General features: G+C 72.4%; 81 protein-coding genes, 7 pseudogenes and 2 CRISPR repeat arrays (2 of these 90 only partly in view). Of the genes and pseudogenes, 47 read left to right on the top strand and 41 right to left on the bottom strand.

Annotated elements, in window-relative coordinates; translation table 11 throughout:
• From ACGF0D_RS01235 to ACGF0D_RS01135, 21 genes are all read right to left on the bottom strand, one after another.
• Positions 1 to 2,085: the 5' portion of a hypothetical protein gene (locus ACGF0D_RS01235; protein WP_392913503.1), read on the bottom strand. The gene continues 147 nt to the left of window position 1, outside the view; only the first 2,085 of its 2,232 coding nucleotides appear in the window; it begins with the start codon at positions 2,083 to 2,085; its stop codon lies beyond the left edge, outside the window.
• Entirely contained in the window at positions 2,082 to 5,846 is a 3,765-nt protein-coding gene (locus tag ACGF0D_RS01230) for a putative baseplate assembly protein (protein WP_392913501.1), read from the bottom strand. The genes ACGF0D_RS01235 and ACGF0D_RS01230 overlap by 4 nt, the downstream gene beginning before the upstream one ends.
• Positions 5,843 to 9,112 carry a putative baseplate assembly protein gene (locus ACGF0D_RS01225; protein ID WP_392913499.1) on the bottom strand — a complete coding sequence of 1,090 codons (3,270 nt, stop codon included), beginning with the start codon at positions 9,110 to 9,112 and terminating at the stop codon, positions 5,843 to 5,845. The genes ACGF0D_RS01230 and ACGF0D_RS01225 overlap by 4 nt, the downstream gene beginning before the upstream one ends.
• A complete protein-coding gene (locus tag ACGF0D_RS01220) occupies positions 9,109 to 9,573 on the bottom strand; it encodes a GPW/gp25 family protein (RefSeq protein WP_392913497.1) in 465 nt (154 codons plus the stop codon). The genes ACGF0D_RS01225 and ACGF0D_RS01220 overlap by 4 nt, the downstream gene beginning before the upstream one ends.
• Positions 9,570 to 9,902, bottom strand: coding sequence for a hypothetical protein (locus ACGF0D_RS01215; protein ID WP_392870837.1), 333 nt, complete (start codon positions 9,900 to 9,902; stop codon positions 9,570 to 9,572). Before ACGF0D_RS01215 ends, ACGF0D_RS01220 begins: the two co-directional genes overlap by 4 nt.
• Before the next feature lie 14 nt (positions 9,903 to 9,916).
• Positions 9,917 to 10,426, bottom strand: a complete 510-nt coding sequence (locus tag ACGF0D_RS01210; protein ID WP_392870840.1) for a phage baseplate assembly protein V — start codon at positions 10,424 to 10,426, stop codon at positions 9,917 to 9,919.
• A gap of 64 nt (positions 10,427 to 10,490) precedes the next feature.
• The gene (locus tag ACGF0D_RS01205) at positions 10,491 to 11,585 is read right to left on the bottom strand and encodes a hypothetical protein (RefSeq protein ID WP_392913517.1); all 1,095 of its coding nucleotides are present in this window, start codon (positions 11,583 to 11,585) and stop codon (positions 10,491 to 10,493) included.
• 55 nt (positions 11,586 to 11,640) lie between these two features.
• Positions 11,641 to 11,994: a hypothetical protein gene (locus ACGF0D_RS01200; RefSeq protein ID WP_392870843.1), complete on the bottom strand. Its 354-nt coding sequence runs from the start codon at positions 11,992 to 11,994 to the stop codon at positions 11,641 to 11,643.
• Positions 11,991 to 12,638: a hypothetical protein gene (locus ACGF0D_RS01195; RefSeq protein WP_392870846.1), complete on the bottom strand. Its 648-nt coding sequence runs from the start codon at positions 12,636 to 12,638 to the stop codon at positions 11,991 to 11,993. Before ACGF0D_RS01195 ends, ACGF0D_RS01200 begins: the two co-directional genes overlap by 4 nt.
• Positions 12,638 to 13,195, bottom strand: coding sequence for a HEAT repeat domain-containing protein (locus ACGF0D_RS01190; RefSeq protein ID WP_392913494.1), 558 nt, complete (start codon positions 13,193 to 13,195; stop codon positions 12,638 to 12,640). The genes ACGF0D_RS01195 and ACGF0D_RS01190 overlap by 1 nt, the downstream gene beginning before the upstream one ends.
• A 77-nt stretch (positions 13,196 to 13,272) precedes the next feature.
• Positions 13,273 to 19,584, bottom strand: coding sequence for a DUF4157 domain-containing protein (locus ACGF0D_RS01185; RefSeq protein WP_392913492.1), 6,312 nt, complete (start codon positions 19,582 to 19,584; stop codon positions 13,273 to 13,275).
• On the bottom strand, positions 19,581 to 20,009 hold the full coding sequence (locus tag ACGF0D_RS01180) for a hypothetical protein (RefSeq protein ID WP_392913490.1): 429 nt from the start codon (positions 20,007 to 20,009) through the stop codon (positions 19,581 to 19,583). The genes ACGF0D_RS01185 and ACGF0D_RS01180 overlap by 4 nt, the downstream gene beginning before the upstream one ends.
• Entirely contained in the window at positions 20,000 to 22,030 is a 2,031-nt protein-coding gene (locus ACGF0D_RS01175; protein ID WP_392913488.1) for an ATP-binding protein, read from the bottom strand. The genes ACGF0D_RS01180 and ACGF0D_RS01175 overlap by 10 nt, the downstream gene beginning before the upstream one ends.
• Positions 22,031 to 22,049: 19 nt before the next feature.
• Complete coding sequence (locus tag ACGF0D_RS01170; protein ID WP_392913486.1) at positions 22,050 to 23,318, bottom strand: DUF4255 domain-containing protein; 1,269 nt, start codon at positions 23,316 to 23,318, stop codon at positions 22,050 to 22,052.
• A 34-nt stretch (positions 23,319 to 23,352) separates the two neighbouring features.
• On the bottom strand, positions 23,353 to 24,096 hold the full coding sequence (locus ACGF0D_RS01165) for a hypothetical protein (protein ID WP_392913484.1): 744 nt from the start codon (positions 24,094 to 24,096) through the stop codon (positions 23,353 to 23,355).
• Positions 24,089 to 24,931: a hypothetical protein gene (locus ACGF0D_RS01160; RefSeq protein ID WP_392913482.1), complete on the bottom strand. Its 843-nt coding sequence runs from the start codon at positions 24,929 to 24,931 to the stop codon at positions 24,089 to 24,091. The genes ACGF0D_RS01165 and ACGF0D_RS01160 overlap by 8 nt, the downstream gene beginning before the upstream one ends.
• A 10-nt stretch (positions 24,932 to 24,941) precedes the next feature.
• Complete coding sequence (locus ACGF0D_RS01155; RefSeq protein ID WP_392870870.1) at positions 24,942 to 25,466, bottom strand: phage tail protein; 525 nt, start codon at positions 25,464 to 25,466, stop codon at positions 24,942 to 24,944.
• A 7-nt stretch (positions 25,467 to 25,473) separates the two neighbouring features.
• Positions 25,474 to 27,321, bottom strand: coding sequence for a phage tail sheath family protein (locus tag ACGF0D_RS01150; RefSeq protein WP_392913480.1), 1,848 nt, complete (start codon positions 27,319 to 27,321; stop codon positions 25,474 to 25,476).
• Positions 27,322 to 27,548: 227 nt separating this feature from the next.
• Positions 27,549 to 28,013 carry a hypothetical protein gene (locus ACGF0D_RS01145; protein ID WP_392913478.1) on the bottom strand — a complete coding sequence of 155 codons (465 nt, stop codon included), beginning with the start codon at positions 28,011 to 28,013 and terminating at the stop codon, positions 27,549 to 27,551.
• Between the two features lie 19 nt (positions 28,014 to 28,032).
• Positions 28,033 to 29,766: a peptidoglycan-binding protein gene (locus ACGF0D_RS01140; protein ID WP_392913476.1), complete on the bottom strand. Its 1,734-nt coding sequence runs from the start codon at positions 29,764 to 29,766 to the stop codon at positions 28,033 to 28,035.
• 634 nt (positions 29,767 to 30,400) lie between these two features.
• Positions 30,401 to 31,675, bottom strand: a complete 1,275-nt coding sequence (locus tag ACGF0D_RS01135; protein WP_392870882.1) for a helix-turn-helix domain-containing protein — start codon at positions 31,673 to 31,675, stop codon at positions 30,401 to 30,403.
• A gap of 203 nt (positions 31,676 to 31,878) precedes the next feature.
• Here ACGF0D_RS01135 and ACGF0D_RS01130 point away from each other — a divergent pair, with 203 nt between their 5' ends.
• The 9 genes from ACGF0D_RS01130 to cas2e all read left to right on the top strand — a co-directional run bounded on the left by ACGF0D_RS01130 (position 31,879) and on the right by cas2e (position 43,442).
• A complete protein-coding gene (locus tag ACGF0D_RS01130) occupies positions 31,879 to 32,067 on the top strand; it encodes a hypothetical protein (RefSeq protein WP_392870885.1) in 189 nt (62 codons plus the stop codon).
• A 303-nt stretch (positions 32,068 to 32,370) separates the two neighbouring features.
• Positions 32,371 to 33,674: a CRISPR direct-repeat array (repeat unit 28 nt; unit sequence GAGCAACCCCCGCGAGCGCGGGGCCGAC).
• Between the two features lie 172 nt (positions 33,675 to 33,846).
• The gene (gene cas3, locus ACGF0D_RS01125; protein WP_392913474.1) at positions 33,847 to 36,744 is read left to right on the top strand and encodes a CRISPR-associated helicase Cas3'; all 2,898 of its coding nucleotides are present in this window, start codon (positions 33,847 to 33,849) and stop codon (positions 36,742 to 36,744) included.
• Between the two features lie 243 nt (positions 36,745 to 36,987).
• Complete coding sequence (gene casA / locus ACGF0D_RS01120; protein ID WP_392913472.1) at positions 36,988 to 38,703, top strand: type I-E CRISPR-associated protein Cse1/CasA; 1,716 nt, start codon at positions 36,988 to 36,990, stop codon at positions 38,701 to 38,703.
• Positions 38,693 to 39,298 carry a type I-E CRISPR-associated protein Cse2/CasB gene (casB, locus tag ACGF0D_RS01115; protein WP_392913470.1) on the top strand — a complete coding sequence of 202 codons (606 nt, stop codon included), beginning with the start codon at positions 38,693 to 38,695 and terminating at the stop codon, positions 39,296 to 39,298. The genes casA and casB overlap by 11 nt, the downstream gene beginning before the upstream one ends.
• A 71-nt stretch (positions 39,299 to 39,369) precedes the next feature.
• On the top strand, positions 39,370 to 40,509 hold the full coding sequence (gene cas7e / locus ACGF0D_RS01110) for a type I-E CRISPR-associated protein Cas7/Cse4/CasC (RefSeq protein WP_392913468.1): 1,140 nt from the start codon (positions 39,370 to 39,372) through the stop codon (positions 40,507 to 40,509).
• On the top strand, positions 40,509 to 41,363 hold the full coding sequence (cas5e, locus tag ACGF0D_RS01105) for a type I-E CRISPR-associated protein Cas5/CasD (protein WP_392913466.1): 855 nt from the start codon (positions 40,509 to 40,511) through the stop codon (positions 41,361 to 41,363). Before cas7e ends, cas5e begins: the two co-directional genes overlap by 1 nt.
• Positions 41,364 to 41,367: 4 nt before the next feature.
• Entirely contained in the window at positions 41,368 to 42,141 is a 774-nt protein-coding gene (cas6e, locus tag ACGF0D_RS01100; RefSeq protein WP_392913464.1) for a type I-E CRISPR-associated protein Cas6/Cse3/CasE, read from the top strand.
• A gap of 3 nt (positions 42,142 to 42,144) precedes the next feature.
• Entirely contained in the window at positions 42,145 to 43,167 is a 1,023-nt protein-coding gene (cas1e, locus tag ACGF0D_RS01095; RefSeq protein WP_392913462.1) for a type I-E CRISPR-associated endonuclease Cas1e, read from the top strand.
• Entirely contained in the window at positions 43,164 to 43,442 is a 279-nt protein-coding gene (cas2e, locus tag ACGF0D_RS01090) for a type I-E CRISPR-associated endoribonuclease Cas2e (RefSeq protein ID WP_392913460.1), read from the top strand. The genes cas1e and cas2e overlap by 4 nt, the downstream gene beginning before the upstream one ends.
• A 38-nt stretch (positions 43,443 to 43,480) precedes the next feature.
• A CRISPR array of direct repeats spans positions 43,481 to 44,973; the repeat unit is 28 nt; unit sequence GAGCAATCCCCGCGAGCGCGGGGCCGAC.
• 171 nt (positions 44,974 to 45,144) lie between these two features.
• Here cas2e and ACGF0D_RS01085 read toward each other — a convergent pair.
• Positions 45,145 to 45,798 carry a TetR/AcrR family transcriptional regulator gene (locus ACGF0D_RS01085; protein ID WP_392913459.1) on the bottom strand — a complete coding sequence of 218 codons (654 nt, stop codon included), beginning with the start codon at positions 45,796 to 45,798 and terminating at the stop codon, positions 45,145 to 45,147.
• 129 nt (positions 45,799 to 45,927) lie between these two features.
• Here ACGF0D_RS01085 and ACGF0D_RS01080 point away from each other — a divergent pair, with 129 nt between their 5' ends.
• A complete protein-coding gene (locus ACGF0D_RS01080; protein WP_392913457.1) occupies positions 45,928 to 46,890 on the top strand; it encodes an alpha/beta hydrolase in 963 nt (320 codons plus the stop codon).
• Between the two features lie 189 nt (positions 46,891 to 47,079).
• On the opposite strand, the gene ACGF0D_RS01075 is transcribed toward ACGF0D_RS01080, so the two are convergent.
• Complete coding sequence (locus ACGF0D_RS01075) at positions 47,080 to 47,226, bottom strand: hypothetical protein (protein ID WP_392913455.1); 147 nt, start codon at positions 47,224 to 47,226, stop codon at positions 47,080 to 47,082.
• Positions 47,227 to 47,433: 207 nt separating this feature from the next.
• Here ACGF0D_RS01075 and ACGF0D_RS01070 point away from each other — a divergent pair, with 207 nt between their 5' ends.
• The 4 genes and pseudogenes from ACGF0D_RS01070 to ACGF0D_RS01055 all read left to right on the top strand — a co-directional run bounded on the left by ACGF0D_RS01070 (position 47,434) and on the right by ACGF0D_RS01055 (position 54,449).
• Positions 47,434 to 48,642, top strand: a complete 1,209-nt coding sequence (locus tag ACGF0D_RS01070; protein WP_392913453.1) for a PP2C family protein-serine/threonine phosphatase — start codon at positions 47,434 to 47,436, stop codon at positions 48,640 to 48,642.
• Positions 48,643 to 48,714: 72 nt separating this feature from the next.
• Positions 48,715 to 48,807, top strand: a pseudogene (locus ACGF0D_RS01065) (two-component system response regulator); the annotation flags it as partial.
• A gap of 145 nt (positions 48,808 to 48,952) precedes the next feature.
• Positions 48,953 to 51,742: a SpoIIE family protein phosphatase gene (locus tag ACGF0D_RS01060; protein ID WP_392913451.1), complete on the top strand. Its 2,790-nt coding sequence runs from the start codon at positions 48,953 to 48,955 to the stop codon at positions 51,740 to 51,742.
• 304 nt (positions 51,743 to 52,046) lie between these two features.
• Positions 52,047 to 54,449 (top strand): sodium-translocating pyrophosphatase, encoded by a 2,403-nt coding sequence (locus tag ACGF0D_RS01055; RefSeq protein ID WP_392913449.1) that lies wholly within the window; start codon positions 52,047 to 52,049, stop codon positions 54,447 to 54,449.
• Between the two features lie 90 nt (positions 54,450 to 54,539).
• Here ACGF0D_RS01055 and ACGF0D_RS01050 read toward each other — a convergent pair whose 3' ends face one another.
• The 3 genes from ACGF0D_RS01050 to ACGF0D_RS01040 are packed head-to-tail and all read right to left on the bottom strand — an operon-like array spanning position 54,540 to position 59,044.
• Positions 54,540 to 57,041 (bottom strand): beta-glucosidase, encoded by a 2,502-nt coding sequence (locus tag ACGF0D_RS01050; protein WP_392913447.1) that lies wholly within the window; start codon positions 57,039 to 57,041, stop codon positions 54,540 to 54,542.
• 3 nt (positions 57,042 to 57,044) lie between these two features.
• Positions 57,045 to 57,752 (bottom strand): alpha/beta fold hydrolase, encoded by a 708-nt coding sequence (locus tag ACGF0D_RS01045; RefSeq protein WP_392913445.1) that lies wholly within the window; start codon positions 57,750 to 57,752, stop codon positions 57,045 to 57,047.
• A gap of 38 nt (positions 57,753 to 57,790) precedes the next feature.
• Positions 57,791 to 59,044, bottom strand: coding sequence for an MFS transporter (locus ACGF0D_RS01040; RefSeq protein ID WP_392913443.1), 1,254 nt, complete (start codon positions 59,042 to 59,044; stop codon positions 57,791 to 57,793).
• Positions 59,045 to 59,199: 155 nt separating this feature from the next.
• On the opposite strand from ACGF0D_RS01040, the gene ACGF0D_RS01035 reads away from it, so the two are divergent.
• Positions 59,200 to 60,240 (top strand): LacI family DNA-binding transcriptional regulator, encoded by a 1,041-nt coding sequence (locus ACGF0D_RS01035; RefSeq protein WP_392913440.1) that lies wholly within the window; start codon positions 59,200 to 59,202, stop codon positions 60,238 to 60,240.
• Positions 60,241 to 60,602: 362 nt separating this feature from the next.
• Here ACGF0D_RS01035 and ACGF0D_RS01030 read toward each other — a convergent pair whose 3' ends face one another.
• Positions 60,603 to 62,906, bottom strand: a complete 2,304-nt coding sequence (locus ACGF0D_RS01030) for a hypothetical protein (protein WP_392913438.1) — start codon at positions 62,904 to 62,906, stop codon at positions 60,603 to 60,605.
• 705 nt (positions 62,907 to 63,611) lie between these two features.
• Here ACGF0D_RS01030 and ACGF0D_RS01025 point away from each other — a divergent pair.
• Positions 63,612 to 63,821: pseudogene (locus tag ACGF0D_RS01025) on the top strand (IS5/IS1182 family transposase); the annotation flags it as partial.
• A 124-nt stretch (positions 63,822 to 63,945) separates the two neighbouring features.
• Here the strand turns inward: ACGF0D_RS01025 and ACGF0D_RS01020 are convergent.
• On the bottom strand, positions 63,946 to 65,862 hold the full coding sequence (locus ACGF0D_RS01020) for an RICIN domain-containing protein (RefSeq protein ID WP_392913436.1): 1,917 nt from the start codon (positions 65,860 to 65,862) through the stop codon (positions 63,946 to 63,948).
• 343 nt (positions 65,863 to 66,205) lie between these two features.
• On the opposite strand from ACGF0D_RS01020, the gene ACGF0D_RS01015 reads away from it, so the two are divergent.
• The 4 genes and pseudogenes from ACGF0D_RS01015 to ACGF0D_RS01000 form a co-directional block, all read left to right on the top strand.
• Positions 66,206 to 66,880: a YcaO-like family protein gene (locus tag ACGF0D_RS01015; protein WP_392913434.1), complete on the top strand. Its 675-nt coding sequence runs from the start codon at positions 66,206 to 66,208 to the stop codon at positions 66,878 to 66,880.
• A 412-nt stretch (positions 66,881 to 67,292) separates the two neighbouring features.
• Complete coding sequence (locus ACGF0D_RS01010; RefSeq protein WP_392870960.1) at positions 67,293 to 67,550, top strand: hypothetical protein; 258 nt, start codon at positions 67,293 to 67,295, stop codon at positions 67,548 to 67,550.
• A gap of 115 nt (positions 67,551 to 67,665) precedes the next feature.
• A pseudogene (locus ACGF0D_RS01005) lies at positions 67,666 to 67,809 on the top strand (hypothetical protein); the annotation flags it as partial.
• 160 nt (positions 67,810 to 67,969) lie between these two features.
• Positions 67,970 to 68,041: pseudogene (locus ACGF0D_RS01000) on the top strand (helix-turn-helix domain-containing protein); the annotation flags it as partial.
• 19 nt (positions 68,042 to 68,060) lie between these two features.
• Here the strand turns inward: ACGF0D_RS01000 and ACGF0D_RS00995 are convergent.
• Complete coding sequence (locus tag ACGF0D_RS00995) at positions 68,061 to 70,148, bottom strand: FG-GAP-like repeat-containing protein (protein ID WP_392913431.1); 2,088 nt, start codon at positions 70,146 to 70,148, stop codon at positions 68,061 to 68,063.
• Positions 70,149 to 70,583: 435 nt separating this feature from the next.
• Between ACGF0D_RS00995 and ACGF0D_RS00990 the strand changes: the two genes are divergently transcribed.
• The 3 genes from ACGF0D_RS00990 (at position 70,584) to ACGF0D_RS00980 (ending at position 74,499) form a co-directional block, all read left to right on the top strand.
• On the top strand, positions 70,584 to 72,521 hold the full coding sequence (locus ACGF0D_RS00990) for a PIG-L family deacetylase (RefSeq protein ID WP_392913429.1): 1,938 nt from the start codon (positions 70,584 to 70,586) through the stop codon (positions 72,519 to 72,521).
• Positions 72,522 to 72,751: 230 nt separating this feature from the next.
• A complete protein-coding gene (locus ACGF0D_RS00985; RefSeq protein ID WP_392870971.1) occupies positions 72,752 to 73,801 on the top strand; it encodes a LacI family DNA-binding transcriptional regulator in 1,050 nt (349 codons plus the stop codon).
• A gap of 83 nt (positions 73,802 to 73,884) precedes the next feature.
• Positions 73,885 to 74,499, top strand: coding sequence for a helix-turn-helix domain-containing protein (locus ACGF0D_RS00980; protein WP_392913426.1), 615 nt, complete (start codon positions 73,885 to 73,887; stop codon positions 74,497 to 74,499).
• A 413-nt stretch (positions 74,500 to 74,912) separates the two neighbouring features.
• On the opposite strand, the gene ACGF0D_RS00975 is transcribed toward ACGF0D_RS00980, so the two are convergent.
• The 3 genes from ACGF0D_RS00975 to ACGF0D_RS00965 are packed head-to-tail and all read right to left on the bottom strand — an operon-like array spanning position 74,913 to position 79,440.
• On the bottom strand, positions 74,913 to 75,881 hold the full coding sequence (locus tag ACGF0D_RS00975) for an antibiotic biosynthesis monooxygenase (protein ID WP_392913424.1): 969 nt from the start codon (positions 75,879 to 75,881) through the stop codon (positions 74,913 to 74,915).
• Complete coding sequence (locus ACGF0D_RS00970) at positions 75,878 to 78,616, bottom strand: molybdopterin-dependent oxidoreductase (protein ID WP_392913423.1); 2,739 nt, start codon at positions 78,614 to 78,616, stop codon at positions 75,878 to 75,880. The genes ACGF0D_RS00975 and ACGF0D_RS00970 overlap by 4 nt, the downstream gene beginning before the upstream one ends.
• Complete coding sequence (locus tag ACGF0D_RS00965; RefSeq protein ID WP_392913422.1) at positions 78,613 to 79,440, bottom strand: FAD binding domain-containing protein; 828 nt, start codon at positions 79,438 to 79,440, stop codon at positions 78,613 to 78,615. Before ACGF0D_RS00965 ends, ACGF0D_RS00970 begins: the two co-directional genes overlap by 4 nt.
• 409 nt (positions 79,441 to 79,849) lie before the next feature.
• Between ACGF0D_RS00965 and ACGF0D_RS00960 the strand changes: the two genes are divergently transcribed.
• The gene (locus ACGF0D_RS00960) at positions 79,850 to 80,371 is read left to right on the top strand and encodes a nucleoside-triphosphatase (protein ID WP_392913420.1); all 522 of its coding nucleotides are present in this window, start codon (positions 79,850 to 79,852) and stop codon (positions 80,369 to 80,371) included.
• Positions 80,372 to 80,672: 301 nt separating this feature from the next.
• On the opposite strand, the gene ACGF0D_RS00955 is transcribed toward ACGF0D_RS00960, so the two are convergent.
• A complete protein-coding gene (locus ACGF0D_RS00955; RefSeq protein ID WP_392913418.1) occupies positions 80,673 to 83,306 on the bottom strand; it encodes a SpoIIE family protein phosphatase in 2,634 nt (877 codons plus the stop codon).
• Positions 83,307 to 83,668: 362 nt separating this feature from the next.
• Between ACGF0D_RS00955 and ACGF0D_RS00950 the strand changes: the two genes are divergently transcribed.
• Positions 83,669 to 84,097, top strand: a complete 429-nt coding sequence (locus ACGF0D_RS00950; RefSeq protein ID WP_392913416.1) for a DUF6210 family protein — start codon at positions 83,669 to 83,671, stop codon at positions 84,095 to 84,097.
• 27 nt (positions 84,098 to 84,124) lie between these two features.
• On the opposite strand, the pseudogene ACGF0D_RS00945 reads toward ACGF0D_RS00950, so the two are convergent.
• From ACGF0D_RS00945 to ACGF0D_RS00930, 4 genes and pseudogenes are all read right to left on the bottom strand, one after another.
• Positions 84,125 to 84,767, bottom strand: a pseudogene (locus ACGF0D_RS00945) (IS5 family transposase); the annotation flags it as partial.
• A gap of 450 nt (positions 84,768 to 85,217) precedes the next feature.
• Positions 85,218 to 86,975, bottom strand: a complete 1,758-nt coding sequence (locus tag ACGF0D_RS00940; RefSeq protein WP_392913414.1) for an ABC transporter ATP-binding protein — start codon at positions 86,973 to 86,975, stop codon at positions 85,218 to 85,220.
• Positions 86,972 to 88,708 carry an ABC transporter transmembrane domain-containing protein gene (locus tag ACGF0D_RS00935; RefSeq protein WP_392913412.1) on the bottom strand — a complete coding sequence of 579 codons (1,737 nt, stop codon included), beginning with the start codon at positions 88,706 to 88,708 and terminating at the stop codon, positions 86,972 to 86,974. The genes ACGF0D_RS00940 and ACGF0D_RS00935 overlap by 4 nt, the downstream gene beginning before the upstream one ends.
• A gap of 73 nt (positions 88,709 to 88,781) precedes the next feature.
• Positions 88,782 to 89,060, bottom strand: a complete 279-nt coding sequence (locus ACGF0D_RS00930; RefSeq protein ID WP_392913410.1) for a hypothetical protein — start codon at positions 89,058 to 89,060, stop codon at positions 88,782 to 88,784.
• A gap of 463 nt (positions 89,061 to 89,523) precedes the next feature.
• On the opposite strand from ACGF0D_RS00930, the gene ACGF0D_RS00925 reads away from it, so the two are divergent.
• Positions 89,524 to 91,461 (top strand): BTAD domain-containing putative transcriptional regulator, encoded by a 1,938-nt coding sequence (locus tag ACGF0D_RS00925; protein ID WP_392913407.1) that lies wholly within the window; start codon positions 89,524 to 89,526, stop codon positions 91,459 to 91,461.
• On the opposite strand, the gene ACGF0D_RS00920 is transcribed toward ACGF0D_RS00925, so the two are convergent.
• A complete protein-coding gene (locus ACGF0D_RS00920; protein WP_392913405.1) occupies positions 91,448 to 91,804 on the bottom strand; it encodes a nuclear transport factor 2 family protein in 357 nt (118 codons plus the stop codon). The genes ACGF0D_RS00925 and ACGF0D_RS00920 overlap by 14 nt on opposite strands.
• Before the next feature lie 499 nt (positions 91,805 to 92,303).
• Here ACGF0D_RS00920 and ACGF0D_RS00915 point away from each other — a divergent pair, with 499 nt between their 5' ends.
• From ACGF0D_RS00915 to ACGF0D_RS00835, 17 genes are all read left to right on the top strand, one after another.
• Positions 92,304 to 92,705 (top strand): YybH family protein, encoded by a 402-nt coding sequence (locus ACGF0D_RS00915; RefSeq protein WP_392913403.1) that lies wholly within the window; start codon positions 92,304 to 92,306, stop codon positions 92,703 to 92,705.
• A 112-nt stretch (positions 92,706 to 92,817) separates the two neighbouring features.
• Positions 92,818 to 92,943 (top strand): hypothetical protein, encoded by a 126-nt coding sequence (locus ACGF0D_RS00910; RefSeq protein WP_392913401.1) that lies wholly within the window; start codon positions 92,818 to 92,820, stop codon positions 92,941 to 92,943.
• A 97-nt stretch (positions 92,944 to 93,040) separates the two neighbouring features.
• Positions 93,041 to 94,372, top strand: a complete 1,332-nt coding sequence (locus ACGF0D_RS00905) for a cytochrome P450 (protein ID WP_392913399.1) — start codon at positions 93,041 to 93,043, stop codon at positions 94,370 to 94,372.
• A gap of 269 nt (positions 94,373 to 94,641) precedes the next feature.
• The gene (locus ACGF0D_RS00900; RefSeq protein WP_392913396.1) at positions 94,642 to 95,238 is read left to right on the top strand and encodes a YybH family protein; all 597 of its coding nucleotides are present in this window, start codon (positions 94,642 to 94,644) and stop codon (positions 95,236 to 95,238) included.
• A gap of 251 nt (positions 95,239 to 95,489) precedes the next feature.
• Complete coding sequence (locus ACGF0D_RS00895) at positions 95,490 to 96,116, top strand: isochorismatase family protein (RefSeq protein ID WP_392913394.1); 627 nt, start codon at positions 95,490 to 95,492, stop codon at positions 96,114 to 96,116.
• Positions 96,113 to 98,017 (top strand): chorismate-binding protein, encoded by a 1,905-nt coding sequence (locus tag ACGF0D_RS00890; RefSeq protein WP_392913392.1) that lies wholly within the window; start codon positions 96,113 to 96,115, stop codon positions 98,015 to 98,017. Before ACGF0D_RS00895 ends, ACGF0D_RS00890 begins: the two co-directional genes overlap by 4 nt.
• Complete coding sequence (locus tag ACGF0D_RS00885) at positions 98,014 to 98,361, top strand: hypothetical protein (protein WP_392871032.1); 348 nt, start codon at positions 98,014 to 98,016, stop codon at positions 98,359 to 98,361. Before ACGF0D_RS00890 ends, ACGF0D_RS00885 begins: the two co-directional genes overlap by 4 nt.
• Entirely contained in the window at positions 98,358 to 98,975 is a 618-nt protein-coding gene (phzG, locus tag ACGF0D_RS00880; RefSeq protein ID WP_392913390.1) for a phenazine biosynthesis FMN-dependent oxidase PhzG, read from the top strand. Before ACGF0D_RS00885 ends, phzG begins: the two co-directional genes overlap by 4 nt.
• 30 nt (positions 98,976 to 99,005) lie before the next feature.
• The gene (gene asnB, locus ACGF0D_RS00875) at positions 99,006 to 100,838 is read left to right on the top strand and encodes an asparagine synthase (glutamine-hydrolyzing) (protein WP_392913388.1); all 1,833 of its coding nucleotides are present in this window, start codon (positions 99,006 to 99,008) and stop codon (positions 100,836 to 100,838) included.
• A gap of 91 nt (positions 100,839 to 100,929) precedes the next feature.
• Positions 100,930 to 101,301 carry a RidA family protein gene (locus tag ACGF0D_RS00870; RefSeq protein WP_392913386.1) on the top strand — a complete coding sequence of 124 codons (372 nt, stop codon included), beginning with the start codon at positions 100,930 to 100,932 and terminating at the stop codon, positions 101,299 to 101,301.
• 120 nt (positions 101,302 to 101,421) lie between these two features.
• Positions 101,422 to 101,913 (top strand): PhzA/PhzB family protein, encoded by a 492-nt coding sequence (locus ACGF0D_RS00865; protein WP_392913384.1) that lies wholly within the window; start codon positions 101,422 to 101,424, stop codon positions 101,911 to 101,913.
• 36 nt (positions 101,914 to 101,949) lie between these two features.
• Positions 101,950 to 102,360 (top strand): VOC family protein, encoded by a 411-nt coding sequence (locus tag ACGF0D_RS00860; protein ID WP_392913382.1) that lies wholly within the window; start codon positions 101,950 to 101,952, stop codon positions 102,358 to 102,360.
• Between the two features lie 134 nt (positions 102,361 to 102,494).
• Complete coding sequence (locus tag ACGF0D_RS00855) at positions 102,495 to 103,514, top strand: methyltransferase (protein ID WP_392913380.1); 1,020 nt, start codon at positions 102,495 to 102,497, stop codon at positions 103,512 to 103,514.
• Positions 103,515 to 103,564: 50 nt separating this feature from the next.
• Positions 103,565 to 104,050, top strand: a complete 486-nt coding sequence (locus ACGF0D_RS00850) for a DUF488 family protein (protein WP_392913378.1) — start codon at positions 103,565 to 103,567, stop codon at positions 104,048 to 104,050.
• Positions 104,038 to 105,723, top strand: coding sequence for an asparaginase domain-containing protein (locus ACGF0D_RS00845; RefSeq protein ID WP_392913376.1), 1,686 nt, complete (start codon positions 104,038 to 104,040; stop codon positions 105,721 to 105,723). Before ACGF0D_RS00850 ends, ACGF0D_RS00845 begins: the two co-directional genes overlap by 13 nt.
• Positions 105,724 to 105,780: 57 nt before the next feature.
• Complete coding sequence (locus tag ACGF0D_RS00840; RefSeq protein WP_392913374.1) at positions 105,781 to 106,632, top strand: PhzF family phenazine biosynthesis protein; 852 nt, start codon at positions 105,781 to 105,783, stop codon at positions 106,630 to 106,632.
• A 26-nt stretch (positions 106,633 to 106,658) separates the two neighbouring features.
• On the top strand, positions 106,659 to 108,008 hold the full coding sequence (locus ACGF0D_RS00835; protein WP_392913372.1) for a replication-associated recombination protein A: 1,350 nt from the start codon (positions 106,659 to 106,661) through the stop codon (positions 108,006 to 108,008).
• Positions 108,009 to 108,605: 597 nt separating this feature from the next.
• Here ACGF0D_RS00835 and ACGF0D_RS00830 read toward each other — a convergent pair.
• Positions 108,606 to 108,746, bottom strand: a pseudogene (locus tag ACGF0D_RS00830) (exodeoxyribonuclease III); the annotation flags it as partial.
• An 89-nt stretch (positions 108,747 to 108,835) separates the two neighbouring features.
• Here ACGF0D_RS00830 and ACGF0D_RS00825 point away from each other — a divergent pair.
• The 3 genes from ACGF0D_RS00825 (at position 108,836) to ACGF0D_RS00815 (ending at position 112,800) form a co-directional block, all read left to right on the top strand.
• On the top strand, positions 108,836 to 110,419 hold the full coding sequence (locus ACGF0D_RS00825) for a recombinase family protein (protein WP_392913370.1): 1,584 nt from the start codon (positions 108,836 to 108,838) through the stop codon (positions 110,417 to 110,419).
• On the top strand, positions 110,355 to 110,858 hold the full coding sequence (locus ACGF0D_RS00820) for a hypothetical protein (RefSeq protein WP_392913369.1): 504 nt from the start codon (positions 110,355 to 110,357) through the stop codon (positions 110,856 to 110,858). Before ACGF0D_RS00825 ends, ACGF0D_RS00820 begins: the two co-directional genes overlap by 65 nt.
• Before the next feature lie 637 nt (positions 110,859 to 111,495).
• Complete coding sequence (locus ACGF0D_RS00815) at positions 111,496 to 112,800, top strand: hypothetical protein (RefSeq protein WP_392913367.1); 1,305 nt, start codon at positions 111,496 to 111,498, stop codon at positions 112,798 to 112,800.
• A gap of 274 nt (positions 112,801 to 113,074) precedes the next feature.
• Here the strand turns inward: ACGF0D_RS00815 and ACGF0D_RS00810 are convergent.
• A pseudogene (locus tag ACGF0D_RS00810) lies at positions 113,075 to 113,218 on the bottom strand (exodeoxyribonuclease III); the annotation flags it as partial.
• A gap of 89 nt (positions 113,219 to 113,307) precedes the next feature.
• Here ACGF0D_RS00810 and ACGF0D_RS00805 point away from each other — a divergent pair.
• Positions 113,308 to 114,873: a recombinase family protein gene (locus ACGF0D_RS00805; protein WP_392913365.1), complete on the top strand. Its 1,566-nt coding sequence runs from the start codon at positions 113,308 to 113,310 to the stop codon at positions 114,871 to 114,873.
• A 345-nt stretch (positions 114,874 to 115,218) separates the two neighbouring features.
• Here ACGF0D_RS00805 and ACGF0D_RS00800 read toward each other — a convergent pair whose 3' ends face one another.
• Positions 115,219 to 115,343: the 3' end of a serine hydrolase domain-containing protein gene (locus ACGF0D_RS00800; protein ID WP_392913363.1), read on the bottom strand. It continues 1,063 nt past the right edge of the window; the window shows 125 of its 1,188 coding nt (coding positions 1,064-1,188); the start codon falls outside the window, past its right edge — the gene reads right to left on this strand; its stop codon occupies positions 115,219 to 115,221.

The raw sequence follows: 115,343 nt of genomic DNA, 5'->3' as shown, positions 1-115,343 counted from the left end.
CGCGCACCCGGCGGCAAGCCGGCCGTAGTCGGGTGTGCCGTAGCGGAGGCTGGTGAACAGCGGGCGGACCCGCTGGGCCTCCACGTCGCGCAGCCGGGCGGCCTGTGCCGGGTGCAGTTCGCCGCGCTCGACCAGCCCGGTCACCGCCGAGCGCACCAGGTCGGGCTGGCACTCGTACCGGCGCGGGGTGCGCGAGCCCGGGGGGACGTAGCAGAACCGCAGGCAGCCGAGCGAGCGGCGGGCCACCCGCAGCGGCCCGGTGAACACGCAGTCCTCGGCGAGCGGCACCGCGTGGGTGTGCACCTCGCCGACCACCGTGGAGCGGTGGGCGTGCAGCAGCGCGTGGGCGTGCTCGCAGTCGGGCCCGGAGAGCGCCGGCCGCCGGTGCCCGGTGGCGTCCAGGATGCTGTCGCTGAGGTGGATCTCCAGCGGGTCGTCGTCCACCTCGTCGCCGACGACCTGGATCGAGCCCAGGATGCTGCGCTCGATCCGCACGCAGGCCGTGGTGTGGTCCAGCACGAGGCTGGGCTCCTGCGGCGAGTGCGGTTCGCAGTGCGGCTCCAGCGACCAGCCCGGCACCAGGGTGCAGTGCCGCAGGGTGACGGAGGCGAGCGGCCCGGTGACGTTGACCCCGCGGCCGGTGACCAGCAGGCCGTCCAGGACCAGCCGCCCGCCCGGGCTGACGCCCCGGACGTTGAGCGCGTCCGGCCGGTTGCTGTACCAGTCGAGCAGCCGGATCACCGGCCGGGCGCCCTCGGCGGCGCGCAGTTCCAGGCGGTCGTCGGTCTCCAGGTCGAAGTCCAGCTGCTCCTGGTAGGCGCCGCTGTGGGTGATCTCGATGACGGCGGCGCCGCCCGCGTTGCCGTCCTGCTGGTCGGTGCGCCACTGCTGGTAGGCGTCGTTGATCCGCTCGTACGGCCCGCCGGGGCCGACCCGGTAGACCGTCCGTCCCGGGGTCTGCGGGCGGTCGCGCGGGTACTCCCCGCCGCCGGTGTCGTCGCCGAACGCGTAGTGGTAGTCGACCCAGACGCCGCGGCGCGGGGCGGTGCGGGCGCCGAAGGCGATCCGGCCGAGCACCGGGTCGACGGCGACCTGGCCGCGCTTGGGCCGGTACGCCCAGTCGGTCAGGTCGGCCACCGTGATCTCGGCGGGCGGGACCGGCTCCTGGGCGCCGTCGCGCCGGATGGCGAAGCTCTTGCCGGGCCCGTAGTAGTCGGCCAGGCGCTCGGCCAGCTGCCGGCGCCGGATCGGTGCCGGCACGTTGTCGAGCGCCGCGAGGTGGGTGGCCGACGGTTCCGGCTCGGGCCGGGTGACCAGCGGGGCGTCGTTCCCGAGGACCGAGAACGTGAAGAGGTTCCTGGCCCGGTCGATGCAGTAGGCCGGCGCCCGGGTGACCGGGTACGGCTTCAGCCGCCACACGTACAGGGCGACACCGGCCGGCGTGCGACCGCCCTGGCGGCGGGCGGAGGCGGCGCGGCGGACGTCGGCGGTGTGCGCCTGCCCGTCGAAGGGCCCGTCGAGCAGGTCCAGCTCGGCGCCGCGCCGCACGTCGACCAGTCGGCCCCGGCCCAGCCGCTGACGGTCGGCCGGCCCCTCGTCCGGGCGCAGCAGCCGCACCGGCTGGGTTTCGCCGAGCAGCCGGGAGAGTTCCACGGCCCGGGCCGGCCAGTCGGCGACCGAGGCGGACAGCTCCTCCAGCAGGGCCAGGGTGCCCTTGCGCCGGCGGTAGGCGACGGTGTTCGCGACGTCGCGCCGCGGCGCCAGCCGGGCGGCGAGCCGGTCGCGGGCCGCCGCCCGCTCGGGGGAGGCGCCGCCGTGCAGCCCGGTGGCGAGCACCTCCTCGTAGCCGGGCAGGATCCGGTAGCCGACCAGGTCGCCGAGGTAGGCGACGGCCCAGTCGGCGGCGGTCTCCACGAACCAGTCCCGGTAGCCCTGTTCGATGCCGCCGCGGACGACGTCGACCTGCTCGGCGATGACGGCCAGCAGGGCGCGCAGCGGCTCTCCCGCGTCGGCGTCCCGCATCCGGTGCCACTGCGGCAGCAGCTCCAGCAGTGCGTCCGGGTCCCGCCCGCTCGGGTCGGTCATGAGCGGACCTCCTTGAGGATCAACGTGTCGGGCAGATTCGGCGACAGCATGGCGAGTTGGGCCGGGCGGATGCCGCGGAACACCGTCAGCACCCGGCCGGGCGGCAGCGGGCGGGTGTCGGTGACGTCCGGGTTGAGGCGCAGCAGCTCCGCGACGGGGATGCCGCCCCGGGCGGCGATGTCGGTGAGGGACTCCCCGGCGGGGTCCTTCACCCGGTAGCGCTGCTCCTCGAAGCGGGCGAGCCGGGCCGGGACGGTCGGCTGCGGTTGGGCGAGCAGGTCGGACAACCGCTCCAGGCCCTCGGGGGTGAGGCTGCCGGGCACGCCCGTGAAGACGTCGACGTCGACGCGGTCGACGCCGGGGACGGCCTGGGCGACGGCGAGGACCTCGGACTGGTGGGCGCTCTGGCCGAGTTGGCGTCCGGCGTAGCCGAGGCGGTCGAGCAGGGCGCGGCGCAGTGCCGGTTCGACGAGGTCCCAGGAGTGGTCCGGGTCGACCTTCACGCTCAGGGCGACGACCAGCAGGACGAGTTCGCGCAGCGCGACCTCGACCGGCAGCCTCGGGTCGCCGTAGGCGGTGAGCGAGGAGTGCAGGGTGCGGATCAGGTCGGAGTCGGCGGTGAGCGGGATGTCGTCCACCCCGGCCACCGTGACGTGGACGAGTTCCCGCCGGCCGTCCGAGAGCCGGGTGGCGCCGGCCCGCCCGATGCCGGCCCGGGAGCGGGTGAAGTCCTCGTAGTCGGTCACCGAGACCAGCCGGTCCAGGGCGGTGACGGCGAGCGGGATGTTGCGCCGGGCGAGGCCGGGGCCGTCCGGGCCGGCGCCGCCGGTGGCGGGCAGCGGGTTGACGACGGCGGAGACGCCGAGCGGGCGGGTGGTGAGCTGGGTGATCCGGCCGGCGCCGACGTTGCCCGACTCGCCGATGCCGATCCGGTAGCGGGCGCGGACGTTCTCCCGGCCGGTGGGCAGGCGTGAACCGTGCACGCCGTCGCCGAAGGTGACGGTGGTGCGGCCGTCGCTCGCGGTCGCGGTGACGTAGACCCGTTCGTCCGGGCCGCGTCCGGCGAGGCTGTCGACCTCGTGCCAGCGCACCCCGTCGACCCGGACCTCCAGGGTGTTCTGCGCGCCCCTGGGGGTGTCGGCGGCCAGCCAGGTGAGCGGCGACTGCCAGAGGGCGAAGCGCTGGCAGGGGACGCCGGCGTCGCCGCTGCCGATGGCCTCGTCGCGGGTGGCGCCCTGGGTGGCGCGCACCACGTTGCCGAGGACCTGGACGGTGTCGCGCCGGTAGCGGTAGGCGAGGCGGGCGCTGAGCGTGATCGTGGTGCGGACGGTGTCCCCGGGCAGCCGCGGGTCGACGCCCTGCTCGACGCCGGCGATCATGGCCAGTTCGGTGCCCCGGACGCCGGTGGTGTTCGGGATGTCGGTCCGCTCGCCGCCGACCGCGATCCACCGGCCCGGGGTCAACCCGTCGTAGAGCCGGTCGAGTTCGATCCGGTCGCCGTGGACCTCCTCGGTGACGGGCTCGTCGGCGAGCCGCAGCGACTCGCCGCGGGCGTAGACGGTGGCGTCCCTGATGTCCGAGAGCTGGGTGTCCTTGTCGTCCAACCAGGGCTGTTGCAGGGAGAGTTCGGTCACCTTGCCGGTGATGCCGAAGTCGGCGCGGGAGATCACCCGCACGTCGGTCACCCGGGTGATGACCTCGGCGAGGTCGCGGCTGCCCGGGATGCCGCCGTCGAGGCCCTTGCGCGGGCGCTGGACGACCACCCAACTGCCGGGCGCGATCTGGTCGTACACGGCGTCGAGGGTGAGGACCGTGCCGGAGACCGGCTGCAGCTTGGTGGTGAACACGACCTCGACCGCGGGCGTCGACTGGTCGGTGCCGGGGTAGCGGTGCACCCGGACGTTCAGCTCGCCGGACTCGCCGGTCTTCTCCTGGCCCGGGTCGAGCCGGTAGTCGAGCGCGGCGCCGGGACCGCCGTCGACCGTCACGTGGACGCGGCCGTCGTCCTGCGGGCGGGAGACGAAGACCGTGCGTTCGGGCAGCTTCGCCAGGAACCGGGCGCTGACCCCGGGCTCCGCGTCCGGAGCGGGCACGGCGGCGCGCAGGTGCGGTGGCGGAGGCGGCGGTTCGGTGGTGACCACCTGGACCTGTCCGGGGCCGAACGGGAAGGTGTGGTCCCAGGGCAGCGAGATGCCGCTGTGCACCAGGCTGCCGGCCTCGACGTACGTGAAGTCGGCGGTCTTCGGGACGGTGCCGGTGGTGTCGAAGGTGACCCGGACGCCGATCAGCGTGCTGCCGGCGAGCGGCCAGTCCACGTAGCGGTCGATCCGGCCGTCGTCGCCGTAGACGGGCTTGAGCGGCGCGGTGGCGCCGAACGGGGTGGCGACCACCCGCATCGCCTGGATCTCGTGCACGGCGAGCGGCGCCGTCAGGTCGACCTGCCGCCAGGCGGGGTAGAGGCCGTCGCGCAGCCGGGGGTCGAGCGCGGACAGCAGTTGGGCGCCGAGGTCCGATCCCGGCGCGAAGAGGCGCTGGGGGTCGCGGGCGAGGTCCCGGGCGCTGAGCGGGGGCCTGGTGGGGGCGGTGCGCAGCGCCGCCAGCAGCGAGCCGAGTCCGCGGACGGCCGGGTCGGCGGCTCCGGGGCCGCCCTGGCCGGGTGCGGGCCGCTCGGGGGCCTGCGGCGGCTCCAGCTGGTGGGCGCGGTCCCGAAGGTTGGTCAGTTCGTCGCCGAGACGCCTGAACCAGTCGGCCACCGGCTGCTGGGACCGGGCCAGTTCGGCCGCCTCGGCCGCCCGGGCGGTCACCGGGACGAGCCGGTCGGCGAAGTCCGCCGGGGTGCTCAGCGGACCGGACGGCAGGTCGAGGTCGGCGCGCAGCGGGGCCAGCACCTGCTCGTCGAAGTCCCGGATGATCCGGCTGCGCCCGGGCCGGGGGTTGGGGGCGTTCTCGGAGACGGTGATCCAGTCCGCCAGTTCGGCGCGCAGGTCCTTGAGGGTGCGCAGGTCCCGGGGCAGGCCGATCACCGTGACGTCGTTCTCGCGGTCGATCCGCACCTCGGGCACCAGCCGCAGCACCCGGTGGACCGGGTCGGCGGCCCGGTCGGCGCTGAAGACGAACAGCAGCCGGTCGCCGGGCCTGATGTTGTTGGCGGTGCCGGCGGCGAACAGCTCGGCGCGCCCGCCGGGGTTCAGCTGGCCGGGCGTCAGCTGGTACGGGCGGCGGCGCAGCACGGCCAGTTCGTTCCAGGCGGAGCGGGCGGGGAGGTCCTCGGCGGTCTCGAAGGACTGCGGGTCCTCGCCGGGGCCGGGGACGCTCTGGCTGCGGGCGCCTCGCGGCACGACCACGGTCGGGTCCTCGGCGGCCCGCGGGTCGTGGTCGAGCGTGTAGGCGAGGTAGGTGTCGGGGGCCACCCCGGGCCGGGGCCGGTGGCCGACCAGCCGGCCGAGCAGGGTGAGCGAGTCCTCCTCGGTGGCGGTGCGCAGGTAGCCCTCGTTGGCGATCCGCTCCGAGTAGAAGGTGAGCACGTCGGCGAGCACGGCCCAGGAGTCCAGCAGGGCGATCGCAGGGTCGTCCGGGGTGCGGACGGTCAGGTCGCGCAGCGCCGGGTAGGCGGGGCCGGACAGCCGCGCGAGCAGGCTGTCGAGGAACTCCCCGTAGCGGCCGACGCGGTAGCCGACGGCGTCCAGCCCGGGCGGGTTGAACAGCGGGGCCGGGGTCGCGGTGGCGGTGCCCGAGCAGCCGCAGGTGCACTGGCCGGTCATCGGCCACCTCCGATCACGATCGAGAGCCGGCCGTTCTCCGGCCGGTCGGGGTCGTTGTCGCAAGCGGCGACCTCCAGCGCGCCGAGCCGCAGCAGCCCGTCCGCCAGCTCGCCGTCGTCCCGTCCGAACTGCCGCCGCAACTTGGTGACTTGGGCACTGACCACGCCCGGTACGGCGGCGGCCGCGGCCACCAGCCGGGAGACCCGCACCGGGTCGCCGAAGCCCAGCGCGTCCGGGTGGAAGAAGCCGACGCGGCCGTCCGGCAGGGCGCGGCTGCCCAGCACCCGGCGCAACTCGGCCAGGACGTGGCCGCGTTGGTGGCCGGCGGCGGCGCAGATCCGCAGTTCGAGGTCGAGCGGCACCAGCACGGCCGGGCGGACGACCAGGTCGTGGCCGATCCGCCGGTACGCCTCCAGGCCGTCCCCGACCGCCTCCAGCAGGGCGGGGTCGGCCGTGGCCTGCCCGTACGGCTCCACGGCGACGTGGACCTCCTGGACGCTGCCGGTCCAGCGCAGTTCGGCGGCGGCCCGCCGGACGCCCGGCAGGGCGGCGGCCAGCTCCGCGTAGTCGGCGGCCGTGACGGCGCGCAGCCGGGTGCGGCTCAGTGCGAGCGGGGCCGACTGCCGTACCTGGTCGAGCGGTTCGGGCTCGACACCGCCGGTCGCGGGCAGCGGGTTGCGGACCCGCAGCACCGCGTCCCGCGGCCGGGTGGCGGGGCCGCGCCCCGTGGGGCAGGGCGGCTCGTCCTGGCAGACCACCAGGCGGTTGATGGCCTCCGCGCCCACGTTCCCGGCCGTGCCGTTGCCGATCCGGTACGCGACCCGCAGCAGCGCGCCGGGCGCGGGCGGCAGGCCGTGGCGGCCGTCGCCGAAGCGCAGCGCGAGACGGCCGTCGTCCTCGGACTCGCCCACGAAGTGCCGCTCCCGCGGGCCGTCGGCGAGCAGGTCCCGGCGGGGCGTCCACTCCTGGCCGTCGACGGCGGCCCGGACGGCGGGCAGCGCGGCGCGCGGGTCCTGGACGGCGATGCCGCTCGCCGGGCCGGCGAGCGCGGGGGAGTCGGCGGCGAGCCCGGAGGCGTACCGGGCGCCCCAGCTCTGGGCGACCTCCCAGACGCCGGAGCGCCGCAGCACCCCGCCGGCGCGGGCGCGCGCGGTGAGCACCTCCAGGCGGCGCAGCTTGGCGGCGAGCAGCCGGCCGCGGCGGGCCAGCAGCTCGCGCAGCCCGGCGGCGGGCCGGTCGGCGAGGCGCAGCGCGTGCACCACCTGGGCGCCGAACAGCACGGTCAGCTCGGCGAGTTCGGCGCGGGAGAGGTCGTGGCCGCGGCTCGCCCGGTGCCACAGCTCCTCCAGCCGCTGCCGGACCAGTTCGGGGATGCCGGCGAGCAGGGTGGCCTGCCGGGCGCAGACGTGCGCCTGGTCCGGGTAGGCGGCCGCCTGGGTGACCGGGGCGTGGCGCAGCAGCGGGCGGAAGGGCTGCGGCAGGACGGGGTAGCGGGTCTGGTCGAGCAGCGTCTCCAGCGCCGCCGCCTGGGCGTCGGCGGTAGGCGGCTCGACCTCCGCCCCCTGGCCGTCCTCGCCCTCCGCGCCGGCGCCCGGCGCCAGCTGGATGCTTAGCCCGGCCCGCCGTACCGCCGGCTCGCCGAGCAGCGCGTACAGCTCGCGGACCTGCTCCGGGCCGAGCTGGCGGCCGGCCCGGGTCTGGTCGAGCAGCCCGTGGACGGCCTCCGCCGCGGGGCTGCCCTCGGTGCGGTCCGCACAGCCGCAGCCGCAGCCGTCCGGTTCGCAGGGCGCGACCCGGACCGGCTCCGGCGGCACCGTGAAGGTCTCCGGGGCGCCGCCGCAGAACGTGAGGGAGCGGCCGTGGTCGACCAGGGCGACGTTGCCGCGGGCGACGCTCACGTCGGCGATCGGGCCGCAGTCGCTCCCGCCGTGGGTGGACAGGCAGACCGGGAAGGAGAGCGCGTCCTCCGGCGCCCAGGTGACCTCGACGACGGGCTGCTCGTACAGCTCGTCGACCAGGTGGGTGACGGAGGTGAGGCGGACGGCCTGGCGGTGCGCGGGGTCGGCGTCGGCGGCGGCGCCGGTGCGCGGGCCGAGCACCTCCTCGACGACCAGCAGGTCGCCGGGGCGCAGCGCCAGGTGCCGGGTGCGGTGCCGCGAGCGGCCGGCCTCGGGGTGGTCGGCTTCGTGCCGGTCGTCGTGCCAGTCGTCGCGCAGGGTGGCGGAGGTCGCGCCCGCGGGCAGGACGCAGTCCTGGTCGCCCCAGGTCCAGAACCGGATGGTGTTGTGCGCGGGGTGCAGCACCAGGTCCGCCCCGCCGAGCGGTTCGAACACCTCGACGGCGGCGGTCCGGGCGAGCGCGTCCAGCTCCTCGTCCGGGATCACCGTGGACGGCTGCGGGCGTTCCTGCGGGCCGAGCCGGCTGACGTCGACGGCGGCGAAGCGGAAGGTGCCCCGCGGCAGGGTGAGTCGGCGGTCCGTCTCCAGCGCGACGAACGCCCGGGCGTTGCAGCCGTCGTGCACGGCGTAGTCGATCAGCCGGACGTGCCGGCGCACCGACACCCGGCGGCGGGCGGTGTCGAGGTAGGCCTCGGTGGCCACCGCGTCCTGCTGGTAGGAGAGTTGGTCGGCGGTGTAGGCGAGCAGCTCGACCAGCGTGACGCCGAGGTCGGGCAGGTGCCGCTCGGTCCAGCCGGGGGTGGTGAGGCTCATCCGGTCCAGCACGAGCCGCCGCATGCTCTCGTAGTCGCGGGCGGTGTAGTCGATGACCGGGGCCGGCCGCAGGGAGGGCGGGCAGCTCTCCTCGGTGCGGCAGTCGTAGGGCGAGGGGCAGTCGGCGCCGAAGGAGAAGTCGGTGCTCGCGTACCTCGGGTCGAAGCCCGGGTACGGGCGGGTGCCCGGGCGGCCGTAGGCGTCCGCCTCGACCACGGTCAGCCGGTAGCGGGAGGTGTCGCCGGCCCGGTCGAGGGTGACGAGCATCCGGTCGTCCAGCTCCGGGTCGTCCGCGCGCTCGATGTCGACCGCGAGGGCGCGCAGGCCGGTGATCCGCCGGCCGCCGTCGACGCGGATGTTCTCCGGGCCGAGCTCGTCCGGCGCCCGGCCGAGGAAGGTCACGCTCAGGGTGCGCCCGTCGTCGTCCGGCTCGGCGCCGTCCAGGCCCAGCAGCCGGGCCGCGCGCACGTCGGCGCGACGCAGTTCGGTCCCGCACCGGACCGCGGGCTGCCCGGTCGTCTCGGATCGGCCGGTCACTTCGGATTGGCCGGTCATGCCGCCACCCCGCCCTCGAACACGTCCTGCCGCTGCGAACCGGTCAGGCGCACGACGTACGCCAGCTCGACCCGCACCACGTTGTCCTCGCTCTCCACGTCGAGCGAGACGACCTCGATCACGTCGCCGAGCCACCGCTGCAGCGCCGCCTGGACGGACATCTGCAGGGTGGCCGCCAGCTCCGGGCTGTTTGGCGCGAAGACCAGGTCGAGCAGCCCGCAGCCGAAGTCGGGGTGCATGACCCGCTCGCCGGGGCTGGTGAACAGCAACTGCTCGATCAGGTCCCGCACGTGGTCGTCGTACCCGGCCTCGGCGGTGCGCCCGCGGCTGTCGATCCGGAACGGGAACGCGAGGTCCGTCCGGGCGGGGCCGGGCGACGGACTCGCCGGCTCGACGGCGTGGCCCGCGTTCCCGGTGTTCCCGTCGTACCCGGAGTGCGTGGCGTGCTGTGTGGTGCTCATACCCCCTCCGCCCGCTGTTGGACGACGGTCACGATCGGCGGCCCCTGCGGGACCTGCTCGGCGCTCTGGCACAGCCCGACGGCGGACCGCGGCAGCGCGGGGGAGCCGTTCACCCGGATCCGGGCGGACGGCACCACCCAGTGGATCGTGACGCAGGGCTGCGGTTTGCCGGCCACGGTGAACGGACAGCCGGTCACGGTGTACGGGTCGGCCGTACTGGTGACGGCCTGGCCGGCGACCAGCACCCGGGCCTGGGCGGGCCGGGCCGTCGCCTGGGCGCCGTGCGGGCAGGTCACCGTCGCATTGACGTGCAGCAGATTTCCGGGCACGAGTCTCTCCCCCGTCAGGTCACGCTCAGGGCGTCCTGGTTGATGGAAACGGTGGCGCCGACGAGCGAGATCGAGGCGCCCTGGCCGTTGCTGATCTGGATGCCCGAGTCGTTGATCACGATCGAGGCCCCGCTCGGCGTGCGAAGGGTGATCCCCGTGGTCGGATCGTCGGACAGGATGATCACCCGCCGCCCCGAGGTCTCCAGCACCGCGTTCGGCGCTCCCGGCGGGCCCGTCCTCGCCTCCACCGGGACCTCCGAGGCGGAGCCGTACCAGCAGCCCGTCCAGATCGGGTAGCTCTGGTCGCCCTGCTCGAACTCCAGCCACACGCCCGCCCCGACCGGCGGAACGGCGTAGTGCCCCATGCCCGGGCCGGCCACCGGGAAGCACGGCATCGCCCAGGTCGACACGGCGTCGCCCAGCACGTCGGGCACCTGCGCCTGGATGCGGCCGATCCCGAGCGGGTCGACGTTGTTCACCACCGTTCCCCGGAACTTGCCGAGGTAGCGGGTCGGTTCGGCCATGCTGGCAACTCCTGGCAGTCGATCGGGACGGCTGTGGGACGGCTGCGGGGTGGCTAGGGGACGGCTACGGGACGACGGTCGGCTGGAGGGCGATCAGGCCCTCGCGGGCCAGCGTGAAGTTCTGGGTGTACGAGCCGCGTTTGAGGTTGTGGGTGACGCTCTTGACGAAGTACAGGCCGTCATAGGTGAGCCCGGCGCCGCGCACTCCGACCAGCTCGCGCGGCCGCAGGACGTGGCCGTACCGCACGACGTCGAGCTGGCCGGAGCCCGAGACGGCGTCCGCCGACTGCATCGCCTGGGCGATGGTCTCGGCGACGGCCTGGGAGGTGTCCTTCTTGGCGGTGTCGGCGATGACCTTCTTCTTCAGCGCCGGCGCGGGCCTGAGCGCGAGCGGCGGGCGCAGGATGCTGACCTCCGGCACCGGCAGGATCGCGGAGACCTTGGTCGCGGGCAGCTGGATGCGGGCCTCCGGCTCCTCGCGGGCGGTCCCGTCGAGGGTGAAGGTGAGCTGGTCGACGTTGGACAGCCCGTCCATGTTCACGTTCAGCGCGTGCTGCGGGACGCCGAGCCGGTTCTCCGGCCCCCAGTAGGCGCGGCTCGTCCCGGGGACCGGGCCGGGGTCGAGGTAGAACACGTAGCCGTTGGCCTTCGCCAGCTCGTTGACGTACCCGAGGTCGGTGCCCTTCTGGAAGTCGATCCGCCGGGTGGGCATCGGCGTCTGCGGCACCAGCTCCGGGATGACCAGCGGCACGATCCCGTACTGCCCGTACTTTCCGATGATCGCGGCGACCCGGGCCGCCGGGGACATCGCCGGGAAGGGCACGCCGGCCTGCTCCTCCAGGTCCATCAGCACCGTCAGGTCCTCGCCGGTGACGGTGAGCGTGGACTGGCCGGGCTGGTTGCTGATGCCGACCTCCTGACGGATGATCACACCGTCCATCAGCACGCTCGGGGTGCCCGAGACGACCACCATCAGCACCACCCTGATCTTCGGATCGAAGAAGCCGCCCGGCAGCAGCGCGGTGTTGATCAGCCCCCGCTTCGACAGGTCGAAGGCCAGCTGGAACCCGCTGCGCTGCCCGGACGCCACCGTGACCTGCGCCGACAGCAGGGCGTCGGTCACCGGCTGCGGCACCGGCACCGGGATCTGCGGGCCCATCAGCAGGGTGAGGTGGATCGACCCGACCGACCCGCCCCCCGTGACGGCCGAGGCCTCAGACACTCCCCACCCCCGGCACCCCGCCCGGCAGCGCCACGGTGATCCGCCGGCCCGGCGTCGCGGTCAACTCCCGTGGATCGAGCACCGGGTTGGCGTCGGCGATCCGCCACCACTGGTCGGCGCTGCCGAGGTAGCGGTACGCGAGCAGATCGGGGCGGTCGCCCGCACCGACGACGTGCTCGGCGAGCGGGGTCAGGCCGTCCGGGCTCGGCAGCAACCGCCGCCTCAGGTACGGCACCTGCCGCCCGTCCGGCTCCGTGTACAACGCGACCGGGACGTCGTGGTACCGGCTGGTCGGCGGGTACGGCGAGGGCGCGGGCAGCGCGTTCAACGGCTGGTCGACGGTCACCGCAGCCCCCCACCCAGGCCGAGCGCGCTCAGCCGCCCGTCGGCCGCGGTGCCCACCAGCCGCTCCTTCTGCACCAGGTGCGCCAGGTAGAGCTCGGCCCCGCGGTGCCCGGCCGGCAGGTCGTTGACGGTCAGGACGCGCAGGCCGATGGCGACGGTGGCCCTGATCGGGTTCAGATCGATGTCGAACGCCTCCTCGGTGATGGTGAGTTCGGTCAACCGCACGGGCAGGATCCGCTTGCCGCCCCAGGTGAACAGCGTGAGCGGCGCCTCGACCGGCGTGATCTCCAGCGTCCCCACCGCCGCCAGCGCCTGGTTCGCCCGCAACTGCGAACTGGCCGGCTGCGCCAGCAACTCCAGCGCGGCCAACTGCGGATGGATGCCGTTCGGCGCCGGCACCTCCAACTGGTCCGTCGCGTCCAGCTCCGCGGTGAACTTCCACGTCTCCACCGCCGGCCCCTTCAACCGCAACGCCTCCGTCCGGTCCCCACTCCCGTCCGCCCCCGCCACCTGCGGAGCCAACGACCGCTCCAGACTGTCCGGATTGAACTGCAGCACGACCACCCGCTGCGGCGTCCCCCGCAACGCGTCGACGATGACCAGCCCGGCCCTGATCGGCCTGGGGGCGTCCGCGTACCCGGTCATCAGGAGCCGTCCTCCGGTCGGGCCGGCCCCTCCAGCAGCCGAAGGGCGATCCCCGCCTCGCGGACGACTTCGGGGTCCGCGTCGTGGGCGACCACGTCCGCCAGCGGCTCGCGGTACTCGGGCCACTCGGAGTACACCATGGCCTGAACCGCGGCCCGACGGACCCTGGGGTCCTTGTGCCGGACCGCCTCCAGAACGCGCATGACCACGGAGTCCACCGCCCGCTTCGGGGATCCGGCGCCCAGCAGCAACACGGACCTCGCCTGCTCGACCGGGTAGACGCACACGTCGAATTCGGTCTCCAGGCCGTCGACGCTCCAGAAGTCCAGCGCGGCCTCCAGCCGCGCCGACGCCTCCTGGACCCGCGCACCGTCGTCACCGGCGACGACCATGTACCGCGCGTCGACGAACTCGTCCGCGACGTAGTGGGCCGACAGGCCGCCGGGCAGTGACCACTTCGCCTCGTAGTGGGCCTGGGTCTCCGGATCCCGGGCGATGTCCCCCTCATAGGTCCATCCATCGGCCTCGGCGAAGGCCCGGATCTCGGCGTTGTCCACGGAATCGTGAAGAATCAAGCGACGACCCGTGTGACGTCCGGTGGTCATCCACCCTCCAATTCGGTGCGTTCCAGGCCTCAGAGGCCGTAGATCTCGTAGATGTGAGCCCGGATGTGCGCGAACAGTCTCTCCTTGCCCTCGCTGCCCGCGAAGTCCAGCTCGAGCGTCGAGGCCCAGGCCTTGAGGAACGCCACCTCGCGTTCGGCCATGGCGTTGGCCTTGCGCGTGGTCCTCACTTCTCCTGTCCGGGCGGCCTCCCCCCAGGCGTGTTGGACGTAGGCCTGTTTCCATGACTCCATCTCGGCGCGTGCCTTCGCCCGGTCCTCCTCGGACGCGTTCTTGTTGTTCATCACGGTCCGAACCTCCTTGCGCCTCTTGGCCGGTATCCCCTGGCTCGTGAGGTAGCGGGCCTGGCTGACGCCCGTCAGCTGCTGCAGCTCGGCCGGGCCCAACCCCTCCTGCGCGGCGAGCGCCTGCATGCGTCGGGCGAGCACGTCCGGATCGCTGGTCGAGGATTTCAACTCCTTGAACTTGAGGGCGAGATTGAGCTGGCGGGCCTCACTCTGCGCCCCCTTCGGTGCCAGCGGCAGTTTGTTGACGGCTTGGTCCAGGTCGGTCATTCCGGCGGCGCGTCGCTTCTTGTCGAACTTGCTGGAATCCTCCGTGGCGACCTTGTAGGCCATCGCCCGGTAGACCACGTCGCTGGGCGACCGGTTGTGCTCCACGGCACCGAGGGTGTGGAGGAACGTCCGCCTGCCGTCCGGGATGGCGTCCGCGCCCTCCGGTGCGGGGCCCCCGCCCAGATCGGCGAGCATCGTACGGGCGATCTTCTCCTGTTCCGGCCTCGGCATGCCGTTGAACATGCTCGGATAGTCGTGCGGGAGCCGTTCGGCGGCGCTTCCGTGCGGCGAAACCACCTGGTTGCGTGGACTGTTGAACCCCTGTTTGAGCCCCACGGTCGCGCCGTTCGGGCCCTCGACCGTCTGGTAGCTCCCGTCCGGGAAGGCCAGCTTGCGGAACTTGTTCGCCATGGACACGGAATCGATCCTGTCACCGGCGGATATCCGCCTGTCCTGCTGGTCGTACCCGATGCCCTCCGTGTTCTCCAGGTGTCGCGACGAGCCCCGGACCTCGTCCGCCACCGTGCGGATGAATTCCAGGAGTTCGGTGCGGTCGAGCTCCACCCCCGCGACCGCGACCTTCTCCGGGTTCAGCAGTGCGCGGATGACGAACTGCGGGAGTCCGCTCAGCTCCAGCCCGGTCAGCCGGTACCAGGCACGCAGCGCCCGCAGTACCGCGCCCAGGGCCTGCCTCCGGATCCCCTTGCCGAGGAGCCGCGTCAGACGCGGCTGCAGGCGGGCCACGATCAGGTCCAGCCGCTGCTGCTTCGCCTGGGGCGAGTTCTCGTGGGCGCGGCGCTCGGCGCGCTGTTGCCGGCGCTTCTGCTGCCAGGCGCGGAGGCGGTCGCGCTGCCTGCGGTAGGCGTCGCGGATCCTGTGGGCGCCGTTGGTGAGGGCGCGGCCGAGCTTGCTGTGGAGGAGCTTGCGGCCGAGGGTGCGGGCGGCGGTGCGGACGCGGTTGAGGGCGGCCTTGACGGTCTGGCGGGAGGCGTTGAGGGCGCGGCCGACGGGGGAGGTGGGGCGGCGGCGGGGGGTGGGCTTCGGGCGGGTGACTTCGCGGCGGGGGCGTCCGGGGGTGGGTGCCGGGCGCTTCGCGTGTTCGACGGTGTGCCGGGCGGGCCCGGTGCGGGCGGGGCGAGTGGGACGGGAGGGGCGCCGGCGGAGCGTCTGGGTGGCCCGGCGCAGGCTCGCCCGGGCCTTGTCGACGGCCCGGCCGGCCGCCTTGCGCGCGCCCCGGCCGGCCCTGGCGAGGCCCTTCAGGATCCGCTGGGCGATCCCCTTGAGCTTGGTGCCGACGGCCTTCCCGGCTCCCTTGAGCTTGCTGAGCAGGAAGTTGGAGATGAAGTCGAGCAGTGCGACCACGCCCGCCGCGACCGCGTCGGCGAACAGGCAGGCGGCCGATCCGGACTTGACGGCCTTGAGGAAGGCGACGAACTTCCCGATCGCGGCGACGATCTTGCTGATGGTGTTCCACGCCGCGACCAGGCCCTGGATGATGGCCATGATCGCACCGGCCGCCGGCACGATCATCGACACCAGCTTCTCGACGACGATCGAGACGATCATTCCGGGCAGCGCCGCCACGATCGCCTGCCACGCCATCCGTCCGATCTGGGCCATCGAGATGCAGCCCTTGACCAGGACGTTGACGATGGTGGAGGTCAGGCCGACGACCGACTCCACCTTGTCGTTGAACCACTGCTTCACCGCGCTCTTGATCGCGCCCCACAGGTAGTGCTGGATGCCGTCGATCGCCGCGGTGCCGAGCTTCTTCAGCCACCCGCCCGGGTCGGGGGCGATGTCGCCGATCAGGGCCGCGAACTCGCCGAAGACCGCGATCGCCTTCTGTACGAAGTCGATGGCGTCCATCACCGCCTTGCGGACGGCCTCGATGGCGGCCTTCAGCCCCGCCTCCAGCGCGTCCAGCAGCGCGTTCAGCCCGGCCGCCAGCGCGTCGAGTAGCTTGTTGACGGCGCTCTTCAGCTTGTCGGCCCACTCGTTGACCTTGGCGACGGCCTTGTCGCGCCACTCCTCGATCTTCCTGCGGAACTTGTCCCGCAGTTCGGGGAAGGCCGCCAGCAGCACGTCGCAGATCTTGATCAGTGCGTCCGCGAGCTTGTCGATCAGGTCGACGGCGAACTTCCGCGCCTGGTCGATCGCCCAGTTCGCGAACGTCCGGAAGCCGTCGATGATGTCGTTGATCAGACCGCGGAAGTAGTCGAAGACCTTGGTGACCGCCTCGACCAGCGCGTCGAAGGCCGCCTTGACCTTGGACTTGACCCAGCCCCACCAGCCCTCGGACTCCTCCTTCTTGCGGTCCTTCTCCTTCTGCGCCTTCTCCTCGGCCTCCTTCCGCTTGTCCTGGATCTTCTGGTTGTCCTGCTGCTGACGGTCCTGGACGTCCTTGTCGGCCTCGGTCCGCTTCCCGTCGATCTGCCCGGTCTTGTCCTTGTGCTCGGCGTCGGCGTCCTGGTCCGCGCCGGAGACCTTCTGGTCCTGCTCGGTGCGCCACTGCTCGCGTTCGGCCCTGACCTTCTCCGCGGCGTCGCCCCGCTCGCCGGCCTGGGCCTGGGCGTCGTCGGCCACCGCCTGGTCGATCTCGGCCTGGTTCTGCCGACGCGCGTCGGCCTCGCCCTGCTTCTGCTTGGCCTGTTCGGAGCCCAGCCGGCCCTGGCCCTCACCGACGGCGGCCTGGATCTGCGGCCCGCGCTCCTGCTGGGTGACGATGCCGATGCCCGGTTTGGTGTCGGCCGCTCGTCCGGCGCCGCCGCCCCCGCGCTTGCGGCCGCCGCCCGGTACGGAGGCGGTGAGGGTCTCCTTCGGCACGTCCGGGTAGATCCGGTCCTCGCCCATCGGCTTGGCGGCGTCGTCCCGGCCGACGCCGAGGATCCTGGCGGAGCTGTCCTTGAGCTTCGCCGCCTGGCGGTCGGTGCGCGCCGGGTCGCTCTCGCCGGTCAGTTCGACCCGGGGGGCCGGGCCGACGGTGGTGTTCAGCGCGGGGTCGGTCGAGGGCACCCCGTCGACGGCCCCCTGGATCTGCTGCACCTCCTGCGCCGAGACCTGGCCGCTCGCGTCGTCGGCGACGTGGGGATCGGCGACCCGGTCGGCGGGGTTGCCGCCCTCGACCTTCTTCTGCTCGGCCTGCTGCTGCCCGCCGTCCGCGCCCTCCGGACCGACCCGCTCCAGCCGCTCCGTCACCGCCTCGGCCGGCGGCGCGGCCTCGGGCGGGCCGGACTGGGTCTGCGGGGCCCCGGACGGGCGCTGGACGGCGGGCGGGGCCGCCTGCAACCGGGCGTGCTGCTCGCCGACCGTACGGTCCACCGAACCGTCCACGCCGTCCAGCGTGGCGGCCATCTGATCGGGCGGCAGGCTCGCGGCGGTGGCGAGTGCGCCCTGGGGGTCCTGGCCGGAGACGTCGGGCGGGGCCGGTTTCTCCTGCTGCTCGGCGGGGGCTCCGGCCGCGCCCCCGGCCCCGGCCGCGCAGCCACCTCCGGCGCCACCGGCGGCACCGTCCGGCTCCGCCTCGGTGGTGGGCTGCTGGGGGCCCGCGCAGGAGCCGCCGCCGGACTCCAGGGAGGCGTCCGGGGCGGGCTGGGCGGTGAGTCCGCCCGGTGCGTCGGACTGCTCGGCCGCCGGACCGGCGGCGGTGTCGGACGGCGCGGAGGTGTCGGTCGGTACGGCGGTGGACGGCGCGGTGTCGGGCTCGGCCCCGGGCGCGCTCTCCGGGCCGTCGGCGCCGATTGATCCTGCTCCGGTGGGGGCGGCGGTGCGCTCCCGGGCGCTGGGCGTCTCGGGCTCCCGCGCCTCGGCGGCGGGCTCTTCCGGCTGCCGCTCCTGCGGCTCGTGCTGCGGCTCCGGATCCGGCTGCGGCTCCGGGGCCGCAGCCGGATCCGGAGCGGCAGCCTGGCCCTGGGCCGGATCGGGGCCCACCTCCTGCTCGACCGGCTGTTCCGGCTGGAGGTCACGGCTGCCGCGGTCCTCGGCCTCCGTAGCCGTCCCTGCCGTCCCGGCCGTCCCGGTCTCCGCGGCGGGGGCAGGCTCGGGTGAGGCCGCCGGCTCCTCGTCGCTCTCCGGCCGGCTCGCCCTCTCCTCCTGGACCGCCTCGGCCCTGGTCGCGGGCGGCTCGGGGAACGCCGGCGCCTCGGCGTTCGCGGCGGGCGCGCCGTCCGCCGACTGCGGGATCCGGTCGACGGTCGGGACGGCGGACACGTCGAGGTCCGACGTGGGCAGGAAGTCGGAGGGCCCCAGCTCCGGCTCGGCGGCGGCCGACTGCGGCGGCTGCTCCCGGTCCGCGCCGGGGGTGTCGTGGACCTCGGCCTCCGCGTCGGGCTCCATGCCCAACGGCCGTTCCTCGTCCCGGGTTTCGCCCTGCGCTTGGTCGTCCTTGAGCAGTCCGTGCCGGGCGAGCGGGCTGTCCGGGGCCTGCGTGATCGCGTCCAGGCGCTCGGGTTTGACGGGCGCGGGCTGCGGCGGCGGGACGGCGGCCGGCTCCTTCGGGGTCGTACCGGCCGAGGGCTGGGCGGCGGCGTCCGGCTGCCCGGCTTCGGGCGCCCCGGTCACGGGGGCGGCCGCCGCCTGGTCCGCCTCCTCCTCAGCGGTGGCGGGTGCCTCCGATGCCGCCCCGGGGGCCGCTGCGGACGCCTCCGGGGCGGCATCGGGCTGCCCCGTCGGTGGTGCACTCTGTGGCGTGCTCTGCGGTGAACTCTGCGGCGCCTGCCCGTCCTTGCCGTCCGCGGGCGGTGCTTGCTGCTCCTCCTGCTGCTTCGGGCCCTGCTCGGCGTCCGCTTCGCCGTCCTTGTTGTCCTGGTCCTTGCCGTCCTGGCCCTTGGGGTGCTTGCGCCGTCCCTTCGGGCCGTCCGGCCGGTCCGCGTCCTGGCCCGGCTGCCGGTCCTGCGCCTGCCCCGACTGGTCGGCCTGCTCCTCACTGGCCCGCTCCCCGTCGCCGGTCCGCTCGTCGCCGGTCCGCTCGGCGGCCCCGGTGACCGGCTCGGGCGTCTGGGCGCCGTCGATGTCGGCCGGGCGGTGCTCGGCGGCCTCGACCAGCTCCAGCACCCGGGTGTAGTCCGAGGAGGGCATCCGGTCCGCCAGGCGTGCGAGCACGGATTCCTGCAACTCGGGTGCGAAGCGCGCGAGTTGCAGGCGTACTCGGCCGGAGGAGTCGGTCGGGTCGCCGCGCAGCGAGCGCAGGATGCCGGCCGCCAGCCGCTCGACCAGGGTGGCCGGGTCGAGCCGCTCGGTGCGGAACCGGTCGGCGTCGACGGTCGCGTAGCGGAGCCAGCCCGGTGTGGCACCCGGCGTCGCCGCCGTCGGCCGGTCGGCGCGCGCGCCGTGCTCCGCCTCCCGTTCGATCGCGTCCAGCGGCAGGCTGACCGCGCCCAGGTCACGGCCGGCCCGCAGCGCGCCGAGCGGGTTCGGGGCCTGGACGGTGTGCAGCAGCTCGTGGGTGAGCAGCCGTCGGCCGTCCTCGGCGGCCGGCCGGTACTTGCCCTCGCCGAAGAAGAGGTCCGGGCCGACGGCGACGGCGTCCGCGCCGATCAGCTCGGTCAGCGCGGCGGAGTCCCGGTCGGTGTGCACCCGGACCCGGCTGAGGTCGTGTCCGAGCCGCGTCTCCAGCTCCCGGCGCACGCCCGGGTCGAGCGGCTGGCCGGCGCCGGAGACGATCTCCTTCGGCTCGGGCGTACGGGCCTTCGGCGTCCGTGCCCTGCGCCGGGCCGCGCCCTGCTTGGCGTCCGGCGCGGAGTCCTTCGCGGTGGCGGTGGGTCGCGTCATGTCCGCCCCCGTCCCGGCGGCCGGGCACCGCCGGATCGCCCTGACAGTCCGGATTGCCCTGACAGTCCGGACAGCCCGGACAGCCCGCTGTGCACGGCGCGGGCGAGGGCCTCGCCGAGCCGCTGCGGTGAGGCGCCGGCCGGCAGCGGCGGCAGCCCGGAGAGCACGTCCAGCGTGCGGTCGCCGCCGACCGCGAGCGGCACACCGCGCGCCTCGACCAGGCGGGTCAGTTCGCTCCGGAACGCCGCCGCCAGTCGGTCGTGGTCGATCCGCGTGAAGCCGTCGAGGACCAGCTCGCCGATCTCGACCTCGATCCGCCCGACGCCCCCGCGCTCGGCCCGCCCGACGCCCCCGCGCTCGGCCCGCCCGGCGCTGTCGCGCCCGGTGCCGTGCCGCCCCGTCTCCGCCCCCTCGGTCAGATCCATCCGCCGACCTCCGAGGGCGTCAGCGAGCGCTCCAGCTTCAGGTACTCGGTGCGCGCGGCGGCCAGCAGGTGCCGCATCTGCATCGGGCAGCCCTCGTCGGCGGCCTGGAAGGCGGCGGACAGCGCGATGTTGCGGATGGAGCCGCCGGCCACCGTGAGCTGGGCGAGCCGCTGCGGATCGATGCCCTCGCTGGGGGTCTGCTTGGGGATGACCCGCCGCCAGATCTCGGCGCGCTCCGGCACCCCGGGGAACGGGAAGTCGACCACGAACCTGATCCGCCGCATGAACGCCGGGTCCAGCGCCTTCTTCATGTTGGTGGTGAGCACGGCCAGGCCCCGGTAGGCCTCCATCCTCATCAGCAGGTAGCTGACCTCGAGGTTGGCGTAGCGGTCGTGGCTGTCCTTGATCTCGCTGCGCTTGCCGAACAGCGCGTCGGCCTCGTCGAACAGCAGCAGCGCGCCGCCGCGTTCGGCCGCGTCGAAGACCCGCCGGAGGTTCTTCTCGGTCTCGCCGATGTACTTGCTGACGACCTGGGAGAGGTCGATGACGAACAGGTCCACGCCGAGCTGCCCGGCGACGACCTCGGCCGCCAGCGTCTTCCCGGTGCCCGACCCGCCGGCGAACAGCGCGGTGACGCCGAGGCCCCGGCGCAGCACGGACTCGAATCCCCACTCCTGGTAGACCGTGCCGCGGCGGCGGACGTGGGCGACGATCTCGCGCAGCGTCGCGCGCTGGCGCTCCTCCAGCACCAGGTCCTCCCAGTCGGCGCGCGGCTCGACCCGCCGGCCCAGCTCGTCCAGGGACATCCGGGCCTCCACCAGTCCGGCCTGCCACGCTAGTGGGCTGACGTCCCGGCCGTCCTCGGCCGCCCGCCGGGCCGTCGCCGCGGCCGAACGGATCACATGGCCGGGCAGGGAGAACTGTGCGGCCAGCGCCCGGAGTTCGCCCTCCGTGACGCCCGGTGCACCGTCCAGCGCCGCGCCCCAGATCGCCAGCTGCTCCTCGGGGCCGAGCGGGGGCACCGTCAGCCGGGCGCGGTCCGACACCCCCGCCGGCGGTGGCTCGTCGCCGGACACCACCAGCGGCACCCCCAGGCTCGCCAGGAAGGCCTCCGTACCGTTCGGGGCCGGCCGGCGCTCCCCGCCCGGCTCCCCGCCCTCGACCAGCAGCGCGGCCGGGATCAGGATCGCCTCCCGCTGCCACAGCCGGGCGAGTTGCTCGCGCTCGGCGGGCTCGGTGGGCAGGTCCTCGCGGTGCGCGGCGTAGAGGCCGAGCCCGGCGCGGTGGGCCGCCGCCGCCGCGATCTCCCAGCGGGTACGGCGGTCGGCGCCGGTCAGTTCGGTGTGCGGCGGGCCGGACAGCCCGGCCGCGGTCCACCCGTGTGCCAGCTCGGCCGCGCACCGCTCGTGCGGGTCGGGCAGTTCGCCGGGCGGCCCGACCCGGGTGAGCAAACCGTGCAGCCGCACGTCGAGGTACGGCACGCCGACCAGGAAGTGCAGCACCCGCTCGTCGATCCGCAGCCGGGAGGCGGTGAGCGCCGTCTCGTCGTCCAGTTCGACCAGCCGGAAGCGGCGCAGCGGGGCCACCGGGGTGAGCGCGCTCCAGTGCGGCTGGTCCAGGGCGGCGAGGGCGAGCGAGAAGGTCGGGTACGCGCGCCCCGGGTCGCCGCCCGCCGCGGCGCAGCGGGCGGCGGCGGTGGGGTCGATCACGGGTGCGGCGGCCAGCACGAGGACGTCGCGCTCGAACGGGGTGAGCCCGAAGGAGGCGCTGAGCGCGTCCAGGGCGGTGGCGGTCGGTCGGCGCCCACCCCGGCGGCCGGCAGCGGTGGACGGCGTGGGTTTGTCGGCTGCCGCGGGCTCGCCGGACGGCGCGGGCCCGGATCCGCCGGACGGCGCCCGGTCGGTGCGGCCCGCCGCGTGCGCGTCGAGCCGTTCGAGGACGGCGGCGACCGCGGCCGACAGCGACCGCAGGTGCGCATCGTCCGCCGGGCCGTCGCGGCCCTGCCTCCGGCGCGTGCTCATCTCTCCCCCCGTCCTGCGGTCAGTGCGTCAGGTCCACGACGGGCCCGGCGAAGGACCCGTCGCCGGACACCGTCAACTCGCTCGGCACGCCGTCCACTTGGACCCGGGCCAGGTACGTCGTCGGGCGCACGCCGACGACCGGCACCCGGACCGTGAACGGGTCGGTGCGCGGCTGCGGCGGCGCGGGCGCGCGGAACTGGTGGCTGGCCCCCGGCCGTCCGGCGGGCGGGTGCAACTCGTCCAGCAGCAGCAGGACCTGCTGGTCGTCCCGGAGCGGCAGGTCCAGTCGGACGTCCAGCCGGGCCGACACCCCGGCCGGTCCGTCCGTGCGGGCCGCGGTGCCGATCGGCGCGATGATCCGCGGCTGCCGGGCGAAGGTCTGCGCGTTGGACTCCACGGCGAGGTGGTCGGCGGCGGGCCGGCCGTCCAGCGCCAGTCCGTGCAGCACCTGCACCTGGTACACCCCGGGCGGCAGGTCCTCCGGTACGGAGACGACCAGCCGGTCGTCCCGGACACCGCCGGGGCCGACCGTCACCCGCCGCTCGCCGATCCTGGCCACGACCAGGTCCGCGCGCAGGCCGGAGCCCTCCACCACCAGCTCCCGGTCCTTGGTCACCGGCCCGTCCTCGGGGGCGCCCGCGGACCCGGCCGGCCGGGAGAGCACCCGCTCGACGACCGGACCGCGGGACGGCACGGCCCGTACCGTACGGCGCAGCACCGGCTTGCCGGCCACCGGGTCGGTCCTGCCCTCCACGAGGACGGCGGTGGCCTGGTAGACCACGGACAGCGCGTACGGCGTCTGGAGCAGGGTGCTCCACAGCTTGGACAGCTCCTCGAGGTCCATCGTGGTGGGGGTGAAGCGCACACGCTGCGGCGAGGCGGCCAGGTCCGCCCCGACCAGGTACGGCTGGGCGGCCGCCTCGTCGATCAACTGCCGTGACAGCACCGGCTGTTCGGTCAGCGCCCGGACCACACAGCCGAGCAGTCGCTGCCCGACCAGCTGGGTCTCCTCGCCGTAGCAGCTGATCAGGTAGTGCAGGTCGAGGGCGGCGGTCGGGCGGGCGAGCACGGTGCCGTCCGTCGCGCGGGTGGGCGCGTCGCGGTTGCGCAGCGCGGCGTTGGGCGTGACCTGGTACAGGAAGACGGTGATGGTCGGGTCGGCGGGCGGCTCGGTGAGCGGCCTGCGGGCGCCGACCTCGACCGCGAAGGGGATGTCGGGCGAGAGCGCGCGGGTGATGAGCAGCCGCAGCGCCTCGCTCACGGTCGCGATCGCGAGGTGGTTGCTCATGGGGTCCGCTCCCTCGACGCGCCCACCCGCCCGGTCATGACGGCTCCCGGTTGAGGTACCTGTCCAGGTCGAGGGCCGGTGCCGGGCGGGCCGCCGCCGGCCTGCGCGGCCCGACCGGGGTGCGCTCGGCGGCCCTGACCTCGACCCGCCCGATCTGGACCCGCACCACCCGCTCGACGGGTCGCTGCCGCCCGCGGTCCCCGCTCCCGGGCGCGTGGCCCAGGGTGGCCGCCAGGGCGGCCCGCCGTCCGGACGCCGGTGCGACGGCGGGCCGCACCGGTACGGGCGGTGCCCCGGCAGCCCGGGGGATGTCCGTCCGGGACGGTGCGGTGCCGGGCGTTGCGGTGCCGGCCGGCGGGGCCGCCGGGCGGGCGGCCCCCGCCCGCACCACCGGCTCGACGGTCGGCGCGGCGACAGGGGCGATCGACGGCGCGACCAGCAGCGGCGTGCGCGGCAGCGGAAGGACGGGGGTGGCCGCCGGCCGGCCGTCGTGGGCCGCCGTCCGGGGCGCTCCCTCGGCCGGGCCCGGACGTGATGCCGCCGTCGGCCAGGGGAGTGGTGCGGCAGCCGGCCGCACGTCCGGCCGGCCCGGTGCGGCCGACTCCCCGTCGACGTCCGGCCGGACCGGACCGAGACCGTCGATCCGTTCGAACGGCCCCGGCAGGCGCGGCCGCACGCGCACCACGGCCTCGGACCCGGCGTCGGACCCGGAACCGGCCCGGTCCCGGCCCCGGCCCCGGGCGCCCTTCGCGACCAGGCGGTCGAAGTGGTCAGGCATCTGCACACAGCTCCAGGTAGTAGCGGCGCCGCAGCGGACTGAGCGCCAGGATCTCCGCCTCGCCCCAGCCGTAGGCGGTGGCCAGGAGATGGACGTCGAGCAGGGTCGCCCGGGCCCAGTCGTCCAGCTCCTCCCAGAGGTAGGAGGCGATGTCCAGCTCGGCGAGGGCCTGCCGGCCGCACTCGGGGCAGCTGAGGTTCAGCCGGACGTCCGCGCACGGGTCGGCCGCGGCGGCCGCCTCGGCCATCCGCCGCTGGACCGGTTCGGGGAGTTGCCGGGCGGCCACCGGCTCCCCGCCGTGCTCGGCGGTCAGCACGCACCGCTCCAGCAGGACGGCCCTGCCCCGGCCCGCGGGGGCCTGTTCGGCGGCTGCCACGTCACCGGGGGTGGGCAGCCGGAAACCGACCCGCCAGCCGTCCAGTTCCACCCACAGCGGCCCGGCTTGGCTCGACTCCGCAGCACCGCCCGACTTCCCGACACCCGCCGACTTCCCGGCGTCGCCCAACTCCCCGACACCGCCCGACTCTCCGGGGTCGCCCAACTCCCGGACACTGCCCGACAACGCCGAACCGACCAACTGCCGGGCGTCGAAGGCGAACTCCATCTCCTCCGCACAACCCGGGCAGCCGGCCCGCACGTTCAGCTGCTCGCCGAACAACTCCACGCGCAGGCCGAACAGTTCGGTGTCCCGCTCGCCGAGCGGTACGGCCAGCAGCTCCGCCGTCCCCGCCCCGGGGCGGGCGACGGTGTGCAGCAGCAGGGCCCGCCCGCTGCGGCCCGCCGCCAGCCCGGCCTCCCAGGTGGCCAACAGGGCTGCCTGCCCGGCGAGTTCCATCGGTCCCCGCTCAGGCCGGCTGCTGGAACGACGGCTCTTCCGGTTCGGGCGTCTCGTCGTCCCGCTCCCAGCCCTCCACCTCCAGTTTGAGGCTCTGGATCGCCACCGCGTTGGCGTTGGCGTCCAGTTCGCCGAGCACCTGGTACTCGCTCGGCCAGGCGCGGTACAGCTTGTGGGCGACCGCCACCTGGCCGGCCTCGTTGAGCACCTGGATCACCAGATCCTTGCGGAAGTCCCGGAGCGAGACCTCCGCCCCGCGGCCCGCGCCGACCATCCAGACCTTGTTGGCCCAGCGGTCGAACTCCGGGTCGTGGGTGACGCCGCGCTCCAGGGTGACCGCCTCGAAGTCGGTGCGGCCCGGCGACTTCCGCGGCGCGCTCGGATCGCCCCCGCTGCGGTGCTTCACCACCTCGGTGGTGCGCTTGAGCGGGCTGACCTTGCTGACCCCGGCGACGACCCGGCCGTCCCAGACCACCAGGAACTTGAAGTTCTTGTAGGGGTCGAACCGGTGCGGATTGACGGTGAACTCGACCATGGAGATCCTAAACCTCGAACTGTCCGGCGAGCTGCTCGATCTTGACGATCACGAATTCCGCCGGCTTGAGGGGCGCGAATCCGACCACGACGTTCACCACACCGCGATTGATGTCGTCCTGCGTGGTGGTGTCCCTGTCGCACTTCACGAAGTAGGCCGAGCGCGCGGACGTGCCCTGGAACGCGCCCTGCTGGAACAGCGAGTGCAGGAACGCGCCCACGTTCAGCCGGATCTGCGCCCACAGCCGCTCGTCGTTGGGCTCGAACACGACCCACTTGGTGCCGCGGTAGAGGCTCTCCTCCAGCATCAGCGCGAGTCGTCGCACCGGGACGTACTTCCACTGCGAGCCGAGCACGTCGGCGCCGGCCATCGTCCGGGCGCCCCACACCACCGGGCCCACCACCGGGAACGTCCGCAGGCAGTTCACCGCGAGCGGGTTCAGCAGGCCGTTCTCCCGGTCCGTCAGCGGGACGGTCAGCGCGCGCACCCCGGGCAGGCCGGCCTCGGTGCCCGCCGGCGCCTTCCACACGCCCCGCTGGCCGTCGGTGCGCGCCATCACACCGGCGATGGTGCCCGACGGCGGGAAGCTGCGCAGCCGGCCGGTGAGCGGGTCGACCAGCTCCAGGTGCGGGAAGTACAGCGCCGCGTGGTCGCTGCGCACCGAGTCGAAGGCGGCCAGGCCCGTCCGGGCGGCGTCCAGCGTCGTCCACGCCTGCGGCGAGTCGACGATCAGGAACATCCGCTTCTCCGCGCAGAGTGCCTGGGCGGCCGAGACGACCGTGACGGCGTCGTCGACGTTGGTGTAGCCGGCCAGTTCCGGCAGCACCAGCAGGTTGACGTCCTGCACGTCGCGCAGGGCCTGGATGCCGGTCTTGGCCGCCTCGCTGCCGATCAGGTCGGTCAGGCCGGGGGCGCCGCCGTCCTGGCCGCCGGCGAGGGCGAGGACCGGCGGGCTGACCGAGCCCTCCAAGCCGAGGTTGTTGGCGGCCTCGCCGAGGAAGCGGACCACGTCGGCCGGGTCGGTGGAGCCGGCGACGACCTGGAGCTGCCGGCCGAACACGGTCACCCGGGTGCCCGCGAAGACCCGGCTGCCCGGGGCGTCGGGCAGCGCGCGCAGCTTGCGCTCCAGCAGCAGGGCGAGTTCGGGGACGGTGGTCGGCGCGGCGCCGTCCACGGCCGGGTCGTGGATCCGGACCGTCCGGGACACGTCGCCGATCTTGACCTGGATCTCGTGGGTGAGGTCCGGCAGGGTGGCCGCGAACGGCTTGGAGACGGTGCCCACCGGGTCCGGCCGGCTTGCCGCCAGGACCTTCACCCGGACGACCGTCGAACCGTCGTTCACCACCGTCTCGGCGAACCGGGGGCTGGTGTCCCGGACCGACAGGTCGGTGAAGGACTCCCGGACGGCGCCCGAGGTGTCGAAGACCTGGAGGTTGAAGGTCTCGGCCGGGGTCGGCGTCCGGTAGTCCACGGCGACCCGCAGCGCCGCCCCCCAGAGCCCCGGCTCGACGGCCGTGACCTCCAGGGCGGGGGTGGCGGTGGAGGTCTGGGTCGACTGGAGCGTGACGCCCGCGGCGGCGCCGGTACCGGCCGCCGCGACCCGGACCACGACGCCGATCGAGCCCCCGTTGAGGAAGAACTGCTGGACGGCGTAGCTGACCGGGCTCTGGCTCGCGAGCCCGCCGAAGCGGCGCTCGAAGTCCGCGAAACTGGTGACGGTGACGGGCTGGTCGAGCGGGCCGCGCCGGGTCGCCCCGACGAAGGCGGTCACCGAGGTGCTCACCGCGGTGATGGTACGGACGCCGCTGGGAAGCTCTTCGATGTAGACGCCCGGGTAGGTCGGTGTCGTCGGCAAATTCCCCCTCCGTTCACTTCGTGCATCAAGGGACCCGGGAAATTGGTTCGAACCGGATTACGGGCACGCCGCGCGGTCCCGATGCATTGGTGGCAGGCTCAGTCTCATATTCGGGTGACTGGACGTCAAGACCCGAACGGGAAAGGCAAATTGTATTACTGCACTAATTGGGCAGGGGGCGCGCAATTGGCGACTCCGCGCCCCCTGTCGGTGCCCGGTGCGGCCGGTCAGCCGCCTTCGGGGAGGTTCCGGTAGTCGGGTCTGGCCGCCGGGGGATCCGTCGGCGCGGGTGTCGGCGCGGGCGTGGGCTCGGGCACGACCGGCGGAGTGTCCGCCGCCGGCGCGGTTGTCGGCGCGGGAGCCGGCTCGGGGGCCGGCTTGGGAGCCGATTCGGGTTCCGGCTTGGGGGCCGCCCCTGGGCCCGATCCGGGGGCCGACTTGGGGGTCGCCCCCGGGTCCGTCGTCTGGTAGGACGGCGGCCGCGCGGCCCCCAGGAACCAGCCCCAGGACGCGCCGAACCGGTGTTCCAGGAACCTGAACGCCGCGTAGTAGGCCGTGCCGAAGCCGGTGACCAGGGCGGAGGTGGCGGAGGCGTTGTCCAGGTGGATGCCGAGCCGCGCGGCCTGCACCACGAGGAAGGCGACGACGTAGGGCACGCACGTGCGCCACAGGGACAGGGCGAGTTGGTACATCGGTCCTCCTCGACCGACGTCAGTCGGCGACCGTGAAGCCGTGCGCCTGGCCGAGCCGGGTCAGCGAGTTGATGCCGGGGATGCCGTCCGCCTGCTGCCCGCTGTACCCGTACCGGCGCTGGAGGGCGGAGTAGGCGTCGATGGTCCTGGTGCCGAACGAGCCGTCGGCCCACTGCCGGTCGAGCAGCCCCTCGGCGACGAGGGCTTGCTCCACCGTGTACACGTCGTCCGCGTGGGTGGTGGCGCCCTGGGGCGCGTCCGGGTCCTGGCGGGCCGCCGCGACCACGTTCGACTTCGACACCTGGGCCAGCGGGACCGCTCCGCCGAGCAGCCGGCGCAGCGAGGCCTCGCCGGGCACGCCGTCCGCGTCCCCGCCGGAGTAGCCCAGACTGCGCTGGTAGTCGGCGTAGTTGAGGGTGTCGGCGTCGGTCCAGTCCGGGCCGGGGCCCTGGCTGTAGTGCGAGCCGAAGCCCGCCGCCGACAGCGACTCGCCGACGAGGGTGACCTGCGGACCGTGCGCGCCGTAGCCGTACGCCAGCCCGCCGACGTTCTTCTGGTACCGGGCCGGGGTCGGGTCCGGCTGCGGCGCCGGCCGCTGGGGCGCGGTGACCACCGTCCCGGACGGGCGCGGCGCACCCGACGTCACCCAGGCGTACAGGGCCGGACCGGGGCAGTCGGTCGAGTAGCCGTCCTGGTGCCCCTTGATCTCCGGACCGGCCGGGCCCTGCCGCTGGCAGTACTCGATGGCGTCCCGCAGCCCGTTGAGCTGCTCCGGGGTCGGCTCGGTCGATCCCGAGGAGCCGACCAGTCCGCACACCGCGTAGTGCGCCTCGTTGAGCGGGACGTCCCCGTTGGCGCTGTTGCGCCGGTTCAGGCCCCGGCCCTCGAACACGACGCCGTGCTCGCAGACCACGAAGCTGTAGCCGATGTCCGACCAGCCGTCGTCGTCCATGTGCGATGCCTGGAGGCGCCGTACGTAGGCCGGGCAGGAGTCGTGGGCGGCGAAGGTGTACGCCGTGCCCAGGTAGTGCACCTTCACCCCGGCGCGCGGACCGGCGTACGGGATCGAACCGTTGGGCTCGCGCCAGGCCCGCGCGCCCCACTGGTCGCGGCTCACCAGCTGCAGCCCCGGCCAGTCGGGCTGCTGCGGCACAGGGTCCGGCGCCGGCGTCGGCGGCTCGGGCGCCGGGGCCTGACCGGCCCCGGCCCACGCCTTCAGCTCGTCCAGCGAACCGTTGAACACGTTGGTGTCGAGCGGGTCGTCGGTGTACTGGTGGAAGCGCCAGGACGCCTGGATGCGCGGCGAACCCGAGGACACGTAGTCCGCGATCCACAGGAAGTCGCCCGCGTTGTCGTCCGTCCGGAACCAGTAGTCCCGATTGGTGTAGAGCCCGACCAGGTGGTCCGGGTAGCGCTGCTTGACCGCCGCCAACCACTGGTTCTTCGCCGCCGTCGCGTCCCCGTCACCGACCGACTGCCCGTACGGCTCGAAGTCCAACACCAGCAACTCACCCGCGGGGATCCACCCCACCACCCGGCAGAAGTGCTCCACCTCACCGTCGACCGGGTTCTCCACGTGCAGGAAGTGGTAGTGCCCGACCACCAGCCCCCGCCCCCGCGCGTCCGCGACCTTGGAGGCGTACCCCGACTGCTCGGTGTGCCCGCCCTCGGTGGCCTTGATGAAGACGAACTCCGCATCCCCCGGAATACCCGACTGGAAGTCGGAGACGTCATAACCCTTCGCGTATGCCATCAGGAAGCTCCCCCTTCGCGCCGATGGCAGCCACGGCCGGATCGGCCCCGTACTGGGGCACACGACACCGGCCAGAGCGTCATGTCCACTCCACAGTACAACCGAAGAAAGGTCAACTCTCCTGTTTTCCAAGGATCTTGAATTTCACGACAATCCCCTCACGCGGCCCGCACCCGGACCGTGCCACTGGCAATTCCACCGACGAGTGAGGGAACGGTGATGGTTCGTCACAGGATTGCCATCCGAATCCGCCGGAATGGCCTCAACCGGATGCGAGCTGCTTCCCATTCCGCCGCCCGCGCGCCCCCTCGAAGCGCCGGGGCCCCGCCGCCCAGCCCCCGGAGGCCGCACCGCCCGTCCCGGCACGCTCCTGCAGCACCGGCGGCCGCGGCCTCCCCGCCGGGAGCGCCTCCGCCAGCCGACGTCCGACGCCAAGCCAGTCGCCCGACACCGCTGCGCTGCAGGCGCACCGCACGTTGCGCAACCCCCGCGAGCGCGGGGCCGATACCACCGGCAAGAACGTGATCCCGCGGACCCTGGAGCAACCCCCGCGAGCGCGGGGCCGATACCACCGGCAAGAACGTGATCCCGCGGACCCTGGAGCAACCCCCGCGAGCGCGGGGCCAATGCGTCCCTACAACACGCCCGTGCGCGCGGCGAGTTCGCGCACGCCAGCGACTGCCACCGGCGCATACAGCAGGTCCGCCGTCAGCGCCCGTAGGGCGGGGCGGCGTGCCTCCTCCGGCGCCATCTGCTCCGTGAACTGCAGGGCCGCGAACGTCCTGCGGTGGTCGCCGAGGTGATGCCACATGCGTGCGCAGTCGGTGCCGTACCGGGCGCGGCGCTCCGCGGTCGGCAGCTGCCCCGGGGCGATCCGTGCCGCGTAAGGGACTCCCTCGTCCGGGGTGCCCAGCGCGGTGTGCACGCCGATCCAGTACAGGTCGGCCTGCGCGCTGGTGGCGTCAACCGTGAACAACTGCTGGGCCCTCTGCCGCTGCTCGGCCAGGCGTCCGACCGCCTCCTCGGCACCCCCCATCAGATCGAGGGCGTCCGCGCGGCGGTGTGCGCACGCAGCCGTGTACGCGGCCGTCATCAACAAGGTTGCTGCCACCGCCCGGGAGTTGCCGTCCGTGCCCTGGTCGAGCGATCCGGCGGTGCGACGCAGGAGGTCCACCGCGGCGGCCGGGCGGCCGGCGCGTCGCATCGTGATCGCCAGCACCCGAGCCGCCTCGCCTTGGACCGCCGGGGCGCCACTGGCATGGGCCGCGGCCAGGGCTCGATCGGCCGCCGGCCACGCCACGTCGGAGTGGCTCTTCAACGCAAGCTCCGTTGCCAGCACCCAGGCGCGGGCCATGCACGCGTGCGCCTGCTCCCGGGCTCGGCCGGACAGAGTGTTCCGAGTCGCCTCGCCTGTACCCAGCAGGCCAGGGAGGGCGGCACCGAGATCCTCGTAGCGGGCCGCCGTGAACTGCGCGCGGGCTGAGGTCAGTGCCCGGCCGAGCTGCTGCAGCGACACGGGTGCCGACTCCGTCGGCTCGTACAGCGCCCCGACGATCCGGGTCGACGCGTCCGGTCGGGACGCTCTTGCCGCCGATGACGGGAGCATCGACGTACCGGCCGCCGCCATGCCGGCCACGAGCAGCTGCCTGCGGAGCATGGCGTCCTCCTGATCCGAAGTCACATCCCGCGCCAGAGTAGCCGGTCGGCCCTGGTCGATGTCGTCAAGCTGGAGCCCCAGCACCCGGATGATCACGGCGAGCGGCTGGTCTGCCGGCCGTAGCAGGCCCGCCTCCAGTCGGCTGATCGCGGACGCCGAGTACCCACAGGCTCGCCCCAGCTCGGCCTGCGTCATCCGCTGTGCACACCGGGCGGCCCTGATAGCCGTCCCGAGCCGACGCTGACGTGACACGGCGCCCCCTCCGACTGCACGGGGCCGTCACCGTATCGACAGGACCGGCACCGCGGGCAGGGCGTGCACGGGGTGTGCGGGGCACGCACACGGCGTGCGGCAGCCCCTCCAGGCCTCCTGGCCACAGGCCGGGACGGGGTTCCCTGGTGAGTGCCCCGGCCGGGCGCATCCCCATCTCACCCCTCAACAGAGGAGAGAGCGTCATGAGTGCAGCCCTGCTCGACCGCGCCGAGGCCCCGAACCTGACCCACGGCGACCCGCAGCCCGGTACCGTGCTGGACAGCGACCGGATCGCGGCCGCCATGGCGTGCCCGGTCTGCGGGTCGGGAGCCACCTACCAGACCATGGACGGCAGGTGGGGCTGCACCCAGTGCGGCTCGACCTGGGCCTGAGCAAGCAAGGAGGGCCGACGGCATGCCACTCTGCGCCGAGTGCCGCACAGGAGAGGCGGCCATCGAGGACCGGGACGTGAATCCTCCGCGACCGTGGTGCCTGGAGTGTGCCGTCGCCCTGGTTGCCGCAGGTGATCCGGTGCTCAACTACCGGACTCTGACCGGTAAGGCAGCCGACTACGCACGCGCCCTCGGGACCCGCAGCACTGCGGTAATGCCGTTCGGGTAGCCGCTGCGAACGCACGAAGACGCCCCCGCCCTCCCGGAGGAGAGCGGGGGCGTGGTGGGTTCAGGGATGGAGTGGAGCAATCCCCGCGAGCACGGGGCCGACAGCGCCCGAATCACGGGGGGTGATGCGGGAGCAACCCCCGCGAGCGCGGGGCCGACTGACCACCACCGCGCTGAGGGTGACCGGCGCCGGAGCAACCCCCGCGAGCGCGGGGCCGACGGTGCGCCGTCCGGGCGCTTCTACGACGGCCGGGAGCAACCCCCGCGAGCGCGGGGCCGACTCGACGCCGGTGCCGACCGAGCCCTCGGTGGCGGAGCAACCCGCGCGAGCGCGGGGCCGACGGTGTACCAGCGGCGCTGGAGGTCGAGCAGGTCGAGCAACCCCCGCGAGCGCGGGGCCGACAGTCCGGAGCGGGCCCGCCGTAAGGCGGCTGCAGAGCAACCCCCGCGAGCGCGGGGCCGACCCGGTGGCGGGGCCGACGAGTGCCAGGTAGGCGGAGCAACCCCCGCGAGCGCGGGGCCGACATGGTGAGCCAAGTGCGATATGTGCACGCGTGCGAGCAACCCCCGCGAGCGCGGGGCCGACCCGTTGCAGCAGCCCGACGGGCAGCGCTGACCGGAGCAACCCCCGCGAGCGCGGGGCCGACTGCTCGAAGGGCACCCGCAGGTGCTGGCCCGAGGAGCAACCCCCGCGAGCGCGGGGCCGACCCAGCGGTGCCGGCACATGGAAGGCCATGTGCCGAGCAACCCCCGCGAGCGCGGGGCCGACAGGGTGGGCGCCCTTCGCACTGCTAGCTCGGGGGAGCAACCCCCGCGAGCGCGGGGCCGACGAGACCCTGACCAACTCGCCGGGCGGCCCCGGGGAGCAACCCCCGCGAGCGCGGGGCCGACTGGCACTCGTCCATGACGACAAGTACCAACGGGGAGCAACCCCCGCGAGCGCGGGGCCGACCTCCCAGTCAGAGGCGCGGTGCAAACTCCGGTAGAGCAACCCCCGCGAGCGCGGGGCCGACCTGCAGGCCGTCAAGCAGGTCGCGGATGCCCTGGAGCAACCCCCGCGAGCGCGGGGCCGACGGATGGTCATCCGACTAATCCCTGTGGGGATGGGAGCAACCCCCGCGAGCGCGGGGCCGACGCCCAGCACTACGCCGAGAATCCACCGGCCTGGGAGCAACCCCCGCGAGCGCGGGGCCGACCGCGTCGATCAGCGGCACGGCATCCGACCGCTTGAGCAACCCCCGCGAGCGCGGGGCCGACCAAGGAGTTCCTGGGCTGCTGGTGATCAAAAAAGAGCAACCCCCGCGAGCGCGGGGCCGACTTCCTTGCGTCGGCGGTCGTCGGCTTCGCGCTGGAGCAACCCCCGCGAGCGCGGGGCCGACACTTCCTGACCTGCAGCGATTCTCCTCAGATGGCGCCGATTGATTCAGTTCGATTCGGTAGGCGGTCCATAGCAGATCTCCTGAATTATCGTCACATCTTCTTGCAGCCAAGCCAATTGTCAGTACCTCCCCCTAGGCTCCCGAAGCGTACTCGCACATGGAGGTTGGGACGATGACCGATGACCGCTGGCAGGGGTACCCGCCCGAGGTCAGGGGCTGGCTGGGCGTGTTGTGGGGGAAGTCGGCCGGGCGGGCCGGAGGGTCTGCCAACCTCCTGCTGTCGCACATGCTGGACACCGCGGCGGTGGCGGAGGTTGTCTGGGACCGCTACCTGCCGCCCGTGACAAAGCAGCGTCTGGACGCCGTCGCGGGCGGCCGGGAGAAGGGCCGGCGCCTTTTCTCCTGGCTGTGCGGGATCCACGACTACGGCAAGGCCGTCCCCGCCTTCCAACACATGGACTCCGACTTGGCGGACGCCGTTCGTGGATCCGGCCTGTCCTGGAACAAGTTCGCGGTGAAATCCGAGCGCTGGCGGCACGACAAGGCTGGCGGCCGCCTCCTGCGCGCGGCGCTTGCCAAGGCAGGGTGGGCGGAGGAGCAGGTCGACTGGGTCTGGCCGTTGGTCGCCGGCCACCACGGACGCTTCCCCACGCTCGGCCAGCTGCCTCCGAAGAAGGAGGACGTTCAGGGCAAGGGCCCGTCCTGGAAGTTGGCGCAGTCGGCGCTGGTTGAGGTGTTCTCCCGTGAGCTGGGCTTCGCGGGTGAGTCGCCGCTGGCCGCCGTCGAACCCGCCCGGGTGCCGGGCCGTGCGATGCAGCTCCAACTGTCCGGGTACGTGGTGATGGCGGACTGGATCGCCAGCGACGAGCGGCACTTCGCCGGGGTAACGGACCTCGCGAAGGTGACGATCGCCCAGGCGCGTCAGCGGGCCGCTGCGGCATGGTCGAGCCTCGGCTTGCGCGGCGGGTGGGGGGCGCTGCCGATTCCGGGCCCGGAGGCGTTCCGGGACCGCTTCGGTCACGGGACCCGCCCGTCGCAGGATCTGGTGCTGGATGTCGTGCGTCGGATGGGTGGGCCGGGGCTGGTGATCGTCGAGGCGCCGATGGGGGAGGGGAAGACGAAGGCCGCGCTGGCGGCGGCGGAGCTGTTGGCCGCCCGGTACGGCCTGGACGGGGTGTATCTGGGTATGCCGACCCAGGCGACCTCGGATCCGATGTTCACTCAGGTCCGGTCCTGGCTGCGCAACGTCGAGGAGGGGCTGGAGGACCAGGTCGCGCTGCTGCACGGCAAGCGGATGTTCAACAAGGAGTGGCGAGGCCTGCTGGAAGACGCGGGGGAGGGGAGCCAGGACGCCGACGCCCGCTACTCGACGGTGGACGAGTACGGCGTGCAGTCCGATTACTGCGACGGCTGCGAGGGCGGCGAGCGCAGGGCGCCTGCCGAGTGGTTCCTCGGCCGTCGGCGTGGCCTGTTGAGCCCGTTCGCGGTCGGCACGATCGATCAGCTCCTGTTTGCCGCGACGCGGACGAAGCATGTGATGCTGCGGATGGCCGGCCTGGTGGGCAAGGTCGTGGTCCTCGACGAGGTCCACGCGGCCGACGTCTACATGTCGCAGTTCCTGTTGGAGGGCCTGTGGTGGCTCGGGCAGGCCGGGGTGCCGGTGGTGTTGCTGTCGGCGACCCTGCCGCCCGAGCAACGGCGCCTGCTGGTTGCCGCCTACCTGGCCGGAACGCAGTCGGCGGAGGCCGCAGCGGCGCTGGAGGTTCCCGAGCCGCAGGGGTATCCGAGCGTGACGGCGGCCTGGCAGGGCCACGACGGGAAGCCGGAGATTCTGGTCGAGAGCACGGAATCCTGGCGTGACAACCTGCGGGTGCGGGTCGAGGTCCTCGATGAGCCGCCGACGCGGGCCGACTCCCGGACCGATTCCCACGCCGCAGAGAACGACGCGGGGCCGGCGGACACCGCCGTGGTCGACTACCTGAGGGAGCGGCTGGTCGACGGCGGATGCGTCCTGGTCATCCGCAACACGGTGGACCGCGCCCAATCCACCTTCGACGCCCTCCGTAAGGAGTTCGGCGCCGACGTCCGGCTCCTGCACGGACGCCTGCACACGGGCCATCGGGCCGACCGCACGCAGGAGGTGCTGAACCTCCTCGCCCCGCTGGCCGAGGGTGTCGAGCGTCCCAGCAGGCTGATCGTCGTGGCCACCCAGCTCGCGGAGCAGTCGTTCGACGTCGACGCCGATCTGCTGATCACCGACCTCGCCCCGATGGACCTCCTCCTCCAGCGCATCGGCCGCCTCCACCGCCACGACGGGGTGAAGCGTCCCGTCCTGCTGGAGCAGCCCACGGTCGTCGTCACCGGCATCAGCCTCGACAGCGACGGAGGCGCGCCGCACATGCTGCGCGCCTCCGAGGGGATCTACGGCCGTTACCTCCTGCTGCGCACTGCTGCTGAGGTGGAGCGGGTGACGGCCGGTGGGGGCACCTGGAGTATTCCCGGCCAGGTGCCGGACCTGGTCGCCCGGGTTTACGGGACGGACCCGGTCGTCCCGGAGGCGTGGGGTGAGGCCGAGACGCAGGCCCGGCGGGAGTGGGAGGAGCGGCAGGCCGAGCGTCGCGCGAAGGCTGCCGAGTACGTGCTGACCCGCGCCGGGGAGCACGGGTCTCCGACCCTGGCCGGCCTGCACTACGGTGGCCACGGCACCGTGGCCGAGGGGCAGTTCGAGGCGCTCGTCCGTGACGGGGACCGCAGTGTGGAGGTGGTCCTGGTGCGCGGCACCGAGGACGGCTTCCGGGCGGTGACGGGTCGCAGGCTCGGCCCGAACGGCGAGGTTGCGGCGGAGGTGGTGGACGACGTGCTCTGCGGCACGGTGCGCCTGCCCGCCAAGCTGACCGAGGCTGCCGAGCAGGCACTCGGTCCGCTGCCGGGCTGGAGGGACCATCCGTGGCTTCGCTACAGCCTCGCCCTCAAGCTCGACGAGCAGGGCGAGGCGTCGCTCGGAGACTTCCGGCTGCGCTACGACGAGGCGCTCGGACTCGTGGTGAGCGGCGGTCGCCCGTACCGGTAGAGCGCGTGGGCGGAACGGACACGATGCCGTCCCGCCCACGCGCACCCCTTGTCCCCGCGAACGCGGGGCCGACGTGCTCTCGGCCGGGAGCCGGAAACACGGCCAGGGGCCACCCCCGCGCAACGCCAACCCGCGGGGCCGAGGGGTCGAGGGGCAATCTAGGCATTCGCCCCACAACGGACCATCAGAGGTGCCACGCTTAGCCAACAGCGAGCTAAACATGGCCAGTTGGGAGAACAGCGCGTGCCTGGGTACAACCTTGTCGAGGAACCGTGGCTGACGGCGCGGCCCGTCGCCGGCGGGCCTCCCGTGGAGCTGGGGATCGCCGAGGCCCTGGCCCGGGCCCATGAGCTGGAGGGCCTTGTCGTCGAGTTCTCCACCCAGCTGCCGGCCGTCCTGCGCCAGGTCCTGCTGCCCGTCGTCGCCCACGCCACCGGCGCGCCCCAGACCCTCCGGGAGAAGGGCGACCGGCTCGCCCAGAAGGACGGGTTCACGCAGGACGAGCTGAACAGCCTCCGAACCTACCTCGAAGAGCACCGCGCGAAGTTCGACCTCTTCGACCCGGCCGCCCCGTTCGCGCAGGTCGCCGGGCTGCGGACGGCCAAGGACGAGACGAAGGGCTCCGCCGCTCTGGTCGCGACCGCCGCGAGCGGCAACAACGTCCCGCTGTTCGCCAGCCGTACGGACGCGGACCCGCTCGAGCTGACACCCGCCCAGGCCGCGCACTGGCTGGTGCACACCCACTGCTGGGACACCGCGGCGATCAAGACCGGTGTCGTCGGCGACCTCGAGGTCAAGGCGGGCAAGACGACGGGGAACCCGACCGGCCCGCTCGGCCAGCTCGGCGTCATCATCCCCACCGGGCGCACCCTGTACGAGACCCTCCTGCTGAACGTCCCGGTCACCCCGCCCGGCGCCCTCGGCGTCCCGCAATGGTTGCGGGCCCCCCACGGCCCGGCCTGGAAGCCGCGCTCCGCCGACGGCCTGCTCGACCTGTGGACCTGGCAGGCCCGGCGGGTCCGGCTCGTCCCGCACCAGGACGACGACGGCCGACTGAAGATCGCCCGGGTGGTCATCAGCGCCGGTGACCGGCTCACGGTCCTGCCCGTGCAGGAGCCGCACACCGCCTGGACGTTCACCGCTCCCGCCAAGAAGTCCGCGTCGGCCCTGCCCGAGCGCAGGCCGCGCCGGCACACCCAGGGCAAGGCCGCCTGGCGGGGCCTGGACGCCCTTCTCACCCCGACCCGGCAGGGCCCCGAAGGCGGCTTCGAGACCAGCGTTCTGCTGGACGAGGCCAGCGCCCTGCGGGAGCTCGACAGGCTCGACGCCGACTACCCGCTGCAGGTCGAGACCTTCGGCATGGTCTACGGCACCCAGTCCTCCGTCGTCGAGGACGTCATCCACGACGAGATCCCGCTGCCGCTGCTCGCTCTCCACCAGGACAGCGAAGCCCACGAGCTCCTCCTCGACGTGGCCGAGCAGGCGGAACAGCTCGCGAAGGCCGTCAACAACCTCTCCGCCGACCTGCGCCGGGCCGCCGGCACCGACCCCATCCCCTGGGACAAGGGCCAGCGCCCCGGCGACCTCCTCCTGCATACCCTCGACCCGCTGGTCCGCCGCCTGCTCGCCGGCGTCCGTGCCGCCGGCACCGACGGCGACGTCCTGGAGCGGGGCAGGTTCGCCTGGGAGGAACTCGCCAACCGCCGCGCGCGGGAGGCGGCGAACGAGCTCCTGCTGGCCGCCCCCGCCACCACCTTCCAGGGCCGCACCGCCGGCCCGGCAGGCAAGTCGGGCAAGCCGCAGACCTACAAGCTCGGCACCGCCGGTGCCGCGTTCCGGCGCCGGCTGGACGAGATCCTCCCCCGCTACGCCGAAGCCCTCCGGGAGGCGGCCGCCGCCCGGGCCGCCGAGACCGGACCCGACCCCGACCCAGTCCCTGGAGCGGACCTTGACGACTGAACACACCACCACCGCCAAGCGGCGCCCGTACTGGGACAAGATCACAGCCCCCGACCACACCTGGCGCCTCGACCCCCGTACCGGGCAGCCGCGCCGCCCGCCCGGCGAGGACCTCGCGGCCCTGCGCACCGGCCTGGGCCGTCCCGTCATGGACAGCCCCAAGATGTGGCCGCTCTACAGCTGCGAGGTCAACGACGTCCTCGCGCTGCGCGACGAGGTCTCCGACGAGCAGAAGGCCGAGCACGCCGCCCTCGCCCTCTACGGCCTGCACCAGCAGAGCCAGTCCACGCCGATGCACCGCCGCGGCATCAAGCTCGGCGAGGCCCTGCGCGCCCTGCGGCGCGACGGCAAGTTCAGTGAGGAGGCGCTCGACCGGAGGGTCGCGCAACTCGCCGGTGCCACCAGCGTGTCCGCGCTGCTGGTCCACCTGCGCGGCCTGATCACCCAGCTGCGAACCGTCGGGCAGCCGCTGGACTACAACCACCTGATGGCCGACATCCGGGCCTGGCACCACACCGACCGGCGCCCGGAGGTCCGCCTCAAGTGGGCCATCGGCTACCAGGCCTGGAAGGACAAGGCACCCGACGCTGACTGATCACCCCGCGAACACCGCTGACCCCGCATCCCAACACCGGTACCGACACCGACACCACCGAGGAGAAGCGCATGACCGACCGCCTCTACATCGACGTGCACATCTTGCAGACCGTCCCGCCGGCGAACCTCAACCGGGACGACAACGGCAACCCGAAGGAGGCCTACTTCGGCGGCAAGCGCCGCTCCCGGGTCTCCTCCCAGGCCTGGAAGCGCTCCACCCGCCTCCACTTCGCCGAGAGCCGCGACCCGCAGGACCTCGCCACCCGCACCAAGCGGATCGCCGCCCAGCTCGCCAAGGGCGTCGCCCAGCGCACCGGCATCACCGCCGAGGACGCGCAGCGGATCGCCGACGCGCTGATCAAGTCGACCGGCATCTCCGCGGGCAAGAAGGCGGGCGACACCGCCTACCTCCTCTTCTACGGGCGCCGCCAACTGGACGGCATCGTCGGCCTGGTCGCCGACACCGCCGCCGACCTCGCCACCCTCGACGCCAAGGCCCTGGAGGAGGCGGTCAAGGCCCTGCCGGTCAAGGAAGAGCTGCAGAACGGCCACCCGGCGGACGTGGCGCTGTTCGGCCGGATGGTCGCGGACATTCCCGGCCTGAACGTCGACGCCGCCACGCAGGTCGCGCACGCGATCTCCACCCACGCCACCGAGCTCGAGTTCGACTACTACACGGCGGTCGACGACGAGAACACCGCGGACGAGACCGGCGCCGGCATGATCGGCACGATCGGCTTCAACTCCGCCACCCTGTACCGCTACGCCACCGTCGGCCTGCACCAGCTGCGGGACAACCTCGGCGACGACAAGGCCGCCGTCGAGGCCGTCGACCTGTTCGTCGACTCCTTCGCCCGCTCCATGCCCACCGGCTACGGCAACTCCTTCGCCCACCGCACCCGCCCCAGCCTGGTCGCCGTCGTCGTACGCGCCGACCAGCCGGTGAACCTCGTATCCGCGTACGAGAACCCCGTCCCGGCGAGCCGGGGCATCGTCGCCGAGTCCGCGCGCCGCCTCGCCGGGGAGTTCGCCACCGCCACCGAGCAGTGGGGCGACGCCCCGCTGTACGTCGGCATCTGCCACACCCTCGGTGCCGACGCCGACGAGACCGAGCACAAGCTGGCCGAGGCCTTCGGCGCGAACCGCACCTTCCCCGAGCTGCGCGACGCCCTGCGCACCGTCCTCACCGAGCGGATGAACGACAACTGATGCCCGCCGACCCCACCCCCGCACCGGACCCGCGGGACGAGGAGCAGGCGGTCCTCGTGCTGCGCCTCGCAGGCCCCCTCCAGTCCTGGGGCGACCGCAGCGCCTTCAACCGCCGCGACAGCCGGCCCCAGCCGACCAAGTCCGGTGTCATCGGTCTGCTCGCCGCCGCCGCAGGCCGCCCGCGCGAGGCGGACATCAAGGACCTGGTCGGCCTGCGCCTGGGCGTGCGCATCGACCAGCCCGGAACGCTGCTGCGCGACTACCACACCGTCAGCGACTACCGGGGCAGGCCGCTGCCGCAGGCCGGCGTCAACGCCAAGGGTGTCCAGAAGCCGACCTCCCCGGCCAAGGACACCCACGTCACCCACCGCTACTACCTTCAGGACGCGGTGTTCGTCGCCGCCGTCCAAGGCCCGGCCGCCCTCGTCACGGCGCTCGCCGAGGCGATCCGCCGCCCCGCCTTCCCGCTCGCTCTCGGCCGGCGCTCCTGCGTCCCCACCCAGCCGATCGCCCTCGGCGAGGTACGCGACGGCACTCTGGAGGACGTCCTGGCCGAGGAGCCCTGGCAGGCCGGCAAGGCCGCCAAGCAGGCCTACCGTCGGCGGGCCGAGCAGGGGGCCGAGCCGTTCTCCCCCCACCGGATCGACCTGGCCGCGACCTTCGACGACCCGTCGGGCGACGACACCCTCCAGGACGTCCCGCGCTCCTTCGACCCCCGCGAACGCGGCTTCTCCACCCGGCGGATCCGCCACGCCTGGCTCGACGTCCCCACCGGCCTGGCCCCATCCGCCACGACCACGCAACCGGCCGCAGCCGCCGGCGGCCACGACCCGTTCGCCCTGCTGGGCTGGTGACCCGATGACCTACCTCTCCCGCGTCCGCATCAACCCGCTGCGCGCCGCCAGCCGCAACCTGCTCGCCAACCCCCGCGCCCTGCACGGCGCCGTCACGGCCGGCATCCCCGACACCGCCCCCGGCGACCGAATCCTGTGGCGCCTGGACGCCGACCACCCGCGCCGCCCGATGCTGCTGGTCCTCACCCCCTCCAAGCCCGACTGGACCCACATCGTCGAACAGGCCGGCTGGCCCGACGCCGAAGGCGAGCACTACGCGATCCGCGACTACACCCCGCTGCTCGCCCAGCTCGCCGTTGGCCGGGAGTTCGCCTTCCGGCTCAAGGCCAGCCCCGTCCAGAACACCTCCAAGCCCGAGAAGGCGAGCGCACACCACACCAAGACCGCCGCCGAACTCCACCACCGCTCCTACCGCATGGCCCACCGCACCGCCGCCCAGCAGCTCACCTGGTTCCTGGACCGCACCGACCGCTGGGGCTTCACCGTCCCCGCAGCACGCACCGACGAGCCGGCACCCGGCCTCGAACCGTCAGCCTCCGACACCCCGGCTGACGCACGGCCCGCCCGGGAGGTGAGGATCACCGACCGCAGCCGCAGCACCTTCACCAAGCCCGGCACCCGCACCCCGGTCACCCTCACCACCGCCACCTTCGAAGGCCACCTGCGCATCACCGACCCGGGCCTCCTGCAGGCCGCCCTCCTCGGCGGCATCGGCCCCTCCAAGGCCTACGGCTGCGGCCTGCTCACCCTCGCCCCGCTGCCCACCGGAGCCCGCTGACCGATGGCCGACATCTGGTGGAAAGCCCACCCCCACGACCTGCACCGCCTCGCCGACCGCGTCTCAAGCGTCTACGTCGAGCGCAGCCACATCGACCGCGACGAGAACGCCGTCGTCGTCATCAACAAACGCGAAACCGTCCGCGTCCCGGCCGCCATGGTCGCCGTGATGCTGCTCGGCCCGGGCACCCGCATCACCCACGGTGCCGTCAACCTCCTCGCCGACTCCGGCACCACCGTGTGCTGGGTCGGCGAGCAGGGCGTACGCATGTACGCCGCCGGCCTCGGCCCCAGCCGCGGCGCGGGCCTGCTCAACCGACAGGCCTGGCTGGTCAGCCGCACGAAGGAACGCCTGGCCGTCGCACGGAACATGTACCGCATGCGGTTCCCCGGCGAAGACGTCAGCACCGCCACCATGCAGCAGCTGCGCGGCCGCGAGGGCGCCCGCATCCGCAAGCTCTACCAGGCCGAATCGCGGCGAACCGGCGTCCCCTGGAACGGCCGAGTCTACAAGGCAGGCGACGCGTACGCCGCGGGCGACGACCTCAACCGGCTGCTGTCGGCGGCCAACGCCGCCCTGTACGGGATCTGCCACGCCGTCATCACCGGGCTGGGCGCCAGCCCGGGGCTCGGCTTCGTCCACACCGGCCTGGCGACCTCGTTCGTCCTCGACATCGCCGACCTCTACAAGGCCGAGTACACCATCCCCCTCGCCTTCGAGCTCGCCCAACAGGGCCACACCGAGGAACGCGACGCCCGCCTCGGCCTACGCGACCGCATCGCCCAGGACAAGCTGCTGGGCCGCATCGTCCACGACGTCAAGGCACTCCTCAGCCCGGACGGCACCGAGATGCCCGACGTCGAGGTCAACGAACTCTGGGACGAACGCGTCGGGACGGTCCAAGGCGGCGTCAACTGGTCCGGCACCGAAGGCCCGTCGGTGCCCGCCGCCTCCGACCCCGGCATGGGAGACGAACACCTGGCCATCATCGGACCGGAGTTCACCGAGGACACGAGCAGCCCATGACCGTCATCATCCTCATCGCAGCCCCCGAAGGCCTCCGCGGACACCTCACCCGCTGGATGGTCGAGGTCAACGCCGGCGTCTTCGTCGGCACCCCCAGCCGCCGCATCCGCGACCGCCTCTGGGACCTCCTCGCCACCCGCATCGGCGACGGCCAAGCCGTCCTCGTCGAACCCGCCAGCAACGAACAGGGCTGGACCGTCCGCACTGCCGGCAAGGACCGCTGGAAGCCCGTTGACTTCGACGGACTGATCCTCTCGGCCCGCTCCCGCCGGTAAACCCACAGGTCACGAAGCGTCGGCCCCGCACGTCACGAAGCGTCGGCCCCGCACGCGCGGGGATAGCTCCGACCGCGGCACCCCCCGCGAGGAACTGCCCGAGTCGGCCCCGCACGCGCGGGGATAGCTCCGACCCGGCCGACAGCGCCGAGGCGTTCACCAAGTCGGCCCCGCACGCGCGGGGATAGCTCCGACTTCGGCGAGGAATTCGGCCCGGCGCGGGAGTCGGCCCCGCACTCGCGGGGCCGATGCCCTGATCTTTACCTGCGCCAACGTCACGCTGGAGCAACCTCCGCGAGCGCGGGGCCGATACGCCGCCGTCCAGGAACCGCTCCGACAACGGGGAGCAATCCCCGCGAGCGCGGGGCCGACCTCACCACCGCCACCGTGTACGAGCGAGACGAGGAGCGATCCCCGCGAGCGCGGGGCCGACCTCACCACCGCCACCGTGTACGAGCGAGACGAGGAGCGATCCCCGCGAGCGCGGGGCCGACGACTCGTACGCGATCTGGAAGATGTCATCCGCGGAGCAATCCCCGCGAGCGCGGGGCCGACGATGGTCTGACGGGAGCAGACCAGCAACATCCGGAGCAATCCCCGCGAGCGCGGGGCCGACCCCACCGCGACGTTCACCGCACTGCGCCACGGGGAGCAATCCCCGCGAGCGCGGGGCCGACGAGGCGCCGCCCGGGGAGAAGCGCGCCGCTGCGGAGCAATCCCCGCGAGCGCGGGGCCGACGGGCGGGATGGCGTGGTCGACCGCACGGGCGAGGAGCAATCCCCGCGAGCGCGGGGCCGACCTGCGCGACGCCCAGGACCCCCGCCGCTGGTCGGAGCAATCCCCGCGAGCGCGGGGCCGACGTACCCATGGCCGGCGGCTGCGTCGCATTCGCGGAGCAATCCCCGCGAGCGCGGGGCCGACATGATCGCCTCGATGTCCAGCCCGGGCGACTGGGAGCAATCCCCGCGAGCGCGGGGCCGACGCCCCCGGCCCCGGTGAGACGCTGCACCGGGGAGAGCAATCCCCGCGAGCGCGGGGCCGACGCCCCCGGCCCCGGTGAGACGCTGCACCGGGGAGAGCAATCCCCGCGAGCGCGGGGCCGACGTTGCCGAGGGCGTCCTCGAACGGGCCGGTGGAGAGCAATCCCCGCGAGCGCGGGGCCGACCATGTTGGCCATGCCCAGATCATCGCAGGGTGGGAGCAATCCCCGCGAGCGCGGGGCCGACCCAGCCCCTCATCGGACGGTCGTTTTGGCACAGGAGCAATCCCCGCGAGCGCGGGGCCGACTGCGTCCAGGACTGCCCCCATGGCTTGGGTCCGGAGCAATCCCCGCGAGCGCGGGGCCGACGAGCACCACCAGGAGCACGTCGACCCCGACGAGGAGCAATCCCCGCGAGCGCGGGGCCGACCGCGAGGCGCTCGCGCTCCAGACGCTCCTGGTGGAGCAATCCCCGCGAGCGCGGGGCCGACGTGTGCGATCAGCACAGCACCAGCTGCTTCGGGGAGCAATCCCCGCGAGCGCGGGGCCGACACTTTCTGACCTGCGGTGATTCGGCTCAGTGGGCGCCGGTTGATTCAGTTCGATTCGATTGGCTGTCCGCGGCAGGGACCGACAGGCAGGCGGCCAACCGCCGTACCGCTACCGGATGGTGGGCTGTCCCGGTGGTGGGCGCGCGCTTGAACATACCCGTGATCCGGCACATCAGGGGATCTGGGCTTCTATGTCGGCGAGTTGGGCGGCGAGGATCTCCTCGAACGCTGCGCGGCGGTCCGCTCCGAGGGGGCGGATGTCGCGGGCGAAGTGGGCCAGGGCGGGGAAGCGCTCGGGGTCGGCGCCGAGTACCGCTACGCGGAACTGCTCCATGGCCTGTTCGTATTCCGTGGGGGTGATGGTGCTGACGCCGGCCTCGGAGGCGATCAGCGAGGCGAGGAGGATCACGGTGCGGTGGTATCGCACCGGGATCTGTTCTTCGGGCAGGCCGGACGCGCGGAGGGCCTGCAGCAGTTCCTCCATGACCAGTCGGGATCCGGTGCCGCCGGACGCGTAGCGTCCCCACACCGTGGCGAGTTGGGGTTGTTCGCCGAAGGCCTCCCGCAGGCGCAGGGCCAGGGCGGTGATGCGCTGCTTCCAGTCGCCCTCGGGGTGGTAGCCGTCCATGGCGGCCAGCAGGATCCGGTCGGCGACCGCGCGCAGCAGTTCGGTCTTGTTGCGGAAGTGCCGGTAGAGGCTGGAGGAGTCGGTCCCGAGCGCTGCGGCGAGTTTGCGCACGCTGAACGACTCGGCGTCGCCCGTGCGTAGCAGCTCCGCCGCCGTGTCGAGGATCTCCTCGGTCGACCATCGCCTTCGGCCGGTCATCTCGCCCCTTCCGTCCGGGCTCAGCCTAGCCCATGCACTTGCTGTTGCACGCACCGCGTGCATACTGGGGGCAACGCTGTCCGAACGCACTGACATGCCCGGCATCCGGCCGGGAGGGGAGACGGAGAGATGAGCGACGACACTGCCGCGACGCGACCACCGGAGCTGGACTTCTCGGCGATCACGGCCGAGGAACTGCGCACCTACCGCGACGCGGAGAACCGATTCCGGGCCCCCGGCGCAGCGCGGTCGATCCTCGGGGAACCGGACACCGGCGCCGCGATCGACTGGCGGGAGATCGCGCTGCCCGGCCGCGACTTACCGGTCCGGGTCTACCGGCCGGCGCCGACCGAAGACGACGGAACAACTGCCCAAGCCGACCTGCCACTCGTGGTCCACGTCCACGGGGGCGGCTTCGTGGGCACGGCGGTCCAGTGCGACTGGACCAACAGCTACCTCGCCGCCCGACTGCCCGCGCTCGTCGTCTCCGTCGAGCACCGCCTCCTCGCCCCCGGCAGTCCGCTCGCGAACGCGGCCGACGACGGCTGGGACGTACTCGACCACGTGGTGCGGCATGCCGCACGGTGGGGCGTCGACCCGGCGCGCACGGCCGTCTTCGGTGAGAGCTGCGGCGCACTGATCACCGCGCTGACGGCCATCCGCGCCAGAGAGGCAGGCCTGGAGCTCAAGGCGCAGGTGCTGGTCAACCCCGTGGTCGACGTGACCGAGACGATGGTCGACCACCCCTCGATCGCCGAGTACGCGTACAGCCCGACCCGGGCCCTGCCGCAACTGCGGTTCGTCCAGCGGCTTGCCGTACCGCCGGGAGCCGACGCCGGCGCGGTCTCGCCCCTCTACGCGGACGACCTGAGCGGACTGGCCCCGGCCCTCGTGGTGGTGCCCACCCAGGACGCGGTCGCCGACCACGGCCGCCGCTACGCCGAGCGGCTGCGCGCGGCCGGCACGCCCGCGCGCCTCTCCGAATACCCGGGCGCGAAGCACGCGTTCCTCACCCTGCCCGGCCTGGAACCGCAGGCCGAGGCCGCCCAGGCGGAGATCCTCCGGTTCCTCCGCGCGGCCCTGGCGACGTGACGTCGGAACGACGCTCTCCACCCATGGACCTGCCGGCCCAGCGGTCTCCCGGCGCGGCCTCGGCTTCATGAGTACGACGGGGTACCGACGGCCCCATCAACTCGTACGAGGCTGCGGTCCCTCCGCGGTAGGCCCTCGATGGGCATCGCCACGTTGAGCAACCCCCGCGAGCGCGGGGCCGATGCATCCCTACGACACGCCTGTGCGCGCGGCGAGTTCGCGTACGCCGGCTACCGTCACCGGTGCATACAGCAGGTCCGCCGTCAGCGCCCGCAGGGCGGGGCGGCGGACCTGCTCCGGCGCCATCTGCTCCGTGAACAGCAGGGCCACGAACATCGTGCCGGGGGTGGCGCTTCCGTTTCCGAACGGCGGCCAGTAGAAGCTGCACGGGGCCGATGCGATGGGTGCCGGTCGTGGTCGGTTCGCGCCCCGACGGTCGATGCCGTCTCGGCCGGATGCTGTCGCGGCCGCACCCGGCGTGATCGTGCCTGACGTGAGAGAGGCCGGGATCGGTGTGAGACTGGGCACGGAAGGGGTGATCCCGTGTCGGACCCACCGTACGAGTCCGTCGGCCCCGACACCGCCGTCGACGAGAGTCGGCTGGAGGAGCTGATCGTCGAGGCGCAGACGGCCTTGCCGGTCGAACTGCCCGCTCTGGCGAACCGGTGCGCCGCAGCCCTGGGCATGGACACCGCGTCGATCTACCTCGTCGACCTGCAGCAGCGGCTGCTCGTCCCACTCGACGAGGCCTTGGAACGGGTGCCGGTGGACCGCTCGCCGGCCGGCTGGGCGTACCGCAGGGTCTCCCCGCAGGTGGCAGCCGACGGCGGCGGCATGATCGTCTGGATGCCGCTGGTCGACGGTGCGGAGCGGCTGGGCGTGCTGGCGGTGCGGACCGCCGTGCTCGACGGCGTGCGGATGCGCCGCAGCCGGATGCTGGCCCATCTGTTCGCCATGCTGATCACCTCCAAGCGCACCTACAGCGACTGGCTCGCCTCCCTCACCCGCACCACGACCATGGGGTTGCCCGCCGAGATGCTTCGGGCCTTCCTGCCGCCCCACACCGTCGGCAGCAGCCGGTGCGTCTCGACCGCGGTCCTGGAACCGGCGTACGACGTCGCCGGCGATGCCTTCGACCACTCGGTGATCAAGAACGTGCTGCACACCATGATCCTCGACTCCATGGGTCACGATTTGACCTCCGGCCTGACCACGTCGGTCGCCATGGCGGCGGCGCGTAACGCCCGCCGTGCCGGCCGCATCCCGGTCGACGTCGTCGGTTCCGTGGACCAGGCGCTCGCCCGATGGCTGCCCGACCACTTCTGCACCGGCGTGCTGTGCAGGCTCGACGCGGAGACCGGGGTGCTGCACTGGATCAACTGCGGTCACCCTGCGCCACTGCTGATCCGTGCCGACCGGGTGTTGCACGGAGCGCTGGACAGCCCCCCGCAGCCTCCGATCGGCCTGGCCGGCCAACTCGTCCCGGGAGTCCGACAGGTCCACGAGACGACGCTGGAACCGGGCGACCGTGTCCTGCTCTACACCGACGGCGTCGTGGAGGCACGCGACGTGGACGGTGCGGAGTTCGGCCTCGACCAGTTCACCGACTTCATCATCCGCTCCTCCGCCGCCGGCCAGCGCCCGGCCGAGGTGCTGCGGCTGCTCATCCACGCCATCCTCGACCACCAGCGCGACCGACTGCGGGACGACGCGACCATCCTGATCTTCGAATGGCGCCCGCAGCACCCGTGACGCGCTCTTGCCCCTACCCTCTGCCGCCCGTCCGCCCGTCCGCCCGTCCGCCCGTCCGCCCGTCCGCCCGCCACCGCGCAGCGTTACCCCTCGTACCCGGTACGGGAGGGACCGGTCCGCCTGGAGCTCAGGTACGGCACCACCGGCCGCCCGGAGCACCGCTACCGGACGACCTGGCAGTACACCCCGGACGGCTCCGGGGCACCAACCTGCCGGCGGTTCGTTCGGCTCTCCAGCGGATTCGGGCGTGCGCACCACCGGTGTGGGTGGCAGCGTGGAGGAGGGAGCCGGATACGCGGGGACGGCCTGCATGCACAGAGCGGACAGCCACGCCACCGGGGGGACGGAACCTGGCGGACCGGGGGAGTACCGGTCCGCCAGGGGGCGGTCACGCTCGAAGCTGGGGACGCACAGTGTCGCCGGGCAGGTGTTCGTGTGGCTGTTGGTCGTCGTGGTGCTGCTGGTCGGTGCCGGGCTGACGGCGCTCGTCCTGCAGGCCCGCGGCTACGCCACGAGTGACGCCGCGCACCGTACGCGCGCCGCGGCCGTCACCATGGCGCAGGCCCCCACGGTGGCGGCCGCTCTGGACAGCGCCGACCCGACCGCGGTGCTGCAGCCGCTGGCCCTGGACGTCGTGAACAAGGGCGGCTTCGACTACGTCGTGATCGCCGGCCCCGACGGGACGCGCTACGCGCAGACCGCCCAGCCCGAGCTGATCGGGCAGCACCTCATCGGCCCGTACGAGCAGGCCCTCAAGGGACCGATCACCACCAGCTTCACCGCGCCCATCGGACGGGTCGTGGAAAGCAGCGCGCCGGTCACCAGGCCGGACGGCTCGGCCGCCGGCCTGGTCCAGGTCGGCGTCACCGTCGCGCACGTGAGCAGTACGGTGAGCAGCCAGTTGCCGGTCCTGTTCGGCGGTGCGGCCGCCGCGCTCGCCGTGAGCACGGGCGGGGCAGTGCTGGTGCGGCGGCGGTTGCGCCGCCAGACCCACGGCCTGGGCCCGGCCGAGATGACGCGGATGTACGAGCACCACGACGCGGTGCTGCACGCTGTGCGCGAGGGCGTGCTGATCGTCGGCGGGGACGGGCGGGCGCTGCTGGCGAACGACGAGGCCCGGCGGCTGCTGAAGCTGCCGCCCGAGGTGGAGGGGCGGCCGATCACCGAGCTCGGGCTCGATCCGGGGCTGGCCGAGCTGCTGGTGTCCGGGCAGGCCGCCACCGACGAGGTGCATCCGGCCGGGGACCGGCTGCTCGCCGTCAACATCCGCTCCACGGCGCCGTTCGGCGGTGGGCCCGGCAGCGTCGCGACGATCCGGGACACCACCGAGCTGCGGGCGCTGGCCGGGCAGGCCGAGGCGGCCCGGGGCCGGCTGCAGCTGCTCTACGACGTCGGGCTGCGGGTCGGCACCACCCTGGACATCGTGCGGACCGCCCAGGAGCTGGCGGATGTGACGGTTCCCAGGTTCGCGGACTTCGCCACCGTCGAGCTGGCCGAGGCGGTGCTGCACGGTGACGAGCCGCTCCCCGGCACGGGCGTCGCGGGAGGCCCGCGGATCCGCCGGGTGGCCGCGGGCGGCATCCGCGAGGACCGGCCGTTCTACCCGGTGGGTTCGCAGATCAGCCCGCTGCCCGGCACGCCGGAGGCCACTGCCATGGAGAGCGGGCGTGCCACGCTGGTCGCCGACCTGCGTCAGGCACACGCGTGGCGGGCGCGCGACCCGCAGACCGCCGACCGAATCCTCGCGTACGGGGTCCACTCGCTGATCTCCACGCCGCTGGAGGCACGCGGCCAGCCCCTGGGCACGGTCAGCTTTTGGCGTGCGGGGCGGTCGGAGCCGTTCGGGCCGGAGGATGTCGCCTTCGCCGAGGAGCTGATCGCCCGCGCGGTGATCTGTGTCGACAACGCCCGCCGCTACACCCGCGAGCGCCGGATGGCCGAGGCACTGCAGCGCAGTCTGCTGCCCCGGGGACTGCCCGAGCAGAGCGCCCTGGAGACGGCCTACCGCTACCTGCCGGCGCTGAACAGGGTCGGCGGGGACTGGTTCGACGTCATCCCGCTGCCCGGCTTCCGCGTGGCACTGGTCGTCGGCGACGTCGTCGGGCACGGCCTGCACGCCGCCGCGACCATGGGCCGACTGCGCACAGCCGTTCTCAACTTCGCCACCCTCGACCTGCCCCCGGACGAGTTGCTCGCCCGTCTCGACGAACTGGTCGGCCGGCTCGACCAGGACGAGGCGGGGGAGGGAGAAGGCGACATCGAGGGCCGGGACGAGGGTGAGGGTGAGCGGACGGTCACGGGCGCCACCTGCCTGTACGCGATCTACGACCCGGTCTCCGGACACTGCACCATGGCGCGGGCGGGTCACCCACCGCCCGCACTGGTCCGCGTCGACGGCAGCGTGGAGTTCGTCGACCTGCCCGCCGGGCCACCACTCGGCGTGGGCGGCCTGCCCTTCGAAGCCACCGAACTCCAGCTGGCACCCGGCGCCGTTCTGGTCCTCTACACCGACGGACTCGTCACCAACCGCGACCGCGACCTGGAGGCCGGACTCGCCACGCTGCGCCGTTCCCTGGCGAACGCCCACGCGGACGCGTCCCCGGAGGAGACCTGCCGGGCCGTGTTCGACGCGCTGGCCCCGCCGCGTCCGAGCGACGACATCGCGCTCCTCGTCGCACGCACGCAACTGCTCGCGCCCGACCAGGTGGCCACCTGGGACGTACCCGCCGACTTCGCCGCCGTCTCCCGCGTCCGCAACGCGTGCAACGACCAGCTCGCCGCCTGGGACCTGGAGGAACTGGCCTTCACCACCGAGCTGATCCTCAGCGAACTGGTCACCAACGCCATCCGCTACGGCAGTGAGCCCATCCGCGTCCGCATGCTGCGCGACACCAGCCTGGTCTGCGAGGTCTCGGACGGCAGCAGTACCGCCCCGCACCTGCGCTACGCGGACACCACGGACGAGGGGGGCCGGGGCCTGTTCCTGGTGGCCCAGCTGGCCGAACGATGGGGAACCAGGTACACGGCGCGCGGCAAGGTCATCTGGTCGGAGCAGCCACTGACCGCACCCGAGTTCCGGTTCGAGGCGATGCTGCTGTAACCGGGGTTCCGAAGCGCCGGGGTTCCGAAGCGGCTTTCGTCGGCCCGGTCACACCGCGGAAGCGCCCTGACCCGGATCCCGTGGCCGCGGGCCCACTGGGCGCGGCTCCGGAGTGTGAGGTCTCGATCTCGGCGTAGGCGTCGGCAGCACCGGTTTCGAGGGGGTCGTTCGCCGCCGCACACCGGGTACGCGATTGCCCTAACCCCCGTGGAGACCTTCAGGCCCCGGGGTTAGCCTCGGTCTGAAGTTCCCGGGCGGCTGATTCGCGCGCCTGGCGCCCAGGCACGACGTCAAGGAGGACGGCATGGCTGGGATTTTTCTTGCGGGCGCATCCGTCGCGGCGGGGCCCGAGTTGACCGGGTCGGGCCGGACGCTGCTGGTGATCGTCGCGGTGATCGGGGCAGGAGCCCTGGTGGTGGCCTGGGCGCTTGCGCGCCAGGTCCTGGCCGCGGACGAGGGCACCGAAACGATGAGGCGGATCGCCGGGGCGGTTCAGGAGGGCGCGAACGCCTACCTGAGGCGCCAGTTCCGCACCCTGGGCGTCTTCGCCGGTGTGGTGCCCTTCGTGCTGTTGCTGTTACCGGCGGACAACTGGGGCCAGCGGATCGGGCGTTCGGTGTTCTTCCTGGTCGGGGCGGTGTTCTCGGCGACGACGGGGTACGTCGGGATGCAGCTCGCGGTGCGCAGCAACGTTCGGGTGGCGGCGGCGGCCCGGGCGGGGACGCCGCCCGTTCCGGCCGTCGAGTCCTGGGAGGGGCCGACGGCGGCATCGATCGTGCGGGGGGTGTCGCACCGGGCGATGCGGATCGCCTTCCGTACCGGTGGAGTGGTGGGGATGTTCACCGTGGGGCTGGGTCTCATGGGGGCGGCCACGGTGGTGCTGATCTACCAGGCGAACGCGCCGAAGGTGCTGGAGGGCTTCGGCTTCGGTGCGGCGTTGCTGGCGATGTTCATGCGGGTGGGCGGCGGGATCTTCACCAAGGCCGCGGACGTGGGCGCGGACCTGGTGGGCAAGGTCGAGCAGGGGATCCCCGAGGACGATCCCCGCAACGCGGCGACGATCGCCGACAACGTGGGTGACAACGTGGGCGACTGCGCGGGGATGGCGGCCGACCTGTTCGAGTCCTACGCCGTGACCCTGGTCGCCGCGCTGATCCTGGGCGGAGCCGCCTTCGGCGACAACGGGCTGACCTTCCCCCTGGTGGTGCCCGCCATCGGGGTGCTCACGGCGGTCCTGGGCATTCAGACGGTCTCCCCCCGGCCCACGGACCGCAGCGGGATGACCGCCATCAACCGCGGCTTCCTCGTCTCCGCCGCGGTGTCCCTCGCGCTGGTGGCCGGCGCGGTGTTCGCGTTCCTGCCGGCCCACTTCTCCGGACTGCACGGGGTGCCTGCCGAGATCACCCGGCACGCGGGCAGTCCGCGGCTGTTCGCCCTGGCGGCGGTGGCCATCGGGATCGTGCTGGCCGCCGTCATCCAGCAACTGACCGGCTACTTCACCGAGACCACCCGCCGCCCGGTACGGGACCTGGGCAGGACCTCGCTGACCGGGCCGGCCACCGTGGTGCTCTCCGGCGTCGCGCTCGGCCTGGAATCGGCTGTGTACTCCGCGCTGGCCATCGGAGCCGCCGTCTACGGCGCCTTCCTGCTCGGCGGCGGCTCGCTGATCCTGTCCTTGTTCGCGGTCGCGCTGGCCGGGACCGGGCTGCTGACCACCGTCGGTGTGATCGTCGCGATGGACACCTTCGGCCCGGTCTCCGACAACGCCCAGGGCATCGCGGAGATGTCCGGAGACATCACCGGCGCCGACGCCCAGGTGCTCACCGAACTGGACGCCGTCGGCAACACCACCAAGGCGATCACCAAGGGCATCGCCATCGCCACCGCGGTGCTCGCCGCCACCGCGCTGTTCGGCTCCTACACCGACACCATCGCGACCGCCGAGGCGCAGATCGGCCCGGCCGCCCACGGACCGAGCCTGAGCCTGGCCATCGACCGGCCCAACAACCTGGTCGGCCTGCTGGTCGGCGCAGCCGTCGTCTTCCTCTTCTCCGGCCTGGCGATCAACGCCGTCTCGCGCTCCGCCGGCGCGGTCGTCTTCGAGGTCCGGCGCCAGTTCCGGACCCGGCCCGGCATCATGGACGGCACCGAGCGGCCCGAGTACGGCCGTGTGGTGGACATCTGCACCCGGGACGCGCTGCGCGAACTGGTCACCCCGGGCCTGCTCGCCGTGCTGACCCCGATCGCCCTCGGCTTCCTCCTCGGCGTCGGTCCGCTGGGCTCCTTCCTCGCCGGAGCGATCGGCGCGGGCACCCTGATGGCCGTCTTCCTGGCGACCTCGGGCGGCGCCTGGGACAACGCCAAGAAGCTGATCGAGGACGGTCACCACGGCGGCAAGGGCAGTCCCGCGCACGCGGCCACCGTCATCGGCGACACGGTGGGAGACCCCTTCAAGGACACCGCCGGACCAGCCATCAACCCGCTTCTGAAGGTGATGAACCTGGTCTCCCTCCTGGTGGCGCCCGCGATCGTCAACCTCAGCTTCGGGGCGCACGCCAACCTGGGCCTCCGGCTGGCCATCGCCCTGCCGGCCCTGGCGGTCGTCGTCCTCGCCGTGTGGATCTCCAAGCGCCGGGGCACCATCGTCGGCACCGACGAAACGCCCACCGGCACCCACGCGCCGGAGGAACCCGCGCCCGTCCGGTGACGAGTCCGTCCTCATGGCGATGGTGGGGGCCGCTGCCCCGCCCGGCCCTGCCCCCGGCGGTGCGTCGGGGGCAGGGCGGCCTGTCCGGCGTCAGTCCTGCGGCACGACCAGGGCGATCGCGAGCGGCCGGTCCCCGGCGCTGCGGCCGGCCTCGACGGTGTGTACGCCCGGGTTGACGCGCCAGGCGCGGGCGGCGGTGTCCCAGCTCTCCACGGCTCGGCGCGGGACGGTGATCCGCGCCGTGGCGACGGCGCCCGGCGCGGCCTCGACCACCGCGAAGCCGGCCAGCTGGCGGTCCGGGCGGCTGCGGTCGGAGCCGTCGGTGGCGAGGTAGACCTGCACCACCTCGCGCCCGGGGCGCTCGCCGGTGTTGCGCAGTCGTACGGTCACCTCGGCGAGCGCGTCGGCGGTGCCGTCCAGCAGCCGTGCCTCCAGGCTCTCGTAGGACCAGGCGGTGTAGCCCTGGCCGACTCCGAACCAGTACGCGGGTGCGGCGCCGGCCCGGCGCTGCCAGGCGCGGTAGCCGGTGAACAGGCCCTCGCTGTAGTCGAGCCGGCCGTCGGTCGGCGTGACCTCCCGGACCGGGCTGTCGGCCTCCTCGGCGGGCCAGGTGGTGGGCAGCCGGCCGGCCGGCTCGACCGTGCCGAGCAGGACGTCGGCCAGCGCCTCGCCGGCCTGCTGGCCGGGGAACCAGCCGAGCAGCACGGCCGCCACATCCTCGCGCCAGGGCATCAGGACCGGGGCGCCGGCGTTGACGACCACCACGGTGCGGGGGTTGGCGGCCGCGACCCGGGCGACCAGTTCGTCCTGGCGGCCGGGCAGCCGCAGGCCGGCCCGGTCCACGCCCTCGCTCTCCACCTCCTCGGTGGTGCCGACCACGACCACCGCGACCTCGGCGTCGCGAGCGGCCGCGACGGCCTGCTCGATCAGCTCCTCCGCGGAGGGGGCCGGCTCGGCGTGGCCGAGGGTGAAGGAGACCAGGCCGAAGCCGGCGAAGTCGCCCGCCTCCGGCATGGTGTACGTCAGCGTGACCGCGACCTGTCGGCCCTCGGCGAGGTCCAGTTCGACGCGGCGCTCCGGCGGGTTGAGGAAGGCCGCGGCCGGGTCCTCGCCCTCGGCGTGCAGCAGGCCGTCGAAGAGCACCTGGCCGTCCGCTTCCAGCCGGAACCGGCCGACGCCGCGGACGGCCAGCTGGTGCCGCCCGGCCGCGCCGGCGGTCAGGGTGCCGGTCAGCCGGACCTCGCCGAGGTCCTCGAAGGGAACTCCGCCGGGCAGGGCGCCGAGCCAGCGGACACCGCCGTCGGCCAGCGCGGTCGCGCCCAGGGAGTCCTCGGCGCCGCGTAGTTCGGCGCGGCACGGGAAGGCGGCCGGGGGGAGGAAGGTCCGTGGGTCGGCGCCGACCGCGTGGACCAGGCGGGTGCGGTCGCCCAGCGCGGTGCGCAGGCCGTCCAACGGGGTGACCAGCGCGGTCGGGAAGACCTGGGCGCTGCCGCCGCCGCCGATCCGGGGCTCGGCCGCGGCCGCGCCGAGCAGCGCCAGCGAGGCGGGGGCAGGATCCAGCGGCAGTACGCCGCCTTCGTTGCGCAGCAGGACGAAGGAGCGCGCCGCCAGCTCGCGCACCAGCGCCTCGCCGTCGATCGGCGCGGGCAGGTCCGCCGCCGGGACGGCGGCCGGCGCGCCGGCCAGCAGGCCGACCCGGGCGGCCAGCCGCAGGACCCGGCGGGCCATGTCGTCGACCACGGTCTCGGGCACCAGGCCCTCGTGGACGGCCCGCACCAGGTGCTCGCCGTAGACGGTGGCCGGGCCCGGCATCGCGATGTCGAGGCCGCCGAGCGCGGCCCGAACGGTGTCGCGGGCCCCGGTCCAGTCCGAGACCAGGATGCCGTCGAAGCCCCACTCCTCGCGCAGCACCGTGGTGTTGAGCTCGGTGTGCTCGCTCATGGTCGGGCCGTTGACGGCGTTGTACGCGGCCATCAGGCCCCACGGGTGGGCCTTCTTCACGATGGCCTCGAACGGCGCGAGGTACAGCTCGCGCAGGGTGCGCTCGTCCACCCGGACGTCGACGGTGTACCGGTCGGTCTCCGAGTCGTTGGCGACGAAGTGCTTGGGCGTGGTGCCGACCCCGCCGTCCTGGACGCCGGAGACCAGGGCGGCCCCGATCTCGCCGGTGAGCAGCGGGTCCTCCGAGTAGCACTCGAAGTGACGTCCGCCGAGCGGGCTGCGGTGCAGGTTGACGGTCGGCGCGAGGACCACGTGGGCGCCCTTGCGCCGGGCCTCCTGGGCGAGCAGCCGGCCGGCCCGGCGGACCAGGTCGAGGTCCCAGGTGGCGGCGAGCGCGGTCGGCGAGGGCAGGGCGACGGACGGGTCGTCCGGGGTCCACTGCTCGCCGCGCACGCCGGCCGGGCCGTCGGACATCACCAGCCGGCCGAGGCCGATCTCCTCGTCGGCCGGCAGCGACCACATGTCGGCCCCGGCGAGCAGGGCGACCTTCGCGGGCAGGTCCAGCCGTGCGAGGGCGGTCTCGACGGCGGCCGCACGCCGGGCGTCGGCGGTCACGGCGGTCTCCCTGAGGTTGTTCTCCTTGCGGTTCACGGTTCAGATCCACCCTTCCAGCGCGGCCATGAAGCCGGCGTGGTCGTCCCGGTGGACGGTGTGCCCGGCGCCCGGCACGGTGCGCACCTCGAAGCCGCGCCCGCGCAGCACCTCGGCGTCGGAGGGGGTCACCAGGAAGCTCCGGTCGGCCAGGACCACCAGGGACGGTACGGCGGGGGCGGCCGGCAGGCCGGCCTCCTGGCCGGGCATGGCCAGGGCGGAGTCCGGGTCCCAGACGGCGAGGGTGGCGAGCTCGACGTCGATGTCGGCCTCCTCCCAGCGCGGGTTGAGGGCGGCGACCTGGTCCCGGGTGGCGTTGCGGAACTCCACGAACATCGTCGGGTCGACCCCCTCGGCCTGCGCGAACTGCCAGGCCGGGTCGACGTAGACGGCGCGGGCCGGCTTCAGCCGTTCGACGGCGCGCAGCAGCGTGATGCCGCCGAGCGAGTGCCCGATGGCCAGCTCGGCCCCGGCGGGCAGGGTCTCGACCAGGTCCTCGGCGTAGGCGTCCAGGGCGTAGCGCTCCTGCGGGGTGTCACCGGTGCCGCGCGGGCTCAGCCCGTGGCCGCGCTGGTCGACGGCGATGACCCGGTAGCCGCGTTCGGCCAGGGCCGGGCCGATCCGCCGCCAGGTGCGGTGGTCGGACATGATGCCGTGCACCAGGATCGCGACGCGGTCTCCGGTGCCCCACTCGTGGGTGTGCAGCTTCATAGAGGAGAAACCTTTCTGGTGAATGACCGGAAGTTGGGCTAGCGGACGCCTCGGATCGGGCGGACCGCCAGGGCGCCGGCCGCCGCGAGTGCGGCGCCGAGCAGGAACAGGGGGGTGTAGCCGCCGAGGCCGACCACGGCGGAGGCCACGAAGGGCGCGACGATCTGCGGCCCGGCATTGGCGATGTTGAGGACGCCCATGTCGCGGGCGGCGTCCTCGGCCTTGGGCAGCACCATGGTGACCAGCGCGGTGTCGACGGCCATGAAGCAGCCGAACGCGAGGCCGTTGACGGCGGAGAAGACGATCATGGCGGGCCAGGTGGGGCTGATCACCGGGATCAGCAGGGCGATCCCGGAGAGCGCCGCCGAGAGCGAGACGAACAGCTTGCGGCGGTCCAGTCGGTCCGAGAGCACCCCGCCGACGACGGTGGAGACGGCCATGGCGACCGAGGAGACCGGGGTGAGGATCGCGATCGCGCCCTCGGGGGAGAGGCCGCCGGGCAGGTCGACGTGGTCCTGGAGGATGTACAGCTGGTAGCCGACGACGGCGAAGTAGCCGAGGACCAGCAGTGCCCGGCCGATGAACGCCCAGCGGAAGTCCGGCACGCGCAGCACGCCGAGGAAGGCCGCGGCCTGCTCGCGCAGCGGCGCGGGCTGCTTGGCGGGCATGCGGCGCTCGCGGGCGAGGCCGCTGAAGAGCGTGGCGGCCAGGGCGACCAGCAGTCCGAGCACGAGGTAGCCGGTGCCGACGCGGTCGGAGAAGGCGGAGGCCACCAGCACGCCGAGGGTGGAGCCGACCGGCAGGCCGAGTCCGACGGCGGCGGAGGCGGTGCCCCGGCGCTGCGCCGGGACGCGGTCGGGCACCACCGAGGTGAGCGCGGCCTGGTAGAAGTTCATCGCCGCCTGGCCGAGGCACCAGGCGATGCAGACCAGCAGCACCGAGTTCACGCTGCCGAGCAGGGCCATGGCGGCCACCGTGGCCAGGCCGCCGCCCAGGATCCACGGGTTGCGCCGGCCGGAGCGGTCGGACAGGGCACCGGCGAACGGGTTGAAGAAGGTGGCGAAGATCGCGGCCACGCCGCTGACCAGGCCGAGATTGGCCACCTTGGAGGCCGGGTCGAGGTGCTCGATGTGCAGCGGCAGCAGCACGCTGCCGACGCCGAGGTAGAGCGCGTACATCGCCGTGTTGCCGGCGAAGAGCAGCGGCAGCAGGCCGCGGGTGGCGGGCGCCGGGTCGTCCGTACGGACTCTCGGGCCGTCCTGCGGCACGTCGCGGGCGGGGGAAAGGGCCACATTGCCCTCCGGGAGGGAGTGCCCGGCGGTCGGGTGGGGACCGGGCGGCGGATCTGGAATCAGGTTACACGTGTAACGGTTACTCGTGTAACCAGCTGTTTAGCAGGGGATTCCACCCCACGGCCAGAGCCGGCCGTGAAAAGATTCGAACCGTTATGAACAGCGACCGCACCGAACCCAGCGCCCCGCCGCCCGCCAGCGCTCCGCCGCCCACCAGCGCCGATGTCGCCCGGCTGGCCGGCGTCTCCCGCGCCACGGTCTCCTTCGTGCTCAACAACACGGCCGGCGGCCGGGTCAGCGAGCAGACCCGGGCCAAGGTCAGGGCCGCCGCCGACGGGCTCGGCTACGTCCCGCACGCCGCGGCCCGCTCGCTGCGGGCCGGCCGCACGGGCCTGGTGCTCCTGGCCGGCGCCGCCGCACCGATCGGCCCGTTGTTCAGCGGCTTCCACCGTGAGCTGCAGGAGGCCCTGAACCGCCGGGGCTACACCGGGGTCCTGCACGGCTCCACCCCGGGCGGCGGCGAGGACGCCGCCCGTGCCTGGGCCGAACTCCGGCCCACGGCCGTGCTCTGCCTCACGCCCGGACTCACCCCCGACGGCGTGCGGATCCTGCGGCGCTCAGGCACCCGGGCGGTGGTCACCCTCGGGGCCCCGCCGGTGCCCGGCGCGCACGCGCTGACCATGGACCAGCGTGAGGTCGGCGTCAGTGCCGTCGCCCACCTGCTGGACCGTGGCCGCCGCCGGATAGGCGTCGTCATGCCGACCGACCCGGGGCTCGCCCTCTTCAGCGACCCCCGGCTGGCCGGCGCCCGGAGCGCCGCCGCATCGGCGGGCTCCGGTGCCCTGGTCGAGCCGCTGCCGCTGGACTACACCGAGGAGTCCGCCGCCGAACTCGCCGTCCGGTGCCGCGAACTCGCCCTGGACGGACTGTTCGGCTACAACGACGAGTACGCGATGCTCGCCCTGCGCGCCTTGCAGGACGCCGGTCTGGACGTCCCCGGGGCGGTGGCCCTGGTCGGTGCCGACGACCTGCTGCTCGCCCGGCTGCTGCGGCCCCGGCTGAGCTCGGTCCGGATGAGGCTGCCGTCCGGCGAGGAGCTGGCCGAGCTCGTCGACCGCGTGGTCGCCGACCCGGAGGCGCCCCCGCTCAGCCGGGACCTGATGACCATCGAGCTGATCGCCCGCGACTCCTCGTAGAACCCTCCTCGAACTTCCGTCGCCGGCCGGCGGGGACCGCCCCCGGGTGCGTGGACGCCCGGGGGCGGTGTGTTGACGGACCGTCGACGGCCGATCGCCGAAGGGCCGGCGGTGCGACCGGAAGGCTCCGAAGGGTGGGGTGGTCGCGGCTTGATGCCGTGACCACCCCACCCTTCGTCCTGCGGAGATCGTCTTCGTCGGCGACCTCGTCGGCTCAGGCGTCGAGTGGCGAACGATCACCGGGCTCACTTACGGCGCGGGTCTCGTCGGAGGACTGGGACACATCGGTTCCTCCGGCGGGAAAGGGGAAACGGCCCCACCGCCAACTGCGGTGGGGCCGCCTTCATTTCAGGAGCGGGGCGTCAGTGCCGGTGGCTCCGACGGCGGGAGGCGAGGACGAGGGCCGCGCCGCCGAGGACGACGGCGGCGCCGATGCCGCCGATCAGCGCGACCTGGCTGCCCGTCGCGGCGAGGCCGCCGCCACCGTTACTGCCGGCGCCGGCGCCCGGCTGCTGCGTGCCGGTGGGCGCCGGGTGGGAGCTGTGGCTGCCGGTCGCCGTCGCCGAGGGCGAGGACGTCGGGGACGGCGTCGACGTGGTCACCGTCACCGTGGCGGTGCACTCGCCGGCGGCCGGGCCGGCCGGGCAGTTGCCGCCGGGGCGGTCGGACACCACGGTGTTGCGCAGCGTGTGGTCCCCGGCGGCCGGGTCCTTCACCTTCACCGTGTACGTCACCCGGGCGCTGCCGCCGACCGGCAGGTCGCCGGTCCAGCCGAGCACCGGCTGGGTGTAGGACACCTTGCCGGAGGTGGCGGTGGCGTCACCGTTGTACGTGGCGTCGTCGAGGACGGCGCTCAGGTCGTCGGTGACGTTCAGCCCGGTGATCGGGGCGTTCCCGGTGTTGGTGATGTCCACCTGGTACTTCACGGTGTCACCGGGCAGGGCCTGGGCCTTGTCGGCGGTCTTGGCGAGCCGGTAGCCGGCGTGCTCGGAGACGGTGTTGCGCACGGTGTTGCTGGTGCGCTGCTGGTCGCGGCCGGTCTGGGCGCCGCGGTAGGCGAGCGAGGAGGTGTTGTCGAGCTTGGTGCCCGGCGCGAGCCCGGCGTCGACCCGGGCGCGGAAGGACACGGTGGTCTCGGCGCCCGGCGCGAGGTCGGCGGCGGCGCAGGTGACGTTGCGTCCGTTGGCGGTGCAGCCGGGGCCGGAGCCGTCGACGTAGCTGGTGCCGGCGGGCAGCGCGTCGGTCAGGGTGACGCCGGTGGCGGTGTCGAGGTCGGCGGTGCCGCCGTCCTTGTGCCGGTTGGCGACGGTGAAGGTGTAGGTGATCTCGGCGCCGGGGTCGACGGTGCCGGGCGGGTTGTTCGTGGTGGAGCCGGCCGGCTTGTTGGCCTTGGTGATCTGCAGATCCGGTTCGAGCGCGTCGACGGCGAGCCAGGCCGCCTGCGGGTGCAGCGCGTCGCCCGCGCCGTTGATCCGGAGCACGGCCTGGGTGCTGCCGGCGGGGATCTTGCCGGTGACGTCGATCATCCGGGCGTCGTAGCCGTAGTTGTTGACCGGCGCGGGGTCGCGGGTCGTGATGTTGCTGCCCGTTCCGTTCGGCGCGACCTGGTCGATCCGGCTGCTGAAGGCGTTGTCGGTGGCGACGCCGGCGGGGCCGGGCATCGACAGCAGCGTCAGGTTGTCGGTCGAGGAACCGACCAGCAGCTGGTCGCCCTGGATCGGTGCGTCGCCGTCGCCGACGGTGACCCCCATGGTGGCCCGCGGGGCCGTGGCGGGCGTGTGGATGCCGGAGAGGGTGAGCGTCGCCAGGTTGTCGGGGTGGCGCAGCAGCTGGAAGCCGTCCCAGACCTGGAGGTAGCGCAGCGGCTCCGCCTGGTTCTCGTAGGCCACCACCAGTGACCAGCCGCCCCAGCAGCCCACGTTGTTGCCGCCGTGATTCTGCGCGGAGGAACGTCCGGCGCACGCCTGGATGTTCGCGACGGTGTAGTTGCCCGGGCCGGCGGCCTTCACCTGGGCGGTGACGTCCTTCACGCCCGCCCCGGCGAGCAGCGGCTCCGGCGGGTTGCCGCCGACCTTCTGGTCGAACCAGTCGTAGGTGTCGGCGGTGAGCTGCTCGTAGGAGGAGCCGCCCGGGACCTTCCAGGACACCTTGTTGCCGGTGTCGATGTCCCCTGAGGTGCCGCCCGCGTTGCTGGTGTTGGTCGGGTTGAACTGCCAGTACAGACGGGCCGACAGCACCTGGGACCCGGCCGGGATCGTCAGCTGCGCGGAGGACGCGTTGTTGCCGGGCGCGTTCGGGTCGGTCTTCACGTACTTGGTGCGGTTGTTGTTGGTGCCCTCGGTGTCGTTGCAGACCGAGCCGTCGCTGTCGTCGCAGGTCAGCACCGAGTTGGACGCCATGGTGAGGTTGCCGTGCGCGAGCAGGTCCACCGTCGGGGCCGGGCCGATCGGCCGCTGGGCGCCGGTCCCCCGAGCGGCCTTGCCCGCCGGGGCCTTGTCCGCGGTCGTGGCGGCCGACGCCGACGGGGCGACGAGCGCCGCGGACGGGGCGAACGCGAGCGCCGAGGCGGCGAGAACCCCGAGGACCGCCCTGCCGGGCAGGCGCCGGGACCGGCGTTCGGCTGCCGGGCGTTCGCCGCCGGTGGCGGAGGATATGCGGTCTCTCATGGGGGACTCCAGGAGTTGTTCGGGGGTTCAGGAGGGTGAGGGTGTGCCCTCCGGGAGGAATCATGACGATACGTCCGGATTCGACCGGGCCCAATAATATGTCACATTCCTTTGTTCATCGCTCAACAGTTTCGCCGCAGCCACTGAGCGGGAGTCCGGGAGAGCCCGGTGGCCGCGCCAGATCCCTTGGCGTCGGTATGACGAGATGAGCGGCGAACGCGCGATCGACCCCGTCGACACCCGCGACCGCGCCGCGCCGACCGCCGCCGTGGCGGCCGGCGCGGAGCCCAAGTGGCCGATGTTCCGGGGTCATCGGGAGCAGCGCGACGGGGAGCTCGGGGCCGGGGAGCTGAGCCGGCGGTGGCCCGCGCACCCGTTCACCGTCAACGGCGTCGAGTACGACCGCCGAGCACTGGACGACGGCGGCAAGGCCCGGATGTTCGGCGACGAGAAGACGCCCGCCCGGACCCTCGCGGCGACGAGCCCCGCCGAGGCCGAGGAACTGGGCCGCCAGGTCCGGGAGTTCGACGGCGCGACGTGGAACGCCGGGCGGTTCGAACCGGTCGTCGCGGGCAACGTGATGAGCGACGCGGAGTGGGCCGTCGTGCGGGACGCGATGCCCGCCGTCGGCCGGCTTGTCGAGCCAGGCCGGTATCTCGTCCGGCAGGTGCGGATGGACCGGATCCAACCGGAACCTCAGGGGTCGTCACGCCTCCGAGGAAGCCGAACAGGATCGCCGCACGGGAAGTCCACGAAGCTCGCGAACAGGCCCGCCACGAGCACTCGTCCCAGCGCATTCCCGTCGAGCACGCTCTCGCCGACCACAAGCGACGGAAGAGCCCGGCCGGCTGGACCCACCGCCGCGACACCCTCCCAGCCACCTACCGCGCTGTCGCCGGTCTCGTTTCCGACCGCTTGTCCTTGCAGGCGGCGTCGAGACAACACATCGTTCTTCTGATGGCATCGGAGATGGTGGTCGGTTGCGACAGGGCCCGGCCGCGAACGGCCGAGCCCTGCCCACGGTGGTGCGCAGGCCGGCTCAGCCGGCGGGGGCCAGCCGCCACTTCTGGCTGTCGCTGTCGTCGTAGCCCCACTGGTGCACGACGCCGCCGTCGTCCCGGCTCTTGCCCTTGACGTCGAGGTACTTGCCGCTGCCGACGCACTGGAGCCGGAAGACCCCTTCGCCGACCTCGGTCACCTTCCACTGCTGGGCGCCGGAGCCGTTGCCCGGCCACTGCTGGACGCGCGCGCCGTCGTCCCGGCTCGCACCGCTGACGTCGAGGACCTTGCCGCTGGAGACGCTGGTCAGCGTGTACACACCGTCGCCGACGGCGGCGAGCGTCCAGCGCTGGTTCGCGCCGCCGTGGCCGGTCCACTGGACCACGGAGCCGTCACCGGTGGCATCCAGAGCCTTGCCGCTGCCCACGTTGGTGAGCGTGTACGTGCCCACCGCCGGGCTGCGCCGGCCGGTGGGAGTCGACGCGGAGGACGCGGCGACCGGGCCGGCGGCGGGCAGCCGGACCAGCGAACCGCCCTTGATCAGGAAGATGTCGCCGGTGCTGCCGGGCACCGCGAGGGCGGCGCTGAGGCCGGAGGTGAAGTCGGTGCCCTGCAGTCCGGGCCAGCCCTCGACGATGGGGGCGGGGCCCGCGGTGACGCTCTGCCGTGCGGTGTCGTAGACGAGGAAGGCGTCGCCCCGGAAGAGGTACACCTCGCCGGCAGTGCCCGGCTTGTTCGCCGCGGCGTCCACGCCGGCGGTGAAGGCGGTGCCCGCGAGGCCCGGCCACCCTGGCTCGATCCTGCCCGGGTCGCCGACGGCCGCCTCGGGGGAGGTGTCGGTCCGGTAGCGCCCGTGGTTCTCCCGCTTGAACAGGTACACCTCGGTGTCGCTGCCGGGCACCACCACACCCGCGTCCGGTGCCTCGCCGCGGACGAGGAGGCCCACGCCCCGCCAGCCGAGATTGCTCGGACGGAGGGTCAGCACGTCGGTGGCGATGTCGTAGCGCAGGTACCGGCCGTCCTTGAACAGGTAGACCTCGGAACCGCCGGGCTTCGGGCAGGCCCCGTGCACACCGTCCTCGAAGGTGAGGTTGCGCAGGGCGGGCCAGGCGTCGACGAGCTTGCGGACCCGCGGCGCGTTCAGCGGCGTGACCTGCCACTTCTGCGCGTCGGTGTCGTTGTCCGCCCACTGCTGGACGTTGGCACCGGCGGCCTTCGAACCGCCGTCGACGTCCAGGGCCTTGCCGCTGAACACGTTGACCAGGGTGTAGTGGCCCGTGGCCGGGCGCAGCCGGAGCCGCCACTTCTGCGAATCGAGGTCGAGGGCCTGACGCTGGTGGACGTTGGCGCCATCGGTCTTCTTGACGTCGTCGCCGCCGGCAACGTCCAGTCGCTTGCCGGTGGCCTGGTTGGTGAGGGTGTAGATGCCGTCACCCAGGGGCGCGAGCCGCCACTGCTGGGCCTGGGAGTCACCGGGCTCGCCCTGCTGGACGTTGGCGCCGTCAGCCGGTGAGGCCTCAGCGACTTCGAGGGCCTTGCCGGAGCCGACGTTGACGATGGTGTAGGTGCCGGCGCCGAGCCGGGCGGTCTCCGGGCCGGGTTCGAAGACCTGCACCGAGGAGACGGCGTCGTTCATGTCGCCGACCTCCTCGTCGCTGAAGAGGTAGGGGCGGATCGTCCGCTCGTGGACGACCAGCTTCTCGGCCGCCGAGAACGAGACGCCGATCCTGCGGCCGCCGTAGTCGGCGTCGTCGTACAGCGCGATGTTGTGCCCGGTGCGGTTCACGTACGAGGAGGCCCGGTCGTTGAACCCGACGTCCTTCAGGTTCGTGACCGAGGCGTCGCCGATCAGGATGTCCGCCGGGCCGTTCTTGTTGAACCCCACGTCGTCGTACAGCGCCCAGTAGCCCTGCGGACACGCGTCCACGCCCTTCCCACGGATGATCCGCACCGTCATGCCGCCGTTGTCCCCTTCGCTCGAAGACGCCCCGGCAGCCTGCCAGGGCGCACCGATGCTAGGTGGATCAACACCCCGCCCTGGTGGAAGTGATCCACAACTGGCCGGAACCAGGCCCCTGTTGTCCGAGGCACTTCGTGTGCCAAGGGGTTCTGCGAGGAAATGGCCCGAACAGGGGCTCGACATCCGGACGACTGTCGAGTTCCTGCGGCCCGCGGTCGCGGCGGGTCCCGGGCCGTCAGCTCAGCAGGTTGTGCGGTTCGATGCCGTCGGCGTCGACCCAAGGGGTAGCCCCTCGTACTCGCGCAGGCTCGCCCGTGACGCGAAGGGCCTGCCGATCCGCATGGCCAAGCCCCTCACCCGCACCCCGCACACCCTGCGAGTGGTGGACCCCCGCACCCTCCCCACCGACCTGCGGGCCTGCCACCACACCGCCGAGACCCGCGTCGGACAGCCGGTCTCGCTCCTGGACGCCACCACGGACCTCGGCGTTCCCGTCTACTGGGCCTACACCCCCGCCGCCGCCGGAACACCGGCGCGCATCCGGGGCGCGGGCGCCTCCCTCTCGCCCCGCTGCGCCGCCGAACGCGCCCTGACCGAGCTCGTCCAGATCCACAGCACCGCCACCGCGCTCGCGGTCCGCCCCGCACCGGGGCACACCCGGCGCCATCCGGCCCTTCACCGCTGCCACCTGGCCGACTTCTCCGCCGCCCTGCCGCACGCCACCGTCATCCCTTTCGCCGACCGGCCCGCCCCGGCGACCCCGCGGGCCCACCTGGCGGTGCTGCTCCGGACCCTGTCCCGCCGGGGCTTCACCGCCTACGCCCGCCGGCACCACGTCGGCGCGCACCTGGCCGTCGTCAACGTCGTCGTTCCCGGCCTGGAACGTTTCGTCCTCGTCACCGACGGCCAGCTCGTCCTGCCGGGACGACGAGGCCTCGACCGCCACCGGCAGCGGCGGGCTGCGACGACACCGAGGCAGGTCCTTCCCTCCGCCCCGCCCGACCAGAATCGGTGACCATGACCAGCGCCTCCTTCAGGCGAAGCCCGCGCCGCAGCCGGGCGCGTCGCCGCTCGTCCTGCTCGGCCTGGGCGACGACTTCCACCATGTGGTCGGGCAGGTAGGCCCGCGCGTTCGGCACCGATCCGGCGGCGGCCGTCGACCACCAGGTGGCGAGCTGCTGCCGCAGCTCGCCACCTGGCAGGACGCGATCGGCGAGCCAAGCAGCGCCATCACCGCAGCCGCGCAGGACCGGCAGCTGCCCGGGTAGGCCGCCGACGCCGGCCACACCAAGGATGTCCACTGGCACCAGGCCCACCAGGCGCCGCTGGAGTCCATCACTCGCCACCACCACGGCCCCTGCCCGACGGGGAACCGGACGGCCGGTCGTGGTGATCACCAGCACCCGGAGCACGGAAGAATGGGGCAGGTGACCAGCAGCCAGCCCCTGCCCCGGGGCCTCACCGCCCTGATCCCCGACGCCCGCGCCCAGGCCACCCCCGGCGAGCGCGCCACCTCCCAGCTCCTCCACCTGCGCGAGGCCACCGTCCCGGTGCCTGTCCTCGCCGCGGCCGCCGAGCTGATCGCCCCGCAGCTCAAGGACCCGGACCCGGTGACCCAGGACGCGGCCGCCGCCGTCCACGCCCGCCTGCTCGCCGCCATCGAGGGCGCCGCCCCCGGCCGGTAGCCGACCGCCGCGAGAAGCACGTCGCGGTAGTGGTGGTCGAAGAACAGGACGGCCTGAAGGTCGAGCCGCCGCACGCCGCAGACCCCGAGCTGTACCCGGAGCGGATCCGGGCGGACTGGCTCAAGGGCGAACACGCCGACGAGCGGCGCGCCCGGGTACTCGCCGAGTTCGCGCGCAGCGCGCGACGGGCCGTGCTGTCGACTGCCGGGTCCTGGGCGAGGGGGTCGACATCCGGGCCGTCGACAGCGTCGCCCTGTTGGACCCGAAGGGGGCACCGCACGACATCGTGCAGGCGATCGGGCGGGCGCTGCGGCAGCAGCCGAGCGAGGGGAAGCCGGAGTCGCTGATCGTCCCGGTGTCCTCAAGGAAGGTGAGCGGTCGCAGGACATGGGTCCGTGGTGACCCGGTGGCGGGCCCAGATGGTCCTGCTTTCCGCTCAGGGCATGCCAGTGGCGAAGATCGCCGACGTGACGTTCACCAGCGCTGACCGCCCGGATCGCCCCTCGGTGTTCACCAGCCGTCGGTGAGCCGGAAGGGGCGTGTGAAGGAGGCTCCGCCCGTGTTGACCCACTCGTGGAGGACGCCGTAGGTGTCGTTGCGGGCGATGAGGTCGGCGTGGCCGGTGCCGCGGAAGTTCCCGGCGACCGTCTGGGAGAACGGGCCCCAGCCGTCGGTGACGAGGACGCGGCTGCCGAAGGTGCCGTCCCCGTTGCCGGGCCACAGGTAGAGGTTGCCCGTCGAGTCCTCCCGGGCCATCAGGTCGGCGTGGCCGGTGCCGCGGAAGTCGCCGGCGACCGTCTGGGAGAACGGGCCCCAGCCATCGGTGACGAGGACGCGGCTGCCGAAGGTGCCGTCCCCGTTGCCGGGCCACAGGTAGAGGTTGCCCGTCGAGTCCTCCCGGGCCATCAGGTCCGCGTGACCGGTGCCGCGGAAGTCGCCGGCGACCGTCTGGGAGAACGGGCCCCAGCCGTCGGTGACGAGGACGCGGCTGCCGAAGGTGCCGTCCCCGTTGCCGGGCCACAGGTAGAGGTTGCCCGTCGAGTCCTCCCGGGCCATCAGGTCCGCGTGACCGGTGCCATGGAAGTCGCCGGCGACCGTCTGGGAGAACGCGCCCCAGCCGCCCGTCAGGTCGATCCTGGCGGCGAAGGACCCGTCTCCCAGCCCTGCCCACTCGTACAGGTGCCCGTCCGAGTCGTCGCGGGCGACGAGGTCGCCGCTGCCCTTGCCGTGGAAGGCTCCGGCCGTCGTCTGGGAGAAGGTGTGGGAGGGCCTGGTCGGAGCGGGCCGCGGGGCGAGGACCTCGGCAAGGGCCGCGTTTCCGTTGGTGGTGAAGTGCAGGTGGTCGGAGGAGACGTAGCCGGCGAACGCGGCGCTCGGGTTGATCGGGTCGCGGGTCGCCTCGTCGAAGTCGTGGAAGCCGTCGATCTCCGTCGTCGTGCGGATCCAGCTGTTCACGCATCGGCGCACCCGGTCCCGGGCGACGGTGTAGTCGCCGTAGCCCTGGAAGGCGGGGATGGTGGCCACGGTGAAGCGGAGCCCGGCCGCGTGCGCGCGCGAGGCCAACTGCCGGATCCCCGACACGATCGCGGTGTCGGAGGCGTCGTCCATCGTGATGTCGTTGATGCCCTCGTACAGCACGACGCTCCGCACGCCGGTCTGGGAGAGCACGTCCCGGTCGAAGCGGTTGAGCGCGCTCTGGCCGAACCCGACGCGTCCTCCCGTCCCGTCGGTGAGGATCCGGTTGCCGGAGATGCCCTTGTTGACGATGCCCTCGGGTGTCGGCTGGGCCCTGAGGGCGCGCCCGTAGTCGTCGGTCCAACGGGTGTTGGAGTCCTGGTAGGTGTGCCCGCCGTCGACCTGCGAGTCGCCGAGGGCGACGACCGTCCCGTCGCTGCCGGCGGCCGTGACGTCCAGACCGCTGAGGTAGGCCCAGTAGTCGTACCTGGCCGGGAGGTTGGCGCCGTCGGTGTCCTGGCTGTGGTCGGCGCCGTCGCCGGGAGCGGAGGTGTAGGAGGTGGTGAGCGTGTAGGGGTGGTAGGGCGCGGTGGTGATCCCGTTGGGGAGCCAGAGGCTGACCAGCAGGTTCTCGTCCGCGGCGACCGGGAAGGCGGTGGGGTCGCTGTAGATCTCGCCGCCGGGCGGGATGACGGCCTGGCCGGATCCGCCGAACGTCAGGGTGACGGGCGTGGCGGTTGCCGTGGCCGGGTTCCCGTTCCGGGCCGCGGTCCCGTCCTGGGCCGCGATGGTGACGTGCCCGATGGTCACCGGGTCCGGGCTGAAGGTGTTCGCCAGGCGGATCCGGGCGGAGCTGCCGCCGATGCTGGTGTGGATGACCATGCGCAGCGTCTGCCGGCCCGTCACGCCCGAGGACGCGGGTGGTCCTGCCAGGCTCATGGCGGTGCCCCAACTCCCGGTCCAGGCCGAGGACGCGGGACGGGGTGCGCTCGGGCCGGACGCCGGCGCGGCAGCCAGCGGCCCGCAGCCGGTGGTCGCGTACGCGGGGGCCGTGGGCGGCAGGGTGACGAACGCGCCGACGACGACAGCGGCTGCCGTCAGGGCGGACAGGCGGCCCCGCGGCGGGCGGTGGGCGACGTGCACAGGAATCCTTTCGCTGGGTACGGAAAACCCTTTTCCCGCGCGGTCCAGGCGACGGACAATTGCGGCGCCGCCTTTCCCGGGCGAGGAGATTCGATAAAGCGGCGAGAACTCTCGGAGCTCGTCAGCCACCCACGATGCAATCACTCCCGGCCCGGAGTCCGCCATGCGGAACACCAGGCGGAAAGCATGGGGAAGCTCCCGCAGAAACCGCGCCACCAGGCATGATCCGCCGGTGGCGCACGGTTCGACGGAGGGGCGGATTTGTCCGGGACCGAACCGGATGATCGGGAAACGGACAGCTTGGCCTGATCGTACGTCAGCCGACTGTTGCGCCCGGCGGATTTGCGATATACCGTCTCGGGCATTTCCTGCTCGACAATCCGCCAATCACCTCCTGGCGTGATCACCTGCCGACTTCGAATTAGGGGCAATCACATGGCAATCGGACGACGGCGACTCCTCGCCTCCCTCGCGGTCACCGCCCTCGCCGCACCGGTCCTGGCCAAGGGGACCGCGACCCGCGCCGCCGCGGCCACGGCCACGGGCACGGCTCTGACCGCCGACTCCGGGCCGCTGTTCATGCAGGTCGTCGCGCACGAGGACGACGACATCCTGTTCATGAACCCGGACCTGTCCAACGCGATATCCAACGGCACGCCGTCCGTCACGGTGTTCGTCACCGCGGGGAACATCACCGGTGACCCGTGTTCGGGCTGCGGGGACCCCGCCGGCGACCCGCTGCGCACCTGGAACCGCCAGATGGGCGCCGTCAACGCCTACTCCCGGATGGCCGGGGTCGGCGACACCGACCCGAACACCGACGAGATCGGGCACTGGATCGTCGAGGCGTGGACGGTCGCGGGCAAGCAGGTCGAGCGGTACATGCTCAGGGACCGGTCGGTACACCTGATCTTCCTCAACCTGCACGACGCCGGGCTCGCCGACGTGCTGAACGGCGGCACCGACACCACGGTCGTCCCGAAGGGCAGCCCGATGTCCGGGCCGTCGACCTACACGGCGGCGGACGTCGTCGAGGTGCTGCGGCAGATCATGGTGACGTACCGGCCGACCGTGCTCCGGGCCCAGGACGAACTCCCGGACACCCGCTACAAGGGCGACCACTCGGACCACATCTCCGCCGCGAAGTTCGCCGGCGTGGCGGCGAGCCAGTACGGCGGCTCGCTGATCCAGGTGAACTACCGGGACTACAACATCAGCGACTGCCCGGTGAACCTCGACCCGGCGACGGTCGACACCAAGGGCGTGTTCGTCTCCGAGTACGCCAGCCACGACCACTCGGGGAGCTACGAGACCGCCTGGTTCTCCCGGATGTACTACCGCTGGTCGCGGGGCACCTCCTGGGCCGGGCTGAACCAGGACGGCCGACCGCAGGTCTTCGTCGTCCGGGCCGGCTCCCTCTACACGTACTGGCGCAACTCCGACGGCAGTTGGGGCGGCCCGGCACGGTTCGCCGACCCGGGCGGCCGGCTGGCCCCGGGCATAGCCGTCGGCACCAACGCGGACGGCCGGATGGAGGTCTTCGCCCGCCGCCTGACCGACCACCACATCATCTCCGTACCGCAGATCGCCCCCAACGGCGTGTGGCGGAACAGCTGGGCCGACCTCGGCAACCCCAACGCCGGGCTCAACAACGCGGACCAGGTCGGCGTGCCCGCGGTGGCCTCCTCCCAGGACGGCCGGTTGGAACTCTTCATCAAGAACGGCGGCGGCGGCCTCAGCGCGATCCGGCAGACCACCCCGAACGGTGCCTGGACGACCACCTGGGAGGACCTGCGCGGCACCGACATCCAGGACCCGGTCACCGCGATCCGCAACGGCGTCGGGAGGATCGAGGTCTTCGCCAGCACCCGCGCCGAGGTCCTCAACTGGTGGCAGACCGCCCCGAACGACGCCATCAACGGCCCGGTCACGATCCCGAACGCCCGCCCGGCGAGCCCGCCCAAGGCCGCGCTCGACCAGGACGGCCGCATCGAACTCGCCTACCGCGAGGCCGGCACCGGCGCGATGCTGGTCAGCTACCAGACCCAGCCCGGCGGACCGTGGAGCCAGTCCCCGGCCAACCTCGGCGGCCACGCGGGCGTGGGCGAGCCGGCGATGGCCACCCTCCGTGGACAGGTCGTCCTGTTCGAGCGCAACGGTGGTGGCGGCGTGAGCACCACCGCCCAGACCGCCCCGAACGCCGGCTACGGCGCCTGGCAGGACCTCGGCGGCACCGTCCTCGACTACCCGACCGCGATCGTCGGCAGCGGCGATGTCCTCCACGTGTTCGCCATCGGCACCGACGGCCGCGTCTACGTCCGTGCGGGCACCTCGGCCACCGGCTTCGGCGGCTGGCAGGGCCTGCCGCTCTGACCGCAGGTCTCGCCGGCCGGTCGGGAGCAGTTCCGACCGGCCGGCGGGCCCCAGGTCGGCGGGCCTCGTGTGGCGGGGTGGGCCGAAAAACCGGTGGGAGCGCTCCCACGCCGTGTAGGATGGCCGCCCCCGAGAATGCGCAAGCATGTCTCCCGAACAGTCGACCTCGTGGATCACTTCCGTCGCCCCGTTCCGGACGATCGCCCGGTGAGCCACGCCGGAGTGTGATCATGCCCCGAACTGAACGGCCGGGTCCCGGAACCGCCCGGTCCGGCGCGCGACCCACGGTGGAAGACGTGGCCGCTCGCGCGGGAGTCAGCCGGGGAACGGTGTCCCGAGTCATCAACGGTTCGCCGAAGGTGAGCACCGAGGCGAGGGAGGCCGTGGAGCGCGCCGTCGCCGAACTCGGTTACGTACCCAACCAGGCGGCACGGTCCCTGGTGACCTCGCGGACCGATGTCATCGCCCTGGTCGTCCCGGAAAGCGCGGCGCGGCTGAGGTCGGAACCGTACTTCTCGGACGTCATCACCGGGATCTCCGACGAACTCGCAGCGACCGACCTGCAGTTGCTGCTGGCCCTGGTCCGCAACGAGGACGAACGCGAGCGTCTGACGCGCTACCTCACCGCGCGTCGGGTCGACGGTGTGCTCCTGGCCTCGGTGCGTCAGGACGACCCGCTGCCCGACCTCCTTGAATGGCTGGAGATGCCGACCGTGCTGGGCGGTCGCCGTTCCGAGCGGGAACCGCTGAGCTATGTCAACGCCGACAACGCGGGCGGGGCCCGGGCGGCCGTCCGGCACCTGGTCGCGCGCGGCAGTACCAGGGTGGCCACCATCACGGGGCCGCTCGACATGGAGGCGGCCGGAGCACGCCTGGCGGGGTACCGGGAGGCGCTCGCGGAGGCCGGCCTCCCCTTGGAGGAAGCACTCGTCGCCCACGGAGACTTCACCGAGGCGGGGGGCTACGCGGCGATGCGCGAACTCCTGGCCGGAGCGCCCACCCTCGATGCCGTGTTCTGCGCCTCCGATCTGATGGCCGTGGGCGCGTTCCGGGCGCTGCGCGAGGCAGGGCGGCGCGTGCCGGGACAGGTGGCAGTCGTCGGGTTCGACGATTCCGTTATCGCCCGGAGCACCGAGCCGCCGCTCACCAGTGTTCGCCAACCGATCGAGGCGATGGGGCGGTTGATGGTTCAGCTGTTGCTCGAAGAGATCGCCGAACCCGGCCGGCCGCGTCGCCAGGTGACCCTTCCGACCGAACTGACGGTTCGGGCCTCGGCCTGACGGGCTCGGACTGGCGGACTCTGCCTGACGGTTTCGTCCTGGCGGATTCGGTCTGAGAGATCATCAAATTCCGTTGTCCTTTCATGGGCTCCTGGCGGGTGTCGCGACCGACCCGGAGGTCAGGGGCTGCTACGCTCCCCATCGTGGGAGCGCTCCCACACGCCAAGATGTGGAAGCGCGCGTTCGGTAGGAAGGGGGGGCGGATGTCCGGGGGTGACGTGCCGAAGGCACAGCAAGGGGATGCGGCATTCGGGGGGATGCTGAGGGCGCTTCGTCATGCAGCGGGACTCACGCACGAGGAACTCGCCCGGCGTTCCCAGGTCAGTGTGAGGACGATCAGCGACATCGAGCGGGGCCGGGTGCGCCGACCGCATCGCCGTTCGGTCCAGCAACTCGCGACGGCGCTCGGCCTGGGGGCTTCGCGCTTGGAGGGGTTTCTCCGTGCTGCGCGGGCCGTTCCCGGTAGCGGGATCGATCAGCCGGACGGGAGCCACCGTGGGACGCCAGCCGCCGAGGTGATGGACGAGCAGCCGTCCGCGGTGGTCGTGATGGTCGTGCCGTTGACGGCGATCGGTGAGAGCGGTCCGTGCTGTCGGCGCCGTCGGCGCTGTCCGCAGCCCCGCCCCGCCCGACCCCAGCACCAGGGCGGGGCCCGGCCGGGCGCACCCGATCACCGCGCCCAACCGCGCACCCGGTAGAACGCCGACTCCGGTAGAACGCCGGCTCGTTCCGCAGGGGAGGAGGTTCCTCCGGGCTCCCACAGAGCGAAGCGTGACGGCCTCCCGTCACGCCGCCGTCCGACCGGCGGCCACCACCCGGGGGGGGGGGGGGGGGGGGGGGGGGCGGCGGGGCGGGGGGGGGGGCGGGGGGGGGGGGGGGGGGGGGGGGGGGGGGGGGCCCGCGCGCGCGGGGGGGGGGGGGCGCGCCCGCCCCCGCCCCCCCCCCCCCCCCCCCCGCCCCCCCCCCCCCCCCGCCCCCCCCCCCCCCCCCCCCCCCCCCCCCCCCCCCCCCCCGGGAGCGGGGCGGGTGGACGGACGGGTCGGGCCCGCGCACCGGTGGCGGCTTCAGCCCCCGACCCGGCGCGGACTCTTCGGTCCAGGCCCCCTGAAGGTCAGGGCAAGGTCCAGAACTGGGTCGTGACGAGGTAGAAGACGGCGGCCCAGAACGCGGTCACCCCGGCGACGATGCCGAGGCCGACGCGGTTGTTCCTCCCCGCGGGCTCGCCCGGCGGGGGCCGCAGCCACCGCTTGAGCAGCCGGTTCACGTAGAAGGGCATCGTCAGGAAGCTCATGGTGAAGCTCGACAGCAGGTTGCCCACCAGCAGTCCGATCCAGAGCGGCATCTTCAGCGGCGAAAGGGCGAGCGTCAGCAGCACGACGGTCGGGTACAGGCCGACCCACACCGCGATGGCGGTCTTGGTTTCCGACGGCGGCGGCACCTCCTTGCCGTTCTCCTCGAAGGCGAACCAGCTGCCGAAGGAGTTGTCGATCGTCCGAAGTCTGAACTCGTTGAACCTGCTGCCCTCGGCGAGAAGCTTCCGCCGCGCGCCTGACGTCAGCCAGGCGTCGAGGTGCTCGGCACTGTCGAACCGGTACAGGGTGGTCCACTCGTCCTGGAGCCCCTCGACCGGGCGGAAGAGCTCCGTACCGCGAAAGCCCTCGAACGTCCGCTCCTCCTGACTCATCCGCCGCTGCCAGTCGAGAAACTCGTCGACGTGGTCGGGGTGGACACGGTGGGCGACCACGACGGTCACGAGCGGATCCGGTGCCTGCACGCCGCCTCTGACGACCTGCTGGGTTCCCGGACCGTCGAAGTACCCGCTGCCGGCGTCGAGCAGGCGCTGCCTGGTCGCGCTGTTGATCCATGCCTGCAGATGGGCTATCGAGTCGAACCGGTAGACGACGATCCAGTCGGGCTGCCGGGACGTCGGCGGGGAGACCTCCGCGCCGAGGTAGCCGGGGTAGTCGGCGGCGGCGGCGTTGACGTCCTCCTGCCACGTCTCGTACTCGCGCTCCAGCCCCGGCCGGACCTTCAGACCGATGATGGCCGTCGCCGCGGCGTCCCCGTCCCGGGGCTTCACGGTGTTCCTTTCGATCCGGCCGCCGTCGACACCGGACTGGCTTCGTTCAGCCGACCGAAGATCCGTTCCGGGGTCAGCGGCAGCGCGCGGTAGCGGACGCCCGTGGCGTCATGGAGCGCGTTCGCCAGGGCGGCGGCCACCGGGTTGATACAGCATTCCGCCATGCCCTTCGCGCGCATCGGCCCGACCGAGTCGGAGGACGCCACCAGGAGCACGTCGGTTCGGGGAACGTCGGCGTAGGTGGGGATGCGGTAGTTGCGGAGGTTCGGGTTGACCATGACACCGCTCGCGTCGATCTGGTGATTCTCGGTCAGCGCGAAGCCGATGCCCTGGGCGACACCGCCGTCCACCTGTCCCCGGACCTGTGCGGGGTTGACGACCTCGCCGGCGTCGGTGGCCTGCACGCTGTAGAGGATGCGGATCTCGCCGGTCACCCGGTGGACGGCGATCCGGAATCCCTGCGTGTTGGAGGTGACGCTTCGCGGCGAGCCGTAGCCCTTGCGGGCGGCGGTGAAACGGATTCCGCGCGCGCGGGCCAGGGCGACGAGGTCCGCCAACGACACGCGCTGCTCGCCGCAGACGACGCCGTCGTCGTCCATCGAGCACATCACGACGTGGACGCCCGTGTGGGCGGCGGCGAACTCCAGGATCCGGTCCCGCACCGCGTTGGCCGCACGGAGGACGGCGTTGCCCGCCACGAAGAGTCCCGCGCTCGCGAAGGCGCCGGTGTCGAACCCCGTGCGGTCGGTGTCGGACTGCACCAGGCGGATCCGCTCCGGCGTCGTGCCCAACTGGTTGGCCGCGATCTGGACATGGGCGGTCGAGGTGCCCTCGCCGAACTCGACCGTCCCGACGGCCAGCTCGTACACCAGGTCGTCCCCGAGCGTGACCCAGGCCTCCGAGATGTGCTCGGTCGGGGGCGCGGTCTCGTGCAGGGAACTCGCCACTCCGGCCCCGACGAGCCAGTCGGGCCCCGGTGACGGCTCGTGAGCCGTTCGGGCCATCGCGGTGTCCACCAGGTCGATGCACCTGGCGAGGCCGTCCTCGGTGAACATCACGTCGTCGGGTCCGTCGTGCAACGCGACGAGCGGATCGCCCGGTCGGACGATGTTGCGGCGCCGCAGTTCGAGCGGGTCGAGGTGCAGGGCACGGGCCAGTTCGTCCATCGCCGATTCCACGGCGAACGCCGGCTGTGTCATCCCGTATCCGCGCAGTGCCCCGCTCGGAACGGTGTTCGTGTAGACGGCGAAGGCGTCGTACTTCTTGTTGGGACAGCGGTAGATCATGACGGCCGCGCCACCCGCGTACAGCGTCTCGCCGCCGTGGTTGCCGTAGGCGCCGGTGTTCGACACGTTGCGGACCTGGAACGCCGTGAGTGTCCCGTCCGCCTTCGCGCCGAGCTTGACCGTCAGCGTCATCGGATGCCGGGGCGAGGCCGTGGTGAACTCCTCCTCGCGGGTGTACTCGAAGCAGACCGGCCGCCCGGTGTCCAGCGTGGCGAGCGCGACCAGATCCTCGGAGATCACTTCCTGTTTGCCGCCGAAGCCGCCGCCGACCCGCTTGCAGAACACCCGCAGCTGGTCCGGCCGCAGGGCGAACAGATGGGCGAGCTTCGTCTTGGCGATCGACGGCGACTGCGAACTGGTACGCACGTTCAGGCGACCGTCCTCCATCCAGGCGATCGAGCCGTGGGTCTCCAGGTGCGCGTGCTGCACGCGCGGGGAGGAGTACGTGCCCTCGTGGATCACGTCGGCGTCGGCGAATCCGGCATCGACGTCACCGATGTGCGCATGGATCTCCACCAGGATGTTGTGGACCGGATCCCGGACGAAGGGGTCCTGCGCGCCGTGCAGTTGCGGCGCCCCCTCGGCCATCGCCTCCTCGGGGTCGAACACGGCCGGCATGACGTCGTAGTCGACGACGACCCTCCGGCAGCCCTCCTCCGCCGCCCCGACGGTGTCGGCCAGGACGGCCACGACGCGCTGGCCGACGAAGCGCACCGTGTTGTCGAGGATGAGGGTGTCGTCCGGATCGACGAGATGGTCGGTGTGGATCGCCGTGGTGAAGCGCTTGCGCGGCACGTCCTCCCAGGTGTAGACCCGGCGCACGCCGGGAACCGCGAGTGCGGCGGTCTGGTCGATCGAGACGATCCGGGCGTGCGCGTGCGGTGAGTGCAGCACCTTGAGGTGCAGCATGCCTTCGAGACGGGTGTCCATGGTGAACTCGGCGCGGCCGGTCACCACGTCGTCGGCCGCCGGCGCGCCGACACTCGTCCCCACCGCCTTCCCCGGGGCCGCCGTCTCCACACCGGTGACGCCCCGCACGGCGTCCTCGATCGCCCGGTAGCCGGTGCAGCGACAGAGGTTGCCCTTCAACGCCCGGGGCAGGTCGTCCTTCTGAGCCTCGGTGAGCGCCGCCGACGTCATGATCATCCCGGCTGTGCAGAAGCCGCACTGGAATCCCGGGGCGTCACGGAACTGCCGCTGCATCGGATGCAGGTCACCCGGTGATCCGAGACCCTCGATCGTCGTCACCTCGTGACCGTCCGCGCGGAACGCGGGGGTGATGCAGCTGTGCACCGGATCGCCGTCCAGCCACACCGTGCACGCGCCGCAATCGCCCGCGTCGCACCCCTTCTTGACACCGAAGTGACCGAGCGAACGGAGGAAGGTACGCAGGCACTGGCCGGGTTCCGGGTCGTCGTCGAAGCTCCTGCCGTTCACCAGGAAGGTCATGCCGGGCCCCCAGCCATGAGTTCGTGACGAATCTCCTCACTGAAGTGCTTGGTCAGGTGGCGACGGTGTTCGGGAGTCCCGTTCGGATCGGCGAACCAGTGGTCGGCGGGGATGACATCGATGCTGTGCTGAAGAGTCCGTGCGTCGGGAACGCTGTTGAAGGCGATCCGCACCGGCCGCGTGGTGCCGGCGGTGACGGTGAGCGTCAGGTCGTTCGTCCCGGGCGTCCGGGTACCGATGAGGAACACCGTCGAGCGGCCGAGTCGGGTCAGTGCGAAGCGGCGGTGCGCGGTGCGTTTCCGCAGGGCACTCGCCGGAATCCTGACGCGGCGCAGCAGTTCGCCCGGTGCGAGGAGATTCCGGTTGTCGCCGGTCACGAAGTCGAGGGCATCGACGACGCGGATCGACCCGTCGGGAGCCCACAGCTCGTACCAGGCCTCCAGGGCGACCGTCAGCGTGATCATCGGGCCGGCAGGCAACGACAGGCAGATGTTGCCGCCGACGGTCGCCGAGTTCCACACCTTGAACGAGGACAAGAACGCCTCGCAGCCCGTGGCGAAGAGGACACCCGCGGTCCAATCACGCGGCGGCTCGAAGGCGTACAGGTCGCGGATGGTGCAGGTCGCACCGATCTCCAGGCCGGTGTCGCTCGGAACGAGCGGATCCCAGCCCAGGGACGTCAGGTCGATCAGGCGGCGCAGGCCCGGCTGCTCGGCGGAGAACAGGAACGTGCCACCCGCGAGCCAGGCGTCGCCTTCACGCCAGTCCAGGCCGGGCCGACCGGGCGGGCGCCGGACGACTTCGGTGACGGTGCTGAGGTCCATGGGAACCGTTCTCCCTCATGCCGACCACCGCGCGACGGACCACCCCCGGAGTCCGCCCTCGGGCCGCTGCGGTCGAACGCCCGAGGAGGAGCCTCGGCGGGCGCTGGGACGCATGTCAAGCGTATAGCCGGACGAGCCGGGCCCGCCAAGTCGGGACCTCGGCATGACGTCGAGCCGTCGGGGTCGGTGCGGTGGTGATGGCAGGTGTGGGGCACGTGTGGGGCCGGCGGTCCGGCGGGTGACCGGTCCCGGACGGATCCCCGTGCGGCCGAGTACGAGCCGACCGGCGTTGCGGCCCGGGTGCGCGGAGGACCACGCTGAGAACAGGACCACTTGCCCGACGACCACTTGCCCGACGACCACTTGCCCGACGACCACTCGTCCGACGACCACTCGTCCGGAGCCCGCGATGCCGATCAGGATTCTGCTGGAGGGCCGCCCCGGCAGCGGGAAGACCACCGCGATCCGCCGACTCGCGGCGCTGCTGCCGACCCGGGAGACCTCCGGCTTCACCACGGAGGAGATCCGAACGCACGGCACCCGGGTCGGCTTCGCGCTGGAAACGCTGTCGGGTGAGCGTGCCGTGCTCTCCCATGTCGACTTCCCGGGGCCGCCACGGGTCGGGCGGTACGGCGTCGACCTGCGAGTCATGGAGCGCCTGGCCCTGCCGTCCCTGGTGTGGACGGAGCGCACGCTCGTGCTCATCGACGAGCTCGGCCGGATGGAGTTGGCGTACCGCCCGTTCGAGGACGCCGTCCGGGCCCTGTTCGCCGCCGAGGTCGGCATCGTGGCCACCGTCCAGGCGCAGCACGGCCCGTTCACCGACGCCCTCAAGCGTCGCGCCGACGTCGAGGTCCTCCGGCTGACCGTGGCGAACCGGGACGCCCTTCCCGAACGGCTGGCGGCGCGGCTGGAGTCGGCGGGACGCTGATCCCGTACGAGAGCACGCATCCGATGGCCCGCCCCGGTGGCACCGTCTCCGCGATCACCCGACGACACGACGACCTGCTGCGCGTTCGGTGATCGACACCGCCACCCACGCCGTCACCGGGACCATCGACCTCGGCGCCTACCATTCGCCGACGGCGATCGCCTTCTCGCCCGACGGCGCGCACGCCTATGTCGACTACCGGCCTCTCAGCGCTGCGCGGCCGGGCCCGCTCAGCCCTTGTGGGCCGGGGTCTGGACGGTGGAGGCCAGGCCGCCTGCGTGGGTTCCGTGCCCTTGGGCCGTCAGGTGGCCTGCGGGGCCTGGCCGGGGTGGTAGGCGGTGAGCAGCAGAGCGATGTCGTCGGAACGGTGCGGGGAGCGTTGGGCCTTGCGTAGGAGTCGATCGGCCAGGTCGTCGAGGCTTCTGGCGTGGGCGTGGGCCAGCGAGGCGCGCAGGTCGTCGATGCCCAGATCGATGCTGGTGCCGCGTTCCTCGACGAGGCCGTCGGTGTAGAGGGCGAGGATCGACCCTCGGGGAAGGTGCAGCTCCGTCTCCGGGTAGCTGCTGGTGCCGTCGACGCCGAGGAGTGGGCCGCCCTCCAGTTCAAGCACCTCGGTGCTGCCGTCGGGACGGCGTAGCAAGGGCGGGCAGTGCCCGGCGCGGACGGCGCGTACACGGTCCTCGTCCGGCTCGATGAGGATGTAGCAGCAGCTGGCAAGCAGCTCGGGACCGAGGTCGACCAGGAGCCGGTTGGTTCCGGCCAGGACGGCGCCGGGTGAGTGACCGGCCGTGGCGAAGGCCCGCACCGCGCTCCGCAGTTGGCCCATGGTGCCGGCTGCGGCGACGTTGTGGCCCTCGACGTCCCCGACCACGAGGGCCACGGTGTTCCCGGTGGGGATCACGTCGTACCAGTCGCCCCCGATGTCCATCCCGCTGGTGCCGGGCAGGTACCGGCCGGTGGTGCGGATGCCCGGCAGGGCGGGCAGGCGGTGGGGCAGGAGTGCCTTCTGCAGGCCGTGTGCGAGGGCGGCCTTCGCGTCGTAGAGACGGGCGCGTTCGAGTGCCTGGGCGATCAGACCGCTGAGCGCGGTCAGGATGCCCTGGTCCTTGGCGGTGAACCGGTGGATCCCGTCGAAGCCGAGGATGCAGGTGCCGACTGGGCGGTTGGAGGCGATCAGCGGTAGGTAGACCCAGGCTCCGACGCCTTCCACGGTGCGAGCCGGACAGGCATCGGTGAAATCCTGTCGGGAGTCGACGAACAGGGGTACGCCGGAGGCGAGCGTCTCCGCTCCGGGCAGCGGAGTGTCGAGCGGTTTGCCTTCCAGCCACTGCAGGAAGCGGTCGTGGTAGCCGGTGTGGAAGAGCAGGTGCAGACGGCCTTCGTCGATCACGTAGATGGCCAGGTGCTGTCCGCCGAAGGCCGGCAGGAGCTGATGGGCGACGACGTCGCACACCTCGACTGTGCTCACCGCTTCGGTCAGCGCGCTGCTGAGCTGCAGGACGCGGTAGATGGAGCCCAGGCGCGCGGGCTCCGCGTGGGGTGGTGGCGGGCTCGGCGCGGGGGACCCGGGCCCGGGGACGGACGAAGGGGCGGTCGATGTCCCGGAGCCCTCCGATGTGCCGGACACGTCCGGTGGCGAGTGGGGCGGCCGGGCGGACGTCACCCTGCCGGTCACGCCGTTCACATCGGGGTGGAGGGAGAAGACGAGCCAGCGGTCCGGCGGGCGCCGGACCAGAAAGACGGTGGGTTGCTGGGAGACCATCGCGGCTCGGTGCCGGTCCTCGAAGATCGGATCGGACAGCCACGGAAGGACATCCCACAGGCAGCGGCCGAGCAGTTCCCCGCCGGGCGTCCCCAGCAGCACCTCCAGGCTGTGATTGGCGTAGGCGACGTGTCCGTTCGGATCGAGGGAGAAGAGTCCGTCCCGGAGCCGTTCCACCGCGGTGACGGCTGCGGCTCCGGCTCCGGCGTCGAGCACGCTGCCGACCAGGTGGGTCCGGACCGCCTCCTCAGGCGCCTCCGGCACGCGACCCCACAGCTCAACGGTGCGGTACCCGTCCGCGGTGCGGACGCGCAGGCGGCGGGCGACCACTCTGCCGTCCGCGACGGCTGCCCGGGCCGCAGCCCGGAGCGAGACCCGGTCGCCCGGGTGGAGCCGGGAAGCCAGTGTGTCGGCCCGCCCGTCGAAGGCGTCGGGCGTGAGACCGAAGATCGCACAGAGCTCGTCGTCGGCGACCACGGTCCCGGTGTCGAGTTGCCAGTCGAACAGACCGACCCGCACCGCCGGCGCGGTGGGAGCCGGGACCTCGATGGGCACTGTCGCGGCGTCGTACTCGAAGACGCCCCCGCGGGCTCGAAGGCCGGCGAGGTCTGCGCCGAGCCGGTTGGCGATGGCCCGCAGATGGCGGAGCCGGGCCCTCGACAGCCCCGCGTGCCCGGATGGCGCCGGCCACACCACCGCCAGTGCTCCCAGACTCTCCTGCCCGGCCCTCACCGGCACCGACGCCGAGCCGAACGCGTACGGCAGGGCCACCGCGAGCTGCGGATAGCGTCGCATCGTCTCGTCGGCGTCGGCCAGATGGACCGTCCGGCCCGACCGGTAGGCCACCGCCACCGGAATGGGGCTGTTGACCGGGATGAGCCGCCAGCCGCCGAGTAGGGACGGCGGCGCACCGCAGGTGGCGGCCAGCACGATCGAGCGGCCGTCCCGGGAGCGCAGGAAGACGCTCCCGGCATGGGCGGCGGTCTCCTCGACGGCCTTGACCACCGCCGTCACCAGGGCGTCCTCACGCTCCGCCGCCGTACCGACAGCCGCCCCGGCCTCGGTCGCCCGTCCGCGACGGCCGGAATCCGCCGTGGCGTCCGTGTCCGGGTACGTGGCCGCGTCGCTCCGGACGGGTGCCGCCGCCCGGTCCACCGGCTCGTGCCGACTCATGCTTTCCGATCTACGTCGCGGTGGCGACGCTGTCAAGGCCGACCGGGTGGCGACCCGGCGAGGAGCGGGTGCCGCCTTCCCGTGGCGGTGCCGAGGGGTTGCTGCTCGGGTACAGCCGCAGAGGCACGCGCCCGGTCGTCGGGCGGATGGTACGGCTGGGACCCGCCCGTTCTCGGCGCGGCGCCCGAACGGGGGACAAAGGTCCCCGAATACGACACCGGGTCGTAGTAGGGCCCTGGATGTGGCCTGTCCGCACTCCGAACAGGGTCGTGCCACGGCCGAACCTGGGCCGTGTCTCGTAATTGATCTTGCAGGTGGAAATTGTCGTTGAGCTCGTGGTCAGCGGCCGGAAGACTGCGGCCATGAACTCTCGACGCTTCGTCTTCCTCGATCCTGACGGCATGAGTGCCGGCGGCTGGCTGTATGCGGTGGTCGAGGCGAAGACGGGGGTCTTCTATCAGCAACAGTACGGCGGAACCGCCTGCCGGCAGGGGCAGGTCGAAGGCTTTCTGGTGCCGTTGTTCGGCCCTGATGAGCTGGACGCGTTGCGCGAGCTGTTCGAGAAGCACTTTTGTGGTGCCGGCACCTGGAACTACGCGTGGCCGGATGACGAGCGGGAGAGGCTCCGCGAGATCATCGGAGCCATCCGCTACTGGGCATGCGACGGGACCACTGAGGAGCCGCGCCCTCTGCGCCTGGACGAGAGCCGGATCCGTGAGGCCGATGAGGCCTGGGTGCCGGTGATCACGCCGGACGGCCCGGCAGTGCTGGTGTGGCTCAACTCGGACTGAACCCGGCGATCAGTCGTCCGCCCTGAGCTAGAGGATCAGCGATGCGATGATCACCCCGGCACGGTAGCGGGCTGCCAGTTTGTCGAACCGGGTTGCCACCGCGCGGAACTGCTTCAACCGGGAGAAGCACCGCTCGACAACGTTCCGCCCCCGGTAAGCGGTCTTGTCGAAGGCCGGCGGTCGGCCACCCCTGCCCGCGCGGCGGGCTCGACTGGCGATCTGGTCCCGGCGCTCGGGGATGGTCGCCTTGATGCTTCGACGCCGCAGCAGATGGCGGATCTTCCGTGACGAGTAGGCCTTGTCCGCCACCATCCGGTCGGGCTTGGTGCGCGGGCGTCCGGCGCCGGTTCGCGGGATGCGGATCGCATCCAGCACAGTCGGGAACATGGTGCAGTCCGCCGTGTTCCGGGCGCTGAGCACGATCGACAGCGGCATCCCCGGCCGTCGACTGCCAGGTGGACCTTGGTCGTCAGCCCGCCCCGGGACCGGCCGAGCGCCTCGCGATGCGCGACAGCTGCCGGATCTTCCGATTCGTCCCCTGCGTCGGCCCCTTTTTGCGGGCGCCCGCGGCATGCTGATGCGCCCGGGCGATCGTGGGATCGACGGAGACGGTCCACTCCACGGCGCCCACCGAGTCATCGCGGACCTGGACCTCCTGCAACAACCTGGCCGCGACGGCGAGGGGGATGCCGGCGGCGATCATGATGCTGGCCGCGGTGTGCCTGAGGTCGTGCAGGACGATCTTCGGCAGGTCGAGTTCGGCGGTGCGCTTTCGGAGCTGGTCGAGGACCCACTGGGGGCGTAGGGGCAAGGGGTTGGAAACGTCACTCAGAGGGTGCCGCGGGACTTCCTTCGCCGCTGACGTAGTTGCAACCTGGGGTAGCCCCGGCGTGTGGAGTGCTGTACGTGGGGCTTTCTCTTGGTCCTGTTGAACCAACCGTTCCTTCCGTCAGTTGTTCAGGTCGAACACTCGGCGTACGGGAAGCAGAAGAGCCGGACGGCGCCAGGCCCGGTCCGGCCGGGAATCGGCCGGACCCAGCTCTGGGCCGTCTGCGGTGGTGCCGAGTGCGTGGGGTTCCGCTCCTCCTGGTCGAGAGAGGTCGAGAGGGGTGGGGCGCGCTCAGACGCCGTGCCAGGACTTCCACAGCGCGGCGTACCCGCCGCCGGCCGCCAACAGCTCTTCGTGACTGCCCAATTCGGTCACCCGGCCGCCTTCCATGACCGCGACCCGGTCCGCGTCGTGGGCGGTGTGCAGGCGGTGGGCGATGGCGATCACGGTGCGTTCCTTGAGTACAGCCGCCAGCGAGCGCTCGGTGTGCCGGGCCGTGGTCGGGTCGAGCAGGGAGGTGGCCTCGTCCAGGATCAGCGTGTGTGGGTCGGCCAGGACCACCCGGGCCAGGGCGAGTTGCTGGGCCTGCTGAGCGTCCAGACGGAGCCCACCGGCACCGAGTTCGGTGTCCAGCCCGTCCGGCAGCTCGTCCACCCAGTCGATATCGACGGCGGCCAGCACCGCGTGCAGGTCCTGGTCGGTCGCGGCGGGCGCGGCGATCAGGAGGTTGTCCCGGACGGTGCCGAGAAAGACGTGATGCTCCTGGGAGACCATGACGACCTGTCGGCGCAACTGGGCCGGGTCGAGCTCGGCGACAGGCACCTGCCCCACCGTCACCCGTCCGGTGCGGGGCGTCTCCGCCCCGGCCAGCAGCCGGCCCAGAGTGGACTTGCCGGCTCCGGACGGGCCGACGATCGCCAGCCGCTCGCCCGGACGGACGGTGAGGTCGACGCCGTGCAGGACGTCCCGCTCGCCCTGATAGGCGTACCGGACGTCGACCACGTCGATCCGGTCGTCCGCGGGCCGGCCGCCGCCGGTCACGGCCGGGGAGTCCACCTGGCCGATGCCCTCGACTCGGGCGAAGGAGGCGTTGCTGCGCTGGAGTTGGTCGAGCCAGAGCAGGACCTTGTCCAGCGGCTCGGAGAGCTTCCAGAAGTAGAGAGCACAGGCGACCACCGCGCCGGTGGTGACCGCGCCGGTGTCGCGCAGGGCGGCGCCGAGCAGCAGGATGCCGGCGACCGGGGCGATGTACGAGAACTCGACCACGGGAAAGAGGACGGTGCGCAGGTTGAGGGTGTGGGTACGGGTGACCCGGCAGTGCTCCACCGCCTCGGCCGTGGCGGCGATCCGGCGGTCCTGGAGGCCCAGGGCCTCGACGGTGCGGGCCCCTGCCGCGGTGGAGGTGAGGATCTCGATCAGCGCGGAGTTGGCGGCGCCTTCGGCGAGGTATCCCGCGTGTGCACGGTGCAGGTACCAGCGGGTGGCGAACCAGATCCCGGAGAGGCAGAGCAACCCGCAGATGCCGAGCAGCGGGTTGACCGCGAGCATGGCGACCAGGATCAGGAGGATCTGGACGAGCGCCACCGAGATCTCCGGCCCGGCGTCGCGCAGGGTGGTGCCGACGGTGGCGACGTCGGCGGTGCCGCGCGTCAGCAGGTCACCGGCGCCGGCGCGTTCGGCCACCGAAGCGGGCAGGGCGAGGGAGCGGTCGACGAACCGCTCTCGGATCCGCGCCAGAGTCCGCTCGCCGAAGCGGTGAGCGGCGTAGCGGGCGAAGCGGCCGAGGAGCAGCTGCGCGAGCGCGAAGCAGAGGATGCCGAGGGCGAGTCGGTCGACGTGTCCGACCCCGGCGCCGCCCCGGACGTCGTCGATGATCCGGCCCAGCAGCCAGGGGCCGCCCAGACCGGCGGCCGCGGCCAGTCCGTTGAGGGTCAGCATCGCGGCGACCGCACGGCCGTCCTGCCCCATCAGACGCACGGCGGCCCGGCGGACCTCGGCAGGTCCGGCAATCGGGAGCCGTCCGGGGGCGGTCTCGGTCTGAGCAGTCATCGGACGGCCTCCTCGGCGGGCGTGGACCCGGTGGCGGTTTCGCGGCGGGCCACCAGCGCGCGGTAGCCGGGCTCTGACGCGAGCAGTTCCTGGTGCGGGCCGGCCGCCGCCAGACGGCCGTCGACGAGGTAGCAGACGGTGTCGGCCTGCTCCAGGAGGACGGGGGAGGTCGAGGTGAGGGCGGTGGTGCGTCCGGTCCGCGCCCGGCGCAGCCCAGCGGCCATGGCGGCCTCGGTGTGGGCGTCCACGGCGGAGGTGGGCTCGACCAGCAGGAGCACCTCCGGGTCCGCCAGCAGGGCACGGACCAGCCGCAGCCGCTGGCGCTGACCGCCGGAGAGGTTGCTGCCCTGGGCCTGGATCACGCTGTCCAGGCCATCGGGCAGTGCCTGCACGATGTCCTCCGCCGCGGCGTCTCTGACGGCCTGGGCGATGAACGGGCCGGTGTGCTCGGACCGGCCGCCGACCACGGTGCGCAGCGTGCCGGAGAAGAAGTCGGCGTCGTTGTCCGCCACCACGATCCGGCTGCGGATCTCGGCCAGGGCGACCTCGGCGAGCGGCACGCCGCCCCAGGTCGCAGCGGATGCGCTGTACCGGCCGAGCCGGTCGACCACGGCCGCGGAATTGGTCGGGCGAGCGCTCACGATCGCGGTCAGCCGGCCCGGGACCAGTTCCACACCGGTGTCGGCGTCGTACAGGACTGATGGCTCGTCATGGGCCGGCCGGAGTGTTGCGGCGTCTTCGAAGGCGGGCTTCAGGTCGAGCATCCGGACCACCCGTCGAGCGGCCACCAGACCCCTGGTGAGGTCGTATCCGCCCTCGATGAAGTTGGAGACCGGTACCACCAGGACGGCGACGTAGCCGTAGACGGCGACCAGCGTGCCGATCGTGATGGTGCCCTCGGCGGCCATCCGGGCGGCCAGCCAGGTCACCAACGCAAGGAAGAGGGCGGGCAGGCCGACCGAGAGCGCTTGGATCCAGCTGGTCACGGCGCCGACCCGGTATCCTTCGGCCTGCAGGTTCTGCGATCCGCGCAGGTAGCGGCCGGCCATCATCTCCTTACCGCCGATGCCGTTGAGTACGCGCATGCCGCCGACGATGTCCCCGAGCCGGGCGGTCAGGGCCCCCTGCTGCTCGCGGTACTTGGACTCCGCGCCCTGGAGGCGTTCCAGCAGCGGCCCTACCACGACCGCGAGTAACGGCACCCCCAGCAGGACCACGAGGGCGAGCGGGGCGGAGACCGACAGCAGCAGCGCGGCCGCCACCAGGTACGCGACGACAGCACCGACGCCCGGGCCGGTAATCGTCAGTGTCTGGCTCATCTGCGCGACGTCGCCCACACCGATGCTGGCCACCTCGCCGGCCGTCACTTTTCGGGGCAGTTCGGCACCCAGCCGAGTGGAGTGTGCGACCACGACCTTGATGGTCCGGAAGGTGGCGTCCATCCGGACCCGCGTCATGATGCGGTGGCGCATGATGCCGAGCCATGCGTTGAGCAGCGCGGCGCCGACCAGTGCGGCCACCCAGCCGACCAGGACGCCGGTCTTCCCCCGCTGGAGCCCGTCGTCGATCGCACGCTGCATGAGGTACGGCGGCAGCAGGAGGCAGACCATCCAGAGGGTGCCGATCACCGCACCACCTGTCACCCGTCGGCGCTGACTCATGGTCAGCCACCACAGGTAACGCGCAGCACTTCGGTGATCCGGGGTTCCCGGGTCGGCATACGAATCCGTCATGAGTGAAACCCTAACCGTCTTTCCCGGTCCTTATCCAGAATTCCTTCTACCTCCCGACCGCCTGTGGCTGTAGTCACCACGGACAGGAGGTGTTCATCATGAAGAAGCAGCTTCGCGGGATCTGTGCAGGCTTCTGGAACCGGCTCGACCAAGCCGCGGGATGCCGAAGTGCGGGGGAGAAGCGTTTCCCACCGCATTCAGCTGCCCTTCGGAAAATTCGCCATGGATTATCCGGCGAGACATCCGCCAGGGATTTCTCGAACCCCTTGGACATATTGATCAGACCGGCCTCGATCGACGCCGCGAGAACGGCTGGGAGATTTCCGTCGAGATAGTCGCGGCTCGCGCCCACGCCGATGAGGATTCCCTTCCCTGCGGCCACTGCCAGGTGGAAGTTCGGCCCTGACCGCCGGGTGGGCGGACGCCACTCGATCCCGGTCCGCCGGGACGAGCCGGCCCCAGGCCTCGGTCCAGTGCCGGACGCTCCGGGTGCCCGGTCCCTCCTGCTGCTCCTGCGCCAGATCTCCGGCGCAGGACACTGGCGGTCGTTCCTCAGGTATCGCTCTGGGCTGCGGCCTCGGACGGGGCCGTTGCCGATCCGACCCGGGGCGCGCGCCCGGTGGCCGGTGAGGCCGCGTCATGGGCCCACGGTTCCGCGTTCCGAGCCGGCCGCACCGGCCACGGCACGAAGCCGGACGAGCGGCTCGACTTCGGCCGACCTGTCGCCCCGGCACATCGCGTAGCGCGAGCCGCATCCGGCGCTGATCACGCGGTCGCCCGGCTACCTGCTCCACATCGACGAGGACACGGTCGACGTGCACGTTTTCGCCCGGCAGCTGGAGCTCGGGCGCAAGAAGATGGCCAACGGCTTCCCGGCGGAGGCGGCCGCGATCCTGCGGGACGCGCTGGACCTGTGGCGCGGGGACGTCCTGGCGGATCTCGCGGAGGCCGGGATCGTCTGGCCGGAGTCGAACATCGTCGAGAACGCGCGGATCGACGCCCAGGAACTGTACTTCGAAGCCAAACTGGACTGCGGCCACCACCGTGAAGTGATCAGCGGCATCGAGAAGATGGTGGAGGCGGAACCGCTGCGCGAACGGGCCCGCGGGCTGCTGATGCTGGCCCTGTACCGGTCCGGCCGCCAGACCGAGGCGCTCGACGTCTACCACCGCACACACACCGACCTCGTCGACCGGCTCGGCCTGGAGCCCGGTCCGTGGCTGCGGGACCTGCAGCGGCGCATCCTGTCGCACGATTCGACGCTGAACGAGCTCTCCCGGGCCGAGGCCGCCGGGGAGGAACCCGAGCCGGCCGGCGGGCCGGTGGTGGTCGACGCGGGTGTCCGGCCCGCGCCGTACGAACCCGCCGACGAGGACGGGCTCGTGTACGGCCTGCTGGATGTAGCGGGCCGGCCGGGGGACCAGGCGTCCTCCCAGACGCGGTCGCACCGGCGCGAGGTGACGGTGATGATCGTCCGGACCCACGTCGGATCCGGGGCGGGGACGGGGCACCCCGTCGGCGTCGACGAGCTCCTCGACGGCATCCACACCCTGGTCAGGGCGGGCGTGGAGTGCAGCGGGGGAGAGGTCGTGGCCTCCGTGGGCTCCGCGACGATCGCCCTCTTCGACCTGGACGACCCGCGGAAGGGCGCGGCACGGGCGACCCAGCTCGCCCTGCTGCTGCGGGACAGCCTCGACGTGTCGGACGAGAACCGGCACGGGCTCACCATCCGGGCCATGGTGGCGACCGGCGACCTCCAGCGGCACTTCGACCCGGCGCCCCGCCGGAGCCGGGGCTCGGCCAACGGCACGCTGCTGGACCAGTGTTGGGAGATCTTCCCGCAGGTGCCGGTCGGCATGATCTGGGTGTCCGACCGCACCAGGTCGCTGACCCTCGACCAGGTGTCGTACCTGACCATGGCGGCCGGCAAACTGCCGTACTGGGTCGCCGAGGCGCGCTCGGTGGAATACCCGGTCGAGACCAAGCCGTTCATCGACCGGGACCACGAGATGGAGATCCTGCAGCGGACCTTCGAGCGGGTCGAGCAGCGCAGCCTTCCACACCTGGTGACCGTCCTCGGCGACCACGGGACGGGGAAGAGCCGCCTCCTGATGGAGTTCTGCCAGTTGCTGGAGGAGAAGGCCCGGACGGCTCCGCTCATCGTGAAGTACCGAGTGAGGAGGTCGGTGAGCATCGACCCGTCGGCGTTCGTCGAGCCGCTGCGGTCGCTCCACCACGAGGCCGGACCGATCCGCCCGCCCGAGGCGGCCGGTCCGATCCGCCCGGAAGCGGCGAGCGACGTGCACGAGGCGGAGGCCCTCGTGCACGCGCTCGCCCGCAAGCACCCGGTCGTCATCGCGGTGGATGACCTGCACCTCGCCGACGAGGCCACCCTCGCCTTCTTCGACGGCCTCGGCGCGGGCAGCCAGTCCGGCAGGCTGCTGATCGTGGCCTGCGCCAACGAGGACTTCCACCGCAGGTTCCCGCAGTGGGGGCTGGGCCGGCTGAACAGTACGCGGATCCTGTTGGAGCCCCTGTCGGTCGACGCCGTCGGCCAGCTCTTCGAGAACCTGATCGCGACCATCGGGGACTGCATCTCCGAGTCGACCTGGCGGACCTTCCACCGCATCTTCGGCGATCCCGGTTCCGCTTCGGCGAAGCGGGCGCGTCTGCTGCGGGCGCTTCCGCTGGTCGTCGGGACGAATTCCTTTCCCGGCGACCACGCGCCCGACGAATGGGTCAGTAGCCCTTGAAGAATCCGTACAGCCGGTTGATCCGGCCGCCCTCGAAGGTGGCGACGTCGAATCCGCTCACCACGGGTGCGCCCCCCGCGGGGCCGACCTGCCAGGAGAAATGGACGGCGTCGTGATGGGTCAGGACCGGGCCGAGGGTGAAGAGCATTCCTGTGAAGTTGCGCTGCGCCATGGCGAGGTAGTCGCCGATGGCCGCCGCGCCGTGGGCCACGATGTTCGGATCGGTGTACGTCGCGTTCGGGGTGAATACCTCTTCGATCAATTCCCGCCGGATCCGGCCGTCGGATTCGTTCCAGATCCCGATGTATTTCCCGACCAGCTGGTCGACGCCATTCCTGTCCATGAGTCAGCACCTTAGCAGTGGATGTGTGATTGATTGGGTCGTTCGGCGGAATTGCTCCGGTCGGCCGGAAGGCGGCGGGACAGCCACCTTCCGGCCGACCGGAGCGGAGCCCTGACCGGCGGGTCAGTCGGTCGGCGGCCCCGGACGGGACGGGTCACCCGAGGTCGTCGACCATGGCGAACAGGTCCTCGTCATCCGCGTCCTCCAGGTCCCTGAGCTCCTCCTCGAGCCGGTCGCGGCGCTGGTCGCGCCGGAGGTCCAGGAGGCGATCGAGCGGGCCCTGGACCCGGCCGACCGGCCGTAGCGGACGGCTTCCCGACGCCGCCGCCGTCGGGCGGTCTTTCCCCGGTAATCGCGCGCGGCACCGCACGGCCGCGCGCGATTACCGGCAGGAGACCGGATCGGGGAGTACCCGCTGATAGCGTCCGTATCAATCTGAACAGGTGCCACGGAACCGGAATGGAGAAAAGGCGTCGTGAGCGATAGTCGGTACACGCTGGTGACTGACATCGAAAAGCACCAGGAGGCGTTCGGAACAGCCTTCAACTCCGGTGACACGGAGGCGGTCAACGCGATGTACACCGACGACGCGGTCGGAATGTGGGATCCCGGATTCCCGGTCTACGGCGAGGACCGCCGGGCCTACGTGACGGAATTCCTGGCCAACCGCAAGCCCTCCGTCGAGGCGACCGTCCGCCAGCAGCTGGTGGTGGGCGACACCGCGATGCTGATCGTCGAGTGGCAGATGGAGGCGCTCGACGAGAACGGCGAGCCCGAGCACCTCGAGGGCGTGGCGATCGACGTGCTGCGCCAGGGCGAGGACGGCTACTGGCGCTACGTCGTCGACAACCCGTTCGGCGTGAGCGGCCCCTGGGACGCCGAGGACGCGCCCCAGGGCTGACCCGGCGCCGCGGGCGTGCCGCACCCGGCTCCCCGCCCGCCGCCGGTTCCGGCGAACCCCTCTTCACAACCACCGCGGCCCGCGCCGCACGAAAAAGAGTACGGAGACTCCCGTGACCACCTCTTCCCCTGCCGAGCTGTCGCCGACGCCCGGCGCGACCCCGCCGTCGGCCGTCGCCCAGCGCGTGGCCCTCCCGGCGGTCGACCGCAAGGTCTACCGGTCCATCTTCGGTCTGTGACAACAACTCAGCGGCCTTCAGATCAGAGGTAGTCATGCCGGCGCAAGAGAAATCCGCAACCGAACCTGTAGACGCGCTGTTCTCCTGGTTCCGCCAGATGCAGGGACAGCACGCGATCCACCACGACGACGAGTACGGGTGGCAGCTGTTCCGCCACGCGGACATCACCCGAGTGCTCACCGACCCGAAGACCTTCTCCTCGGACACCGTGCGGCTGTTCAACGAACCGCAGCCGGACCTCGACCTGTTCCTCACCGGGAACCTGGTCACCAACGACCTGCCCCACCACCGCAGGCTGCGTCGGGCCGTCAACCAGTCCTTCACCCCGCGCGCGGTGGCGGGCCTCGCGGAGCGGATCACCCGGACCACCGAGTCCCTCCTCGACGGGCTGTCCGGAGCGGACACCTTCGACCTGATCGACGCGGTCGCCTACCCGCTGCCGATCATCGTGGTCGCGGAGATGCTCGGCCTGCCGCCCGAGGACGTGCCGATGTACCGGGCCTGGGGCGACGCGCTGGGCGCGCTCGACGCGGCGACCGTGCCGCCGAAGGTGATGGAGTCCGAAGTCGCCCCGGCCATCCGGGAGATGAACGAGTACATCCTGGGCCACGTGCACCGACGCCGGCAGAACCCGGCCGACGACATGCTCACCGGGCTGGCGCACGCGGTCGTGGACGACGAGCCGCTCCGGGATGCCGACCTGATCGGCCTGGTCGGCCTCACCCTGTTCGCCGGACACGCGGCCTCGATGGCGATGATCGGCAACGCCATCCTCACCTTCGACCGCCATCCCGAGGCGCTGGCCGCCGTACGCACGGACCGCGGGCTGCTGCCCGGCGCCATCGAGGAACTGATGCGCCTGTACCCGCCCTTCTCCCGGATGGCGCGGGTGACCACCACCGAGACCGAGATCCGCGGGCAGCGGATCGGCAAGGACGAACTGGTCACCCTGTGGGTCGGCGCGGCCAACCGGGACACCGAGCGCTTCACGGACCCCGACCGGTTCGACATCCACCGCGACACCGGCGGGCACATCGCCTTCGGGCAGGGCATCCACTTCTGCCTCGGCGCCCCGCTGGCCCGGCTGGAGGTCGGCATCGCGCTCAACGCGCTGTTCGACCGCTACGACGACATTGCCGTGGACCACGCGGCCGGCGTCGAGTTCGAGAACCCGATGCAGATCATCTGCCCCCGGCGGCTGCCGGTCCGGCTGACCAGCAACGACATCCTGCCCCGACGAGCCATCCTCCGGCCGGAGCCGTGGAACCCGGCGCCCATCCGACGCGACAGCCGGGCCACGGGCCTGCCCGTCACCAGCCCGAGCAGCCGAAACGGTCCGCCGAACGAACCGACGGACCGTCATGAAAGATCAAGGCTGGTCGCCGACGGCGAAAATCTGCTCCGCCGGCCAGCGCCAACGGGGAATTGATCAAGAATTCCAGCTGTCGTGACGACGCATGAACCCGTGCCCGGAAGATCGAAGAACAACTCCGCACAGCACTCTCTCCGAACCTTGACAGAATCCTCTTTCTGACTGTTATATGACTGGCATCACGGGGGTTGGGATGGCAAACGGGGGCTAATGGGACCACGCCCGCCGCAGACGGATTGCGACATTCCGCTTGACGGCCGGCTGGAGGTCCGACGCCGAAGACGCGTGAGTCTTCCTGGCTGCCATCTCCGGTTTGGGGGGATGACATGAAGGCAATCCGACGGGGCTTGCCGGTCGCAAGCATCGCCATTGTGCTGGCGCTCGCGGGATTCTACAGTTCCGCTTCCGGCTGGGCCGGCACGGCAAAGGAACCGTCAATCATGAGCGAGGCGGCCGACGCCGTGACACCGGAGGACATCGACGGGGCCCGGCCCGTTGCCAGGACCCCCGCCCAGTTGCTGAAGATCCTGGGTGAGCGGATCAAGGCCAAGGACGTGGACGGGATCGTCGCCCTCCAGGAGTCCGAGGCCGCGATCGTCAACTACGACAAGTCGGTCATCAGGGGCCGCGCGGCCATCCGGGCGTTCTACGTCGAGTGGTTCAAGTCGGATCCGGTCCTCACGGTCAACCCCAAGCAAACCGTGATCGCGGGAGGAAAGCGCGCGGGTGGCGGCACAGTGCGTAACCGCACGGCGTCCATCATGGGCGAATACACCCTGGAGCAGACCAGGGCGGACGGCACCCGCGAGAGTTTCAGCGGGAATTTCTGCGACACCGTGCAGGAACAGCCAAACGGCACCTGGCTGTACGTCCAGGACAATCCTTATCCGCCGCACGGCGACGGAACGCCGGCTCACCACTGACCGCACCTCCTCGGCGGCCTTTTCCGCCGCCTGCCCGGCCCGCCGGGTGCACAACAAAAGCCTTTCCACAGTTCCCGGAATCAGGAATTCCACGAACAGCGAGTGCCGACATGTTCGAGCTCTGGAGAAAACTTGAACGCCACCTCGCTCGTAGCTTCGACAGCCCCGGTCGCCCGGCAGCGGCCCCCGTGGAGGGACCGCGCGGAACACACCGCGGATGACGTGGAGTCGCACCGGGCCGGGGAGGGACGGTGTCGGGCCTAGCGCCGATCGCGGCCTACCCGCTTCCGACGACGACGGATGACCTGCCCGTCAACACCGCGCGCTGGACCCCCGATCCGCGCCGGGCGATGCTGCTCGTGCACGACATGCAGCGCTACTTCCTCGCGCCGTTCCCGCCGGCGGTGCGCGACCCGCTGGTGCGCAACTGCGCGCTGCTGCGGGAGCGCTGCACCGCCCTCGACGTCCCGGTGTCCTACACCGCGCAGCCCGGCGGCATGACGGAGCGGGAACGCGGTCTGCTCAAGGACTTCTGGGGCCCCGGCATGAGCGTGGCCCCCGACGACCGCCTGATCGTCGCGGAGCTCACGCCCCGGCCGGCGGACGACGTGCTCACCAAGTGGCGCTACAGCGCGTTCTTCAACTCCGCCCTGCTGGCCCGCATGCGGGACCAGGGCCGCGACCAGCTGATCCTCTGCGGGGTGTACGCGCACGTCGGTGTCCTGGCCACGGCCCTTGAGGCGTTCACCAACGACATCCAGCCGTTCCTGGTCGCCGACGCCGTCGGCGACTTCTCCGCCGAGTACCACCGGCTGGCCCTCGACTACGCGGCCGCCCGCTGCTCGGTGGTCACCACCACCGAGGAGGTCTTCCGATGAACCCGTCGCAGTTGCTCGGGCGCGTCCTGGGCCCCGATCCGGGCGCCTTCGCCCTCCTGCACCGCCCCGAGAGCCTGGGCCCGGACCGGATGGACGTCCTGCTGGGCCGGATCGGCACCCCGGCCCGGCTCGCCGACATCCCGCTGGGCGACCAGCCCCGAACCCCCGGCGAGGCCCGGCACGACGCGCTGGTCCTGGTGCCCCACCAGCAGATCGCCGAGCGCGGCTTCGCCGCCGTCCCGGACGGCTCGCCGCTGCTCGCGATGACGGTGACCGACCAGGGCCGGATCGCCACCTCCGAGGTGCTCAGGCGCCTGCCGGACGAGCCGATCGCCCTGGCCGGCGGATGCTTCGACACCGACGACGAGGCCTACGCCGACACGGTGCGCGCGGTGCTCGACCACGAGATCGGCACCGGGGAGGGGTCGAACTTCGTCATCAAGCGCTCGTTCGTCGCCACCGTCACCGGCTACTCGACGCGCAGCGCGCTGAGCCTGTTCCGGCGGCTGCTCACCCGGGAGACCGGCGCCTACTGGACGTTCCTCGTGCACACCGGCACCCGGACCTTCGTCGGCGCCACCCCGGAACGCCACGTCAGCCTGCGGGACGGCGTCGCGGCGATGACCCCGATCAGCGGGACCTACCGCTACCCCCCGAGCGGACCGGTGCTGTCCGAGGTCATGGACTTCCTGACCGACGGCAAGGAGACCGACGAGCTGTACATGGTCCTGGACGAGGAACTGAAGATGATGGCCCGCGTCTGCCGGAGCGGCGGCCGGGTGGTGGGCCCGTTCCTGCGGCAGATGGCCTGGCTCGCGCACACCGAGTACGTCATCGAGGGGCACAGCGACCTCGACCCCCGGGACATCCTGCGGGAGACCCTGTTCGCCCCCACGGTGACCGGCAGCCCGCTGGAGAACGCCTGCCGGGTGATCGCCCGCCACGAACCGCGCGGCCGTGGCTACTACGGAGGCGTCGCCGCGCTCATCGGCCGCGGCGCCGACGGCGCACGCACCCTGGACTCCGCGATCCTCATCCGCACCGCCGACATCAGTGGCCCGGGCCCCGACGGCGCGGGGCGTGTCGAGGTCGGGGTGGGCGCGACCCTGGTCCGGCACTCCGATCCCGCCGCCGAGGTCGCCGAGACCCGAACCAAGGCCGCGGGCCTGCTCTCGGCACTGGGCGCCGACGAGCGGCTCGACGAGCACCCGCTGGTCCGGGAGGCCCTGGGCCGACGCAACGGGACGATCGCGCGCTTCTGGCTCAGCGACACTGCGGCGCGGACCCGGCCGCACCCGGCACTGGCCGGCCGCCGGGCCCTGGTCGTCGACGCCGAGGACACCTTCAGCGCGATGCTGGCCCACCAGCTGCGCGCCGTCGGGCTGACGGTGAACCTGGCCGGCTTCGACGCGCCCCACCGCTTCGACGACCACGACCTCGTCGTCCTGGGCCCCGGCCCCGGCGACCCGCGCGAGGCGGGCCACCCCCGGATGGCCCGCCTAACCTCGGCGATCGAGGAGCTGCTGTCCCGGCGCACCCCCTTCCTGGCCGTGTGCCTGAGCCATCAGCTGCTGTGCCGGCACCTCGGCCTGCGACTGAGACGCCGCCAGGTCCCGAACCAGGGGACCCAACGCGAGATCGACCTGTTCGGCTCACGGGAGCGCGTCGGTTTCTACAACTCCTACGCGGCCTACGCGCGGGCCGAGCAGCTGGAGTGCCCCGGCGTGGGCGAGGTGCGGGTCAACCTGGACGCCGACACCGGCGAGGTGCACGCCCTGCGCGGGCCGCACTTCAGCTCGGTGCAGTTCCACCTCGAATCGGTGCTCACCCGGGACGGAGAACGCATCCTGGGCGCGCTGCTGGCGCCGTTGACGGAAACCAAGGAGGTGCTGAACGCGTGAAAGCCACCATCTCCTGGTGGGACCTCTCCGGGTCCGACCAGACCATCGACTCCCTGCGGGGCTACCTGCGGGACGAGGGCGTGGAGCCGTGGGCCGGGATCGACGGACTTCGTCTGAAGTTCTGGATCTCCGACCGGCGGACCAACCGCTGGGGCGCGGTGATGCTGTGGGAGTCCACGGCCGACCTGACCGCACCGATGCCGCCGAACCGGGCCACCGAGCTCATCGGCTACCCGCCGACCGTCCGGATGGCGACCGAGGTCGAGGCGCTCGTGGAGGGCGTCCGCTCCGGCGGGACGCTCGACCGAGGCCTCGCCTTCGAACCCGTCGAGGAGCCGTCGTGAGCGCGTCGACCCCGCCCCCGGCGTCCGACGAGTTCGCCGCCCCGCCCGCTGAACCGATGGGCCTGCTCCAGGCCTGGTTCGACAGCGCCGTCGCGAACGCCGTCCGCGAGCCGGGCGCGCTGGCGCTGGCCTCCGCCGATGCCCGCGGCCACGCCTCGAACCGGATCGTGCAGGTGCTCGCGGTCCGCGACACGGGCCTGGTGTTCGCCAGCCACGCCGACAGCCGCAAGGGCCGGGACCTGGCCGGGACGCCGTGGGCGTCCGGGGTGCTCTACTGGCGCGAGGCCGGCCGCCAGGCGATCGTGAGCGGCCCGACCCGTCCGCTGCCCGACGGCGAGACCGATGCCTTGTGGGCCGCCCGGCCGGCCGCCGCGCACCCGATGTCGGTGGCCTCGCACCAGAGCGCACCGCTACCGGACGAGCACGCCCTGAGGGCGGAGGCCGAGCGGCTGGGCCGCGACGGCACGGCGCTGCCCCGCCCGGCCCGCTGGCTCGGCTACCTGCTGGAGCCCGCGGCGGTCGAGTTCTGGCAGGCCGCCCCGGACCGGCTGCACCAAAGGCTGCGCTACGAGCGCGACGGCTCCGGCTGGCGCGCCGACCGGCTCCAACCCTGACCGTGCCCTCCAACAGGAGAAGGTAAGTCGATGTGTGGAATCTCGGGCTGGGTCTCCTTCGACCGGGACCTGACTCAGCACCGCGCGGACCTGGACGCGATGACCCTGACCATGGCTTGTCGGGGGCCGGACGCCGAGGGTGCCTGGCTCGACCGGCACGCGGCGCTCGGCCACCGGCGCCTGTCGATCATCGACCTCGAAGGCGGCACCCAGCCGATGTCGGTGCGGACCGACGACGGCGAGGTGACGCTCACCTACAGCGGCGAGGTCTACAACTTCACCGAGCTCAGGGGTGAACTGGTCCGCCGCGGCCACCGGTTCCGGACCCGCAGCGACACCGAGGTGGTGCTCCACGGCTACCTGGAGTGGGGCGAGGCGGTTGCCGAGCGGCTGAACGGCATGTACGCCTTCGCGATCTGGGACGCCCGGGTCGAGAAGCTCGTGCTGATCCGCGACCGGCTGGGCGTCAAGCCGGTGTACTTCTACGCCACCGAGGACGGGGTGCTGTTCGGCTCCGAGCCGAAGGCGATCCTCGCCAACCCGCTGGCGGAGCGCGCGGTCGACCTCGACGGCCTGCGGGAGCTGGTCAGCTTCACCCAGACGCCGGGGGCCGCGGTCTGGTGCGGGATGCGCGAGGTGGTCCCGGGCGGCGTGGTCACTGTCGACCGCGGCGGCCTGCGCGAGCACCGCTACTGGACTCTGCCGACCCGCGTCCACACCGACGACCGGCAGACCACCGTCGACACCGTGCGCATGCTGCTCGAGGACATCGTGGACCGTCAGCTGGTCTCCGACGTGCCGCGCTGCACGCTGCTCTCCGGCGGGCTCGACTCCAGCGTGATCACCGCCCTGGCCGCCGCCCGGCTCGGCAAGGAGGTGCGCAGCTTCGCGGTGGACTTCGCCGGACGGGAGGACGACTTCGTCGCCGACGAGCTGCGGGGCACCTCGGACGGCCCGTACGCGCGCGAGGTGGCGGCGCACGTCGGCTCGCGGCACCAGGCCATCGTGCTCGACCACACGGCGATCGCAGACCCGGAGATCCGCCGCAAGGTCATCACCGCGCGGGACAGCCCGCTCAGCCTCGGCGACATGGACGCCTCGCTGTACCTGCTGTTCCAGGCGATCCGCGAGCACTCCACGGTCGCCCTGTCCGGGGAGTCCGCCGACGAGGTCTTCGGCGGGTACCGCTGGTTCCACCAGCCGGAGGCCCAGGCCGCGGAGACCTTCCCGTGGATGGCCGTCTTCGTCAGCGGCGCGAAGGCCCAGGTGTCCGACCGGTTCAACCCCGCCCTCACCGCCGCCCTCGACCTGCCGGCCTACATCCGCGAGCGCTACGCCGAGGGCGTCGCCGAGGTCGAACGGGCCGACGGCGAGAGCGACCACGAGCTGCGGATGCGGGTGATGTGCCACTTGCACCTGACCCGATTCGTCCGCATGCTGCTGGAGCGCAAGGACCGGATCAGCATGGCCGTCGGACTGGAAGTCCGGGTTCCTTTCTGCGACCACCGGCTGGTGGAGTACGTCTACAACACCCCGTGGTCCATGAAGACCTTCGACGGTCGGGAGAAAAGCCTGCTGCGCGCCGCGACCGCCGATATCCTGCCCCAGTCGGTGCTGAGCCGGACCAAAGCGCCCTATCCCGCCACTCTCGCCCCGCAGTACGCCGTATCTCTGCTACAACAGAGCAGGGAACTGCTCGCGACCGACGATCCGGTGTTCGAACTGGTCGATCGCGACCGGCTCGAACGAATTACGCGACAGGACCCGGACACGATGACCCTCGACGTCCGCAACGGCATGGAGAGGGTACTCGATCTGAGTGCGTGGCTGGACATTTACCGCCCCGAACTCCGTCTGTACTGACGGTGCCGATGCCAAGGCAATTCAGCACAGAAGAACCCATCTCACAGAAGAGGTAATCCAAGTGCCCCACACGATCGTCAATCCTGACGGTTTGCACGACCCGCGCCCGCTCGGCTACAGCCACACGGCCAGCGTCCCGGCCGGCACCGAGCTGGTGTTCGTCTCCGGCCAGTACGGCTCGGGCCCGGACGGCATGGTCGTCTCGGACGACTTCGCCGAGCAGGTGCAGCAGGCGTTCGGCAACCTCGGCACGGCCCTCGCCGCCCACGGCCTGGACCTCACCGACGTCGTCCAGCTCCGGACGTACGTGGTGGACCCGGACTTCGACAAGCTCAAGACGATCGGCATGGCCGTGGCGGGCAGCGGCGCCGGGACGCCGCCCACGCAGACCGTCATCGGGGTGGCCTCCCTGGCCATGCCCAACATCCTGTTCGAGGTCGAAGCGGTCGCCACGCGGTCCTGACGCCTCGCCGCCGCCTGGTCCGGGGCCTTCCCCGGACCAGGCGGCGGCCCGGGGCCGTACGACCGGTACGGGGAACGGGCACGACCGGGCGGGTCACACCAAGGAGCGAGGGGACACGAGATGGCAGACACCCATGCGCAGCCCGAGCACTTCGGAAACGACGTCGAACTCCGCCGCCGGCACCGCGAAGTGGTCGCGGACTACATGAGCCGGAAGGGCGAGAACCGCCTGACGCGGTACCTGCTCTTCGCCGAGGACGGCAGCGCCGGCCTCTACACCACCGACACCGGGGAACCGGTCGTCTCGCAGGGCCACGAGAAGCTCCGGCAGCACGGCGAGTGGTCCCTGCGGATGTTCCCCGACTGGGAATGGAAGAACGTCCGGATCTTCGACACCCAGGACCCCAACCACTTCTGGGTGGAATGTGACGGAGAAGGGCAGATCCTTTATCCGGACTACCCGCCGGGCCACTACCGGAACCATTTCATACACTCGTTCGTGCTGGCCGACGGGAAGATCAAGCAGAACCGCGAGTTCATGAACCCGTTCCAGCAGCTGCGGGCGCTGGGCGTGGAAGTCCCGGAGATCAAGCGCGGGGGCATCCCCACCTAGTCCGATTTCGTTCGTACTCACAGCGAGGAGCACCGGATGGGCTCTCGACTCAATCCGTGCATCGCCTTCGACGGAAACGCGCGGGAAGCGATGGAGTTCTACCGGGAGGTATTCGGCGGTGAACTCGAACTGGGCACGGTCGGCGATTTCGGATCGACGGACGCGCCCGACGCCGACAAGGTCATGCACGCCGTCCTGGTGACCCCGGACGGCTACACGCTGATGGGGTGGGACGCCCCGGCGCGGGTGCCCCTCCACCCCGGCAACAACGTCGCGGTCTTCCTCGGCGGCGATGACGCCGGGATCCGCGACCACTTCGAGAAGCTCGCCGTCGGCGGCACCGTGACGCTGCCGCTGGAGAAGCAGGTGTGGGGTGACGAGGCCGGCTCGCTGGTGGACCGGTTCGGGATCACCTGGATGGTCAACATCACCCGACCGCACTCCTGACCGGCCCCGGGGCCGCCCGCGTTCGAGGCGGCCCCGGACCGGACCGGGGCTCGGACCGTGACGACACGCCGTGGAGGACCACGGCGCAGTGGGCCGCCCGGTACCGGTCCGGGAGGCCGGAATGGGGAGTCTCCATGGCAGTCGACATACAGGCCACCCGGGATGTGATCGACGTCATCACCGGCGGCTGGCGGGCCCAGGCCCTCTACACCGCCGTCAAACTGGACCTGCCGGACCACGTCGAGGCCGGCCGGGACACCGACCCCGAACTCGCCCGGGCGACCGGCGCGGACGAACGGGGCGTGCACCGGCTGATGCGCCTCCTGGTGGCCATGGGCGTGTTCGAGGGCGACGGGACGACCGGCTACCGGAACACCCCGGTGAGCACGGCCCTGCTCGCCGGGCCCCAGTCCCTGCACGACATGTGCCTGCTCTACGGCGAGGAGTTCTACGCCGCCTGGGGCCACGCCCACCACGCCGTCTCCACGGCGAGCTCGGGCTTCGAGGCCGCCTACGGCCTGCCGTTCTACGACCACCTCGGCCAGGACCCCGCGCTCGCCCGGCGCTTCCAGCACACCATGAACGCCGGAAGCATGTTCTTCCACCAGGTGCCCGAGGTGTTCGACTTCTCCGGCCGGACGGTCGTGGACGTGGGCGGCGGGGGCGGGCACCTGCTCGCCACGATCCTCGCCGCGACGCCGGACGCCGGGGGCGTTCTCTTCGACCGCGAACACATGATGCTCAAGGCCCGCGAGCACCTGGTCGCTGCGGTCGGACCGGAGCGCGTCCGGCTGGTCGGGGGCGACATGTTCGAGGGCGTCCCGGAGGGCGGGGACGTCTACATCCTCTGCCGGGTGCTGGCGGGCTGGGACGACGACGCGGTCGTCGGCGTCTTCGAGAACTGCCGCCGCGCCATGGCGGACCCCTCCGCACGGCTGCTGGTCATCGACCGCTTCGTCGCGGACAAGGACTCCACCGTGCTGCCCGCCCTGTGGGACCTGCACCTCCTGGTGACGACCGGCGGCGCGCACCGCACCCTCGACCGGGTCACCTCCCTGCTCGACCGGGCCGGCCTGGACATCGTTCGGACCGCCGAACTGCCCATGGAGACCACCGCGCTGGTCGCCGAGCCCCGCCCCTCGTCGCAGCCGTAGCGGAGCCCCCACACACCCACCAACGAGCTACCGGCCGACGGGAGATTCCGGTGCCGAAGATCGCGACGATCGGCGTCTATGGCTTCGACGGCGATTCCTACCTGCAACGACTGCGGCAGGCGGACGTCCGCCTGCTGATCGACGTGCGCCAGCGCCGCGGGGTCCGCGGCCCCGCGTACGCCTGGGCCAACTCGCTCCGGCTCCAGGCGGCCCTCGCCGGCGCCGGGATCGCCTACCGGCACCACCTCGAACTCGCCCCGACGACGGAACTGCGCCGGCTCCAGTACGCCGAGGACGCCCGCAACGGGGTCGGCAAGCGCTCGCGCCAGGAGCTCGCCGCCGAGTACACCCGCCGCTACACCGGCGAGATACTCGACCAAGCCAACCTCGCACCGATCGTGGCGGCGCTGCCGGAGGACGGCGTCGCCGCACTCTTCTGCGTCGAGCGCGACCCCGAAGCCTGCCACCGCTCCCTGGTCGCCCGGCGGCTGGCCGAACGGCACCTCGTCACCATCGAACACCTGTGCCCGCTGTGACGGGCAGCCCTGGGCCGGCCGGCGCACCGCGACCGCGGATCGCGGTGTTCGCCGGGCCGACCGCGACGATCCTGAACACCCCGGACCTGGTCACGTCGAACAAGGCGCGCGCCCGGTACGGCCTCCCGCCGCGCGCCGCCCGCTTCGACCTGCTGCGCCCCCAGCGGCTCGCCGCACCCGCGACGGTCTACGTCGAGGCGTTCAGCGCGCACCCGCTCGAACGGGACTCGGCCCACCTGTACGCCCCGCCGGACGGCTGGCTCGACCGGGACGGCGCGTTCCACGAGGAACCGCCCGGCGGCGACGCCACCCCGGTGCACGTCGTCGAGCTCCACCCCGACGACGGCCTCTACCCCCTGCCCTACATGGCCCGGCAGGCGGACGGGTCCGCCTGGGAGGAGACCGCGACCGCCCCGCTCGCATCCCCGGAGTTCGCCCGGCAGACCTTCTATCCCGACGCCCGCCGCCTCTACGAGGAGATCGAGCGGTTCGGCCTCGCCGACCACGGCACCCCGGTCGAACTGGGGTCGATCGCCGATTTCGACTTCTTCCGCGCCGCCCCCTCCGGCGGCTACACCGCAGGCCCCGGGTCCGAGCGCCTCGGGGAGGACTTCTTCGTCTACTACCCGTACCACCTCCAGACCGAGCCCGGCCTGGCGGACCTCGCCCGGGCCACCAACCTGGTCCAGGCCGTCCTCGCCACCGGGGAGTACACCGGCCTCCAGTGGCTGGAGGGCAGCCCGACCGTCGACGAGACCCTCTACTGGCTCGGGCTGCTCGTCGACACGACGGTGCCGCTCGTCGGACACGCGGCCCAGCGCCGGCACCAGACGTCGAGCGCCGACGGCGACCGCAACGTGGTCGACGGCGTGAAGTACATCACCTCCGGCGTCGCCCTCGACGAACGGGGCGCGGACCGCGTCGGCGCCTGTGTGGTCGTCGACGAACTCGTCTACGCCGCCCGGGACGTGACCAAGGTCGACGCCAGGCCGGGGGGCTACGAGGTCACCGGCGGGCACGGTGGAATCGTCGCCGACCTCGGCGGCTACGGCCCCCCGCAGCTCACCTACCTGCCCGCCCGTGGCCACACCCACCGCTCGGACCTGCGTCTGACCGCGCTCCCCGAGCGGGTGACCGGCGTGACCGGGACGCTGGACGCGGGTGTGACCACCGTCGACGTGGTGACCAGGGACGCCGGCGGGCTCGTCCCCACCGCCATGCCGCACGTCACGATCACCAAGTACAGCCGGTACGCGGCGACGGGCACCGGCAAGGACGGCCGGTCCACCCCCGACGACGAGGTCGAGGTGCTCGCCCGGATCAGGACGAACCTCGCCGGGGCGCCGCTGTCCGGCTTCGTCTGCGAAGGCATGTCGCCGTTCGGGATGGCCGACCCGACGAGGAACGCGGCCCTGGCCGTCGCCGTTTTCGCCGGCATGCCGGTGGTCCGCACCGGCCGCGGGAACACCGGTGGCATGGCGTACCGAACCGACCCGGTGTTCGTCTCCGGCAACAACCTCACCGCCACCAAGGCGCGCCTGCTCCTGATGGCCGCGCTGCTCAAGTTCGGCGCGCTGCCGCCCGCCGCCGACCCGTTCGACCCGACCGCGCAGGAGCGGGCGGCCACCGAGCGGGCCGTCGCCCGGTACCAGGCCCTGTTCGACACCCACTGACCAGGCATCCGTCCCCCGGCCCGCGCGGCGTGCGGGGGACTTCGAGAACGGAAACCCATGGGTAGATACGAGTACGTGGTGGCCGACGTCTTCACCGACGTCCCGCTGGAAGGCAACCCGACTGCGGTCTTCGTGGACTCCGCCGGGCTCCCTCCCGAGCGCATGCAGCGGATCGCGCAGGAGATGCACCTGTCGGAGACCGTCTTCGTCCTCCCCCCGGAGGGCGACGGCGACGTGCGGGTGCGGATCTTCACCCCGGTGAACGAGCTGCCATTCGCCGGCCATCCGACCCTGGGGACGGCCATCGTGCTCGGCGAGGCGGACAAGGCGGAGACGATCCGGATGGAGACCGCCATGGGCACCGTGACGTTCGAGTTCGAACGGGCCGACGACGGGCGGGCCGACTCCGCCCGCATGTGGCAGCCCGTCCCGACCTGGGAACTCTACAAGCGCGCGGACGAGTTGCTCGCCGGTCTCGGCCTGGCCTCGGCCCCCCGGACGCTGCCGGTCGAGGTCTACCGCAACGGACCGCGGCACGTGTTCGTCGGCCTGGACAGCGTGGCCTCGCTCTCCGCCCTCGAACCGGACCAGCGGGTGCTCGCCCGGCTGCCCGACATGGCCGCCAACTGCTTTGCGGGCGCGGGCTCGCAGTGGCGGCTGCGGATGTTCTCGCCCGCCTACGGCGTCGTGGAGGACGCGGCCACCGGCTCGGCCGCCGGCGCGCTGGCGGTGCACCTGGCCCGGCACGGCCTGGTCCCCTTCGGGGAGTGGATCGAGATCCGCCAGGGCGTCGAGATCGGCCGCCCCTCGACGATGCGGGCCCGGGCCTTCGGCACGCCGGAACGGATCGAGTCGGTCCAGGTCGCCGGGTCCGCCGTCGTCGTCGCCCGCGGAACGCTGTACGCGTAGCCGCGCGACGGGCATAGGGTCCCCCCATGACCTATCAACCCGCAGAGGACGAGGGGCTGTTCGCGCTACCGATCCCCGAGGCCCCGCCGGCCGGGCCGGCGCCGGCCGGCTCGCCGCTGGCGGTGCGCTTGCGGCCCCGCTCGCTCGACGAGGTGGTCGGCCAGCCGCACCTGCTGCGGCCCGGCGCGCCGCTGCGGCGCCTGCTGGAGGGCGGGGAGGCGGCGTCGGTGCTGCTCTACGGCCCGCCCGGCACCGGGAAGACCACGATCGCCCGGCTGCTCGCCGGCGCCGGCACCCGGCGCTTCGTCGCCCTCTCGGCCCTGTCCAGCGGCGTCAAGGACCTGCGCGAGGCGATCGACGGCGCGCGCCGCCGCCGCGACCGGCGGACCGTGCTGTTCGTCGACGAGGTACACCGCTTCTCCAGGACCCAGCAGGACGCGCTGCTCGGGGCCGTCGAGGACCGGATCGTGCTGCTCGTCGCCGCCACCACGGAGAACCCGTCGTTCTCGGTGGTGGCGCCGCTGCTCTCCCGGCTGCTGGTGCTGAAGCTCCGGCCCCTGGACGGGGACGAGGTCCGCGCCCTGCTGCGGCGGGCGGTGGCCGACCCGCGCGGGCTCGACGGGGCGGTCTCGCTGTCGGCCGAGGCCGAGGACGCGCTGGTGCGCCTGGCCTCCGGCGACGCCCGCAGCGCGCTGACCGCCCTGGAGGCCGGCGCCGACGGGGTCCTCGACACCGGCGGCACCGTGATCGACGTGCCGGCCGTGGAGCGGGCCGTGGCCGAGGCCACCGTGCGCTACGACCGGCAGGGCGACCAGCACCACGACGTCGTCAGCGCTTTCATCAAGTCCGTCCGCGGCTCGGACCCCGACGCCGCGCTGCACTACCTGGCCCGCATGCTCGTGGCCGGTGAGGACCCACGGTTCATCGCGCGCCGGCTGCTGGTGCACGCCAGCGAGGACGTCGGGCTGGCCGACCCCACGGCCCTGCAAGCCGCCGTGGCCGCGGCGCAGACCGTCGACCTGATCGGCTTGCCCGAGGCCCGCCTCGCCCTGGCCCAGGCCACCGTGCACCTGGCCCTGGCCCCCAAGTCGAACACGGTGATCGTTGGGATCGACGAGGCCATGGCCGACGTCCGGGCCGGCGACCTTGGCGAGGTCCCCGCCAACCTGCGGTACAGCCGCTACGCGGGCGCCGCCGAGCTGGGTGGCGCGACCGGTTACCGCTACCCCCACCGTGCCCCCGACGGGGTGCTGGAGCAGCAGTACCCGCCGGACGCCCTGGTCGGCAAGAACTACTACCGCCCCACCCGGCACGGCTGGGAACGCACCCTGCACGAGCGCCTCACCGAGCTCCGCCGCACCGTCCGCGGCGAATGACGCCGAGGGGCCCGCCCCCCAAGCCAACGGGTCGGGCTCCTCCGGACGTCCGCCCCGGCGCCCGTCAGACGTTGAAGCGGAACCACTGCCAGCCGACCCCGACCTGCGGCGGAGCTCCGCCCAGCTCTCTGACCAGGCGCTTCACTGTCGGGCCAGGTTGGACCCTGGTTCGCGGACCGCTTCGCCGGCAAGACCCCGCCCACCACCTGCTGACGCCACCCGAGGTGGAAAGGGTGGGGTGTGCGGGCCCGGCACACGCAGGGTGCCCGCACCCTCGCCGAGGCGGGCAGCCTGTTCATCGCCACCGAATCCCGGCTGGCAGCCGGCCCACGGTGGTCGGGTGGGTTCAGTGCTGGCCGGGGCCGATTCAGCGCGGGTGGGTGCGGGGACGGGGACGGGGGTGGGCGTCAGGCGGTGGAAGATGTGGGCGAAGGCGAGGAGGGTGAAGATGTCGCTGAGGACGGGGGTGCGGAAGACGAAGGGGCGCGGGCCGATGCCGTCAGAGATCGAGTCGATGTGAGTGAACCCTGTGCTGGTTGCGGGCGGTCAGCGTAGGGGCAATGCCCTGTTGGGTCGCCAACTGTGGAAATCTGGCGGTCAGTTAAGGTCGAAATCGAACTCTGCGGTGACGGGAGCGTGGTCGGACCAGCGTTCCGCGTGGGTGTCGGCGCGCTCGACGTAGGCCTCGACGGTCTTGGCGGCGAGGCCGGGGGTGGCGACCTGGAGGTCGATGCGCCAGCGGATAGACGCCTTTTCGATAAAGGTCTACCCGTTCGAGTGCAGCTTGTTCGAGGGTGCCCGTTGGCCTTGGCGGTAGGGGGAGGCCCATGGGCATCATGACGGCTTTGGCGCCGGTTCGGGCGGTGGTGGGTTCGCGTGTGTCGGATACGCATGGGGATGAGGGCAAGGTTTCGCATCTGGTGCAGGCAGAGTCGGCGACTCGGCACGCGGTCTCGAAGGAGTGGGAGATCGTCGGGTCGTTCGAGGACCTGGACGTCTCTGCGGAGGTCACGCCGTGGAAGCGTCCGGACCTGGGGCCGTGGTTGACCGAGCGGCAGGGCGAGTGGGACGCGTTGGTGTGGGCGAAGGTCGACCGGGCGTTCCGCTCGGCGAAGGACTGCGCGGACGTGGCGCACTGGGCGGAGGAGAACCACAAGGTCCTGGTGTTCACCGACGACGGGATCACTCTGGACTACCGGCAGGGTCGAGAGTCGTCGTTCGGGAACGAGCTGGCGAAGGTGTTCCTGATGCTGGCGTCGATCTTCGCGGAGATGGAGCTCAAGCGGATCAAGGCCCGCGTCACGGCCGCGCACAAGCACCTGCGGAAGACGGACCGGTGGGCCGGCGGGCAGCCGCCGTACGGCTACCGGATCGTCGACCGCCCCGGGGGCGGCCGCACCCTCGAGCCGGACCTGGTGACGTCCGAGGCGGTCCGGTACATGGGCCAGCTGCTCCTGGAGGGGCAGAGTCAGTGGATGATCGCCATGGCCCTGGAAGGCGCCGGGTTCGACACCCCGTCGATGCACGCGTACAAGAACCAGGGCGACACCTACACGAGCAAACGCAAGACCGCGCCGTCGAACCACTGGAACACGACCAGCGTGGGGAAGATCCTTCGCTCGCCGGCGACGATGGGCCTGAAACTGACCGGCCGCTCCGTCAAGGCACGCAAGATCGCCCGAGACGCCAAGGGCCTGCCGATCCGGATGGCCAAGCCGCTGTTCACCGAGGAGGAGTGGGCCGCGATCCAGGCGGCGATGGACGAGCGCACGATCACCAAGGAACGATCGAACGGCGCCTCACCCTGGCTCGGCGTTGCGCACTGCGACCGCTGCGGCGATCGGTTCTACCGGCAGCTGAACCTCGCCAAGAACGGCAAGATCTACGAGTACTACCGGTGCGCGAAGACGGCCGGCAAACCAGCGTGCAAGGGCCAGTCCGTCAGGGGCGAGCGCGTCACCACAGCGATCGCCGCTCTGGTGGACCGGTTGGCCGGCCTGGCGATGACGGTGCGCAGGTTCATCCCCGGCGAGGACCACACCGAGCAGCTCAACCACGTCACCCAGGCCATGAAGGACCTCCGCGAGGAGAAGCGCCGAGGCTTGTTCGACTACCCCGGCGGCGACGACGAGTACGCCGAAGCCCTCGAAGTCCTCGTTGACGAACGCCGCCGCCTCGCAGCCCTCCCACAACGTTCCTCCACCTGGGTGGAAGTCGAGACCGGCCAGACCTTCGCGGATGCCTGGGCCCAGCCCGACCAGGACGACCGCCGCCAACTCCTCCTCGGGCGGAGGCGAGTTCGGGCTCTACGCCACCAAGATCGCGGTCCCGGCCGACGCCAGGCCGGTGCTGAGGTTCGTCGCCCGGACGAAGGAGGGGCCGGCCCCGTACGCGCGCTTCTCCTACGATGACGGCACCTCGCAGACCGTACCGGCGACGAGCTCGGGTGACGGGTGGCAGGAGTTCGGCGGCAGTCTCGACGCGGCCGGCAAGACCATCGAGCGGATCTCGGTGGGCTTCGCCGACTCCGAGCGCCTGGTGAACACCGTGCTCGGTCAGCTTCGCCTCTACGACGCGTCGAAGGACGTGAAGCCGGATCCGATCGAGGTCTCGTCCACGGCGTCCACGATCTCCTGGACCGGCCCGGCCAGTCCGTCGATCGCCTACTGGAACGTCTACGCGCGCCAGGGCGGGTGCCTCAACTTCCTGGATCCGGCGTTCACGACGACCTACGACACCTCGCTCCCCATGTACAGCCCGCCGCAGCCGGCCGACGACTACGTCATCCAGCCCGTCTCGACGAGCGGCACGGCGGCCACCTTCGGGGACCTCTGCTGCGGTGATCGCTAGGCGAGGAAAGAGGCAGCCGACGGGGCCCCAGGACGCCACGGTGCGTGCTCGAACGGCCGTCAGGCAGCGCCAATCGGCTGAGCCGCACCCGACACGACACCGATCACCCCGGCGTCGGGCGGACAAGGTGGATAACTAGGTCCTGTCACACTGTCAGACGAGTCGACCGCCCTCGTTCCCACTCTCACACGGTGCCCACCCTCACACCGGGGCCTCGAAACGTGCCGGGCGTGCCCGGGGCGCCGGGAGGTCGCAACGGCCGCACGCGGCTGGGGGTTGCCTCGGACGACGCCGTCACCAGTGGCCGAGCGGGGTTGGCTCACCAACCCCGCTCGGAGGATTGATGCACGTATCACGTGCCTTGCGTTCGATCGTCGCCGGCGCCTCACTGGGAGCAGCTCTGGTGGCCTCCCCGGCGTGGTTCGCCACGCCCGCCGCCGGAGCCGGCCTCAAGTCGCCCGTCCACGGGACGGCCACGCGGTCCACTGACTCCGGACCCGCGCTGCACCATGACACCTCGCCACCGTTGCGTGACCTGGCGCACGGACACGGACAGCGCCGGTCCGCCCCCGGCGTCGTGCCCCCCGCAGATGCGCAGCACCCGTCCCTCACAAGGGCCGCTCCTTCGGACGGGGTGGTGCAGGAACACGACGGCAGCCGGGGCCGGATCCGGTTGGACGTCAGTTTCGACGGCATCCGGGAGGCCGGGGGCGTCCCTCCCGACCCCAACGCCTCGGTGGGCTCCCGCCAGATCGTGGAGATCACCAACTTCGACCTCGCGGTGTACTCCAAGACCGGTGCCACGGAACTGGGGCAGCTGACCACCCAGACGCTGTTCAGCGGGTTCGGCGGACCGTGCGAGACCGCTCCGAACCCCGACATCGGGGACCCCGTGGTCCGCTGGGACTCCCTGGCCCACCGCTGGATCCTCAACCAGTTCGCGCTCGACCAGGCAGGCGGCCCGAACCTCCTGTGCGTGGCCGTCTCCAGCAGCGAGGACGCCACCGGCGCGTACTACCGGTACGCCTTCGGGTACCAGCACTTCATCGACCACCCGAAGGTCTCGGTCTGGCCGGACGCCTACTACGCGGCCTTCACCGCCGGGGCGTTCCCCGAGACCTGCGCCTGGGACCGGAGCAGGATGCTGCGCGGAGCCGACGCCGACCAGCAGTGCTACATCGTCCCGACCCCGACCATCCCGCTCCCCTCGGACCTCGACGGCCCGACCCCGCCCCCGCAGGGCGAGCCCAACCTGCTGATCGCCCTCAACCCCGCCTACAACAGCCTGCAGTACTGGCGGTTCCACGTGGACTGGGCGGACCAGACCCGCACCGCCGTCACGGGCCCGGAGGAACTGCCGGTGGCCCCCTACACCCCGGCCTGCATGAGCACCGATCCCACCCGATGCGTCCCCCAGGCCGGCACCACCCAGCAACTGGACTCGCTCTCCTACTCCGCCATGTACCGGCTCGCCTACCGCAACTTCGGCGACCACGAGTCCTTGGTCGTCAACCACGCGGTCGACGCGCCCGGCGGTGTGGGGGTTCGATGGTACGAACTGCGGCTGGACCACGGCCGGCCGGTCGTTCATCAGCAGAGCACCTACGCGCCGGGGTCCACGTACCGGTGGATGGCGTCCGCGGCCCAGGACAGGAACGGCGACATCGCCCTGGGGTACTCGACGTCGAACTCCCAGGCCCGTCCCTCGATCAGCGTCACCGGACGCCTGGCGGACGACCCGCTGAACGCGATGACGTTCGGCGAGACCACTGTGTGGACCGGCACCGGCTCCCAGACCGGGAGCAACCGCTGGGGTGACTACACCTCCATGGCGATCGACCCGGCGGACGACTGCACGTTCTGGTACACCAACCAGTACCAAGCGGTCGACGGCACCGGAAACTGGAACACCCGCATCGCCTCCTTCCACCTCTCCGGCTGACGCGGCCACCACGGCCACGGGCGACACCCGGGGCGGACGGCACCGCCGACCGCCCCGGGCCTCAAGTCATCGCCTGTGCCGCGCGGCGACTCTCGCCAGACGGCCTTGGTTTTTACAAACCGAGGCGTTTCCAGAACATCAGCTGACTGTCAGTCAGAGCAGCGGATCGCCGCATAGTGCAGTTGCAGTGCCAGTAGCAGCCCCAATCGTTGCTCCGGTAGGGCGTGCGATGAACCGAAGCAGTTGAAGCCAGCTTCCCGAACTCGGCTCAGCGCTACAGGAGTTGGTCGAGGTCGAAGGCGGCTGTCACTGGTGCGTGGTCGCTCCAGCGCTCGGCGTGGGTGGCGGCGCGCTCGACGTAGGCGGCGATGCACTTGTTCGCGAGGCCGGGGGTGGCGACCTGGAGGTCGATGCGCCAGCGGATAGACGCCTTTTCGATAAAGGTCCACCCGTTCGAGTGCAGCTTGTTCGAGGGTGCCCGTTGGCCTTGGCGGTAGGGGGAGACCCATGGGCATCATGACGGTGTTGGCGCCGGTTCGGGCGGTGGTGGGTTCGCGTGTGTCGGACACACATGGGGACGAGGGCAAGGTCTCGCATCTGGTGCAGGCGGAGTCGGCGACTCGGCGCGCGGTCTCGAAGGAGTGGGAGATCGTCGGGTCCTTCGAGGACCTGGACGTCTCCGCCGATGTCACGCCGTGGAAGCGCCCGGACCTGGGCCCGTGGCTCACCGAGCGCCAAGGCGAGTGGGACGCGATGGTGTGGGCGAAGGTCGACCGGGCATTCAGGTCCGCGAAGGACTGCGCGGACGTGGCGCACTGGGCGGAGGAGAACCACAAGGTCCTGGTGTTCACCGACGACGGGATCACCCTGGACTACCGGCAGGGTCGGGAGTCGTCGTTCGGGAACGAGCTGGCGAAGGTCTTCCTGATGCTGGCGTCGATCTTCGCGGAGATGGAGCTTAAGCGGATCAAGGCCCGCGTCACCGCTGCGCACAAGCACCTGCGCAAGACGGACCGCTGGGCCGGCGGGCAGCCGCCGTACGGCTACCGGATCGTCGACCGCCCCGGGGGCGGCCGAACTCTCGAACCGGACCCAGTGACCTCCGAGGCCGTCCGCTACATGGGCAAGCTCCTCCTGGAGGGGCAGAGTCAGTGGATGATCGCCACCGCTCTGGAGGCCGCTGGCTTCGACACCCCGTCGATGCACGCGTTCAAGAACCAGGGCGAGTCATACACGAGCAAGCGCAAGACGCCGCCGTCGAACCACTGGAACCCGACCAGCGTGGGCAAGATCCTGCGCTCGCCGGTGACGATGGGCCTGAAGCTGACCGGTCGGTCCGTGAAGGCGCGCAAGATCGCCCGGGACGCGAAGGGCCTGCCGATCCGGATGGCCAAGCCTCTGTTCACAGAGGAGGAGTGGGCCGCCGTCCAGGCGGCGATGGACGAGCGCGGGATCACGAAGGAACGCTCTAACGGCGCCTCGCCCTGGCTGGGCGTTGCGCACTGCGACCGCTGCGGCGACCGGTTCTATCGGCAGGTGAACCTGGCCAAGAACGGCAAGATCTACGAGTACTACCGGTGCGCGAAGACAGCCGGCAAACCAGCGTGCAAGGGCCAGTCCGTCAAGGGCGAGCGCGTCACTGCGGCGATCACGGCTCTGGTGGAGCGCTTGGCCGGGTTGGCGATGACGGTGCGCAGGTTCATCCCCGGCGAGGACCACACCGAGCAGCTCAACCACGTCACGGCGGCCATGAAGGACTTGCGCGAGGAGAAGCGCCGCAACCTTTTCGACTACCCCGGAGGCGACGACGAATACTCCGAAGCCCTCGAAACCCTGGTCGACGAACGCCGCCGCCTCGCAGCCCTCCCGCAACGCCCCTCCACCTGGGTGGAAGTCGAGACCGGCCAGACCTTCGCGGATGCCTGGGCCCAGCCCGACCAGGACGACCGCCGCCAACTCCTTCTCGGCCTCAAGGCCCGCCTCTACATGACCCCCACCATCGAAGGCTGGTACCTACCCGCCGAACTCCAAGCACGAGCGCCGGAGCTGGAACGGACTGGAAGCTCGGCGTAGCTGGGCAGGTACTCGGCTAGCTCGCTGCCGCCGAACTGTGCCAGAGTGGCTGATCCGCGTAGACGGTCCTCCAGTGTGTGGCGCCGGCCTGTCAGGTACCGGCTGTGCGCTCATTAGGGGCGGCACACCGCTGCTTGAGTCCTCCATACCGATCAGATTGCCGATGACCGGAACCTGCTGTCGTTGGCCGAAAGGCGGTGGGCATGGTTCGGAACCCGTAGTGTGCACGCGACACGCGCTTCGCGTCGAAGTGGAGTGTCCGATTCGGGTGTGTCTGGGTCTTCGGCACCTGGCGCGAACAGCCGTCGTGTCGTCGGGTCTCCGGCGGCCACCCGGAGGTGTGGTTCAACGGCACAGGGCGGCGTTCATGACGTCGTCGAGCTGCGCCGAGTCGTCGCCGGTCGACTTGAGGGTCAGGGTGACGCTGACGGCGTGGCCGTCGTCGGTGACGCCGGCCCGGGTCCGGTAGC

The organism is Kitasatospora sp. NPDC048298, from assembly GCF_043201465.1.
In the GTDB taxonomy this organism is placed as follows: Bacteria; Actinomycetota; Actinomycetes; order Streptomycetales; family Streptomycetaceae; genus Kitasatospora.
The sequence above is the reverse complement of the archived record's forward strand: the minus strand, read 5'-3'. Positions and strand labels throughout refer to the sequence as shown.

Coding starts and splice junctions, on each gene's coding strand:
- ACGF0D_RS00865 (WP_392913384.1), top strand. CDS start 101,422: ATGGCAGACACCCATGCGCAGCCCGAGCACTTCGGAAACGACGTCGAA.
- ACGF0D_RS00970 (WP_392913423.1), bottom strand. CDS start 78,616: ATGACCTTCCTGGTGAACGGCAGGAGCTTCGACGACGACCCGGAACCC.
- ACGF0D_RS01185 (WP_392913492.1), bottom strand. CDS start 19,584: ATGACGCGACCCACCGCCACCGCGAAGGACTCCGCGCCGGACGCCAAG.
- ACGF0D_RS00940 (WP_392913414.1), bottom strand. CDS start 86,975: ATGACTGCTCAGACCGAGACCGCCCCCGGACGGCTCCCGATTGCCGGA.
- cas7e (WP_392913468.1), top strand. CDS start 39,370: ATGACCGACCGCCTCTACATCGACGTGCACATCTTGCAGACCGTCCCG.
- ACGF0D_RS00855 (WP_392913380.1), top strand. CDS start 102,495: ATGGCAGTCGACATACAGGCCACCCGGGATGTGATCGACGTCATCACC.
- ACGF0D_RS00860 (WP_392913382.1), top strand. CDS start 101,950: ATGGGCTCTCGACTCAATCCGTGCATCGCCTTCGACGGAAACGCGCGG.
- ACGF0D_RS00955 (WP_392913418.1), bottom strand. CDS start 83,306: ATGAGTCGGCACGAGCCGGTGGACCGGGCGGCGGCACCCGTCCGGAGC.
- ACGF0D_RS00985 (WP_392870971.1), top strand. CDS start 72,752: ATGCCCCGAACTGAACGGCCGGGTCCCGGAACCGCCCGGTCCGGCGCG.
- ACGF0D_RS01210 (WP_392870840.1), bottom strand. CDS start 10,426: ATGGCCGAACCGACCCGCTACCTCGGCAAGTTCCGGGGAACGGTGGTG.
- cas1e (WP_392913462.1), top strand. CDS start 42,145: ATGGCCGACATCTGGTGGAAAGCCCACCCCCACGACCTGCACCGCCTC.
- ACGF0D_RS00905 (WP_392913399.1), top strand. CDS start 93,041: ATGCAGGGACAGCACGCGATCCACCACGACGACGAGTACGGGTGGCAG.
- ACGF0D_RS01075 (WP_392913455.1), bottom strand. CDS start 47,226: ATGTTCGTGGCCCTGCTGTTCACGGAGCAGATGGCGCCGGAGCAGGTC.
- ACGF0D_RS00900 (WP_392913396.1), top strand. CDS start 94,642: ATGAAGGCAATCCGACGGGGCTTGCCGGTCGCAAGCATCGCCATTGTG.
- ACGF0D_RS01175 (WP_392913488.1), bottom strand. CDS start 22,030: ATGAGCACGCGCCGGAGGCAGGGCCGCGACGGCCCGGCGGACGATGCG.
- ACGF0D_RS01230 (WP_392913501.1), bottom strand. CDS start 5,846: ATGACCGGCCAGTGCACCTGCGGCTGCTCGGGCACCGCCACCGCGACC.
- ACGF0D_RS01140 (WP_392913476.1), bottom strand. CDS start 29,766: ATGGCATACGCGAAGGGTTATGACGTCTCCGACTTCCAGTCGGGTATT.
- ACGF0D_RS00805 (WP_392913365.1), top strand. CDS start 113,308: ATGGGCATCATGACGGTGTTGGCGCCGGTTCGGGCGGTGGTGGGTTCG.
- ACGF0D_RS01015 (WP_392913434.1), top strand. CDS start 66,206: ATGGCCAAGCCCCTCACCCGCACCCCGCACACCCTGCGAGTGGTGGAC.
- ACGF0D_RS00990 (WP_392913429.1), top strand. CDS start 70,584: ATGGCAATCGGACGACGGCGACTCCTCGCCTCCCTCGCGGTCACCGCC.
- ACGF0D_RS01145 (WP_392913478.1), bottom strand. CDS start 28,013: ATGTACCAACTCGCCCTGTCCCTGTGGCGCACGTGCGTGCCCTACGTC.
- cas2e (WP_392913460.1), top strand. CDS start 43,164: ATGACCGTCATCATCCTCATCGCAGCCCCCGAAGGCCTCCGCGGACAC.
- ACGF0D_RS01030 (WP_392913438.1), bottom strand. CDS start 62,906: ATGAGAGACCGCATATCCTCCGCCACCGGCGGCGAACGCCCGGCAGCC.
- cas6e (WP_392913464.1), top strand. CDS start 41,368: ATGACCTACCTCTCCCGCGTCCGCATCAACCCGCTGCGCGCCGCCAGC.
- ACGF0D_RS00825 (WP_392913370.1), top strand. CDS start 108,836: ATGGGCATCATGACGGCTTTGGCGCCGGTTCGGGCGGTGGTGGGTTCG.
- asnB (WP_392913388.1), top strand. CDS start 99,006: ATGTGTGGAATCTCGGGCTGGGTCTCCTTCGACCGGGACCTGACTCAG.
- ACGF0D_RS01160 (WP_392913482.1), bottom strand. CDS start 24,931: ATGGAACTCGCCGGGCAGGCAGCCCTGTTGGCCACCTGGGAGGCCGGG.
- ACGF0D_RS01165 (WP_392913484.1), bottom strand. CDS start 24,096: ATGCCTGACCACTTCGACCGCCTGGTCGCGAAGGGCGCCCGGGGCCGG.
- ACGF0D_RS01170 (WP_392913486.1), bottom strand. CDS start 23,318: ATGAGCAACCACCTCGCGATCGCGACCGTGAGCGAGGCGCTGCGGCTG.
- ACGF0D_RS01180 (WP_392913490.1), bottom strand. CDS start 20,009: ATGGATCTGACCGAGGGGGCGGAGACGGGGCGGCACGGCACCGGGCGC.
- ACGF0D_RS01195 (WP_392870846.1), bottom strand. CDS start 12,638: ATGACCGGGTACGCGGACGCCCCCAGGCCGATCAGGGCCGGGCTGGTC.
- ACGF0D_RS01155 (WP_392870870.1), bottom strand. CDS start 25,466: ATGGTCGAGTTCACCGTCAATCCGCACCGGTTCGACCCCTACAAGAAC.
- ACGF0D_RS01045 (WP_392913445.1), bottom strand. CDS start 57,752: ATGAAGCTGCACACCCACGAGTGGGGCACCGGAGACCGCGTCGCGATC.
- ACGF0D_RS00840 (WP_392913374.1), top strand. CDS start 105,781: ATGGGTAGATACGAGTACGTGGTGGCCGACGTCTTCACCGACGTCCCG.
- ACGF0D_RS00835 (WP_392913372.1), top strand. CDS start 106,659: ATGACCTATCAACCCGCAGAGGACGAGGGGCTGTTCGCGCTACCGATC.
- ACGF0D_RS01130 (WP_392870885.1), top strand. CDS start 31,879: ATGAGTGCAGCCCTGCTCGACCGCGCCGAGGCCCCGAACCTGACCCAC.
- ACGF0D_RS00965 (WP_392913422.1), bottom strand. CDS start 79,440: ATGGACCTCAGCACCGTCACCGAAGTCGTCCGGCGCCCGCCCGGTCGG.
- ACGF0D_RS01205 (WP_392913517.1), bottom strand. CDS start 11,585: ATGGGCCCGCAGATCCCGGTGCCGGTGCCGCAGCCGGTGACCGACGCC.
- cas3 (WP_392913474.1), top strand. CDS start 33,847: ATGACCGATGACCGCTGGCAGGGGTACCCGCCCGAGGTCAGGGGCTGG.
- ACGF0D_RS00960 (WP_392913420.1), top strand. CDS start 79,850: ATGCCGATCAGGATTCTGCTGGAGGGCCGCCCCGGCAGCGGGAAGACC.
- ACGF0D_RS01035 (WP_392913440.1), top strand. CDS start 59,200: ATGAACAGCGACCGCACCGAACCCAGCGCCCCGCCGCCCGCCAGCGCT.
- ACGF0D_RS01225 (WP_392913499.1), bottom strand. CDS start 9,112: ATGACCGGCCAATCCGAAGTGACCGGCCGATCCGAGACGACCGGGCAG.
- cas5e (WP_392913466.1), top strand. CDS start 40,509: ATGCCCGCCGACCCCACCCCCGCACCGGACCCGCGGGACGAGGAGCAG.
- ACGF0D_RS00890 (WP_392913392.1), top strand. CDS start 96,113: ATGAACCCGTCGCAGTTGCTCGGGCGCGTCCTGGGCCCCGATCCGGGC.
- ACGF0D_RS00950 (WP_392913416.1), top strand. CDS start 83,669: ATGAACTCTCGACGCTTCGTCTTCCTCGATCCTGACGGCATGAGTGCC.
- ACGF0D_RS01085 (WP_392913459.1), bottom strand. CDS start 45,798: ATGACCGGCCGAAGGCGATGGTCGACCGAGGAGATCCTCGACACGGCG.
- ACGF0D_RS01020 (WP_392913436.1), bottom strand. CDS start 65,862: ATGACGGTGCGGATCATCCGTGGGAAGGGCGTGGACGCGTGTCCGCAG.
- ACGF0D_RS00920 (WP_392913405.1), bottom strand. CDS start 91,804: ATGGACAGGAATGGCGTCGACCAGCTGGTCGGGAAATACATCGGGATC.
- ACGF0D_RS00980 (WP_392913426.1), top strand. CDS start 73,885: ATGGGCTCCTGGCGGGTGTCGCGACCGACCCGGAGGTCAGGGGCTGCT.
- ACGF0D_RS01060 (WP_392913451.1), top strand. CDS start 48,953: ATGCACAGAGCGGACAGCCACGCCACCGGGGGGACGGAACCTGGCGGA.
- ACGF0D_RS01055 (WP_392913449.1), top strand. CDS start 52,047: ATGGCTGGGATTTTTCTTGCGGGCGCATCCGTCGCGGCGGGGCCCGAG.
- ACGF0D_RS01080 (WP_392913457.1), top strand. CDS start 45,928: ATGAGCGACGACACTGCCGCGACGCGACCACCGGAGCTGGACTTCTCG.
- ACGF0D_RS00935 (WP_392913412.1), bottom strand. CDS start 88,708: ATGACGGATTCGTATGCCGACCCGGGAACCCCGGATCACCGAAGTGCT.
- ACGF0D_RS01220 (WP_392913497.1), bottom strand. CDS start 9,573: ATGAGCACCACACAGCACGCCACGCACTCCGGGTACGACGGGAACACC.